This is a genomic window from Microvirga sp. jy35 (genome assembly GCF_056148915.1).
This window is the reverse complement of the sequence record NZ_JBWBEW010000001.1, coordinates 281931-390523: the sequence shown is the minus strand read 5'-3', so window position 1 is coordinate 390523 and position 108593 is coordinate 281931. Positions and strand designations below refer to the sequence as shown.

Sequence of the window (108593 nt, the reverse complement as noted above, 5' to 3'; positions counted from 1 at the left end):
CCTTACTTTGCCGGCGACCGCGAGGGGGCAGCAGCGGCCTACGAACGCTGGCTGCCGCTGATCAACTATGAGAACCGCCAGTGCGGTCTCTCGGCCGCCAAGGTGCTGATGAAGGAAGGCGGCGTCATTAGCTCGGAAGCGGTGCGCCAGCCGCTGCAGCCCCTGCACCCGGAGACGCGCAAAGGCCTGATCGAAATCGCTAAACGCCTCGATCCGGTCGTCCTGAAATGGGGACGGTAAAGACGCACGCGGCTTCTCCTCCGCCGGACTGCCCCTTCAGGAGCTGCCGGCTCTCACCTATCAGAATAGTACCGGCGCTAGGCAGGTCCGAACAGGCCCACCTGCAATCATGTCACGAAACAGCGTGGGTACAATCATGACCTCTCACGTAAAAACTATATCAGTGGGGATTGGCTTGCGGCGTCGGAGGCCTCGCCGAACATCAATCCGTCGAACACGCGGAACGTGGTCGGCGAGTTCGCCCGCGCCTCGGCGGCGAGATGCTGCCCTCCGTTCCGCCCTCGACCGATGTGGAGATCACCCGCGAACCGGTGGGCGTGGTCGGCCTGATCACGCCCTGGAACTTCCCCATCGCCATTCCGGCGCGGAAGATCGCGCCGGCGTAAGAATGTTTCAGGTCCTCGTGCTGGGTGCCCCTCGTCAGTGATGCACCGATAAGCACGGCCGGTCCATCCCGTTATCGGACCTTCCGGCTCTATGCGCTTTACACTTACCTCTTGGCGCTTGGCTGCTCCTTCAGATGGATACGCATGACGATATCTTGATCATAGTTGCCGAACCCGCGACCAAAGATATTGATTCCACCAGGGTGGCGTGCTGCCTCGTCAATACCGATCCTCAACCGAATTCCGTGATGCTTATCGAGTTCCAGCTTGTCGAGTGTTACATCCGATATCTGGACGTCGTTCACCGAAGTTCCACTCCGGGAGATCTGCCAAGTGACAAGCTTGCCATATTGCGACCCCTCCAGCTTCCACCACTGGGGAGTGTAAAGACCGCGCTTGTCGCCAAAGTCACTCGGCGAGATCCAGCTTCCAACTTTCACATTGTTGACCCAGAGGCTGATCTCAGACGGCCAGTCAAGGCTCGTGCCCGGCACCTCGGACGAAAGCTCCATGACAAACTCGAGCTTGTCGATCTTAGCTCCCAGAACCTTGCCGTTGTTAGGGAATTTGTACTCGACGAAGCCGCGCCTGAACCAAATCAGCGATGCGTTCATGCGATTTGGGTCCAGAAAGAAATCCGGCACGTCCAGAACACCCAAAACATTCTCGGTTGAGCATAGACCACACGGGGCACTCACATCGCAGCTCGTGTAGAGCCCGATCGGCATAGATACCTCGACATGGTCCTTGCTCTTGAGAGCATCCTGATCATCAAATCGAATGATGATTTCGTCATAGCGGATTGAGCAGACCTTCTGCTGTCCCTTGGAAGCTTTAAGCGTCTCTGTCTCAATCAGCCCCGAGCGCTCAAGTACCTGGATATGAGTCGCTATTGTCGACTGCGGCAAATCTAGCGCGTCGCTGATGTCGTTAACGTTCAGCGGTCCGCGCACGCGCAGGAGTTTGAGGATTCTGACACGGGCGGGCGAGGCAATCCCCCGAAGGGGCTCTGAGCTTTCCTCTGCCACAAGTGTTAGAAATTTTCTTTTGAGATTAAACATTTCGCTACTCAGCGCGGATGCTCCCGCCGTGGGAGGTCTACCGTCTCTCGCGAGGTGTATCGGAAGTTTGGATATATATCAATGATGCCGTTGACCGTTACGAAAAACTCATGGCTAATTAAGAAAAAAGATAATGATCAACCCTGGAGGAGCGCCAATGCGAATTCTACGCTTGCTTACCCTTGCGTCCGGTCTGGCTCTCGCTGCAACCACAGCGATGTCCCAAACAACCGTCCCGGGCGTGCCCCGCAACGAGACGATCATTCTCGAAAACCCGGAAGGTACGATCAAGAACCCCGGTTGGTTCAACATCTGGACGATTAACGCGGGAGGGCAGTGGACCGGGCTCCATCAACTCGCGCTCGACACGCTCTGGTACATTGATCCAGAGCGGGGTCTCGAAGGAGCATGGCAGAACTCGCTTGCGGCAGAAAAGCCGATCTACAACGAGGACTTCACCGAAATGACGGTGAAGTTGCGCCCGGGGATTTACTGGAGTGACGGCGTCGAGTTCACGCCCGATGACCTTATCTATACTGTCGAGGCCCAGATCAAAAATCCTGGCATGCGGTGGAGTGCCCTGCTGGCATTGAACGTTGAAAGCGTCTCTTCGCCGGAGCCCTGGACGGTTCGTTTCAAGCTGAAGAGGCAAAACTCCCGCTTCCACTCACTCTTCACAGTCCGCTTCAACGGCATCTGGATGATGCCGAAGCATGTCTTCGAGAAGGCAGCCGATCCTCAGAAGTTTGACTTCAACCCGCCGGTTTCTCTCGGTGCCTACAAGCTCCACAGCTATGATCCCGACGGCAAATGGTACGTCTGGCAGAAGCGTGATGACTGGCAACGCACGACTCTCGGGCGCTATGGCGAGCCCGGCCCGAAATATGCGGCCTATATCGACCCTGGTCCACCGGATAAGCGCGTGATTGCCCAGCTCAACCACAACTTGGACGTGGTGCATGACATTGCGCCCGAGGGCATGTTCACTCTGTCCAAGCAGTCACCGAGCCTGAAGACCTGGTTCAAGAACTTCCCGTTCGCGCATCCAGACCCGACACTGCCTTCAGTTATCTTCAACATGCAGAACCCAGCCTTCCAGAACCGCGACGTGCGTTGGGCGCTAGCTCTGCTGATCGATGCCAAAGCTGTTTCTATGGCGTCCTATCGCGGCGCTGCGACCTTGTCGCCAATCGGTATTCCTCCGACAGGAACTCATCCGGAGGACTACCACATTCCACTCCAAGATTGGCTTGCCTCCTATGAGATCGATACGGGCAAGAGTAAGATCAAGCCGTACGATGCGAACATCGGTAACCAGATTGCCGACATGCTGCGTCCTACGATGAAGGAGCAAATCCCGACTGACCCGGCGGAGATCAGGAAAGCGTTCGGCTATGGGTGGTGGAAGCCTAACCCGCAGGCAGCCGCGGAGCTGCTCGAAAAGGCTGGCTATACCAAACGCGGCAATGCCTGGCACACGCCAGACGGCAAGCCGTTCTCGATTAAGCTGATGGTCGAGGGTGACTCCCGCCCGATCCTGACACGCGCTGGCACTATGATCGTTCAGCAGTGGCGCCAGTTCGGCATCGATGCCAAGACGGAGGTGGCTCAAGGGACGATGCTCGACCGTCGGAATGCCGGCGACTTCGAGACGCTCATATCCTGGAGCGTCGAGACCTACGGTGGTCATCCGGACCTGTCGTACTTCCTCGACAGCTGGCATTCCCAGTTCGTCGCGGCCCCGGGCAAGACGCAATCGCCCCGCAACTGGCAGCGTTGGAGCAACCCCGAACTCGACAAGATCATCGAGGAGATTCGCCGGATTTCCTTCGATGACAAGCGGACTGTCGAACTTGGCCGCGAGTACGCCAAGCTCATCGTTCGCGAAATGCCGATCATCCCGCTCATGGCGTACAACGTCTTCACTGCCATGGATGAGACTTATTGGACGGGATACCCAACCGCGGAAGATCCTTACGCAAACCCAGTCCCGAATTGGGGCAACTCCCGCTCGATGATGGTGAGGTTGAGGCCAAAGCAGCAGTAGCGCTCAGACATCTCCTTACTTTCCTCAGACAAGGAGCGGCTATGAGAGCTTACCTGACCTATCTATCCAAACGGCTGGTGCAGTTCGCGGTTGTCGTCTTCGTCGGGATCAACATCACCTATCTGGTGACGCATCTCACTCCGATTGATCCTGTCGAACAGTCTATCTCGGCAGCCACCTCATTCGGCAGCACCAGCCCGGAAGCCATCGAGATGATGCGGCAGTCGCTGCGCCAGCTCTATGGTCTCGAGGGTTCACCGTGGGAGCAGTACGTTTCGTTCTGGAAACGGATTCTGGTCGGAGACTTCGGCCCCTCCTTGTCAGCATTTCCAACACCGGTCTCGCAGCTCATCCTGCGAGCCCTTCCCTGGACCGTCGGACTTCTGCTGGTTTCGACGCTCCTGACGTGGCTCCTTGGTAACTTGCTTGGCGGACTTGCCGGCTACTACAGGAACAGCCGGATCCTCAGGGCATTCGGCGTGATCAGCATGGGACTCAAACCCATTCCGTATTACGTTGTCGCTTTGGTGCTCCTCATCATCTTCGGTTTCCTTTGGCCCGTTCTGCCAATCAGCGGCGGCGCCACCATGGCATCAGATCGCTCCAATACACTTGCCTTTGCGCTCGACGTGGCGGTCCACTCGATACTTCCGGTTCTGTCCCTCATGGCCGTTGGCATCGGCGGGTGGTTCATGGGTATGCGCTCGCTCGTATCCAACGTTGTAACCGAAGACTACGTGATCTACGCGGAGCTTGCTGGCGTGAAGCGCAACAGGATCCTGCGGTCCTACGTGATGCGGAACGCTCTCGGCCCTCAGGTGACGGGCCTCGCATTACAGCTGGGGGCCATTTTCAATGGTGCGATCATCACTGAGTACGTCTTTGGCTACCCAGGCGTCGGATCGCTCCTGATCAGCGCGGTCCATGCGGGTGACTACAGCTTGGTTCTCGGTATTACGACCATCTCGATCGTGGCCGTCTCCGCCACCGTCCTGCTGATCGATCTCCTCTACCCATTGATCGATCCGCGCGTGGAGGCACGCTGATGAGTACGCTCAAGATCTTTCGTGATCTCTTCCGCCACAATGGCGAGTTCGCCATCGGCCTGGTGCTGGTGATCATCGTGCTGGCAGTCGCCGCTTGCTCCTTCATCTCGCCCTATCCACCCATGGATGTCTATGTTGTTCCGCCCGATGTGCCGCCCTCATGGGAGCACCCGCTGGGCACGACATCTCGTGGGCAGGACGTATTTTGGCAGCTCACCTTCGCGATCCGGAACACTCTCCTCTTCGGGATCGTGGTGGCGGTCCTCAGCCGTCTCATATCTCTCTTTATCGGACTGATCTCAGGCTACAAAGGTGGCTGGGTAGACCGGGTCCTGATGTCGATTAATGACACGTTCGTTGTCATCCCACTCTTTCCCATTTTGGTGCTGTTCTACTTCATCATGCGGGACCAGATGTCCTGGGCGTTACTCGCAGTCATCACCGCGCTGCTGGGTTGGGCCTACGACGCGCGATTGATCCGGTCCGTCGCCATGAGCCTGCGGACCCGGGAATTCACCCGCCAGGCCGTATTCTCAGGTATGAGCACCGGTAAGATCGTTCTTCAGGAGCATCTGCCGTTTGTATTGCCAATCGTGTTCTCGACAACCATGAACAACATCAACTGGTCGATTGGCATTGAGGTGACGCTGTCCGTCCTCGGTTTCACCGACATCAATACGCCCACCATTGGCGGCATGATCTACTGGGCAAACCAGCACACCGCCCTGGTGTCCGGCATCTGGTGGTGGGTCACCTTCCCGGTTGTTCTCGTCATCATGCTGTTCATCGGCCTGTTCCTGCTCGCTATTTCGATGAACGAATACATCGACCCGCGCAGCCGCCTCAGCCGCCTTGGAGGTCAGGCATGATCACTGAGCTACGCCCCATGGCTCCGCCCCCCCTCGAAATGGGGGCGCCGCAGGCCGCTCCGCTGCTCGAAGTGGACCGTCTCAAGGCCTATTATAAGACGCAGCTGTTCGGCGTTGACCGCGAGGTGAGGGCGGTTGACGACATCAGCCTTAAGGTCAATCGCAACGAAATCTATGGCCTTGCAGGCGAGTCAAGCTCGGGAAAGAGCTCACTTATCAAGACTATCGCGGGCGCTATCCGCCCCCCGCTCAGGGTCATCGAAGGATCAGTGCGTTTCAACTTCAAGGATGGGGAGCGGGACATCTATAAGCTTTCGCCGCAGGAGCTGTCGGCGATCCGCTGGAGTCATTTGTCCTACATCATGCAGGGTTCCATGAGTGTGCTGAACCCCGTCCGGCGAATAAAACATGCCTTCGTGGACTTTGCATTACCGCATGTGGATGCGAAGGGAGCCGACTTCACCAACCTTGTGGAACGGCACCTCAAGCGGGTCCACCTCGACCCTGCGGTCCTCCAAGCCTACCCGCACGAGTTATCAGGTGGCATGCGGCAGAGGGTGACAATCGCCTTAGCAACCGTCTGCGGACCCGAATTCATCATCGCAGACGAGCCGACGACGGCGCTGGACGTGATTGTCCAGAAGGGCGTGCTCTTGATGCTGCGGGAGATTCAGCAGGAACTCAAGTCGTCGGTCCTGTTCGTCACCCATGACATGGCGGTTCACGCCAATCTCACCGACCGTCTCGGCATCATGTATGCCGGCCGGCTGGTGGAGGAGGGCAGGACGGGTGACTTGTTCAAGAGGCCACTCCATCCCTACACGGCACATTTGATCTCAAGCTTGCCGCGCATTGGGGACGAGGCGCCGAAGAAAGGACTTGAGGGCTCACCTCCAAGCCTCGCTGATCCTCCGCCAGGGTGCCGCTTCCATCCCCGTTGTCCGCTAGCCATCGACATCTGCCGCCGCGAGGCTCCTCCCATGGTGGAGATCCTGCCTGGGCACCGGGCAGCCTGCCACGTTGCACAGGCCGATCCTAGCCGGGTCGAGACGGTCGCATAGGGAGGCGAGTGCATGATTCCGAACCTTCTTGACGTAGAAAATGTCAACAAGATCTTCACGAGTGGCGGTATCATCTCACGGAGGGTCAACCATGCTGTCAATGATGTCAGCTTTTCCCTAGCAGCGGACAAACCCGAAGTGTTCACCATCATCGGTGAGTCCGGGAGCGGAAAAACCACTCTCGCAGGCATGATCCTCAACAGTGCAGCTCCGACAAACGGGCGTATCCTGTTCCGGGGGAAGGACCTGCGCGAAGTCCGCAGCCGCCGTGATCGGCTGGAGTTCATGAGCCATGTGCAGGCAGTCTTTCAAAATCCGTTCGATGCTTTCAACCCCTTGAAACGCGTTGACCGTTATCTGTTCAGTGCAGCTCAGAATTTCACGGAATGCCGCACGACTGATAAGGTGGAGGAGCGGGTTGACGACTCGCTTCGGAAGGTTGGCCTCTCGCTTGCCGAAGTGCGGGGGCGCTATCCGCATGAAATGTCAGGCGGGCAGCTCCAGCGTGTGGCGATCGCCCGCGCACTTGTGCCAAATCCGTCTCTGATCGTCGCCGACGAACCGGTCTCGATGATTGACGCATCGCTGCGCATGACAGTGATCAATCTGTTCAAGAAGCTGCGCGATGAACTCGGTGTGTCGATCATCTACATTACGCACGATCTCGCGACCGCCTATTACATCAGCGACCGTCTGATCATCATGCAAAAGGGCAGGGTTGTAGAAGGCGGCGACGCGCGGACCGTGCTGGCCGCACCACAGCATCCCTACTCCATCAAGCTTCGCCAGGCGGTTCTATCGGTCGACGGAGCTTGGCATGACGATCCCCTCACGGAGGCTATGCCCGCAGTGGCAAGCTAATCCACCCTTTTATTCCCATCGACAGCTCAAGATGAGCTTGCCTGCCTAACCATCGGAGTCTTCCAATGAAAGAAGCCAAAGTCACCATTGACCGCGATTTCTCCATCGCGGAAACGGATCCGCGCCTGTTCGGCGCCTTCGTGGAGCACCTGGGGCGGTGTGTCTACGGTGGCATCTACGAGCCGGGCCATCCAACTGCCGACGAGCACGGATTCAGGCGGGACGTGCTTGAGCTCGTCCGCGAGCTGGCGCCCACCATTATCCGCTATCCGGGTGGGAACTTCGTTTCCGGATACAATTGGGAGGATGGTGTCGGCCCCGTGGAGAACCGCCCGCGGCGGCTTGATCTCGCCTGGATGTCGACCGAGCCGAACACGTTCGGCACCAACGAATTCATGGATTGGTGCCAAGCGGCCGGTGTGGAGCCTATGATGGCTGTTAATCTCGGCACGCGGGGACCCGATGAAGCCCGACGCCTTCTCGAATATTGCAACTTTCCGGGTGGGACGGAGCTGTCGGACCTGCGTCGCGCTCATGGATGGGAGCAGCCCCATAACGTGAGGTTCTGGTGCTTGGGTAACGAGATGGACGGCCCATGGCAGATGGAGACCAAGACCGCGTGGGAGTATGGGCGGGTCGCGGCTGAGGCAGCCAAGCTTATGAAGTGGATCGATCCGACCATCGAACTTGCCGCCTGCGGCTCTTCCTCGCGCAACATGCCGACTTTCGGCAGCTGGGAGGACACCGTGCTCGAGCACTCGTTCGATCACGTCGAATACATCTCCCTGCACACCTACCTAAACAACTATGCGGATGACACTCCGGCATTCCTCGCAAGTCCGGACCTGATGGACAGCTTTATCGAAGAGGTTGTCGCTATTGCGGATGCGGTCGCCGCTCGTCGTCGCTCACCCAAGCGCATCATGCTAAGTTTCGACGAATGGAACGTTTGGTATCGCACCCGCCGCAAGAACGAGGGCCGGGTCAAGCTCGGTTGGCCGGTCGCACCGCCAATCCTCGAGGAGATCTACAATATGCAGGACGCGCTTGCCTTCGGAGGCGCCTGCATCTCCCTTCTTAACCACGCCGACCGGATCAAGTCGGCCTGTCTTGCGCAGCTGGTGAACGCCATCGCGCCCATCATGACGGAGACCGGTGGGCCTGCCTGGCGTCAGACCATCTTCTATCCTTTCAAAGACATGAGTAATCTCGGTCGAGGCACGGTGCTGCAAACGAAGGTGGATTCGCCTACCTACGAGACGACGTACTACGATCCCCGTGGTACGTCCGAGCTGCAGTTCCCGCTTCCTGCTGTTCCATATCTTAAGCTGTCCGTGGTTCACAACCACGATGAGGATTGCGTCACCATCTTCGCACTCAACCGCAGCCTTGATGCGAGCCTGTCCATGGAAGCTCTCGTGCGCGGCTTTGAGGGGCTTACGGTCAAGGAGGCATACCAGTTGCGCAGCGACGATCTCCTGGCCGTCAACACGAAGGATGCTCCAGATACGATCAAGCCCGCTCCTCTGGAGGGGGTCGAGATTTGGGGAGAGCAGGTACGGGCCAAGCTCGCACCTGCCTCCTGGAACGTCATCCGCTTGGGTGTTCAGAAGCAATAAGTGCTCGAATGAGGCGGCCGCAGAAGGCCTGATCGAGATCACGCGCACTAGTGCTGCCAGGAGTGGTTTCAGCCCTCCTGGCGCTTTGCCGTGTTCGAAAGCTAAAATTGTAAGACGGGGGAAGGTCTGCACTTGGCAGATTTTGTTGAAAAACTCCCGGGTGCCGCTGCGTCGGTCTATTACTAGCGTCAGCGTACGAGACCAGGCCCAGCATCCTGTATGCTGACTGCGCAAAAATCGGCCGATGCGGACTTTTTCAACAGTATCGGCACGTTCCGGAAGTAGACCGAGTGTCTGCTCCGGTAAGGAACAGCAGACGTTCCAGGAGCGTCAGGGACCGGCAGAGAATGACCCCAAGCGGACTATCCGAACAAGTGCAGAGGCCTTCCCTTCAGCTTGGAGTTGTTCAAGTCAATCGGTCGGATCTGAGACGGACAGGAGCGCTAGCCACTGAGTCAGCCGGGGCTTCCGCTGCGGTTCAGGCAGTATGGCATTTGGACAAGGCGGATGCAGCGAGCATCCGCCTTGTTTCCTAAACTTGTCAGCGCTCGATCGTCTTGTTCCAGCGGCTGTTCCATTCCGGCCGCTTCTCATTGATCGTATCCCAGTCAAGCGTGACGGCAGTCTTCATGTATTCATGGAACTTCTTGAGCTTGGCTTCCGCTTCGGGCGTGGGGGCCTTGGCTTTCACATTCGATGGAACGATGTTGCCGTGTTGGAGCGCCTTGGTCTGAGCCTCCGGTGAGAGGAGATAGGCGGCAAGCTTCTGAGCGAGTTCAGGCTCGCTGTTATTAGCGATGACGCATTCGGTCACCATCAGGATAACGGAGCCTTCCTTAGGCTGTGCGTATTCCACCGGAATGCTCTTCTCCTGATGAGCCGACACGGCGGTAGGGGTCAAAGGGAAGATCGCAGCTTCGCCGGTTTGCACCATTTCAGAAATCTTGGCCGAACTCGGGATGTATTCGAGCACGTTCGGACCGATAGTATCCTTGAACTTGGAGAAGCCCGGCTCGACGTTTTTCTCATCGCCGCCCTGGATGCGGTTGAACATCAGGAAGGCATGCAGCCCGAAGGACGAGGCGGCCGCTGATTGGAATACGACTTTTCCCTTGTACTTCGGGTCGGCGAGATCCATCCACGAAGTTGGCGGAGCCCAGCCCTTCTCCTCGAACATCTTCTTGTTGTAGGCGAGGCCTGTCATGCCGAGGTCGATGCCGATTGCCATGTCATCCTTCAGCCGGGCGCCGGGAGCGAGATCGGCCAGAGCCGGTGTATCTTTGATCTTCTCGCACAGGCCAGCGCCGATGGCGCGGATCATAACGCCGTCGTCGAGAAACATCACATGCATCTGGGGATTGGACTTGGCCGCGGTGGCCTTGGCCAGAATGTCGGACGATGTGCCCGGTACAACCACAACCTTCACGTCGTTCGCCTTCTCGAAATCAGGGAAGACATGCTGCGTGAAGGTTTTCTCGAAGTTGCCGCCGTTCATGCCCACATAGAGCGTCTTCGTCTGCGCCTGGGCTGCGCCGGAGGCAGCGATGGTGAGCGCGGCAAAGGCCGTGGCTTGCATTAGCTTGGTCGTTTTCATCGTGCTGTTTCCCTCTTTTTTGGTTCAGGTCCGTTATCCGCCCGGGACCCTTGGATCGTGCGGGCAAATCGATCGATGGCGAAAGCTTGAATCGGCGTGCGGCTGTCACCGTCACGGACGAGCTCGGCCAGGACTTCGCCAACTCCCGGCGCGATCTGGAATCCGGCTCCCGAGAAGCCGAAGGCGTGAATCAGGTTTGGTGTAGTCCGGCTGAAGCCGATCACCGGGTTCCGGTCTGCCATCTCGCCTTCCGTACCGCTCCAGGAGCGGATGGCGTAGGCATGGCGCAGAGCCGGGAACAGGGCTGCGGCGCGGTTCATGATGGTCACGGCGCCCAAGCCAGTGGGGCGGGAGAAGTCGGGCTCCGCAAGCGGCTCGCCACGCATGCCGCCGACAATGCAGTTGCCGCGCTCAACCTGGCGCGCATAGATACCGCCGCCTTCGGCCCCAATATTCACGCTCATGAAGACGTCGAGGGGCTCGGTAACTATCATGCTCGGATAGATCGCGTGGAGAGGCACGGGCTCGCCGAACGCTTCCGCGAAGGGACCTGCCCAGGCTCCGGCGCTGTTGATCACGAAGCGCGCCTTGATCTCGGTTTTCGAGCTTGCCGACAGATAAAAGCCGTCGAGCGCCCTCTCGACATGGGACACGCGAGTGTGTTCCAGAACATCCACGCCGGCCCGCCGCGCAGCATGGGCAAAGGCTGCAGAGACAAGGCGCGGATTGGCATGCCCATCACCTGCGCACAGGGACGCGCCCATGACGTCTCCGGCGATCCAGGGAAAACGCTCCCGCAGCTGGTTTCCGCCGATCAGCTCCAGGTCGAGCCCCAGATCCGCGACGCGTGTCGCATAGGCTTCGAGCGATGCCATCTCGGCCTCGGTTCTCGCGAGCTTCAAGTGACCTGAGCGCACGAATTCACCATCGACGCCGATGAGGTCCTTCAGGCGGGGCCAAATGGCATGAGCCCGTTGCGACAGAGCGATCTGCTCCGGCGCACGGCCCTGACGGCGCACGCCGCCGTAGTTCACACCGCTGGCCTGAGCGCCGCAGAAGCCCTTGTCGAGAAGGACGACGGAGAAGCCCATGCGTCGCAGGGCAAGAGCCGCGGAGCTTCCGACGAGCCCGCCGCCGATGATGGCGACATCCCTATGAAGGGCGTGGCTCATGCGGTCTCCTCCTGGGCCATAACCCCCATCGGAATGGGCTTGATGGGCGGCTGCGCGCGCAGCCGTCCGGCCGCGTCCGGCGATTGACCGCAGGCGGCGGCTAGCACTTCCACCGCTGCGCTTCCACACATCCGCCCTTGGCACCGGCCCATCCCCACACGGGTCAAGGCCTTGAGACGGTTGAGTTCGAAAACACCCTGATCGCGCACGGCAGCGCGCACGTCGCCGATGGCAATCTCCTCGCATCGGCACAGGGTCACGTCGTCGGCAATGCTGTTGGCCCAGGTCTCCGGAAACGGGAACGCGGATTCGAGAACGTCACGAAACTTTTGGATACGGGCGAGCTTGCGCTCCAGCACCCCGATCCGTGCACGATCGACCGACAGGCCTGCATCCTCGATGAGCGCGAGGCCTGCCCGTTCTCCTGCAAGTTCGGCAGCATCCGCGCCGGCAATGCCGGCACCGTCACCGGCGATATAGACGCCGGGCATGCTGGTGCGTCCCACGCGGTCGCGTTCAGGCCGCCATGCTCGGTCCCGCGCATCGAAGACAAAGCGGCATCCCGCAAGATCGGCGAGCTGCGTTTCGGACCGTAGGGAGAAGCCATACCCTACTGCGTCACAGGTGAGGCGATGCTCCTCGCCGCGCTCGCGCCAGACAACTCCCTCGACCCTCGCTGTGCCGTCGATGCGAACCGGCTGAACCCCAAATCGAACGGCAACGCCGCGCGCCTTGAGTTCAGCGACATAGCGGAGGCCGCGCAGCACGACGGACGGCTGAGCAGACAATCCGCGGAGGAGATGAAGCTTGGCCGAGAACGGTGATGTGTCAAGAACGGCCGCAACCTTGGCGCCGGCTTTCACATATTGCCAAGCAACGAGATAGAGAAGCGGTCCGGAGCCGAGAAACACAACCTCCTCGCCGATGGCGCAGCCCTGCGACTTCAAGGCGATCTGGGAGCCGCCGAGGGTAAAGACGCCCGGAAGGGTCCAGCCAGGAAAGGGAAGGACGCGGTCGGTTGCGCCGGTAGCCAGGATCAGATGGCTGAATGGGATGCGGCGCGTGCGATGACCCGTTACCGCATCCGCAACCTTGTCGCGGAGGTTCCACACCAGGGTTTCGGGATTGTAGTCGATCCTGTCTCGGATCCCTGCGAAGGTCCTGTGCAGGGCCGTAGCCTTGGCGGCCTCCGATCCGTAAAGATCCTTCGCGGAGCGCTCGTCAGGCACGAGCCTCTGGCGATAGATCTGCCCACCGCCCGATGGCGCTTCGTCAATGACGACAGGTCTGATGCCCGAGTTCACGAGGGTCTGGGCGGCACGGATGCCCGCAGGGCCGGCGCCGACGATCAGCGGTCGCATGGCGTCGCTCACGATCTCGGCTCCGTCACGGTTCGAAGATTCATCCCCGGTTCAAGAGCCGTGCTGCAGGCGCGGATGCGCTCGCCGTCGGTTGTGAGGACCCAGCAGTCCTGGCATGCGCCCATTTGGCAGAAGCCGGCCCTGGGGGCACAGGAGAAGTCGCTGAGGCGCAGCCGATCGGACTGGGTGAGAATAGCGGTCAAAACCGTATCACCCGCACGGCCTAAGCAGGCCTCACCGTTCAGCGTGAAGGAAACGAGGGGAAGCTCTTGCCGAGCAAGGCGCCTGAGAAGAGCCATATCCATTTCCTCAGCGCTGCCCGACGAGAATGCGGTCGAGCCCGAACGCGCGATCCAGGACAAGCATAGCGGCGGCCGTGATGGCGATCATCAGGGCTGAAACTGCCGCCATCATCGGGTCGATGGACTCCGTCGCATACATGTACATGCGGACCGGCAGCGTGACGGTTGCTGGCGAGGTGACGAAGATCGACATCGTCAACTCGTCGAAGCTGTTGATGAAGGCCAGCAGCCAGCCGCCCGTGATGCCGGGGAGGATCATGGGAGCTGTGACGCGGCGAAACGCGGTCCACTCCCCGGCACCGAGCGTCCGCGCGGCCTGCTCGGCGCTGCGGTCGAGCCCGGACAAGGCGGCGAGCACGAGACGGAGCACATAGGGCGTTACGATGATTATGTGCGTTGCGACGAGCCAGGCAAAGCTGCCCGTGGCGCCAAGGAGCGCGAACAGCCGCAGAAAGGCCACCCCGAGAACCAGATGAGGAATGATCAGCGGCGACAGGAACAGGGCATTCAGGAAGTCCCGTCCTGGGAACGAGTAGCGGCTGATGGCAAGCCCGGCAGGCACGGCGAACGCGACCGCCAATGTCGCAGAGAGCGCTGCCAGCCAGATGCTGTTCCAGAAGGACGCCATGAAATCGGGATGCGCGAACACCGCCTTGAACCAACGCAGCGACAGGCCGGTCGTCGGTAGGCTCAGCGTGTTCTCGGGTGTGAACGCGACGAGGCATATGATGACCAGCGGTGCCAGGACGAACGCTAGGACAAGAACGTGAAAGGTGAGTGCGATGGTGCCATTCTTCTGCATGGTGTCATCCAAGAGTCCGGCGTGCGCGGGTCTCGACCATGCGGTTGTAGGCCAGCATGATGCAGAGGTTTGCGACAAGAACAATGATCGCGATGGTGGCTCCGAGAGGCCAGTTCAGCTCCTGGAGGTACTCGTCGTAGACCAAGGTCGCCGCCATCTTCAGGCGACGGCCGCCGAGGAGAGCCGGAACGGCGAAGGCACTGGCCGACAGCCCGAAGACGATGAGGCTGCCGGAGAGCATGCCGAGCGTCACCTGCGGCATGACCACCCGGCGAAGAGCCGTGAAGTGGGAGGCACCGAGGGTCCAGGCTGCCGCCTCGACCATGGGATCGAGCTTCTGCAGGGCCGTCCACACCGGGATGACCATGAACGGCAGCATGACGTGAACGAGAGCAATAACGATTGCGGTCTCTGTGTAGAGGATCCTGGCCGGTGCGAACCCGACAAGCTGGAGTGCTTGGTTCACGAGGCCTTGCGAGCCGAGCAGCATGCTCCAGCCAAAGGTGCGAACGACGACGGAGACGAGCAGGGGGCCGATGATGACGAGAAGGAAAACCGAGCGCCAAGGATCGCGCATGCGCGACAGTATGTAGGCTTCTGGAACTCCGATCGCGGCACAAATGAGCGTGGTCAGCGCCGCGATCCGCAACGTCCTCCAGAAGATCTCGAGGTAGTATCCATCGGTGACGACGGTGACGTAGTGAGACAGCGTGAAGGTGCTCTGGATGCCGGTGGAATGATCGTAAGCCTGGAACGACAGGATGACGGTGAGCGCCAGGGGGAGGAGCACGAGCCCGAAAAAGAACAGGGCTCCGGGTCCGGCAAGCAGCCATGGGGCTGAAGGGATAGGAGAGCGCGAGGTCATCATGGTTCCCTCCCTCAAGCCGCTGCGGCGGTACCTGCGATGATGCGCATGTTGTCCGGCGACCAGTCGAGCCCGACCTGGGAGCCTTCCGTGGCCGGCTCGACGCCCAAGTTGGGCGTCGAGACCGTCATGGTCCCGATCGGGGTCTCGACGGTGAAGAGCCACTGGCTGCCCAGGAAGAAACGGCTCGCGACGCGTCCCTCCAGGCGGCCTGCGCCAGCATCGCGCACAAGAATCTTCTCGGGGCGGATCGACAGCGTGACCGGCGTCCCTGCGGCAATCTCCGGCGCTGAGGCCTCCAGCAGGACGCCGCCGATGTCAGCGGCGCTGGACGTGCCGTTGCGGCGCCAGGTGCCGGCCAGAAGATTGGTCTTACCGACGAAGGACGAGATGAAGGCGTTCGAGGGCTGCTCGTAGAGCCGGTACGGCGCATCCACCTGAGTCATTCGCCCGCCTTCCATCACGACCACGCGATCGCTGATGGAGAGCGCTTCGGCCTGGTCGTGGGTGACCATGATGGTGGTCGTGCCGACCTTGCGTTGGATCCGCCGCAACTCGAACTGCATTTCCTCGCGCAGCTTGGCGTCCAGATTGGAGAGAGGCTCGTCCAGCAGGAGGACCGGCGGCGCAATGACGAGGGCGCGAGCGATGGCCACACGCTGCCTTTGACCACCGGAGAGCTGGCGAGGATAACGGTCGGCGAAGGCGGAAAGCTGCACCAGCATGAGCGCATCACGCACGCGCTCGTCCCGCTCGGCCTGTGGAACGCGTCGCATCTCGAGCCCGAAGGCGACGTTCTGCGCCACCGTCATGTGAGGGAAGAGGGCATAGCTCTGAAAGACGACGCCGAGGCCGCGGCGGTTGGGCTTCTCGCGCGTGATATCGCGCCCGTCGAGGGAGATCCGGCCCTCGGTGGGTTCGACGAGACCGGCGATCATCTGCAGGGTCGTTGTCTTCCCACAGCCCGACGGGCCGAGAAGCGAAACGAATTCGCCTTTCTCAATCGTCAGGCTGACATCGCGAACGGCCGTGAACGTGCCGAATTCCTTGGAAACTCCTTCGAGTGTCAGGAATGCCATTCTGGTCTCCGATCCTTGCAAAGCATCCGGCCATAAGCCCGAATGCGCACGATGCCCGGATCGGCATCACGAGCGAGGCCACAGCCCAAGTCAATGTCAATATTTCGTTATGTGAAAGTTTTTTGACATATGTTCCGCTATCTGAAATAGAAACAAAGATTATATGGAACTTATTCTACATGGCGGAAGACACCGTATCTGGAACGCGGCGAGCCTTGGCGCTTCTGAAGGTTCTCGGGGCTGGGGACTCCCACGGAATGCGCCTGACCGACATCGCATCAGCTGGCGGGATCACACAACCCAGCGCTCATCGGGCCCTGAAGGTTCTTATGACGGAGGGCTTCGTCGAGCAGGTGGATGCGAGCCGCAAATACCGGCTGTCCCTCGACTTCTTCGTCCTGGCCGCACGGGCCGCGCAGTCGGGTGGATTGCGCAGCACGGCCAGGCCGGCGCTTCTGCGCCTGTCCTCCACATTGAGCGACAGCATCTTCCTTCTGGTGCGGAACGGGTTCGACGCCGTGTGCCTGGATCGCGTGGAGGGCCCGTTCCCGATCAGGACATTCACCGGCGATATCGGCGGCAAGGTGCCTCTCGGCATCGGTCAAGGCAGCCTCGCCATCCTGTCGTTCCTGCCGGAGGAGGAGCGCGAGGCCGTGATCCGCTTCAACGTTCCCCGCCTGCTCGACCGGGGCGGCTTTGACGAGATCGGGTTGCGGATGCAGATCCGGAACGTCCGCAAGACGGGCTTCTGCAGCCTCAACACAGGCCTGATCCCCGGCATGGCCGGCGTGGGAGTGCCGATCCTTGACTCGGAGGGGCGGGCTGTTGCGGCCCTGAGCATAGGCACTCTGTCGGAGCGCCTGGAGGGGGATAGGCTGCCGCTGGTAGTCGATCTGATACGAAACGAAGCGGAAGGGATCGCCCGGCAGCTCAACCCCTTCGATCCAACCCTCCGTTATCCCATGCGAAGCCTCGGGATGGAAGCGACGTAGTCTGCCTGGCAAAGGGCTTCGGTTATGATGGCCAAAGGTCCGCTGCTGGCACGGGGCCGAAGTTAGCCGAAGGTCCGCTAGGTCGGAGAGCAGCAGATCTTCCCGGGGCGCCGACAATTTCCGTGGGTGACCCGTTCCGGACTTACTCTGATTGGCTCCCCATAGCCCCTACGTTCCATAAGAGGTTTGTCGGAAAATCGAGGCCCTTCTTCTGCGGTCGCATGCGTCGACATGCCTTCAGGTGTATACTCGGGCCTCATGCTCAACACTCGTTGGGCTCCAGAACACAGGAGGATGCAATGTGCCTCAACCTGGTTCTCTAGCACCGTCTAGGTGATCACAGGCGGCGTACCCTCGGTCTGAAGGTTCTCGCCTGCCTCATCGCGCTCGGCTCTCCCGAGTTGGCTGTCGCCCAATCCGCGGCAAAAACCCCTCGAGTGGGGCTGCTTACATGGGGTGCCTGCGAGATGCCTGGCCTAATCGCCGCTCTGAGGGATCTGGGCCGCATACCGGGTGAGAATATTGCGATTGAATGCCGTTCTGCGGGGAAACGGTATGAGGGCTATGCACCGGCAACGGCTGAGCTGGTGCGACTTCCGGTCGATGTGATCGTCTCGGAGTCCGAACCAGCCAGCCACTTGGCAAGATCAGTGACCATGACCGTTCCGATCGTTTCGATCCTGAGCGGTGACCCGGTCCGCGCCGGGCTCGCTCAGAGCCTCTCCAAGCCGGGCGGCAACCTGACGGGCCTGACCTACTACGCCACTGAGCTATCCACCAAGCGCCTCGAATTACTGAAGGAGCTGATTCCAGGGATCTCGTCCATCGGTGTGCTGGCGAACCCGATCGTGTCCTATCTCCCCTTCGAGGAGGACACAAAGGATGCCGTCCAGCACCTCGGCCTTGCTCTGATTATCAAGCAGGTCCGGGAGCCGAACGAGTTGGACGAGGCCATCCATCAGATGAAGGCGGAGGGAGCTCAGGCCGTCTTTGTACTGCCTGACCTGATGTTGGCGTCTGAGGCAAAACGCATTGCTGATCTGGCGCTGGCGGAGCAGTTGCCCTTGATGGCCTGGGGTAGCTGGTTCACAGACCTGAGGGGTCTCATGGCCTACTCGGCAGAGTATGGAATCCTCGTGCGCCGCCCTGCCATCTACGTAGACCAAATCCTGAAGGGGGTCCAACCAGGCGAGATGCCAATCGAACAGGCATTTCGTTTCGAGCTGTCTCTCAATCTGCGCACGGCCCGCACCCTCGGGATGGCAATCCCGCTTGAGTTACTCCTCCGTGCAGACAAGGTGATCGAATGACGGATCAGCCCTTATGAGGCTCTCAACAGCGGCGTGGAAGTTCCCCTTCCAGTTCCATAAACGGCCGTCCGCGACGTTGAACTGAGTGTCTTTTTATGGTGCGTCATAGATACTAAGCCCCGTCCTGAGGTAGGAGGCTGAGGCCATGATCCCGTGCAAAGCCTGTTACGGTTTTGGAGCTATCCGGTGTGTCTCCTGCACCGGGAAAGGCATGGTGGAGGGCCTCGATCACGCCCGCCACAGGTGCAATGTCTGTCGTGGTTCAGGGCTCGTGCAATGCGAGGTTTGCATCGGCCGTGGGCGCGTCTCGGAAGACCAACCTATCGGCTCTCGATGAAATTGACCGGTTCCATATAGGGGTTTACGCGAAACATGTGTTGACATGCGGGGCGCTTTTCGTGCGCAAGCGAGGCCCTACTCGATCACCTCATCGGCGCGGGCGATGAGGGAGGCAGGCATCATGAGGCCGAGGGCTCGTGCTGCCTTCAGGTTCACACCGAGACCGACTTCAATCGGCCGCTCAACGGGAAGGATGATCTGTAGCAGTCATTCCTCCTGCCCTGCTGGCCGGACCCGCCGGCGGGCAGTCTTCGCAGAGCCTCGTCGAGCTCACCCCCAGCTCCCGCCGGGTGAGCCGCTGACGATTGAGCTGAGAATCCTGCTCGATAGGAACGCCTCGCGGGTGTAACCTTGCCGGCAGGCTGCGGTCTCTCAGCAGGAGACGGGACGTGGATGTCGCGCAGTGGCTACGGAGCCTCGGACTGGCACAGTACGAGCAGGCGTTCCGCGACAACGCCGTGGATGCCGAAATCCTGGCGCGGCTTACCTCCGACGATCTCAAGGACATCGGCGTCACAGTAGTCGGCCACCGCCGGAAGCTCCTCGAGGCGATTGCCCTTCTCGGGGGCGCCCCTGCCGCTCCCGGTGGAGCCAGCCCACGTTCGCCGAGGAGGAGACCTGCAAGGCCTCTTGCACCGGCGCCAGGGTCCGGTCCGGATGCGGAGCGGCGGCAACTGACGGTGATGTTCTGCGACCTGGTCGGCTCGACTGCTCTCGCGAGCGCTCTCGATCCCGAGGACTACCGCGCGATCCTCCGCGCCTACCATGAAGCCTGTGCCGGAACCGTTGTCCGGTTCGGCGGCTTCGTGGCCAAGTACATGGGCGATGGGGTGCTCGTGTATTTCGGCTATCCGCAGGCCCACGAGGACGATGCTGCCAGGGCCGCCCGCGCCGGGCTGGCCCTGACCGGGGAGGTGGCGCGCATCGCTGTTCCGTCTGGCCTGGCTCCGCTGTGCGCTCGGGTCGGCATCGCCACGGGCCTGGTGGTGGTTGGCGATCTGATCGGCACGGGAGTAGCCCAGGAGCAGAGCGTCGTGGGCGAGACCCCGAACCTCGCAGCGCGGCTTCAGGCCCTCGCCCCGCCCGGAGGGGTGGTGATCGCGCCGGCGACCCGGCGCCTGCTCGGTAGCGACTTCACCATCATCGGCCTGGGGTTACAGGGTCTGAAGGGGTTTGCCGAACCTGTTCCGGTCTGGCAGGTGCTCGGCACCCGCGCGGTCGAGAGCCGCTTCGCGGCCCACAGAACGGGGACCGCACCTCTGGTCGGGAGAGACGGGGAGCTTGCGACGCTCGCACACCTTTGGGCGCAGACCTGCGACGGAAAAGGGCAGGTGGTGCTGCTGTCCGGCGAAGCGGGAATCGGCAAGTCGCGGGTGGCACAAGAGTTCCGCGACCGCTTGCGGTCCGAGACGCATGCCGACGTGCAGTGGCAGTGCTCACCCTTCTACAGCAATTCGCCCCTGCATCCCTTCGTCGAATGGATCGAGCAGGCTGCGGGGTTCCGGCCGGAGGACACGCCTGACGAGCGGCTGGTAAAGCTGAAGGTTCTCCTGGCGCCAGTGGCCGATGGGATCCCGGCCATCGCGCCCCTGTTCGCCACGATGCTCTCGCTTCCGATTGAGGATCGCTACGGGCCGTTCCCTTTCGATCCGCGGCGACAGCGGGAGCTGACCATGGAGGCCTTGGCCAGTTATCTGTTTGGTCTGGCCCGGCGGCAGCCAATTCTCCTGCTGGTCGAGGACGCCCACTGGGCCGACCCGACGACCCTTGAGGTGCTTGACCGGATGGTCGACCGTGTGGGCTCGGAGCATGTCCTGCTGCTGGTCACCGCCCGGCCGGAGTTTATGCCCGAGCGGTGGAGGCGCTCGCACGGCGTGACCCTGATCCCGCTCACCGGCCTGTCGCCGCGCCAGGCCGCCGAGCTCGCCGGGACAATCGCCGGCGGCGCGGAGTTGCCGGCCGAGGTGTTCGGCCAGATCCTCGACAGGACCGATGGCGTGCCGCTCTTCGTCGAGGAGATGACCAGGGCGGTGCTGGAGGGGGAATCCGCCGCCGTCCCGGCCACCCTCCACGACAGCCTCATGGCCCGTCTGGACCGTGTGCCGGCTGCCAAAGCCGTAGCCCAGCAGGCGTCAGTGATCGGTCGGACGTTCGCATTCGATTTGCTTGCGGCCATCGGCACGCTGGGCCAGGCCAACCTTCGCAGGGTGCTCCGGCAACTTGTGTCGTCCGGATTGGTCTTCGCGAGCGGTGCACCTCGGGCCGAGACCTACACGTTCAAGCATGCACTCGTGCGCGATGCCGCCTACCACAGCCTGCTCAAGAGCCGTGTACAGGAACTGCATGGGAGGATCGCAACGGTTCTTGAGCAAGCCTATCCTGATGTGGCAGCCCGGCAGCCCGAACTCATTGCACATCACCTGAGCGAGGCACGGCTCGCGGAAAAGGCGGTCATCTACTGGCAGCGTGCTGCGGATGACGCGGCTCGCCGTCAGGCTCATCAGGAGGCCGTTGCTCACTGCATGCGGGGCCTCGATTTGATAGGCTCGATACCTGATCGGACGCAGCGTGATCGGCACGAACTCCAATTGCAGGTGCGCCTGGGAAATTCCGCCACCAGCGCGAAGGGCTGGTCGGCGCCGGAGGTCGGCAAGGCCTTCTACCGGGCGCGCGAGCTGTGTGCGGCACTTGGCGACGATCGACTGATGCATCCCATCCTCGTTGGGCTGTTCGGCTTTCACGTGGTCGAGGCGGAACTGCGCACGGCCGAGAGGATCGGGCTTGATCTCCTGGCATTGGGCGACGCACGGGATGACCGGATTCTCAGGGTCGATGGCCACAAGTCCCTGCTGAACGCCCGCTACAAGCTCGGAAAGTTCGTGGAGGCGCAGCAGCATTTCGAGAGAGGGCTGAGCCTCTATGAGGAGGGCCCCTGGCCAGCGGCCCTGATCGAGCAGTTCGACGACCCGGGTCCGCACCTGCTGGTCCTCGGCGGATGCGTGCTGTGGGTGCGGGGCTATCCCGACCGTGCCCGGCGGGCGGTGACCGATGCGATCGCCGCTGGCCACCGTGGCGGGCATCACCTGAGTACGGGCCACGCCGTTCATATGTCCGGTCACTTGGCCGAGTTGATGGATGACTGGGAGGGCGTCGCCAGGGCCAACCAGGCCACCATGGCCCTTGCGACAGAATGGGGCCTTACCGGGCTGATGCAGCAGGTGGCCCGGCGCGAGCGCCTCGTGGCGGTAGCCATGCACAACGACCCGGAGCAGATGGAATACAAGCGCCAGCACCCGCAGCCGGGCTTTGCGCGGTCGCTGCACGACGCCGTGCTGGCGCGGGCCTATGGCCGCCGGGGACAACCTGAGGAGGGGTTGCGGATCATCGCGGAATCCCTGGATTGGACGGAGGAGACGGGCAGCCGCTTCTTCGATGCCGAGCTGCATCGTATTCGCGGCGGACTGTTCCTGCGCATGCGGCGCGCTGTCGAGGCCGAGCATAGCTACCGCACCGCCCTGGAGGTCGCACGCGAACAGGGCGCTCGGATGTGGGAGCTCAGGGCCGCCTGCGATCTGGCGCAGATGCTGCGCGATCACAGGCGGCAGGCAGAGGCCCGTGATCTCCTGGCGCCGATCCATGGCTGGTTCTGCGAGGGCTTCGACACCAACGATCTGCAAAGGGCGAAGGCGTTGCTGGAGGGCCTGTCTGCCTTCGCACCATCCGCGTGATCGGCATCGTCGCCGGCATACTGGGTCGCCGAGAAGCGGGATGGCGAACCCGCCACTGCGTAGAGTCTCGGGCGAGTTGTGCGCCCCATAATATGGTATAGTGCGGGAGCATGCTCTCGTTGTGCGGAGACCAGGCCGAAGCCCCGTAGCGGTTCCCTCGTTAGCTGCGGATGGATCTCAAATTGGCAGGCTTTGCGGAGGGGAGCACTCGCGACTGGGAACTAACCCGGGGGATAGCATCATGATGAAGGCTATCGCATCCCTTGCATGTGGCGTACTGGCGGCGGGCCTCATGGCCACCGGCGCCTCAGCCCAAGCGACGCTCAACAGCGTCAAACAGAAGGGCTTCTTGAACTGTGGCGCGAGCAGCGGCTCTATCGGCTTCGGCATGCCGGATGCCCAGGGCACCTGGACGGGCTTCGACGTGGACTTCTGCCGCGCCATTGCGGCTGCGATCTTCGACGATCCGACCAAGGTCCGCTTCATCCCGCTCAATGCCAAGGACCGCTTCACGGCCCTTCAGGCGGGCGAGGTGGATGTCCTGTCCCGCAACTCGACCCACACCATGTCACGCGACACGCAGCTCGGCCTCGACTTCCCGGCCATCACCTACTTCGACGGCCAGGGCTTCATGGTCCGCAGGAAGCTTGGTGTCTCCTCTGCCAAAGAGCTGAACGGCAAATCGGTCTGCACCCAGCAGGGCACCACGACCGAGCTGAACCTCGCCGACTACTTCCGTGCCAACAACATGAAGTACCGGGCCATCCTCTTCGCTACGGCGGACGAGGTGAAGAAAGCCTATGATGCCGGCCGCTGCGATGCCTTCACGACCGACGTTTCCGGTCTCTATGTTGCCCGCTCGTGGGTCTCGAACCCTGATGAAGACGTCATCCTGCCGGAGGTGGTCTCCAAGGAGCCGCTTGGCCCGGCCGTTCGCCACGGCGACAACCAGTGGGGCGACATTGTCCGCTGGACCCACATGGCCATGTTGAACGCCGAGGAGCTTGGCGTGACCAAGGCCAATGTCGACCAGATGAAGACCTCCGACAACCCGGAGATCAAGCGTCTGCTCGGCACCGAAGGCAAGTTCGGCGAGGCCATCGGCCTGACCAATGACTGGGCCATGCGCATCATCAGGCACGTGGGCAACTACGGCGAGTCGTTCGAGAAGAACGTCGGCGAAGGCTCGCGCCTGAAGATCAAGCGCGGCCAGAACGCGCTCTGGACCAAGGGCGGCCTGCAATACGGCATCCCGATCCGGTAGTCCGGCAGAAACATCAGGTAGGCACCCAGATTGCGCTCATGGGGCGTCCAGGCCTTCGCACGCGGTCGGATGCGCCCCTCAGGCTGTGGTCGATATCCTTTCATGGTAGTCTTCGGGCAGCTCGCTTGAAGAGGTGGTCGCATGAGGCGGCGCGATCTCGTCCAGCTCGTCTGCGCATCGGCGCTGCTCAGTCCCACACGGCTAGCGGCCCAGGTGACCAGTCGGATCCGGCAGGTCGGATGGGTGGAAGCTTGGACCCTGCTCGCGCGGAATGACTGGGGGGATGTTGCCGAACACCTCCGGCCGCTGGGTTGGACGAGAGGCGTCAACGTGCGGGTCGAGATGCACGTGGCAACAGCCCCGGCCCAACTGCCAGGGCTGGCAAAGGAGGCCGTCGTGGCGCGTCCTGAGCTCATCGTGACGAATGGCACGCTGGCAACGCTCGCGGTGCTCTCCGAAACCCGCAGCATTCCAGTTCTCTTCTTCGAGGTCGCCGACCCGGTCGGCAACGGCATCGTCACCAATCCCGCCCGGCCGGGCGGTAACCTGACGGGGTTCACGACCTTCGAGCCGTCGCTCGGCGGCAAGTGGTTGCAGCTTCTCAAGGAGATCGATCCGCAGGTGCGGCGAGCCGCAATCCTGTTCAACCCCGAGACGGCCCGCAACCGGGCTTCACCCTTCGTGCGCGAATTCGAGGCGGTCGCCGCGTCTCTCATGATCGAACCCATCCTCGCCTTCACTCAGGATGCTTCCGGGATTGAGCCAGTGCTGGCAGACCTTGCAGCCGCGCCCGGCGGCGCGCTCCTCGTGCTGCCGGATGTCTTTACCTTCGCGCAGCGGCGTTTGATCGTCGATCTCGCCGAGCAGTATCGCGTGCCGGCGATCTACGGCAGCCGCTACATGGCGGCGACAGGGGGCCTGCTCGCCTATGGTCCCACCACCGAGGGACTGCACCAGGGCGTCGCCTCCTACATGGACCGGATCCTCAGGGGAGCCAACCCTGGCGAGCTGCCGGTTCAGGCCCCAACCCGGTACGAGCTTGTCGTCAACCTCGGGACCGCCAAGGCACTGGGCCTTGCAATACCGCCAAGTGTCATCGCCGCCGCCGACGAGGTGATCGAATGACGTTGGCCTTTGGGTTGGTCCGCAGCCTGCCGGAACAGCCCCTGCCGGCAACATCGCCAGTGGATAGGCAGATCCGCAGCTACCCACGAGAACTCCGATGAGACGACGTGACCTCCTGCGCTCCATGCTCGCCATCCCGCTTCTCTCCGCGCTCGGTCAGAGGCCGCTGGCCGCCGATCCCCAGCCGGCCCGAGTAACCTTCCGCATCGGGGTTCTCGCCAACCTCGACACGCCAGATATGGAGGGCTTGCGGCAGGGACTGCGCGAGCACGGCTACATTGACGGCAGCAACGTCACCGTGGAGTGGCGATGGTCGCAGGGAAGGAGCGAGCGTTTGCCTGCTCTCGCGACCGAGTTGGTCGCTGCTCAACCGGACATCATCGTGGCGGTGTCAACCCTGGCTGTCACGGCAGCCAAGGATGCGACGAGCACCATTCCGATCGTAATGGCGGCTGTCTCGTTCCCCGAGAGAAGGGGGCTTGTGAAGAGCCTTGCCAGCCCGGGGGGCAACGTCACGGGGCTGAGCAACATCGCCCCGGAGCTGAACGCGAAACGCCTGGAGCTCGTCAAGGAGATCGCCCCTGGAACGTCCCGCGTTCTCTTTCTCTGGGACCCGACCAACCCGTTCGAGCATGACCCCATGCGGGAACAGGTTGACCTTGCCCCGGCGGTTGGCCTTGAGCTTCAGCCAGTCGAAGTCTCAACCCGCGAACAGTTTCCAGCAGCCCTTGCATCTGTCACGTTGACCCGCACCGATGCTTTGATTGCAAACGGCAACCCCGTCAACTTCGGGAACAAGCAAGCGATCGCGGACTTCGCCCTCAAGAACCGCCTTCCGAGCATCTTCTCCGAGGGGCAATTCGTCGAAGCTGGCGGGCTCGTCTCCTACGGGCCCAGCTACACTGACATGCTCCGGCGATCTGCGACCTTCGTCAACAGGATCCTCAAAGGCGCCAGGCCCGCCGATCTGCCGGTCGAGCAACCGACAAAGTTCGATCTGGTCATCAATCTCAGAACCGCCAGGACCCTCGGGATCACGGTTCCAACTTCACTGCTGGCTCAGGCTGACGAGGTGATCGAATGATCCGTGCCATGATCGTCTGCCTTATCATCGTGTTGTCCATGGGCGGTGCGCAGAGCCAGGTGTCTGGCCGGGTCTATCGTCTTGGGGTGCTCGCACTCAACCCGCAATCAGTCGAGCGCGTCCAGGCCCTGACAGTTCCCGAACTCGCGAAGCGAGGCTTCATCGAAGGGCAAAACCTCATTATCGAGGCTCGCGTCGGCGATGTGGGACAGCTTCCCGGCCTCGTTCAGGATCTCCTGGCTTTCAGTCCTGACGCCATCCTCGCCATCAACAGCACCGCGGTTGCCGCGGTGCAAGCAAGGACACGCACGCTCCCGATCATCATGTTCGGGGGTGACCCGGTTGCCCAGGGCTTCGCTGCCAGTCTTGCCCGTCCCGAGGGCAACGTCACCGGCATCACCATCGCCTCGAAGGAACTGGACATCAAGCGCCTGGACCTCCTTCACGAGACCGTACCAGAGGTCCGGCGCATTGCGGTTCTCGTTCACCCGACAAGCCCGGGGTTGGAGGCCCGCAAACAAGAGATGCGGGCGGCTGCGGCAAGTGTCGGGGTCGCGTTGTCCTTCGTGGAAGGACCCGAGCCACAGGACTATAGGTCGGTGGTGGCGGCCGCCCACGCGAACGGCGCACAGGCCCTCGCGATCAATGCAGACTCACGCTTCAATCGCGACGCCGCATTGCTCACGCGGATCGCTCTCGAGAATGGACTGCCGACGGTGTGCGAATGGGGCGAGATGGCCAACGAGGGCTGCCTGATCGGGTATGGACCCATCCTCGCGGACCTGTACCGCCGCACGGCGTACTACGTTGAGCGGATACTCCAGGGTGCCGTGCCCGGTCAGACGCCGATCGAGGGGCCGTCCCATCTGCGGCTCGTTGTGAACGCCAAGACTGCGCGCGCTCTGGGCATCAAAGTCCCCGAGATGCTGCTTCTTCAGGCCGATGAGGTCATCGAATAGGACCAGCTACCTGGTGAGCACGGAATCTAGGCGGCGTGAGGCCGCTCGTCGAAGGATATGCCGAACACGGGCAGCTCCTCATCGTAGCCTTTGAGCGGACGCATTCCCAGCCGGATAAGGGCACGCTTGCCGATCACAGCTTCGGCGACTTTCGTATCCACCAGGATCTCCCGATCCGCTGCCGATGCGCACAGCCGGGCGGCAAGGTTCACGACGCTGCCGATGGCCGTGTAGTCGAACCGGGTCTCGTACCCGATCCGCCCGACCGTGGCAGGCCCCATGGCAAGCCCCACCCCGAACCCGATCCGGTGGCCGCGCGCCCGCCAGCCGATGATCAGCTCCTGCACACGCCGCTGCATCTCCACGGCCATGTCCGCCCCCCGGAGGGCCGGCTCCTCAACGGGGACAGGTGCATTAACGAGCACCATCAGGCCGTCACCTGAGAAGCTCGTGAGCGTTGCGGCATAACTGGTGATGATGGTGCCGAGTGCCTCGTAGTACTCCGACAGCACGCTCATCACTTCCTCGGGTGCGGCTCTGGCCGAGAAGGCGGTGAAGCCGCGCAGATCGCAGAACACCGCCACCACCTCGGTGCGGCGGCCCTCGAGCACACCTTCATCACCTTTCCGGTCGACGAGCTCGGCCACCTGCGGGGCCAGGAACCGCTTGAGCTTGGCGATGCGCTCCTGGCGCTCCTGCGAGACGGCCAACTCGGCGGCCATGGCGTTGAAACTGTCGGCCAGCCGCTGGAACTCGTCCCCGGTCCTGATGTCGATACGGTGCTCGAACTCTCCGGCGCCGATGCGCTCGGTGCCCTCCTCGAGCAGCCGGATCGGCTGCGTCATCCGACGGGCCAAGGCATAGGCAAGCAGGCTAGCGAAGAGGGCACCACCGAGAAGAAGGACCCCGGTCCGCCACAGGGCCGCATAGATCGGCCCGAAGGCTTCGGAGAGCGGCTGTTCGACCACGATCGTCCAATCCGGCCCCGCGACCGGCGCGGCGGCTGCCGCGATGGCATTGCCCTCGGCGTCACGGCTCGTTGCAAAACCCGCACTCGCAGATCCAACCGCTTCACGGATAGCCCGGAAAGGCGCCAGCGTGGCATCATCCGCTCCGCGCAGGACGAGGCTGATGTCGGGATGGGCGATGAGCCGGCCGGGCCGATCCAGCACGAAGGCGGAACCCGTCTGCCCGACCTTGATGGCCGAGATCACGTCCCAGATCAGCTTCAGGTTGACCTCGGCAACAACGATGCCGACCGAGGGCCGGTTACCGGAGATCGCCACCGTCAGGTAGGGCTCGGAACCGCGATAGTAGCTAACCTCACCGTACCAGATCCGCGCCGATCGGGCCCCGATGATGGCGGGCTCTCCAGAGCGATCCGTGTGGCTCTCGGTTCGGTTGAGGCCGATGCGGGACACGTACAACCGTTCCCGTCCAGAGCCATCGACGAGGGTGAGACTGACGATGGCGGGCACCTGCCGTAGAAGGCGTAGGGCATCGATGCGCCGGCGCTCGTCCGGCTCCTCGGTCCAGGGAAGCTGCACCAGCCAGCCGAGCTGGCCGGTGATGCCGTCAAGGAAGCCCTGGATCCTGGCTGCGGCCGATCTTGCCTCGACGCCGAGCAGTTGGTCGAGCCTCGCCCGCTGATCGCGATAGCCGAACCAGGCCTCGCCGACGCCGTTGGCGGCGAGCGGAATGACGACCGCCAGAAACAGCACGAGAAAGTACTTGCGGAAGAGTCCACGGAGGCGAGGTTTCCGCCCAGTCATGGCCGCAGGCCTCGGCCAACCCCGCACTGAAGTGAGCGGGAGCCGCACCGTGTCATTCGATCACCTCATCGGCTTGTGACAGGATCGAAGGCGGCACGGTAAGCCCGAGTGCCTTGGCCGTCTTGAGGTTGACAATGAGGATGTATCCTGTCGGCTGCTCAACAGGCATTTCGGCAGGAGAGGCACCTCGCAGGATGTGGTCCACGTAGTGCGCGTGGCGGCGGGCTATTGCGACAAGATCCGACGTGTAGGAGATCAACCCTCCAGCCCGTACCGACTCGGTATTCGAGTAGAGCGCCGGGAGTGCCGCTTGGGCGAGGAGATCAGGCATGCGGTTTGGGGGAGTGTTCAGAATTGCGTCGCCCAGAACCAACATCCCATCTGCACCAAGGGTCTTTGCTTTGTCGACGGCAGACGGGACTTCGTCGCGGGTGCGGACCTCAATCACCTCAAGCTGCAACCCAAGTCGAGCGGCCATGGGCACTTCGCGCCCTAGGGCCAGACGATAGTCATCGTTGGCAGGGGTCGCCAGCACGGCCACCCTTTGAGCTTGGGGCAGCAGCTCTCTCAAGACCTCGAGCTGCTTTACGAGGAACGCGCCAGGTGTGATCGCGGCCACTCCGGTGACGTTGTGCCCTGGACGGGCAAGGCTTTGCACCAGACCGATCTCGACAGGATGAGCGACAAAGGAGAAGGCAATGGGGATGTCTGATGTGGCTTCCTTGAGGGCACGGGCGATCGGTGCGCCTGGGCCAACGATCAGGTCAGGCCGTAACCGAACGATCTCGGCTGCAAGCTCGGCTGCACGCTCATAGCGGCCCTCCAGGACTCTCCGCTCGACCGTGAGGTTGCTGCCCTCGATCCAGCCGAGCCTGCGTAGTTCGTCTTCAAAGGCAGTGTAGCCTGCCCCAGCGCAGCGGACGGGGCACAGCATTGCGATGCGGGCGGTCTTCGTCGAGGTTTGAGCCGCAGCGGCGCAGGTGAGCAAGAGGCAAATAGCTATCGCGTAACTGGAGGAGCGGTTCATGGCACGCCTCCTTTGACGGGCGAATTTTATCCTTAATTTGCTCGGGTGACGAGGCCGGTTACATAAAGGATTTTTTGGGTTGCGCCGCAGTTTCCCGGTTCTACTCGATGACCTCATCGGCCTGCGCGAGGAGTGTGGTTGGTACGTCGATGCCCAGAGTCTTGGCAGTCCTCAGGTTGACGGCAAGTTCGAAGGTGGTGGGGTCCTCAATGGGCATCTCACCTGCTGGCGCGCCACGCAGGAGACGGGCGACAAAGTTGGCAACACGCCTCTGGAGAGCGGCTCGATCCACCCCATAGCCAATCAGGCAGCCACTCCTCGCCATGTCACGCCACTCGCAGATCGTCGGCACTCCGGCTTTCAGAGCCAATTCCGCCAGACGGGCGGCGTCGTTGGCGAAGATCGGCCCTCCTGCGATCTGCAAAGCGTCCGCACCGGATGAGCGGATCGCATTGAAGGTCGCCTCGTATTCCTCCGGCCCTGACGTGTAGAAGCTCTGAATAGCGATGCCGGCGTTCTGCGCGACAGTTTGGACCGACCGATCCGTGGGGGTGTTCCGGGAGCGGTTATGGAATAGGACTGCAATCCGGCGCCTCGTGGGGAAGGTGTTGTGCAGGAGGTGCAGACGCTTGCCTTCCAGCTCCGGGTTGAGCAGGACGACACCTGTGATGTTGCCCCCGGGACGGGTGTAACTTTGCGCCCATCCTGCTGCGACGGGGTCCTCGCCTGCATAGGCCATTACGATGGGAATGGTGCTGGTCGCCGCCCGAGCGGCTCTGATGGCATTCGGAGCAACGGCAATGATGACATCCGGCTTCGTCGCGACGAGTTCGACAGCCAGAGCAGGAAGACGCTCATAGGCATCATCCGCGGAGAAGACTTGGACGCTGAGATTGCGCCCTTCCACGAACCCGAGCCTCGCCAGTTCCGGGAGGTTCAACCGACGGAAGACGCGTGCGCCGAACTGGTTGGGGGTCAGCAGGCCGATCCGCCAGACCTTCTCCGGTGTCTGCGCAAGGAGCGAAGTAGAAAGCAGCGGCACGGCAAGTGCACTGAGCAGGAGGTCTCGTCTCCTCATCGGATCACCCTCACACCGGATTACCCAAAGCCGATCCTACTCGCCGCCACGGAATGTGACGAGGCCGGTTCCATACAGGCACTTACGCGCAATTCACCCTCACGAGGCGACCTCAGTCCCGCCAGGTTGCCGCTCCATGATGAAGTGGATGTCGGTCTCGTCGATCACGGTGAACCCGTGGCGCCGGTACAGCGATCCCACCGGGTTCCACTTGAGATACCGAAGCCGAAGCGGCATCCTACAGGCGTCCGCGATGGCAAGACAGTGGTTCAGGATCCTCGTTCCCAAACCCTGCCCCTGATAGGATGGGAGCAGGTAGAACTCATCGAGACGCAGATGATCGGCAAGAGCAGTGAGGGCGATGGTGCCAACGGCCTGCCCATTGTGAATGATCCGGGAGAGTGGCGTGTCCCTGACCCGTTGCTCATGGAAGTTTCGCTGGAAGCCCTCATCCCATCCCCATCGGGCGATGATGTGAGGGCCCATAGCCGCCCGTTTGACCTCAAACGCGAAGTCGCGCGCCTCGGGCGTCTGAGGAAGTCGGTCAAAGCTGATGTCAGGCGGTAGGTCAGGAATATCCATCGGTCAATCTTCTGGTGAACGTGGGTGTCCTCATCGAAGCCTGAACTCGATCCGATTGGGCCGGGGACCTGGGCGCCCTGTGGCATAGAAGCCCATCTTCGTCAGTAGCCGGACGGAGGCAGCATTGTCGGGGCGCGTCTCAGCAAAGATCGGACGAGTAGCCAGCGCAGGGTCAGCAGCAATCTGATCCAGTGTTCCCCGGAGCGCCTCCGACGCACAACCCTTGCCCTGGTAGTCGACCCCGAACCAGTAGCCGACCTCAATGGACCCATCCGGGTGATCAATGACCCCCATGGCCCCGATACGTGTTCCACTGGGAAGACGCACCGCGAAGAAGTATTCCTTTGTGTCGTCCTGGCTGGCGATCAGGACCTGCGCCTTCTCCAGCGGGAAGCCGGCCTCCATGAAGGCCATCCACTGGCTTACGGCCGGGACGTCGCTGATCCTGGCCAGTTCGGGGGCATCCTGGAACTCCAGTTGGCGGATTGCGAGGCGTTCCGTCGTGAACGGCTTCAACATGCGTCCACCCTCCGACCAATCCACTTCGTAGCGTCAAATCTGGACGTGGTCAGGGCCGGAAAGAGCGTTCCGCGAACGCCTGTCGGAATGACGCAGACGTTGTTCTCACATACGAGGATGCATTCGGTCACCCGGGTCGGTCGAGCGGCTGCTCGGCAATAACGACCACGGGTGCGAAGGAAACACAGTCCGTGACATCGAAGACGACCTCGAATGCTGCGATGGGACGGGCGGTAAACGCTACGGCTTGCGCTCGGTACTTGAGCAGGATCTGCGTTCCCAGCGTGCAGTGGGGAACCTAGGCATCAGGCCGATAGTGTGGATGACAGAGCTGAGGATCGATGCAGGCATGCACCCTCGCATGGGCGTGGGTCAGATCGGCAGACGGGGAAGGCTCCGCCCAAAGCACCAGCGGGTCATCAAAGAAGCGCAGCCTCGTGAAGGTGAGGCGGACCGCCGGCCTTCCTGCGAACGCCTCGCGGAGGACGTCGCTTGCCCGGACCCGAGGAACGTCGTCGTAGACAGCCAAGGTGAGATGGGGTGGGTAGCCCAGGCCCACCATGGAAGGACGGCTCTCGAAGCGCGCAATCTCCTGCCACAGCGCCCTGATCGGGTCTGCTGTGTCGTTCGATGCCTTGAGGCTGATCGCAAAAGCCATGACGGTTACATATAGCGGAGAGCGGGCGACGGTGACGATTCCGCGTGCGCGACACCGCCTTCGCCTGCGAGTATCATCGGGCAGCGACAGCCCATTGTCAGCAGGGTGATCTGATGCGAAGCCGACACATGGCACTCACCCCGGAGCACGTGGCGCAGGTCCATCGCGTCCTGGAGGACCCGGGCCCCGATCCGACCTGGACCTATCATACGGATGAAGACTATCACGCCCTCGTGCAAGGCCTGCTCGCCTCGCATCCCGGCGGGCCGGACACATGGCTCTTTGCCTATGGCTCCCTGATTTGGAAGCCCGAGCTGGAGCATGTGGAGACGCGGCGGGGTACGGCCCAGGGCTGGCACCGCTCGTTCTGCTTCCGGATCGAGCGGTTCCGCGGCACCCGGGAGCAGCCCGGGTTGATGATGTCCCTCGACCGCGGCGGCCAATGCCAAGGTGTCGCATTCAGGCTGCCGGGGGACAATCTGGAAGGGCAGCTTGAAAAGCTGGTCAGGCGCGAGATCACGGTGAAGCCGCCTAACAACAATCCGCGCTGGGTTACCGTCCAAACGGAGCAAGGTCCGCTTCGTGCTATTGCCTTCGTGATGAACCGCCAGTCGCGCTTCTACACGGGCAGGCTGCCGCCGGAGCAGGTTGCCGATGTACTGGCGAAGGCCTGCGGCCATTGGGGTTCCTGCGCCGAGTATCTCCACAACACGGTGGCGCATCTGGAGGAGCACGGCATCCGTGATCGCAACCTCTGGCGCCAGCAAGCCCTGGTCGCGGAGCGGATTAAGCCTCGTACACCTGATCCGGAAGGCTGCACAGGATCCCAAGTTCCATGAGGCAGAGAGGGTGTCCAGCGGAGGCACAGGCTGCGGGAAGGGCCGCTAATGGCACGAAGCGGACGAAGCTCTTTGTTCTGCTTATGAGGCGGTGAGCGGACGTTCATCCTGCTCGCTGCTTGCTATCGAATGATCCAAAGCGAACTCTGGCTTTCCCGGGCAGCATAGTTTGCATCTGCCACGGCCTTATGGCGTTTGTTACGCGTCAGAGTAGTTGGTTCTGTAGGTCATCTATCTTCAGTCACATCAACTGAAGGAAAGCCCACGAAATGTCTGTTTCGCGGACATACCTCTCATCCCATGAGAAGCCGTCGACACGTGCTGTCTATCTGTCGTTCATGACAGGGATAGAGTTCATTGAACCAGGAGGTGAAACCCGCCCAACCTTGTGGGGCGAGGGCAAATGAGAGGTTGACACTTTCACTGTGAACACGCGGTGAACTCACCCTGGACCCATGACAGGTCCGAGATTCGTTGTACGCCAAGGGCACTGATGCTCAGATCAAGCTCAAGGCGCTTGCTGGACCACAGCAGCCGTGATGGCTGCCGTGGCGCTTGTTGGTCTGGCGATCCGTAATCGCATCAGTGCCGGGTCATGAACCTTTCGCGAGTGTTGACCACCTGCTCCACGAGACGGCGCAGGCTGCGGATCGAGCCGGCGCTCCAGTAGCGGCGCAGCAGATCGATCTCGCCTCCCGTGAGCGGGTCGGCCCAGCACTCATCGCCCGTGCGCTCCCGGTAGACGGTGCGCAGCAGCGATGAGGCCAGAGGCTCCAGGTGCTCCGGTCCGGGCCTGGGCACCTCAACGACCTGCAGCCGGTCGAGCAGCGGGCGCGACAAGCCTCTGGTGGAGTTCGCCGTCAGGATCACGCTCACCCCAGAGAGGTCGACCGGCACCTCCAGGTAAGGGTCGAGCAGGGCTGCGGCCCGTGCCGGCTCAAGCAGGCCCAGCAGGGAGCGCCTGATGTCACCGTTCCGGGTCGAACCGCCCGCCTTCTCGATCTCATCCAGCACCAGACCGGGACCGGCGGTGCGATGGGCCAGGATCACGTCCCAGACCAGCCCGGGTGCGCCGTTCGACCATTTTCTGGACGAGCCCATGACCATGGCATCCGACAGCGAGCCGCAGTCGATCGTCCGGTGCGGGATGCCGAGCGCCTCAAGGATCAGGCCTGCGCCATAGGTCTTGGCCACGCCGGGCGGGCCGACGAGCAGCAGCCGCAGCTGAGCATGCGGTCGCGTGCCCACCTGCCGCAACAGGGCATCAATGATGCTCTCCCAGTGCGGCAGCTGCCGCAGCAGGCGTGCTCTGACCACGGCCAGATCCGGCACCGGCACGAGCGGCAGGGGCAGAGCCTCGATCGCCTCGAAGGCATCGATCGCCTGCCTCGCCTCGCGCGAGCCGGCGAGCGGCAGCGCCGGCAGCACGAGGCGCGTCATCCTCGGATCGGCTGGGGTAGCGGCAGGCGCCTCGCTCACCTCCGGCATGGGCGCGGGCGCCTCGTCCGGGCTCTCGCTCGGCTCGTGCAGTTCCGGGCCGAACCCTGCCGCGAGATCGCGCACGATGCGGTGCGCATCGACGAACGCCGCATGCAGCCCGCCCGCGCCCCCGGCCCATGCCTGCCAGCACAGCACGAGCCGGCGCAGCCGCTCGCGCACGAGCGGATCGACCAGGATCGGATCAAGCCGCTCATAGGCCTCGCTGATCCGATTCACCAATGTACGGGAGAAAGAGGAGGCGCCGCGCTCACGAACCGTGGCGAGCGTCAGGAACGCCACCTCTTCCGACAGGCGCGCCAGTCCGGGTGCGTCGCGCTCCACCGCCCGCTCGGCCAAGAGCTGGGACAGGCTCTCGCCGTCACCGCCTCCGCCAGCCCACTCCTGAGCCGCCTCGGCGAGCGCCGGCACGCCCAGCGCGATCGCCCGTGCGATCGCGGGCTTCATGGCATACGGCTCGAGATCGGGGGCGAGCACGAGCTCGAGCAGGCGCGGCAGGGATGCTGGGACCTGGCCGCGCGGGGTCACCGCCCCGGCGAGATCCTCGAGCGCGATCTCCGCGTCGTGCGTGGGTGGCCGGCGCAAGGCTGCCAGGCGGCTCGACTGGCGCGCGGCGCCTGTCGCTTTGGCATAGGGATGTTTGGCCATGGTCGACCTCTTAAAGGGATGCAGGACGGAGCAGCAGGGTGAGGCAGGCGGGGAGCCGAAGCCCGGCTCCCCCTCCCAGGCATCAGGCGACCCGCAGGCGCGGCAGGGCCGAGGGCAGCGCCTCTAGGCCGCGGCAGCCGGCCTGTTCCAGCAGCTGCAGGCCGAAGTGCAGAACGAGGTCGAGCTCGGCCGCTTTCGCCGCGCTGATCGGCTGCGAGGTGGGCCCGCAGCCCTGGACGAGGCGGGCGGTGCCGGCTTCCTGGATCAGCGTGGTGAGGCGCTCCTGCAGGTAGATCACGTCGGCTTTGTCGAAGCTGTCGCTGGTCAAGATGTAGATGGTCTCGACAAAGGCGAGGTCGCTGTTGCGGCGGTGGTCGGGCAGGCGGGAGGGCAGGCGCCCGCCCTCGCCGTTGTAGAGGCACAGCTCGCCCGTGTCCGGGTCGTTGCCGGCGAGCAGGTAGGTTCCGGCCCTTTTGAGCAGGTCGTGGCGCAGGAGCAGGGAGAGGTCGCACCACTCCGCGCGGATGACCCCGACGCGGCAGACCTGGCTGGTGAAGAGGGCGATGGCGGTGTCAGCGACCGGGAAGGAGATGGTGATGAGGGGCAGGCGCATGGATGTGCTCCGTCAGTCGCCGGCGTGAGGCACGCGCGGCGGGATAGAGTGGGCAAAGAGAGAGGACGGCCGACGGAAGGGACCCGCCGGCACATCAGGTACGAAGAGGGGAGGCGTCAGGCGGCCGCGTGCCAGACCTGCGTTGTGCCCGAGAGGGGCTGCGTGAGGTCGAGCCGCAGCTGGCCGGTCCTGACCAGCGCCAGGATGGCGGCGGCGGGCTGCGGGTGCCAGGGCAGGCAGGCGCACAGCTCGTCGAGCGAGGCGTGCTCGACTTCGGCGAGGATGGCGAGCACGAAAGCGGCGAGGGCAGGGGAGACCTGCGAGTCCGTGGTGAGCGTGATGCCGGGCTGCGGCGCGACGTCGGCCGAGGCGCGCTCGGGCAGGGCAGCGTCGACGGCGTCGCTGAGGATGGCGGGGGCGGGGATGTGGGAGTTGCGTGAGGACGCAACTCGGATAGAGATGGAGTCAACCATCTGATTCTCCTGTGAACGCAGGACGACCGGTTGGCCAGGCTGCTGGCGAGGGGTAGGATCCTCGCCGGTGGCCGCCTTGATGGCCTTCGGTCACTGGGACGGGTGCCCCAGCCCTCCTAATTTGAGGGCGACAGATAACCGTTGGCAAGTGTCAGCCGAGCGCCATGTGCTGGTATGGTTAACGACTGGTTTTTCTGCGAGGGTGCATTGACTCTATATAGGGTCGCAGAAGGCGGTTAGCCTAGCGTAGCCAATGGATCTGCCTCGCCGTCGATGCTCCGCTCCGGCGGCATGGGAAGCGGTTGCTTCGGGCTTATGCGGTAGCGTGGAATCTTGGCGATCTCTCGTTTCATGACGATCGGCCACAGGTCGCCGTAGTCCCGCCCGACCGAGGCGGGCGCATGCCCTTGAATGGCGTCGAATACCTCCTCGCGCATGTCGACTGCCCGCGCCAGCGACTTGAAACGGTGGCGCCAGCCGTGGTTGGGGTCCACGTTGGGATCGCTGACGCCGAGTGACCTGACCCATTTGGCCAGCTTCCCGCCTATGTGAACATGACCCGGCTCCTTACCGCCGCGGTTGCGCGTTTCACTATAGAACAGGGGGCCTGGCGAAGCGGAGTTAACAAACTCAAGAAAGCCCTGCTCAATCAGGTGCGGGTGAATGGGGACGTCGCGATAGGCATTGGCCTTTGTGTCGGCGATCCTGATCATCCAGGCCTCTCCCTGATCCTGAACGCGCTTGAGGTAGACACTGTCCTCCCGGATCTGAGTCATCTCGTTCACGCGGGCGCCGGTATAGGCGCAGAGCCATGGGATCCAGCGCCGTGCCGCTTGAAGCTCCTTCGAAGCCCGATCGCTTGCTGGTTGGAGGGTAGCCGACAGGATTGTTTCAGCCTCCTCCAAGGTGAAACCCTGTTCACGGACCTTGATCTTCTTCGGCTTTGCGACCTTCACGCCGGCTGAGGGATCCAACCCGATGCGGGCGTTGATCAACGCCCAGGCGCAGATCCGCTTGAGAGCTGTAAGATGAACCTTGGCGATCGTGCTCCCGCTCAGGCCTGACGCGACCAGTGAATCCTTCCAGGCAATGACCTGCTCTCGGCCGACCGCTGCAAGATCGGTTGTCTTGGCATGGTCAAAGAAGCGGTCGAGCACGGGTTTCCATCGCTTGATGGTTCCCGGCTTCGGCTTGGCCTCCCTGACGAAGCTTGCCCATACCTCCTCGAACTCGGCCTTGGACAAGTCCTTCGGGGTCACATCAGCCCAGGATGGAAAGCGGGCCGCATTCGGATCGGGGCTGTAGTCTCCGTTCGCGTTCTGGTGGAGCCGCGCGAACGCCAGGGTGAGCGCCCGACCGACCTCTTGCGCGATCCGGGAAAAATCGGCCGGATCGACGACGATCTTGCGCTGGGTAAGAAATCGACGGACCTCATAGGCGATCCGACCAAGGGCCTCGTTACGAGACGAAATTGGCGAGCCGGCAGAGGTCGATTCGGGAGATGCAGCATGGGGCGAGCGCCAGTCGATGCTGGCAAGCTGCGCCCACCAGTCCGCTTCACCGGGTTCGTCCTCGTGCGCGGTCACCGTCTGGCGGTAGAACTCGCCCGAAAGGGCGACGATCTGCTTGTGGGTAAGCCTAACCGGCATCGGAGTACCAAGCGTGCTCCCGCCGGACGCCATGAGGTTCCATTGCGCTTCTATCTCGGCGGCGACGGCGGCGTGCCGCTCACGGGCGAGGGCAGGGTCCTTGGTCTTGAGGGAGCGCTTCACCTCGCGCTTGCCGACGAGAGGACGCAGCCGGTCGGGGACGCGCTTGCGGAACTCGTAGACGCCGGTTCTGGGGTGTTTGCGGGGACGTGTCATCGCGAGGACCATGTGGACCACCCTTGTGTACCAAACGGGCGTCCGAATCCTGAAGTCCTGCTTGCAGTTAGCGTAAATCCAGCATGAAGGGCTGGTGCTGCCAGAGAGGATCGAACTCTCGACCTCTCCCTTACCAAGGGAGTGCTCTACCACTGAGCTACGGCAGCGCGCCAACGGGGAGGGCCGCTTACTGCCACAGGGCAGCCCTCCATGCAAGCTTGAAAATGATCTTTACTCGGCGGCCTGCACTTTCGGCTCCAAGGGGAGCCTGAGAGCCGTCCAGACCTCGACCAAAGCAGCGGCCAGGGCGTCGATATGAGCATTCGAATGGAACGGCCCTGGGGTGATGCGCAGCCGCTCGCTGCCGCGGGGCACGGTGGGGTAGTTGATAGGCTGGATATAGATGCCGTGCTTCTCGAGCAGGCGGTCCGAGGCCGCCTTGCAGGCCTCCGCATCGCCTACCATCACCGGAACGATGTGCGTCGGGGTGTCGAGGACCGGCAGGCCCGCGCTGCTGAGCACGGCCTTGGTGCGGGCGGCCTGACGCTGCTGCTGCTGGCGCTCGGTGGAGGAGGACTTGAGATGCCGGATCGAGGCCATGGCGGCGGCGGCAACCGCCGGGGGCAGGGCCGTGCTGAAGATGAAGCCCGGGGCGAAGCTGCGGACGGCGTCCATCACGGCCTTGGTGCCGGTGAGATACCCGCCCATGACGCCGAATGCCTTGGCCATCGTGCCCTCGATCACGTCGATCCGGTGCATGGCACCCTCGCGCTCGGCGATGCCGCCGCCGCGGGAGCCGTACATGCCCACCGCGTGAACCTCATCGATATAGGTCATGGCGCCGTAGCGCTCGGCCAAATCGCAGATGGCGTGGATCGGAGAGATGTCGCCGTCCATGGAGTAGACGCTCTCGAACACGATCAGCTTGGGCCTCTCGCCGGCCGCCTGAAGCAGCTCCTCCAGGTGTGCAAGATCGTTGTGCCGGAAGACCGCCTTGTCGCAGCCGGACTGGCGCACGCCCTCGATCATGGAGTTGTGGTTGAGCGCATCCGACAGGATCAGGCAGTTCGGGATCAGCCGGGCGAGCGTGGAGATGCCGGTCTGGTTCGACACATAGCCGGAGGTGAAGACCAGGGCCGCCTCCTTGCCGTGCAGATCGGCCAGTTCCGCCTCCAGCTCGACGATCGGGTGGCTGTTGCCCGAGATGTTGCGCGTGCCGCCGGCCCCGGTGCCCAGGCGCCAGGCCGTCTCCACCATGGTGCGGGTCACGTCCCGGTTCTGGCCCATACCGAGATAGTCGTTGGAGCACCAGACGGTGATGGGGCGCGGACCGTCCGGGGAGTGCCAGATCGCCTGGGGATAACGTCCGGCCAAGCGCTCGATATCGGCGAAGACGCGGTAGCGGCGCTCCGCCTGGAGGCGGTCGAGGGCTGACGTGAAGAAGTTTTGATAATCCATCATCTCACCGGGTGGGCAACGCAATGCCCGGGGATACTGGACCTGTTATGCCAGATCACATTGATCCGGGTCAAAGTCCTCAAGCGTGATATTGCGGTTGAGGGCGGCGTGCGAAGCCTCTATTTGGTAAAGGCGACGATGGGTCGCGTGAACCATGACTGACGTGAAATCGCAGGGAAAAGCTGACCGGCTCAAGGCGGCTCTGAAGGAAAATCTCAAGCGGCGCAAGGCGCAGGCGCGGGGGCGGCAGGCCGTCAAGGCGTCTGGAAACGAAACCGGCAGCTTGAGCGTTTCGGCAGAGCGCGACAAGCCGTCCGACTAGCCTCGAAGGCTCAAGGCGCGCATAGCGCATGGCTTACTGAACATTTTGCAAGGGGATATTGATGGATCGCATTCGCATCCGGGGCGGCGCGCCCCTCAACGGCCTGATTCCGATCTCAGGCGCCAAGAATGCGGCCTTGCCCCTCATGATCGCGAGCCTGCTCACGGCGGATACGCTCGAGCTCGGCAACGTGCCGCGGCTGGCCGACATCTCCTCCCTGCTGCGGATCATGAGCAATTTCGGCGTCGATCACTCGATTGCCGGCCGCCGGCCAGGGCAGTCCTCCGAGACGGGTCAGACCATCCGCATGACGGCCAAGAACGTCATCGACACCACCGCCCCCTACGAGCTGGTCTCGACCATGCGGGCGAGCTTCTGGGTCATCGCTCCCCTGGTGGCCCGCTTCGGCCATGCCAAAGTCTCCATGCCCGGCGGCTGCGCCATCGGCACCCGTCCGGTGGACCTGCTCATCATGGCCCTGGCCAAGCTGGGCGCTGCTATCGAGATCGAGAGCGGCTACGTGGTGGCGACGGCACCGAAGGGGCTTCGGGGGGCCGAGATCGACTTCCCGAAGGTGACTGTGGGCGGCACCCATGTGGCCCTGATGGCGGCAACCCTTGCTGAAGGAACCACCGTGATCCGCAACGCCGCCCGCGAGCCGGAGGTGGTGGATCTCGCCGAATGCCTCATCAAGATGGGAGCCAAGATCCAGGGCGCCGGCAGCTCCGAGATCGTGATCGAGGGTGTTGCCAGCCTGCATGGCGCCTCCCATGACGTGATGCCGGACCGGATCGAGACCGGCACCTATGCCATGGCGGTGGCCATGACGGGCGGCGACCTCGTGCTCGACAACACCCGGCCAGACTATCTCCAGGCCGCCCTCGACGTGCTGGGCCAGGCCGGGGCCGAGGTGACCTCGACCCATGGGGGCATCCGCATCCGCCGCAACGGCAACGGCCTTCAGCCGGTCGACGTGACCACCGATCCGTTCCCGGGCTTCCCCACGGACCTCCAGGCCCAGTTCATGGCCCTCATGACCCGGGCGAACGGCACCTCGCGCATCCGCGAGACGATCTTCGAGAACCGGTTCATGCACGTGCAGGAGCTCGCCCGCCTCGGTGCCCAGATCCGCCTCGACGGCGACAGCGCCTATGTGGACGGCGTTCCGGGCCTCAAGGGGGCTCCGGTCATGGCGACGGACCTGCGCGCCTCCGTGTCCCTGGTGATCGCCGGCCTGGTGGCGGACGGCGAGACCACGATCAACCGGGTCTATCACCTGGATCGCGGCTTCGAGTCGCTGGAAGCCAAGCTCGCCCGATGCGGCGCTCTCATCGAGCGAGTCAGGGGCTGAAGACCAGAAGGCCGGCGCCATCGCCGGCCTTTTTCTTCTCAGAAGCCGGAAGGCAAGCCTGGGCGAAAGGTTGCGCCGGGGCAGGGGGCTCTCTACCTAAAGAACAAAGTTCAACAACAGGTTGGTGGGCCATGGATCTCCTGAGACTTGTCGCGTTCGACCCTGAAGACCTTTCCGTCATCTCCGCTCACCTGCAGGACTCGCTGCTGCGGGTCGGGGACATCGCCTATCTGCCCAAGGAGCGGCGTTTCGCCATCCAGGTCCGCCGCTACGATTGGGAGGCGGCAACGCCCCAGCGGCGGCTGACCTGCATGCATTTCGAGAATGTCACGGGCGTGCGCGTCCGCGGCATCGAACAGGGCAGCAAGGACGCGGTTCTCAACCTTCTCGCGATTGCGTTCGAGGAGAAGGATGCCCCCTCAGGGACCGCCACCTTGATCTTTGCCGATGGTGGCGCCATCCAGGTGGACCTGGAGTGCATCGAAATGCAGATGAAAGACACCGGCCCCGTCTGGGCTGCCGAAAGCCGGCCGTCCCACGAGGACCAGCTTCAAACGGCGGAGCGCCCGTAAATGGCGCAGAGGCTCGATGCGCGGGACGCTTCCTTCCCGCAGGCGTTCGCCGCCCTGCTCTCCGCCAAGCGCGAGGTCTCGGAGGATGTTGACCAGGCGGTGCGCGCCATCATCGAGGATGTGGTGGTGCGCGGCGACGAGGCGCTGATCGATTTCACCTACCGTTTCGACGGGCTGGCGCTCCAGCCCGAGACCCTGCGTGTGTCCGATGCCGAGATCGACGCGGCGGAGGCCCAATGTCCGAAGGACGCCCTGGAGGCCCTGTCGCTCGCCAAGGAGCGCATCGAGACCTATCACCGGGAGCAGCGCCCGAAGGACTTCAAGACCACGGATCCCATTGGGGTGACCCTGGGCTGGCGCTGGACCGCGATCGAATCCGTCGGCCTCTACGTTCCGGGCGGTCTTGCGAGCTATCCCTCCTCCGTTCTGATGAACGCCGTGCCGGCGAAGGTGGCGGGGGTTCCGCGCATCGCCATGGTGGTGCCGACCCCGCGCGGCGAGACCAACCCGCTCGTGCTGGCGGCGGCGCGGCTTGCCGGCGTCGACGAGGTCTTCCGCATCGGCGGCGCCCAGGCCGTGGCGGCTCTGGCCTATGGCACCGAAAGCATCAGGCCTGTCGCCAAGATCGTGGGACCCGGCAACGCCTATGTGGCCGCCGCCAAGCGCCGCGTCTTCGGTCAGGTCGGCATCGACATGATCGCGGGCCCGTCCGAAGTGCTCATCCTCGCCGACGCCCATGGCAACCCGGACTGGATCGCCGCCGATCTGCTGGCGCAGGCCGAGCACGACACGGCCGCGCAGTCGATCCTCATCACGGACAGCCCTGAGCTGGCTGATGCGGTGGAAAAGGCCGTCGAGCGCCAGCTGCAGACGCTTCCGAAAGCGAAGATCGCCGGCGCGAGCTGGCGCGATTATGGCGCGATCATCCTGATCGACCGGTTGGAGAACGCCATTCCCCTCGTGGACCGGCTGGCCCCCGAACATCTCGAAATCGAGACGGAGAACGCAGAAGACCTCGCGGCCAAAGTCCGCAATGCGGGCTCGATCTTCCTCGGCAGCCATACGCCCGAGGCCATCGGCGATTATGTGGGCGGCCCCAACCATGTTCTGCCCACGGCCCGGTCCGCCCGGTTCTCATCGGGTCTCGGCGTGCTTGACTTCATGAAGCGAACCTCGATCCTGAAATGCGACGCGGGCGCTCTGCGGGCGCTCGGCCCGGCGGCAATCGCGCTCGGGCGGTCGGAGGGTCTGGAGGGGCATGCGCGGTCGGTAGCGATCCGCCTGAACCTCTAGCGCATCGTGCGGAAAAGTGGTTCCGGTTTTTTGCACTCAACGATGCGCTCATCAGGAAGAGGAGCGTCGGATAGGCCCCAAAGGTGCAAGTCCACTTTTGGGTCCGATGCTCTAGAGGCAAGCGGAGGCGGGATGGTGAGCGAAGCGAAGGAGTGGGCCCGGCTGGTCGCCGTCACCCTCGACGAGGCCTCCATCGGCCGCGGCAACCCCGATCAGGAACACGAGCGGGCCATCGCCATCTACGACATCCTCGAAGAGAACACCTTCGCGCTGCCGAACTACGATGGGGGGCCCTATGGCTTACACATCTCGCTGATCGACAAGAAGCTCTGCTTCGAGGTGACCACCCAGGACGGCACGCACCTCATCTCGCATCACCTGTCGCTGACGCCGTTCCGCAAGGCCATCCGCGACTACGAGATGATCTGCGACAGCTATTATCAGGCGATCCGTTCCGCCTCGCCGGCGCAGATAGAAGCCATCGACATGGGGCGGCGCGGCCTGCACAACGAGGCGGCCGAACTGCTCATGAAACGGCTCGAAGGCAAGCTCATCCTCGATTTCGGCACGGCGCGGCGCATCTTCACGCTCATCTTCGCGCTCCACTGGAGGGGCTGACGCTTGGAGGAGCGCCTGGACGAGCCCCGCGCGAAACGGATCCACTCGGTTCTGTTCGTCTGCGCGATGAATGCGGTGCGCTCTCCCATGGCGGAGGCCATCGCGCGCCACTACTTCGGCAAGTCGATCTACGTGCAGTCCGCCGGTGTGCGCAAAGGCGAGCCGGATGGCTTCGTGGCCTCGATCCTGTCGGAGATCGGCATCGACGCCTCCAAGCACAAGCCGCGCACCCTTGACGAGCTGGAAGAGTGGGAGGGGCTGAACTTCGACCTGATCATCTCCCTCTCGCCGGAGGCGCATCACGCGGCGCTCGAGCTCACCCGCACCATCGCGGCGGACGTGGAATACTGGCCGACGCCGGATCCGACGATCACGCAGGGCTCGCGGGACCAGGTGCTCGATGCCTACCGCAACATCCGCGACGGGTTGATGTACCGCATTCGCCTGCGGCTCAAGCAGACCTCACCCAAGAGCCCGAATGACGGCGAGGGTGCCTAGGCCGGCCACAAGGCCGATGATGTCGATCCGCGTCACTGCCATGGCGGCGATGGCGGCAGCGAGCGCGACCATGGCAGGCCAGCCGTTGTCGATCACCACCGGCAGGATCGTCGCCAGGATGATGGAGCCGGGCAATGCGCGCAGGCCGCGCTCGATCCGCGGCGTGATCCGCACCCGGCTCATGACCACCACGCCTGCGATCCGGCACAGGAATGTCACCAGGGTCATGGCCGCAATGGCGAGAACCGACCCCCACGGAGTCGCGACGAAGCTGCCGAACCCGTTCATTCGATCAGCATCCCGGCGATGACGCCCGCCAGCGCACCGGCGATGATGAAGAGATAGCCCGGCACAAGAGCGTGGACGATGAGCGAGACAAGACCTGCCACGAGCCAGGGCAGGGCGGGCTTGGCGCCTTTCCACAGGGGCACGAGCATGACGCCGAAGAAGATCGGCATCACGAGATCGAGGCCGAAGCGCTTCGGCTCCGGCACGAGTGCGCCCGCAAAGAAGCCCGCGAAAGTGGCTGCCAGCCAGACCAGCCAGAGGATGAGCCCGCAGCCCAGGAGCACGCCCACGTCCCGGCCGCCTTCGCTGTGGTAGCGGGTGCCGATGAGCCAGCCTGCTTCGGTGATGAGAAAGAGGTTGAGTCCCATGCGGGCGACCGGCTCTTCCCGGAGCCAGGGCTGGAGCGTTGCGCCCAAAAGGATCATGCGGGCGTTCACCACGGCGGTCACGGTCATGATCGTGAGGATCGTCGTAGGCGTCCAGACCTGCTGCCAGATCTCGAGCCCGACCATCTGCGAGGCTCCGGCATAGACGAAGGCGGAGAGGCCCAGGGTCTCGCCGAACGAAAGGCCCTTCTGGGCCGCTGCCGTACCGAAGGCCAGGGCGAACATGATGAAGCCCGGGAAGGCCGGGAGTGCGGCGCGGGCGCCGTGGCGCAGGCCTGAATAGGAAAAGTGAGGGCGGAGAGCGGGGGACATGAGCGTCACGCTCTGTGCCTTCCCGCATCCCCGCCGTCAATCGTGAACATGAATCGGCCGACCGATTGGTCGGCCGCAGATGTTACCCGGCAACGCCGTTGACGTATGGAGCCACCTCGACATAGCCCTCGTAGATCATCTTGAGCGCCACGTACAGGATGATCGCCAAGCCCACATAGGCGATCCAGCGGTAGCGCTGGAGCAGGCGGGCGATGTACGAGGCTGCAAGGCCCATGAGAGCGATGGACAGCAGGAGGCCGAATGCCAGGATATAGGGGTGCTCGCGCGCTGCACCGGCCACGGCAAGCACGTTGTCGAGGGACATGGACACGTCGGCGATGACGATCTGCCAGGCTGCCTGAGAGAAGGTCTTACGCGGGACGCCGCCGGCAATGGTGCCGTCCTCGTTGATGTCGCGGCCCTCCAGGGCCTCCTCGGCCGCATGCTGCTCTGCCTCATGGCCCGTGCGAAGCTCGCGCCACATCTTCCAGCACACCCAGAGAAGAAGGACGCCGCCAGCGAGTAGGAGACCGACGATCTGGAGGAGTTGTGTTGTGAGAAGAGCGAAAATGATGCGCAGGACGGTTGCAGCGAGGACGCCGAGCAGGATCGCCTTGTTGCGCTGCTCCTTGGGAAGACCGGCGGCGGCCAGGCCGATGACGATGGCGTTGTCGCCGGCGAGAGCCAGATCGATGCCGATCACCATCAGGAAGGCGACGACCTCGGGTCCAAAATACTGCGATAGATCAAACATGCAGTGCCTCATATGTCGGGTTGCGGGCAGCGCATGCGAAACGTTCAAAGAGACGCATCTGGCATTGCCCTGCCGCGGAAATTTTCCTGGCAGGAGCCGAAATGCAGGCAAAACCGTCTGTTTGAACGAACCCAGGCCGCCCTGGTTTTCATCCAGTCCGACATCGCCGCTCCCGTTGGGAGCGACCAGAGGGGCCCGGCCTGGCTACGGGGTCCATCTAGACAACCCAGGTCCAGGGATCAAGTCACCTGTCATGGGAGGCAGCGTCTATCCTAAGGATGATAGGCCGTTTCCCTTCTGTCCCCTAGTTCCCAAGACGTATTGTTGAGAAGGCCCGCTTCAGGGAAACAGAAGCTTGATCCGGGTTGGCGCCTCAGGCCATATCGGACTCAAAGAACATTGGGCGCTCGAGGCGTCCGTCGGGAGGTCGTTCATGTCCACTCTTCACGAAGGCCCGGGGCCTGCCAGGCCCGACGGGCCGGTCCGTGCCCCCCAAAACGTAGCGGGCGGATTGGTCCTGCTGGCGCTGGCAGCCTTGGCCCTGTGGCTCACGCGGGATCTCGACCAGGGCACCCTGAACGCCATGGGACCGGCCATGCTGCCCCGGTGGCTCGCCATCGCGGTCGGTCTGTCGGGCCTGGCCCTTCTCGCCTTCGCCTTCATCAAGCATGGCGACGCCCTGGAGCGCTGGAACCTGCGCGGGCCGGTCTTCGTGATCGGCGGCATCCTGGCCTTCGCGCTCACCATCCGCCCCTTCTCGTTCGGAGCTTTGACGACCCCCGGTTTGGGCATGCTGTTTGCCGGCCCGCTGGCGATCATCATTGGCGGCTATGCCACACCCGAGGTGCGCCTGCGCGATCTCGTCATCCTGGCGCTCCTTCTTACGCCTTTCTGCATGATCCTCTTCGGGGATCTCCTGAACCTGCCGATCCCGGTCTTCCCGCAGGCGCTCACGGGCCTCTTCCCGGCCGATTGGTCGCAAAAGGCCGTGCTCCGGGCTACAGCCGGCATCATGGCCATCGCGGGGATCCTTGTCTTTCTCGTATCTCGCAGCCGGCGCCGGGGTCCAGTAGACGTGGCCGACCACAGCGGGAGGATCTGATGGGTGACTTTTTCTCCAATCTGAGCCTCGGCTTCGGCGTCGCCCTGACCCTGCAGAATCTTGGCCTGGCCTTCCTCGGCTGCCTGGTGGGCACCCTCATCGGCGTGCTGCCGGGCGTCGGACCGATCGCCACCATCGCGATGCTGCTGCCCATCACCTTCGGGCTCGACCCCACCGGGGCGCTCATCATGCTGGCCGGCATCTATTACGGCGCCCAGTACGGCGGCTCGACCACCGCGATCCTCGTCAATATTCCGGGCGAGGCCACCTCCGTGGTGACCGCACTCGACGGTCACCAGATGGCCCGTCAGGGCCGCGCCGGCGTAGCCCTGGGTATTGCCGCCATCGGCTCTTTCTTTGCCGGCACCGTGGCAACCCTGGTTATCGCCGCGCTGGGGGCCCCGCTCACCAAGCTGGCGCTGATCTTCGGGCCCACCGAGTACTTCTCCCTCATGGTCATGGGCCTGGTCTTCGCGGTCGTGCTGGCCCGCGGCTCGATTCTCAAGGCCATCGCCATGATCCTGGTTGGCGTTCTGCTCTCCACGGTGGGCACGGATCTCGAGACCGGCGAGGAGCGCATGACCTTCGGCCTGCCGTTCCTGGCCGACGGCATCGACTTCGCCGTGCTGGCCATGGGCATCTTCGGCATCGCCGAGATCATGCGCAATCTCGATCACACCGAGACCCGCGACGTGGTGCGCCAGGCCATCGGTCGTCTGCTGCCGAACAAGGAGGACTTCAAGCAATCCTACAAGCCGGTCCTGCGCGGCACCCTGATCGGAGCGACCCTCGGCATTCTCCCCGGCAACGGGGCGGTGCTGGGACCGTTCGCGGCCTATACGCTCGAGAAGAAGCTCGCCAAGGACCCCAGTCGCTTCGGCCGCGGCGCCATCGAGGGCGTGGCGGGGCCGGAGAGCGCCAACAATGCGGGTGCGCAGACCTCGTTCATCCCGCTCCTGACGCTGGGCATCCCGCCGAATGCCGTCATGGCCCTGATGGTCGGCGCCATGACGATCCACGGCATCATCCCGGGCCCGCAGGTGATGACCAAGAACCCGACCCTGTTCTGGGGCATGATCGCCTCCATGTGGGTGGGCAACCTGATGCTGCTCATCATCAACCTGCCGCTGGTCGGCATGTGGGTGCGGCTGCTCAAGGTGCCGTACCGGCTGCTGTTCCCGGCGATCCTGATGTTCTGCTGCATCGGCATCTACTCGATCAACTCGCTGCCCACCGATGTCATGTTCATCGCCTTCTTCGGGCTGGTGGGCTACATGCTGATCAAGTTCGGCTTCGAGCCGGCGCCGATGCTGCTGGGGTTCGTGCTCGGCAGGCTGATGGAGGAGAACCTGAGGCGTGCGCTCATCATCTCGCGCGGCTCAATGGAGACCTTCATCGAGCGTCCGGTGAGCGCCGGCCTGCTCGCCGTGGCCGCTATCCTACTTGTGATCGCCCTCCTGCCCTCCATCCGAAAGGGGAGGGATGAGGTCTTCACCGAGTAGCTTGCCTTCAACTCCGTCTTGCCCACATGGTAGGCCATAACTTTTCCAAGGGAGGAAAATTGATGAAGAAGGTTGTACTGGCTCTGGCCGCAGTCGCTGGCCTTGCCGCAACGGGTGCCCAGGCCCAAGGCTATCCCACCCGTCCGATCACCATGATCGTGCCTTTCGCGGCCGGCGGCCCCACGGACGTGATTGCCCGGATCGTGTCCGATAACATGAGCCGTACGCTGGGCCAGCAGATCGTGATCGAGAACGTGGCCGGCGCCGGCGGCACCACGGGCATCACCCGTGCCGCCCAATCGCAGCCGGACGGCTACACCATCATGATGGGCCATATGGGCACGCACGGCGCCGCCCCGGCCCTGTACCCGAACCTCAAGTACGATCCGACCAAGGACTTCGCCCCCATCGGCTTGGCGGCCGGCACGCCGATCGTGATCGTGGCCAAGAAGGACTTCCCGGCCAACGACCTGAAGGGCTTCCTCGACTATCTGTCGAAGAACGCCGACAAGGTGAACATGGCCCATGCGGGCGTGGGCTCCGTCTCCCACTCCACGGGCATCTTCTTCAATTCCGTCGTCAAGGCGAAGCCCACCATGGTGGCTTATCGCGGAACCGGCCCGGCTCTCAACGACCTGATGGCCAACACGGTCGACTTCATGACCGACCAGATCGTCAACGTGGCGCCGCAGATCCAGGGCGGCAACATCAAGGCCTTCGCCATCGCGACGGCGCAGCGCTCCCCCGTGCTGCCGAACGTGCCGACCACCAAGGAAGCCGGCCTCGAAGGCTATGAGGTCAGCGCCTGGAACGCCGTCTTCGCGCCCAAGGGCACCCCGCCGGACGTGGTCAAGAAGCTCAGCGACGCCCTCATGAAGTCCCTGGACGACGAGAACACCAAAAAGCGCCTTCTGGAACTGGGCGGCGTGATCCCGAGCAACACGGAGCGCACCCCGGAAGCCCTGCAGAAGCTCGTCGAGAGCGAGGTCGCCCGCTGGACTCCGGTCCTCAAGGCTGCCGGCGCGACGGCGGAATAACCCTTCCCAAGCTTGAGCATGCGACGCGGCGGGCCTTAAGCCCGCCGCAGTCATTTCAAAGGCATCCGGCCTCAATCAGGTCTTGAAATTGATCGCCCGGGCGATTACACCCTGCCTCACGTGCAGCCGTAGCTCAGTTGGTTAGAGCACCAGATTGTGGATCTGGGGGTCCCCCGTTCGAGCCGGGGCGGCTGTACCATTCAAAATCAAGGACTTAGCCTCGTGGGTTCGAGGGCTTGCTTACCAGAAAACGCAGCTAGTAAGCACATGGTAAGCATAATGCACCCGCCTTGCCACTGATGCACGTCAAAGGCTTAAGCAAAGCTGATGGAGTTGTTGGTCGCGGCGGTTTGCGCCCATGTCTTCGCCGGCACGCGCTTGCATGGCGATGACACCCCAGTCCCCATTCCGGAGCCTGGACGAGGCCAGACCAAGCAGCGACCCCTATGAACCTATGGCCGGGATGAGCGCCACTCGCACCCGCTTTGTCGCGATCGAGGGACCCATCCTGGTCATTCAGGACACGGCCGAACTGTCCTACCAGCGCGCAACCCCGGCGGATTGGGTCCACTTGCCGGGTCAACAGCGGACACGACAAGGAAGGCCGCTACAGGATGCACACGGTGTGCGCACTGCTGATGCACTCCTGCTTGGCTGTCACCGCAGAGGGGCTGCGGCAAGATCCTGAAATCCGGCTGCCGGGCTGAGGCGACCAAGTTCAGAACGACCGAGCAGTTGGTGAACCTGCTCAGCATCTACTGCCTTGTGAGTTGGCGCATCTTCTGGCTGAAGATGCTCAACCGTGTCCTTCCGAACGTGACGCTGCACCTGGCCCTAACGGCTCTTGAAATCGACCTGCTCGATAAGTTGGTGAGAGACAAGGGCCAGACCTCACTTCGGCGAAAGAATCTCTCACATTACCTGACCAAGATTGCCCGTATGGGTGGCTATCTCGCGCGCGGGCATGACCCTCCACTCGGCAATACCGTCATGTGGAGAGGCTCTCGCGCCTGATGGATATTGAACTCGGCGCCAGGATGGGAACTAAAATCTATGAATAATTGAAAGGCTCACCGGACGCTTACAGTCAATCCCGGCCCGTTATGGAAGAGAATGGCTCCCCTGCAAGAGCCTTAGATGCTGACCCGAAACTCGAAGCCGCTTTGGCTCGGCTTAACGATGTTTTTCGGTAGTGCCGGGGTGGGTGAGGGGGCAATGCCAGATCCTGGGTACGCAGAAGGAGAAGGAATGAGCGAAGCCATGCTGCGTCAGAACAGCATCTCGAGTTGCCCGTTGGGATCTGCAGGCCGAAGCTCAGAGAGCACCGTACCGGAATTCAACTTTGACACTCTTGCTAGAATGGCATCGGACTGGATACGTGGATAGAGCCATCTTCGACGCCACGCATCAGCAATCGCCTCAACACTTGCTAGGTTACCTCTGTAGGTGCTGCTCAAGCCTATCAATTCATCCCTTGCGCTTGGGGTAAGGGTACAGGCATAAAAGAGGCGCGGCGTCGCATGATTAAGGACATCATCACTTGTAATACCCAAAGCATCTAAGCCTTCTCTAATTTGCCGAAGCCTCGGGCTCGTGCCTTCACCAAAGCGGTGATTCACTCTGCGTGCACCGTAGCTGCTTTCGGAGAACTCCCTGAGGCTTTTGACCGTTCCTGATGATAAGTGAACGGTGCCATACCCAGCCGTAGCCTCTTCAAGTTGTCGCCATTGAAGACCATGTGGCAGGCCATCATAGGTTCCTGGATGCAGGTTGAGCCGATTGTATTGGCTGCTTGCGGTGCCATAGAGCGAGGTCGTTGTCAGAACCTTCAAATCCGAGGGGCGACAGATCGCGCGGCCTGCCATCTGTGAACTGATGACGCTCGTTTGACCCTCATACCTCAGGCGCCATGTATCATAAGCCCCTTTTGAGGCGGCAAGCAGCGCAACTAGCTTGCCTCCGAGCAGAACATTGTAGGGTGCTACGGCACCACAAACGCTCAGGTCGGCAATCTGGCTTGCAAGACCGGCCTTTCGAACCTCTCGAAGAGCCGCCGAGAGGGCCAATTGACCACGTCGGTGAGAGAGGAACCGCTCTAGCAGATCCTCACCTCGTATCGCCCGGCCAACTTTCTGAAACACGATCTTTGCATCAAGTAGCTGTGCGAGAGTTTCAGCCCGCTTGCGAACGTATAGAACGTCTTCTGACGCAGCACGCCACTGTTCGTCGGTCCAGTCGTGATCTGCATCGTCCCTCTGTGAGCGCACCTCACCATCCGCATCCCGGTAAGCCTCCCGTAGTTGGTTCTCCCGTTCAACTGCTGCTCCAGCGGCGCGCTGTTCGAGACGGAACACCACATTCTCAGTTGGGTTGGCTATTTCACTTTCCGTGGCCAGATCATCCCACCTCACCTCAGAGACACTTTGCTGAACCCTTCCATGTAGGGCCTCAAGGGCACCATCGATGGGCCAGACACCTTCCTGGAGGGCTTCTACAAATGGCTTCGGCGTCCAATAGAGCCAATTATCTCGTGGCTTCGTCCGCAGCACGGGGCTGGCGAGTTGAGCAATTCCAATCACAGGCCGGTTCGGCCTCGCGTCATTGCGAATGAGCAAGGGCAATGATCGACCTGGGATAGAGCGGTACTCAAGGGACCAGGTGTGGCGAAAGAACCGCCAGATATCGAGAAGGCGAAGACCCGTCGTTTCGCAGCGGGCATCGTCAGTGATAACCTCTAGAGAGGGTCTAACGACATCCTTGAGCGCCTCAAAGCTTGCCTCAGTTGGTTGGTTCCTCGTTGCTGTAAGCACACGGGCTAAATCTTCACCATTATCAACAAGATCGAGAACAGAAGCTTTCACGCCGCTCCGCCAGCGTGAGGATGTTACGCGTGTAATGAACCGCTGAACGCTGGGGTCGAGCAACTGTCTCTGTTGCCCAATCTGCAGGGCATGCCGCAGGCGTGATTTCGCATCCTCAGCGGTTTCCGATGCGCCACGCAAGCCCGGCGGAGCCAATTCAATAGCGTGCTCACGAGCATTGATCTTCCAGCCCTGATCTAGCAGGTCTGCCAGTACCAAAGCCGTAGTGCGAAGTTGTAAGCTCCATGCTTCATTGCGCCATAGTTCCTCAAGGGACCTGAGCGACTGCGTGAGACTAACACCCTCATCTTGCTTCGTGCGGATGAAAGCAGTTAACTTACCCAGAACTGCGGGCGGCAGATATGGCGTAATCGTGCGCGCCTCTTCAGACATGGGTTTCATCACCTCCTCTCAATTAGAAGCTTTCATTGAGACAGCTTCTGGAAACGAATCCGGGCTCCTTAGGAGCCCGGACGACATTACATATTAGTGTTGAAACTCTTAAGCTGCATCAGATACCCCGGGATCATCCACATCATCGTCAGCAGATGCCTCATCATCATCCTCATCGTCCGATGTCGCACCCATCTGCTGATCAAGGAAGCCCAGGGCAAACTCTAACTTCCGCGACCATTCCCCGATCTCATACTGATAAAGGTCATGGACGGAGTCCTTGGTATCTAACATGCGATCTCCGATCGCGAAGAGCAGGATTTCGAGGGCCGCCCGGACCTCCGGTGAACTCTTGGGACCGGAGTGGACGTTCTGGAAGAAACGCGTCGCCTTATTGATAAACAGGACCTTCGCCCCTCCGACCTGCTCCACTCGGAAGAAGGGCGCACCAGCAGCGTTATCGAACGCAACCTTGTAGGCACGGCCCTGGATTTCGAGTTCTAGGTCACGTTTCGCCTGCTTCTTGTCCTGCCCCATTTCGCGGGCTCGGCGAGCTGCCTCACGATCCAAGCCCTCCTTTCCGCGCTTTTCTTGCTTCTCCTTGTCTCCCCTCGACGGCTTAGAACCGGTCATATCACTCGTGCGCGCCATAGCCTCCTCAGAGGCACGCTGCTTGGTCTTGTCCTGTTCACGCTCCTCACGGAAGCTTGCACGCTCTTGCTTAGCCTTCCTGCGCAGATGCTCGATAGCCTTGCCCAGGCCAGCCTCTCTCAGTCGATCCCAGATTTCGTCCGAAACGTCGACACGCTGCTTTGAGGTGGAGATGTTAAAGTACTCGTCGAGTTCGGCCGGAAAGTCGATCTCGATCTTGATATATCGGTCGTTGTTCTGGAGAACCGTGATCGGGTTGCGCGCGATAACGTCGATGATGCGCCCGCTGCGAGAGAAGATGAAACCGTTATAATCCTTCAGAATATCGAAGCGACCGTTCGCATTTTTCTTGTCCGCCGGACGTGTCTTGTCGACCGAGGCGAAGTTGGGAGGCATGTAGGACATCCGAACAGTGAGCTTACCCTTCACTTCCTTCGTCTGTGGGTCCTTCACGTCGATGACGATCGGCTCCAGCGCCTTAGCGCGCTGCTCGTCGGCATCATAGAACCGATAGCCCGGTGTAATGAACAGCGGGTCGATCGGTTCAACGTTAGCGCCATTGACGTAGATGTCGAAATCACCACGAAGCTTATGATAAGTGACACCGAAGTGTTCCATCAAGAAGTCGTGGAGAGAGGTCGCCGTCTTTTTGGACAGCTTATCAAGCTTCTCCATCACGACAATTGTGCCGTGGTCCCAGACACCTTCCAAGTGCTCCTCGATATAATCCTGAACGAACGACGGAAGGTTCACTTTCTTAGCTGGCGGTACGATGATCTGGCCGCGCTCATCGGTATATTCACCATTACTGATTTCATCGATGTCGATGGTCACCGCCCAGATTGGTCCTCCCTCGAGCTTGGAATAGACCGTGTAGCGATGGCCTTGGCTCACGGCCGAACTGGGTAAGCCATAACCGTAACGGCCAAAGCCGCTTCGATCATTCTCTCGGTGCGTTCCGCCCCACGTGACGGAGGCGCGGATCATATCCGGCTCCATCCCATGTCCGAGGTCGATCACGGCAAGTTCAGAGGGCTTCTTGGCCGATTTTGTGCCGTCGTACCCGAACACGATATGCACTTCCTCTGCCCCAGCTTGGTAGGAGTTATCGATTTGCTCGTCGATGGCCGTGCCGGTGTGCTTATAGCCGATGTCGCGAATGCCACGCACGAATGCGTCGCCGACGGTCAGGCCGAAGTTGAAGTTCTTCTGCTTCAGCTTCTGAACGTAACTGTGCTGCTGCTTGAGGCCAGTGGCAGTCATAGGTTTTCTCCTGGGGTTAAGGGATCCGCGCGGACGCAGTAAACTATATGAAGAGTTCGCCACGACGCGGTTCGAGATTTACGAGCAGGCGCTTGAGAGCCTTGTCCCGAAGCTTGGTCACGGCGGCGCCGCTGATACCCAGGCGACGCGCGGTGGCGGCTGGGGACAGGCCGTTGTAGAAGATGGAGTGGATCACGAGGTGCTGGCGTTCAGGCAGGCGCTTGACCTGCTCGAGCAGGATGTCCGCTGCGGCTTCCGCATCGAGGCGCTCATCCTGGAGCGCCGGCGGGGCCGGGATGTCGAAGGGCACCATCGCTTTCGTTGCCTCCTCGAAGAGGCGATCGAGCGAGAGAGCTCCGAGAAAGGGGGAGCAGTAGATATAGTCGTCCAGGGCCACGTGCATGGCGAGTCTCCATCGAGTTGCGTTTCGAGGAGGCTCTGCAAGAAGCCATAGGCGTCACCCGGGGAGAGTGACCTGTGTCCGCTTGTTTTTCCCAGGAGCATTTTTGCCCCCAGAGCGAACCTCCTATTTTTAGAATAGCACAGGTTGGGCCTACCCTTAACCCCCCGCCTCGGATATTCCCTTGCGAGACGATGGGGGTAAGAGCATGGGTGAGGTTTACTGCTTATATTCAACTAGGGATGGGGTGCCCCGTTATATTGGCCAGACTGAATATAACGCTAATAAACGCCTTAGACTGCATATAACTAAAGCCCTCGATAAAGAGCCAGGCGCTTTATACGATTGGATGCGCGATGAATGGCGCAATGGTTCTGAGGTAAATTGCTGGTTATTACAAGATGAAGTAATTCCAGCTGATCTCGAACTGTATGAGAAATATTGGATGTGTCAGTTTGAAAATCTACTAAACATCAGGGGCATACCTGCCAACTCATCAACGACAGAGGTGGGGCGGCGCATTGTTGAGAACATTGCCGCGCACCTGAGAGGGAGTGGTAATTAGGGGGCGGGGGGCGCTGGCCGGCGACTGAGTAGAGAACTGGTCTAGCCAGACCTCGCGACGTCGTCGGTGACGGGGCTGGGTCTCATCCGCTCTGTTCATTTCGCATTCCTGCCCCGCCTCCTTGACCTCCAACACCAAGGCGGCTCGGCCTTAAAACGAAATGTGATTTTTTGAATTCTGGCGCTAAGTATAGCGTCGGAAGTTCTGTGGTATGTTGGGGTGTGGGAGAGCCGGGAGGCCGCCATGCACCCCATTTGCCTGATGCGCTCAGCCCAGAGCAGTTGAGCGAACTTGACCAGCTTTATCACACCAGTCCAGACCCGCGGGTGCGTATTCGCGCCCTGATGATCCTGCTCTCGGCCGAGCGTCGTCTGGTTGCGGCCGAGATTGCTGCCATCGTGCGTCAGCATGAGGAGACAGTCAGGCGCTGGTTGGCCTGCTATGCGGCGGAAGGCACGGCCGGTCTGGCCGATGCTCCCCGCTCGGGCACCCCGCCGAAGGTCACGCCTGCTTACCGAACCCGTATGCTGGAGCTCGTGCGCCGGCGCCCCCGTGCCCTGGGCCTGCCGTTCTCCCTCTGGACGGCCGCCCAGCTGGCCGATCATCTGGCCGGGGAGACGGGCTTGCGCATGAGTGTGCCCAGTGTGCAGCGGCTGCTGCGGGCCGGTGGCATGGCGCTGAGCCGGCCGCAGCACACGATCACCAGCCCCGATCCTGATTATGCGCTCAAAAAAAGACGGTCGAAGACACCCGCGATGAGCTGAAGCCTGACACGGTGTTCTACTATGCGGATGAGTTCAACATCAGCTGGCATCCGACCCTGCGGGCGATGTGGAGCCCCAAAGGCCAGCATGTGATGATCCCCACACCCATGCAGCCCACACGTCGCTATGGCCTGGGGCAGTGAACTGGCACAGAGCTGGTTCGGGAAATTTGGACAGCGGGATAAGTGGAGTTTCTGCCTGAGAGCAGCCAGAATGGCCGCCGAACAGGAGAAACGATGAGCAAGCGACCCCGCCGGAACCACTCACCGGCTTTCAAGGCCAAAGTGGCCTTGGCTGCCGTGAAGGGGGAGAAAACCCTGGCCGAGTTGGCGCAACAGTTCGTTGTCCATCCCAACCAGATCACCCAGTGGAAAGCCCAACTCCACGACGGGGCGGCCGACGTGTTCGGGGCCGAAAAGGCTGGAGCGGCGAACCCGCCGGTGGATGTGAAGACGCTGCATGCCAAAATCGGCGAGTTGACCCTGGCCAACGATTTTTTAGAGTACGCGCTCGGCAAAGCCGGAGTGTGGCCAAGCGCAAAGCGATTATCGACCGCTCCCATACCATCTCACTGGCCCGGCAGGCCGAGGAACTTGGGCTATGGCCAACGTGAAATCCGACCAATTGATAATACTGTGCTCGCGGCCGAACGATACACTGAATAGGCTAGCCTCTGCTGGACGCCCAAAGCGGGATGAAACTTCAGCATGTGGTGGCTCGGTGCGGTCAGAATTCTCGAGGACAAGCATCCAAAATATGTAAAGATGATGTCGATGAGATTCGAATCCTTCACTGTTATCGATCAACGCACTGAACTAGGAATTCTTGATGACTTCTGTGAGTTTGATTTTAAGTGGCACTTCCAAAGTGACCATCAGCTTGATCCGATTGGAAGTCTTTTGAGAACTGGACAGGGTGCTGGAATCTGCACGGAGCATGCATCCTGGAGACACCTTCCTCTAGCACATCGTTGAACGAAGTGCCTTACGCTATGGACTTTACATTCGTGTTCAAGAACGAACTGCCCAAATGGGCCGTACGTGCGCAAGGTCTTACCTTCCTGTCGTTTGATGTCGAAGCTAGGTGAGCATACAACAGTGTCTCCCGAGCCTTCATTCCGAACTAAATCAGACCGGCTCATCAGCAGGACCAGCATTGAGAGGCTGAATATTGGCCAATGCTATGCGTCACTCCTAAGTGGGCGCGCGATCAAATGTCATCACGATGCTGGTTAACTCCTGGAGCGAGGGAGCCAGCACCTACCCAGACGAACTGAGAAGGCTAGAAGATGTACCGAGAGCTTCAGCACTACAGCAACGCGTTGCGGACGTACATCACGTCCACCTATCACGTCTCCAATCCTACTCTTGTTGATCTACGGGATGAACTTCTGCATCGAACCGGCGCAATCGCACAGGATCCTTATCTGGAGAGCACGGCCCGCTACGTTGGATCTCGCCGATACGATCAACTAGAACTGCCGACGCAAGTGGGAAAGCTACTGACTGATCTTGGGGAGCGGGGCCTTATCTTCAATCCACCATACGAACACCAAGCGCAGGCGCTAGAAATCGCTTTGAATGCTCCCTTTAACGATCTGGTGGTGACGACTGGTACCGGCTCCGGAAAGACGGAAACCTTCCTTCTCCCTATACTTGGTCGCCTCGCTGCCGAAGCTAGCGCTAGTCAAAGCTTTCAGACACGTGCTGTACGCGCGCTGCTCCTTTATCCGATGAACGCGCTGGTAAACGACCAACTTGGCCGTCTGCGCGTTCTGTTTGGCGACAATGCGGTGTCGCGATGGTTCGAGGACCATGGTGGTCGACCGATGAAGTTCGCGCGCTACACCGGTCGTACCCTTTACCCAGGGCGCCGGAGAGAAAACACTAGTCAGCATCATGATCGTCTGAAGAGCTTGCGGTTCTACCTTGACCTCGAGGCTCGTGCCGCTACCGACGCAGAGGCAAGGGATCTCATTCGAGAACTCCGTCGGAGAGGGAAGTGGCCAGCGAAGCCACCGACTTCGCCTGATCGGGAAGACGGAGTAACCTCTTGGTTTGGAAGTGGACGATGGAAGGACCGGAACGACAACTGGATACGGACTATCGAGCGTTCCGAAGATCCCGAACTATTTCTCCGCCATGAGGCGCAGGACGGCGTGCCTGATCTCCTTGTCACGAACTACTCGATGCTCGAGTACATGTTACTACGCCCAATTGAGCGGAGTATCTTCCAGAGTACCGCGGAGTTCTACCAGGCCAATCCCTCTGAACGATTATTGCTCATATTGGATGAGGCGCATCTCTACCGCGGCGCCCAGGGCACTGAAGTGGCGATGTTGATACGTCGCCTTCGGAGTCGCTTGGCACTGCCGCTCGAGCAGTTGCAGGTTATCTGTACGAGTGCTTCTTTCTCGAATTCTGAGGCGGCTCGCCGCTTTGCCGCGGATCTTGCTGGAAAACCTTTAGTTGGGTTTCAGGTGCTAACGGGAACAAAGCGGTCGGCGTGCCCCTCAGGTCCTGGAGAGCCTGCTGTCGCGAACGCTCTCGCCGCTGTCGATTTTGCTGGACTGCGCTCGGATGAACTGCAGCGCCGGGTGACGGCGGTCATTCCGGTTCTTTCACTCGCAACGTCGAGTGAGGATCAAGCGCTGGTCGTCACCGGGCCGAGCGGGACAAATGTGGCGCTGCGCTGCTTAACCTCTGGTTTGGAAATATTAGATCTCGACTTCTCGATCGCCTCGGATCCCATTGAATTGCCGGATGAGATCACTGCGGTAATTGGCGGAACGGTTGACGGCGAAATTGAGGTGCGCATCGGTGAGGCAACTGAGTTAATCATAACCGGAACTGACGTCCAATTTGCGCCGAATAGCGATCCCATTTCTCGCTTGCTGCATAACTCCTTAAGAAAGCTTCCCGTTGTTGGGCGTCTCCTAAACCTTTCCAGCGGTGCCCACGCACCGGATGATGACGAGCGCGATCCTCCTGAAGTAGGGCCCGCTCAGCGCCTTGAAGCCCTCGGTGCTCGACTTTTTCCGTCGGTGGATCCCACAGTCGCGCGCACTGCCACGGACGCTCTCGTTGAACTGACATCGATGGCGCGGCGTGGAGGGGGGGCACCACTATTAGCTGCGCGTGCACATGCGTTTTTCCGCGGACTGCCTGGATTGTGGGCCTGTGCAGACCCTGATTGTTCAAGCATTGAGGAGACTTTGCGACGGCAGTGGGGAACTAAACGTCCACCCACAGGCGCACTCTACGCGCAGCCGCGACACGCGTGTACATGCGGGAAGCGTGTGTTTGAACTGTACACCTGTCGCTCATGTGGCTCAGCCTTTTTCAAGGCATTTGCCTTTAACCCAAGTGATCCTGACTACCTCTGGTCTGAGGACGTCGGGGAGGTCGACGATGTGGACCAAGTCGTCCAGCCAATCTACCTGGCGCTCGAGGAGCCGCCGCAAGGGGCCGGCGCCCGGTTCCAGTGTTTAGATCCGGTCTCAGGACGCCTTACCGCTAGCAGCGAGGATGCGCGTGAGGTGTGGCTGCCTCCCTTAGGTCAGCAGGATACGCCTGCGGGAGAGTTCAGAAATTGCCCATGCTGTGGTGCCCAGGACACCATCATGGACCACGTAACAAAGGGCGATGAGCCATTCCAAGAGATTGTTTCGTCGCAATTGCTTGAGCAGCCACCCCGGCCAGATATTCGAACACCACTCAAGGGCCGCAAGACCTTGATTTTCTCAGATGGGAGGCAGGCAGCGTCCCGGCTAGCCGGCAAACTCCAGCAGTACTCGATGAGAGACGCTGTACGGCCACTCATTCTAGATGGTTTCTCCGACCTTGAGGATAGGTACGGGGTGCCTGTGACGCTTGATCACTCCTATGCAGCACTCCTCACGGGCTGCGTTCGTCGTGGTGTAACACTGCGGCCGGCTCAGGCTCCGCACTTCGACGCAGATCTTGAGGTTTTCCGCGGGCTGTTGGCTAACGATCCCCCAGCGACTGAGAGAGAGTTCTTCAATCGCTCAGCAGAGATGAACACCCACCGCACGAACAAGGCGCTTATGCTTGCGCTCTACCCCGTATTGACGGATCCACACACGGGGATTAGCGCACTTGGATTGGCGGCGATTAAGCCGCACCTCGACGCAATCGACTTGCGGGCCTTTGAACTGCTCCCAGCGCCCCCCGAGCCTGTCGACTTAACTGAAAATGAGCGGCGCTGGGCGCTGCTCGAACTCTGGATTTCAGATGCAGTCGCGAGTCACGCTTTATACTTGCCGACGACACCGAGCGAGTGGCTGGATTCAGAGACCGGTGCCAAGATTCGAAGGACCAAAGCCACGTTCCCCGGTGTTTTGAGGGACATAGTCGGCACTCGATGGTTCAACACACATCTCCGCAGCAGTGCTGGAACTCAAACCCCGTGGACGCAATTCATCAAGGCGACTTTCGCGGTTAATGAGACCGCAAATGGCTTTATTCTACGTGCTAACAAGCTCCGTGTTATGAGCAATGGAGTTTCTTGGAGACGCTGCAACACCTGTACAACCGTTCAACCTGGGAGCCTACTAGCAGGTGATAGGTGTTGCGTTCGCATCGGAAATCGTCAGTGCGGCGGCGTGACTAGACAACTGGATCCTACACACGATCTCGTCTTTCGTTCGCGCAAGGGACACTTTAGGCGCCACGTCGAGCGGCTTTTCGACGAGCCAGGGTACGCCCCGCACCCGTATGTTGCAGCGGAGCACTCTGCGGCGCTCAACGACAGTAGCAACAGTGCCGCGGTGGCTAGGGCTGAGTGGCACGAACTCAGGTTCCAGGATCTGGACGTTGAAGGACCCGAGGGGCGACGTGGTGGTCCTATTGATGTCCTTTCGTGCACCACCACAATGGAGGTAGGGATCGACATCGGGAGCCTCACCGCTGTTGCACTAAGAAATGTACCACCAGGCCGTGCAAACTACCAGCAGCGGGCTGGGCGTGCCGGACGCCGAGGATCTGCACTATCCACGGTCATCACCTACTGCGGCGCCGATAGCCACGATCAGGAGTTCTATTCAGATCCCGCCGGCATGGTCAGCGGCCCTGTTCCAGATCCGATCTTAAATCTTGATAACTTTGAGATTGTTCGCCGCCACTGCTTTGCTTTGGTGATGAGCTTGTACCAGCAGTACGCAATTCCCGGTCTTGACGAAGAAGAGTCGGTCAGCGCCAACGTCTTCGAAAGTTTGGGAATGCTTAGAGACTTTCGAAACGGTGGCGTGAACGAATTTTCGTACGCAGGACTTGAGACCTGGTTGGCCAACAATCAAGCCGCAGTTGCCGATGCTTTGGCTGAAGTCGTCCCGGGGGTGGTCCTTAACCATCAGTCGGACTTCATCAATAAGATCCCTGAGGAGCTACTCGGCTCTTTGCGAGAGGTCGGTGCAGGTCCGGTCGAGTCTGATGAGGTCGACGCCCAAATATCTCAAGCGACCGAAGAACTACTTGTCGAAGCGGGAGATGCAGGCAGGTCAGGGCGCGGCATCTTGATGGACTGGGGTGACGCGATAGACTTTGATGCGGGTGAGGCAACACCTGAGGACGTGGACAGTGAGCCAGACACCGATCGAGTAGAGGGGGCGCAAGAAGGAGGCCTCGATCCTGAGAAGCTTCTAGACAGGCTTTTTGATCGAGCTGTTCTTCCGAGATATGCGTTCCCTACTGATGTGGCTACCTTCCATGTCTTCGATCCCGCAGCAAGCACGGAACGGCGAGCGGTCATCAAGTACTCGCCGCAACTAGGCCTCAATCAGGCTCTTTCGGGCTACGCCCCTGGGCGTGAGGTTTGGGTCAACGGGGAGCGGCACTACTCGTTCGCAGTTTGGACTCCGTTCAGGCGTCGCGACTGCTGGCAGGCGTGGTTAGCGATGAAGATCTACTTCGAGTGTGACCGCTGCGGTTATGCACAGGTCGAACCAAGGAGTAACGATCATTATGTAAACCAGGTCATGGATTGCCCGGCTTGTGGGACTGGGGGCTCGCTCGGTGTAGGAACACGCTGGATTCGTCCCCCCGGATTCGCTCACCCTATAGACCTGCCACCAGAACTGCCGCTCGAGGATAGCCCAACTCCAACACGCCCAACTAGGGCCAAGCTCAGCGCCCCGTTCACCGATGTGGGGCCGGCTGTAGATAGCAAAACGACTGAGAATGGTGCCGGCTACGAGATCTGGACATCAAAACAGCGGCTTGTGCTGACTAACACGGGCTCAAAAGATCAGATGCGTCCTGGTTTCCTCTACTGCCACGGATGCGGTCGAGCAGAGCCCAACGGATGGATTGCTGGACGTTTCCAGAGCGGTGGTCACCCACGCCCGAATCCCGATCGCTATCCCCATGGTGCCAATTGTAGTGGGCGGCCAGTTGTAGTGGTGTTCGGCAATGAGTTTACTACGGACATAGCGCTTCTGCGTTTTCAACTCAGTGGCTCTGTTAATCTGCCGCCTGGATCAATTGTCGCGAAGGTTGTCCTCACGACAGTTGCGGAGGCTCTCGCGGCTGCAGCCGCGAAGCTGCAGGACATCGAGGTGTCTGATATCGGGGCGGAGTACCGAGTCGCGATGACGAGCGGTGGACGAACAGGGCGACAGGTAGAGGTATACCTTTATGATTTGACCCCGGGTGGCGCCGGGTATGTACGGGCAGCGGCTTCGGACGTTGGTGCATTGTTGACCGAGGCGCTCAAACGGTTGGAGTCGTGCAATTGCACTCACTCCTGTTATGAATGTCTCAGAAGCTACAAGAATAAATGGGACCATAAATACCTCAATCGAGGCTTAGCAGCCGCATTTTTGCGCCATATTATGCATGGCCAGTCGCCAACGATTGCGGTCGAAGAGGAGCGACGCCTACTCCGCGCCTTAGCAGTAGACCTACTAGCATCCGGATACGAGGTAGAAGAGATTGCTGGTGGATTGCGCCTCCCCAACCTAGACGATCGGATCGTCGTGCTGGGTCACCCGCTCACTCCCGGAGAATCAGGGTCGGCTGGCGGACGTACGCTCGCCGATGCAGGAGAAGTGGTCGTAGTTGACCAATTGATCGTCGACCGGGCTCTGCCCGCAGCCGTGAGAGAGGCAACCGGCGCTTCGCGAGGAACTCGCAGCGGCAATGGTCTGCCCCCTTTTCTGCAGGAGCAAGAGGGCGGGCACCCAGTATACCAAGCGTCGAGCCTAAGGGTTACAGAATCGTTGAGCCCTGTGACTACCGTGATGTTGTCAGGTGTTCCCAATGGGGCATTTGTGGTGCAACTCACGAAGCCTACCCTAGAGCGAATGCCAGGAGGTATGTTCTCTGCTGGATCATGGGTCGTGTTCAAGCCAACTGCAGCAGATGACTTTCCCGCTGATAGGAGAGATCGCATCCCGAGGCTCCTAGTGGGTGAAAATGCGTTCAACGCAACTAGTGAGCATTGGACGTTCGGCTTGCCGAGCGTACGGAACGGAAAGGCGCATGTTCTTTACTACTCCCATATAGCTCCCAGTTCTGAAGCACCACGGCTCCCAGGAGTGCGCGTCTTAGGCCGCGCCTATGGTGTGTTCATCGACGGGGTCCTTCAGCCTCTGGAGGCAAACTGATGGCACGCATGATCCCCGACATCGATCCCGCCCAACTCGAGCACACCTCTGAAGAACCGGTGTATAGAGCGCTCCGGGATCAGCTGAATGACAAGTTTGTAGTTCTGCACTCGTACCCCTGGCTTCGTCCATGGAGAGGCGAAGGGGCTCTGGCTGAGGGTGAGGCTGACTTCGTAATCGTTCACCCGGACTATGGCCTACTCGTGCTCGAGGTTAAGGGAGGGCACACGATCCGACATGACGGACACGGTTGGTATCGCGACAATTCAGATGGCCCCGTCAAGTTTCAGGATCCCTTCCAACAAGCGCGCCGTAGCATGCATGCGCTTCTCGACATTTTGAAGGAGCGCTCAGGGGGACGCGTGCGAAAAAGCGATTTCACCCATGGTTACGCCGTGGTCTTCCCGCACATGGATTATGAAGGAAAGCCACCGCCCCATGCCGATAAGGCTATCGTTATCGGGCGACGTCACTTAGCGTTTGCGGAACAAGCTGTCATGACGGCCTATAACGCGTGGACTGAGGATGCACGAAAGCTGAGCCCTCCTCAGTACACGATGTTGCTCAATGACTGTCTAATGCCGAAGTTCCGAGTGTTCAGGCCAGTCGGGCCGGACATCACATTAGCTGCAGGACAACTGCTCGAACTTACGGAGCACCAAGCTCAAGTATTTGAAGGCCTCTATTCTCAAGATCGCGTGCTCGTGGAGGGAGTGGCCGGATCTGGTAAGACTTTCCTTGCTCTCCATAGAGCCATAGCATTCGCCCGTAGCGGCAAGCGCACTCTATTCACCTGCTATAACAAGGAACTCGCAGGCTGGATCCGGAGGCAGATCGATGAGGATCCCACTCTCGCTGACTTCCGTGAAATGGTCACTGTGAAGAATTTTCACAGGCTTGCGGCTGAACTAGCCGAAGCAGCAGGAATTGGGTTTAAGCCAGCGAGCGGCGGCTCTCCGAATGAGTCCTTCTGGGATCACGAAGTACCTGACCTTCTTGAGCAGGCAGTGCTTGCGCTCGAACTGTCCGGCCAAAGCGTAAGGTATGATGCACTCGTTGTGGACGAGGCGCAAGATTTCGCTCTGGGTTGGTGGTACGCGCTTACGCAGTCCTTACTGGAAACAGCAGACGGTCCCGTCTACGCGTTCATGGATCCAAACCAGTCCCTGCGTGGTGAGGTCCAGTCGCCTCCACTCGAATTTGATGCACGCTTCCGTTTGACAATTAACTGTCGAAATACACGGAGGATCGCCGCCGCGAGCGCATCAGTCATAGACCTTCAGCCGCACATTTACGCGCGAGTTCCATCTGGCGCTCAGATCCGCCTGCTCAGTGCAACCAGCCAACGGCAGCAGAAGGGGCTCGTATTAGGAGAGTTGCGGAGGTTGTTGGAGCGCGATGATGTGTCGGCCAATCAAATTGCAGTGATCGGACCATTTGCAAAGGCGAATGGCAGTCTCGCTGACGTCGGGGAAGTATGCGGGGTGCCACTTGTCACGAGCGCCGACACATGGCGGGATGGCGGCGGCGTGTTGGTTACAACGGCGAGGTCCTTCAAGGGGTTGGAAGCAGACGTGGTCGTGCTCTATGACCTTGGTGAGCTTGGACGAGTGTTCCGCCGAGATGACCTCTACGTTGCGTGCACTCGCGCTAAGGCCCTGCTAATAGCTATCGCGCACGGGGCCGAGTGTCGCGCGATTATTGAAGCTGCGATCGTTGCCTCAGAGGCTCAATCATGAGCTTAGAGGTGATCGGTCGAACTACCCTCGCAAAAGAACTGGGAGTCGTGCAGGAGGATGGCACGCTCGCTGAGCGTGGGCTTGTTGAGTTGATGCGCTCTGCGCTCGCACGCTGGGGTCTGAGTCCTAGGCGTGCTGTGGTCCGTTTCGCCCGCGAGCAACTCTATGCAGTCGGATTGCACGAGGATGTGCCCACCGCCTTGGTTGGTACTGTGCTCGACCGTATGATGGCATTAGGCGAATGCCAGGAGGTTTTCATTGGCAATGAGCGCTACGTGGCACCATCTCGTCCTTGCTGGCTGAGGGTAGGGCACAACGTAGGTGTGTTGCTAAGCGTCGCTGGCATACCTGATGGAGTAAAGACTCTCGACGTCAAAAATCCACGAGACATCGCAAGACGGATTCGCGCCGCCTCGGATGACGATCTCGCCGCTCTGCAACTCGGAGGCGTGTATCAAACATCATTGCAAGAATGGCTCCAGCCTTTCCACTACTTTCGGCACGCTGCACGCAGGCTCTCTCAGCCGGTCCGACATGACATGCTGTCGCTAGCTGGATTCTGGGATCTTCTCGTCGGATCCTTTTCGAGCGAGGCTCGTCTACTCAGTCCTGATGCGAATATCCGGGTGCTATCTGGTCCGACAGGGACCTTTTTCGGGAGGTATGATGCCTCTGTCTGCGAGGGGCGTTGGTCAGAGCAGGCGCGTGACGGGATTTGGTGTGCTTATCGTCGTGGCTATAGCGACGCACACTGGCACCCAATTGTCCTGGCTGTCGACGGCGATAGCCGACGCGCTATAGACCTCTATGATGCTGACGAGTGGCGGTGGGCGCTATTAGCCCGGGGACGGTCAACTGGAGTTGAAGAGCGCATAACAAGTAACGAAGGCCAGGTATCAATAACCTTCCCCGCCCCAGCGCAGATGATGGCCGCAATGGATCTGCTAGGAGATAGGAGTGCTGCTTGGTCCTGGAAGGTGAGCGATGGTGCTCCCGATCCATGGTCTCTGCTTAAGTGAATCACGTTGCGCACCGCACGCGGATTATTGCTGTTAAATGCTCCTGAGGTAATAGCCCCTGGATTGATGTGCCTAACTCCTGGAGCCAGGAGTCTCGTTGCTGCCAGAATACCCTGGTTAAAGCGAGTAAGTCGATTGCGTCGTTTCGCGCTCTCTCGGCACGCGTGATCTGTGCTCGATTCCCTCGCGTCTCGGCTATCTTGAGTTTGTCCTCCGCATCTTCCAGTTCATATCCTCTCACCGCCTCCTGATCGCGTCTCTCTTCAGCAAGGATTCGCCTCCTAACTGTAAGGACGCGGTCAAACTCGGGCAACCGGTGGCTCCATGATAACTTTGCCGCGCCGGAGTCTGCCTGTCGTAGGCGTTCCAGAACTGCCGTGGCAGTTCGAACATCCGGTATATCTTTATTAGTTGGTTCCCACACGGAAGACCTAGATATCCCGGTACCGTCATGAGCCATCGGGTTTAGAAGAGTTGTTAAATCCTCTGCTCCCAGAGCCGTCCAGTGTCCACTTGATAGCTTCATGCCCTCTAAGCGGAGTTCGGCAGACAGCTGAACTGCCAGCCACCGAGAATCAGCTTCAAGTGCGCACTGAACTACACGAGCAAATGGGCGGACTAATTCCGCTAACCGCTCCGCTGATGTATGCTTTGCTGCCCAAGCAATGGCCTCTAGGGCACGATCTCTGATGCCACTGCGTGTTAGTGCTGTTGTTGCGTCAAGTGTTGATACACGAATCAGGTACAGGCCTGGCGAGTTGTTCCTGAATAGGAAGCTGTTCTCGAAAAGGGTAACGTCGAGCAACTGGTGTTTGCGAGGACTAGGCTGCCAGCCTCTGATGAGTTCGTCATGAAGACGGTCACCAAAGTTGAAGAAACGCAGCGGACGTCTTGCATCCTCACGATCATCTAACTTCAATGTCACACTTCTGCGTGGCGGTGTTTCGATACTTCCGCGGCGAGTGATGAAAGCGTGTGCATACCTCGGGCTCCGATCCTGTGACGGATCAGCGCCGAATGAAAAGATGACTTTGGACTTCACCTCACGGTGTCCGTAGATGCCGAGCTCTCCAAATTGGTACCAGAGAGTTCCAAATTTCATTCCGGTTGGGTCAGTGTTCGATCGTATATGGTAGTCCCCACTGCGCCCGAGCAGCTTGATCATTCCTTCCGTCGCACGATCCCATGCACGAGGCCCAACTCGAGAGTGTTCCGGCAATTCGAGCAACACTGGAGCAACTGGTGGCATGCCCTCTACATGCTCGCGGAGAGCGGTTGCCCAGGATACAGTCCACGGGAGCGAAGGGCGAAGCGGGGAGTCCAGTTCTTGGACCTCATCCTCTGCCGCCATTGCCTCTGTTGCATCTTCGAGATCGTGCCAGTTTGCCTTTTCGCGTCGTAGTGCAGCAACCTCGATGCGCTGAGCAACCTCTTCAAGGTGATTGCCGTCGAGGTTTACACTCCGTTCGAATACATGGAAGCGTTGCAGAACTGTAACGACTTTCTCGTCAATAAGGCCCCTCTGCGCAATGGTGTAGACATCTACTGACTTGGCAGTTCCACCTGACGAAACCGCCGCTGCATTCCCGATCCTATCGAGCCGGCCGATCCATTGCTCGACCTCCTCGGGGCGCCACGGGACGCTATAGAGCACCAGGATGCGAGCGCACTGCAGATTCAATCCTACTTGCGCTGCCTCCGGTGCAAACAGCACCTGAGCGTTACCTCGCTGAAACGCTTCTAGGTTCTCATTCGTCTCATTGCCGTAGCCAGCAATGTCTTCAACCGCGTCGGTCATCATGCCTTGGCGAACCCTCGCCGCGACCAATGGCTTGCGTTGAGTCATAGGTCCAATAAGGGGGAGCCGCCCTTGCACAAAGTCAAACAGGTAGTCGACCGTTAGGTTGTCCTGAGCTGCTACAAGCACACGCTCATCTGGCTCTTTGATCCAAATTTGGGCTAATAGGTCCACAAGCGCGTCCGCCCGTGAGTCACCATTGCTACGGTGGACCAGCGGTTTTACCTGCTCCAGAAGCTTCTCACGCTCGTGCCCCTCGCGTCTAAGGAAGTCCACGCGCTGTTCGAGTGATGGAGGGCTTAATATTACCCGCTTCGCAAGTAGGACGGGGTCAAAGCGCCGATTGAGATCGCCGAGAAACTCGAAGTAGCGCCACATCAGCGATTGCCGTTCGACCTCAGCACCAAGCGGCTCCGTTACTATTGAAAAATGCCGGCGGCGGGGTAGCACTCCGTCATAATCTATACGACGGGTTCGAATTACTCTCCGATAGGCGCAGTGTGATAGAGCAGTGGTTTCTACATCATCTGACTGCGATGCGGCTGCGGTTCGGTCACGATCAAGCAGCGAATTGACTACATCAGCGCCTGCCCACGCGGGCCACTTTGAAATGTCGTCACTTACGGTCAACACGGCTTGCTTGCCCTCGTGACTGGTCGCGGCACGCCATCGCGCGATCGTTGTGCGCTCTGGCTCCAGAATAGAGAATAGCTGGGCATGTCGCTCGACGCGCTGGAATGCTGGAGTTGCAGTTAGGATCAGCACATGTTCGAAATCCGGTGCCGAGCGTACTATTCGATCCTGCAAATCACTGCGAAGCCGGTGCAACTCGTCAACAACTAACACATCGAAGTGCTCTGGATCGATGTCACTAAGCAACCAGCGGGCCTTCCCGTCCTTATCCACCATCCGGAGTTGCGCTTCCCATGCGAGGCGGATGTACTGGCTTCCTTCGGTGGAGTTGCCCTCACCGGTTGGTGCGGTGTGGGCTCTGGTCAATATTTCGTCGCGCCACTGAGGGACAAGTCGGTCAGGAGCGATTACGAGGACCCTCAGATTTGAACGTTGACTCCGCAGTGCATTGATGATCATCAATGCCTGCACAGTCTTTCCGAGGCCGACCTCGTCTGCTAGTAAGTGACGAACTCGAAGATCGGTAAGGACGCGGTGCGTGTTAGCGATCTGGTGCGTATAAATAGACGCTGCAATCCCCATCGCAGGTGCGAGTGGAGTTCGTATACGTTCAAGATCCCGCCTTACGGCTTGTACTGTTAGACATAGATCCACATAAGGGTTCCGGCGGGTCACACAGTTCCTCCCTTCCTAACATAGCGGCTGCGTAGCGATATGTATCGGGCTGCTCGCGCTACACATCGGTCCGCTATGAGAGTGTCCATAGCACCCCGCCAGTCGAGGTTAACGGCAATCTCAGGGGCGAGCCAGAGTGCTAGTATAGCTTGGAGAATCCCGTCGTCGGGCACTGGGCCACTCAACGCACGCTTCGACTTCCGGGCCCATCGAATTAACTCGTCGGTCATGTCAGCGAACGACATTAACGTAAAGTCAAGGCTTACGAGAGCGTGCGCGCTGTCCGTTGGTAGGAGCAATTCGCCTAGCTCGCGCAACTCAGACCGTGCTTTTGCCGCTTCTAGAGCGGCGTCCCAATCCTCAGCTGCTGCCCCAGGATCACCCTCAGCGATCTCAGCCGCTAGGTCATGTTGCCCACTTTTGATGTACTTGGCTGCCAGATCGCTGTACGCACGGCCGCAGGTGAGATCCAGAGCCTCGTAATCGTCTCCGTCTAAGTCACCTACTCTGGCCCACAATTCCGGATGAGCTCGGCGGATTCCCTCAAAGGCAAGCTTTCGGACAGCCTCATCATCGGTAGGTGTTAGCTCTACATACGGGTCGGTTCCTAAGCCCATCTCGCGGCACACCTCGGCCAGCAACTCCCATGGGTCTCCACTGGATGCTTCAACTTCAACTTCCCGCTCCGCCCAGACGCTTCCGCAGCATACCTCCGAGATCCAACGGTCAATGTAGTTTAGGACTTGCCGCCGTCTGACCTCGGCAATTAATGTATCGCTCTCGGCCAGTGCCCACCGAAGATAAGCCTCTGTTAAGTCCTCGAGACCCACTGATCCGGCGTCTGCCCTTCGGCGGCGGCTCAACTGCGGCTTGTGAACTACTGGTGGCTCGAGGCGCATGCGGTTCGGCGATACACATAATGTAGTGAATTCAGCTGAAGTCCCAAAGACCGAGGTGTCCAAATCTAGTGGAGCTAAAAGCCTCGCCTCATCTGCATCGATATCTGAGGGATCCGGCCGTCCCACGGGGTCAGTCATCGAAATTGCACCATGTGCAAGTCGCCCCAGGTCGCTTTGCAGTGAGATCCCATAACTACCGCGCTCCCACCAGCAGGGACGTACACGCTGCTCAAGAATCCAAGAGCCTGTTGCCAACGAGCCAACGCGTACATGAAGAGTCGGGCTTTGGTCTTGTAAAGCAAGGGTGCGTGTTGTCTCATCCAAGAGACTTGGCCATGGCTCATCATCTGCCATGATGATCTGGGGCAGGGGTCCTAGGGGGACCGTCACACTGGAACGGCGCCCGGTTACCTCAAGCTCAACCGTTAACTCTAGACCCTCAAGAGGCACAAGAGAATCTACCTTGAGAGTCGCAGCACCACTCAAAAGTGCCTGAACTGTCATCTCAGGTGCATTCAACTCTACCCAACACGTCTTCAGTGGCACGACTGTACTAGATTCAGTGCCTCGGAAACGGTAATTCCTCACCTGTCCATCGTTCGCGATCTCCAGGATATGCTCACCTTGTGGGATGCATACTTTTACAGGATCCTCATCAAGAGATACGAGGTTGCTGCCAAGCTTGACCGAAGCGTCACCTGAATATGCTCGGCGCGGCACAACGATCCGCGTGTCACCAGTAACGAACTCAGGAATCGAAGCTTCTGGGTTAAGTGCAGGAGCTCCGGCAAACGAAATGTCGATTCCAAAACGCACTTGAAAGCCTAAACTTTCAAGTGCGCGCACTGCCGCCGGGTCCGACGGAGTTATCTCGATGCAAATGTATGGTCCAACTACTCCCAATCTTGGGAACGGACCTAATGCGAGCGCTGTATCTTCAGAGACAAGTAGCCAATAGCGCCTATAACCTGATAACTCTGTTCCCCTGAGAGCGCGCGAAACTTCTTCATCGGTGTTGACGGTGAACGCTAGCGGTAAACTGAAGTCCAGCTTATAGGCGCTGAGGAGTTGCCGTGACACATCGTCTATATCAAGATCCGACAAGTTGGGTAGAAGTGGTGTACCGATATCTGGAGGCGACTCGAGCTTCACATTAAAGGGCAGCCCCGATAGCAGTTGCTCACTAGGAACTCGTGCTGATACTCCCCAAAGCCGCGGCGCGTATCGCAATCGCCGAAGAGCGTGACGAAGGCCATCGAAGTGAGTTCCTCCCACGGGCGGGAAGACCGCCTCAAGAGTGAGTTGTTGACCACGCCTGCGCAGTTGAAGGCGTCCTCGCACTGCTGGTACCGCGCTAGGCTCGACTTTCGGATTTGTATGTCCGCGAACCGATCGTTGGACACGCTGTGCCACTGCGATGTCACGACGAGAGATATCGTCCTTAGCAAGGTCTATTCTTATCCTCGCGATAATTTCAGGAACGAGGTCTACCTCTGTGGACCCTAACAGCATTCGGGTGATCGCAACGACTAGCGGGGGATCCTCTAAGAAAGTTTCGAAACGTGCTGATGATTGCCCTGCGGCAACACGGACTGCCCGATAGAGGTTCGCATCGTCAAGCCCAGCGGCGCTCACCCGAAGCTTCGCAAGAGTTGCAGCGAGAGATCTATGGAATTCCAAAGGTAACAGCGCGTGAGTAATGGGCCATGCGATTATTCGAAATGAGCTAGCCCATGGTGTGTCGGGAGGCTGGGCGCCTCGGTACTTCGTCGCTGATGAGACAAAGAGGTCTCGGAGGCGCTGCCGAGAATCAACTCCGAAGCTACAGCCAGTTTCAGCCTCGAGCATTGGCCAAAAGTCGGTCCCGTTGCCCTGATATCGGTAACCCACTTCAGCGGCTAAAACCAATAGAGGCAGTGGCTGCATATCCCACTGGGCACTCTCGAAAGGGTAAGTCGCGATCGCGCGGCGCACAGTGTTCCGTAGTTCCTGGAGATCAGCCTCGTTCAAACGGTGCTCGATGAAGAAGACCGGCCCAGCGCGCCGGTCTCGGAGACCATCGAACACGGCAGCGAGATGTCTATGTAATTCAAGCACTATTGCCTCGTATGCCGTCAGAATCACCGCGCCGGCGCGAACAGATCTCCTTGAGTGTCGCGCCGCACGCAGCACAACAAGCCGGACCGACGTGACTACAATCTATCTCATTTGACCGTCGGTTACTCTCGCTCATAAACATATAGAGAGCCTGCTGGACGACCCGAGGATTATACCGTTCAAGTCCTGGGTAATACTCATCGAGAGCGATATGCTTAGCGAGCGCCTGCACAAACCCTCTTCTCGCACGGTAAGTCATCGGACCGGAGTACCCAATCGCTTTTAGAAATAGATCAACGTTACTATCGATCACTACGAAGTACGCTGTGTCAACCCCAACTGCCCAGGGTGCTAGTTCTTGCGATAGGGCCTGATTGGTGACCGCCGAGAGGAACATGGCCGCGATCTTTTCGCTGACCCTCCACGACCTAGTGATGCTCTCCTCCAGCGCTACTGCACGCTGCAGAGGGCAATCGATGCGGTCCCATATCTGGCGTCTTAGTTCTGCGAGCGATTTAGTCCCAAACGAGCGCAATGTGAGCGCCGCAGATGTCGGGACCTTACCAAAATGCCCATAGCGCTTGAGGAGTTCGGTGTGTCGCTTGAGATGGCAAAGAGTGCCGGAGCGCTGAGTGCAACAACCCTCCTTTGTCACAGGGTGCTTACTTAGATCGCATTGGACCTTGAGGCTAGACAGATCGCCAATATGCGGGCAGTCCACCCCATCCGCTAAACTCAGGAGTACATCAGCATCTGTCATTTCTCTCGAGTCTTGATCGGAGATGCCCTTTAATACTCGCATGATCTGCTGATCTGATCGGCGTTGGAACATCGTCATTGTGACGAGCAAACGAAAGAGCGATCCGCCGTCACCTGCAGCCAACAATGAGGCATCAACAGCGAAATGCCCCACGCGATCGCTGTTGCAGAACATTGCGGCCACACCTACATCGGACGGAGTCCGAAAATAAGTAGCCAAATACCACGCCGTTACGGCGCGTGCCGCCTCATATTGACCTCGGCTCGGCTTCAGGACTTTGTCCGCCACAGGGGTTCCAATCAGTAGACAAGGTCGTCAAAGAGGCATCTCTGACCGTCATCAACTGGCGGGAGATTGACCCGAGCACCATGCCGAACCGGCCGGATTAGCGTATGTTGCTCAACCTGGAGCAGTACGTCGTCCCTCGTGATGCGCTGCAAAAGCCAGCGTTGGGCCCACCATTCGGCTATCCTAGCAGTGGCCTCCTCTGACTTATCGAGATTGAAGATGTAGTCGGGCTCATCGTCCATCCCGAGGAGAAATTCCCGGAGGTTGCGCACCAATGGTACGCCATACACGATCCGCTGCCGTCCATGCTGAAGGAGCGCGTCCGCTGGAAGGTTCAGCGTGACGAGACCGTCACGAATCTTTCGGAGCTTTGGACTTACTCCTTCTCCGAAGATGCTATTCACACGCTGGCCGTTACTCGATTGTTGGACAAGCGCCACCAACGCGTCAACTGTATCGGCGCTGAAGTGGGACGTTCCATAAGCATCCGATTTCCCGAGTTCTAGATACTCAAAGCGTTCACCTGCGCGACCTCCTAGGACCTCGGCCGGCATGCGGAGGCGGCTGTACTGGCTTGAGCCAACCCCATATAAAGATGTGGTTCCAAGGAAGACTAATTGGGAGGGGCGCACGATCGGGCGCCCTGCCATAGAGGACGCTATCTCACTCTCTTGCTCAACGTATTTCCTACGATAGGCGGTAATTACCTCGGGACTGGCAGCAAGCATTGACACAAGCTTGCCACCGAGGACTGCATTATAGGGGGCCACCGCCCCACATACCGTTATATCTGCCATAGCGATACCGACACGGTCTGCTCTTGCCTTACGCAGTACGTTCTTGATGATCTGCCGCCCCTTAGCGCTCCGAACTAGGAGGCGGACGCCAGCCTCGGTTGGTGTATCTCCGAGAAATTGCCGAAGCACCACTCGCGAGCGCAACATATCTGCAAGAGATAGAGCCCGTTTACTCCGGTAAAGATGAGTAAGGGCACGTTCCCGCCAATGTTCCTCAGTGTTTAGATTCAATTCTTGCTTTGGGGAGCGCTTTAGGTCCTGGGATCTTACCAGTCGGTAATGAAGCTCACGCTGCTCTGCGCTGAAGGAGACAAGTTGCTCAATAACCCTTTCAGAGGGATCTCGTAGATCTTTTGGACCAATTAATTGGTCCTCAACGAAATCTTCTAGAAAGATCTCATTGATAGCTGTATCGACTGTCTTAGTAAGCCACACGCCGAGTCCCGCGGATGGTTCCTCTATGGCTATTTCCAAAAAGGCGTCCGATTGCCAGCCAATCCATGCATCGCGCTCCCGGATCTGCATGATTGGGCTTCCCAAGGCACCAATTCCAACGATCGGGTGAAATTCCCGTGCACGGTCGCGGACCAGAAAGGCCATAGAGCGTCCTGGCGTACTCGTATATTGGTTTGTCCAAGTATGTCGAAAATATCGCCAAATGTCTTGGAGGCGTAGACCGGTGTGCCCGCAAACTGTCGAGCTATCAATAAACTGCAGATAAGGATCAATAACTGAGCGTAGCCGGTGTACTCTCTCGGAAGCACATAACTGTCTAACTTGCCGCAATGACTCAGCTAGTTCTCGACCGTCTCGCATAAGAGAGAAGATTGAAACACGGCGGCCACGATAGAATACATTGGTTTCCATCGAGCTGATGAACTTCCTAGTCGCTGGTTCGCGAAGTTGCTCATCACGCTTGACGATTTCCTGTGACCGAATTCTCGCTTTCTCTCGGTGTGGGTTCAGAAGTTCTTCATCTGGGCGCTTCACCTCCACGGACCCATCGTTTGTGACGCGTATTGACCACCGCTGACGAGCAAGGTCAGCGAGTAGATGCAGGGCGGCACGCAGTGCTGTCGCCCGCTCGACTGTTCTCGTCATTTCAAGCGATTGGTCTGTTGCGCGCTGAACGGCATCGCTGACCTCATGCTCCCGCAGAGCCGCGGCCAATCGCTCTGCATGATCCCGAAATACAAGGTTTGCATCGCCTCGTTCAGGGAACGGAGGCGCAAGTACGAACCAATCGTTGTGATGATGGCGGCTCATACCTCACCCATTCAAGAAGGTGGCTAGCGTATCACTCCAGCCATTCCGAATCTGCTCCGCCACCTTCAGAGTTTGTCGATCGTCCAAGAGCGCCTCGTTCCGCGCGGCTGCCAAGAGCAGGAGATCAATGTGCGCGCGGAGGGTTGCTTCAAGAGGTGTATCCGTATCAAGCAGTGGTTTGTAAACGATCTTGTAGAACGGGTGCTCGGGGTTAAGGATGAGCACCAGGCGTCCTTTTTCACGAGCATAGTTAAAGAAAGCAGTCTCTCGAAGCGCAGCGGGTACGATTTTGTACCGTGTTCCGCCGGTTGCCTCATTTCCATTCTTCTGGTTCTGAGCCAGTTTCTTGCCGAGAGCGTTAATCACTTGCTTGTCGCGTGGCCGGCTTGCTGAGGGTAGCGGCGTTAGCATTTCATCCATTTTGCTCGCGTGATCTTCTGAGGTGCTGAACCGCTCCGCGATTTTCACGGATGAATGCGCTTTACGAGCGCGGCTGTTCAACGCTCTTGCGACTGCTTCGATGTCAGGCGTCAGTGCTTCAATCAAATGCGGTCTTGGGCGAATTTGCTGCTTTGTGTGGGTGATCCCGAAGGCCTCGTCTAAAACTGGATCAAACTGTATTTCGCAGCGCCACCAGTCATCGTAGTTCTCCCGCCGCTTTCCGCCAAGGAAGAACCACCCGTAGTCGACCTCGCGTCCGCCCCGGACTATCGACACGCCTGCGCCCTTCGCGATGCCTCGAGCGCGCTTATCGCTGTTACTTAGTCCAGACCACTCTTCGACTGGCAACTCGGAAAAGCGGACGCGCACAACCCCAGTGATACCTGGCGTCTCTGTGCTCGCCGATACCTCATATACCATTTCATCGCCAAACTGTGATGCTCCGTTGAAGACCGCAGACTGATGAAGGAACAGCGGATCTACTGGCTCAACTGGGTCGCCGTTAACTGAAATAGACACTCCCTCCCAAAGGAAGTGCCGAAATCGCCGTCCGAGTGAAAGAAGGAGCTTCCCTGCTAGGGTCGAGATCCGTCTGTTATCGAGCCGGTCGCAGCGGGTCCACCTGACCGCAGTACCGGACGTATGCCTACCAACGAAGTCCGGTCGGGGAATCCGTAGCGGCTTTGGAACTTCTGTAAGATCACCAGAAGCGATCTCATCAATGTCGAGATAGGAGGACAGGACCAGTTTCGACTCGGATCGCCACGTATAAACTGTCACGCGCTGTGCTTGGCTTAACGAACTGTTGGGGAGACCCATACCGTACCGGCCAAGGCCGTCACGATTGTTGAAGCGAGTACTGCCCCCGAAGCGTAAGGCGGTACGGAGCGTGTGAGCGTCCATTCCGGAGCCGTTATCAATCACCGTCAAGACAATTGGATGGTCGGTTTGATCATCCTCCGTCGCGATCAAGATTGCGATCTCTGTCGCGCCTGCCTGGAGGGAGTTGTCGATCAACTCCGCGATGGCGCTGGAGGTGCCCTTGTAACCAGAATCGCGCGTGGCATTGATAAATTTATCTAGTGCGACGATTGAGAAGGCCTGCTCGGTGCTCATTTTCATCCGTCTGACTCCATCGGTGCTTCGCGCCGGGCTTCCATGTCCTGAACCAGGACTCTTTGGGAGTTGATGTATCTCTCTAGATCATCCTCCTTAATCCGGAGTTGGCCTCGGTCTCCCACCTTGTAGGCGGCGATAAGTCCCCGCTTAATTAGACGTCGAATAGTCGACTCGGAGACCTTCATCTCGTCCGCGACTTCCTGAATTGTGAGAAGTTTCATGTGGTGGTCCCGTCGTGTTGCGACGAGCGTGGCAACCCGGTAATATTGCTTCGCACTGACCAGAAATGTCAACCTATGACAAGCACTGAAACAGGTTGCGCCACAGATTTTGCTGAGGCTATAGAGCAGTATTCCTGTTGCCCTGAGAAGGTGGTCGGCGGCCTTGGTTAGGCCAGTAATAGCTGCGAAGCCTTGTCATATCGACTGCCGCCGAGGGACAGCATTCTAAAGTTCAGTCAATAGTACGAAGGTCTGTAACCTTGGGTCACATCAGCCCATTGACCACCTGCCGGTGGTCGCGCCACCGCCCGTCGCCATGGCGACCAGCCTTGGGCATGAGATCGGCAATCAGCTCCCATTGAGCATCGCTCAGTTCATGCCGCCGCATCGCCCGTCTTCACCTTGGTGAGTCCCACCAAGGCAACAGCCATATCCTCATGCAGGTTCACAGGCCGTCAGACAGGATCTCGATATCCACTGGCTCTAACATCCTGAGTGTACCGAGCCCTGCCGCCGCAGCAGGTCGGAATCAGGCAGGTTGAGCCCTGGCCGATGTGAATCTTGGGGCTGCGACGGAGCTTCTTGCTTCCGTGCTTCTTTCCCGTCGTGGCCGTCGATCGCCATTCTGAACAGGAAAGCTCTCACGGTTTCTGTAGCTTGGCATTTCCGTGCAGGACGATAATGAGCCGCTTTTCACCCTCGGGAGAAGCAAAGCCTCCTAAAGCACAATATTTCGACGCTGAAATAAATGTATGTTCCATGGTTAGCATCGGGCGAGAGCGGCTTGGAGCAATAATACGTGGATGGCGTCGAGGGGCAGGGGATGGAGTGGGGGCTTCTAGGGCCAGAGGTGCTGGCCAACGAACGGCGTTCGCGAACATTAGGCCTGGGTGCGGCGGTACGACGGTTCAATGATCTAGCCGTTCCGGGCCTCGGTGGCGTGTGGTTCGGCAAGCAGCTGTTCTTGGCCAACCTCGGCATTGCGCTTGCCGAGCACGCGAGAATGGCAGGGCACAGCGATCTCAACATCAAGGTCACGAATGCCGTCGAAGCGGTTGCCTGCTGGCTCGCCTTGGATCGGAACAAGTGGCAACCTGATTCGCGTGTCCGCGGCCGGCTCAAGCTGCAGAACAAATCGGACCTATCCTACGAGGTTGTAAGCAAACGCGGGTTCTACGTGACCCAGCCCATGCGGATGAGGGCCGGGCAGCCGCTGCAGGCGCTGGGACTGGCTGAGGGGACAAGTGAACGGTTCAATGCGCTGACCTGCACAAATCGCGGAAAAAGTTTTGTCGATGCTGCGTGCCAAGATTTTAGGCCGAGAAATAGGAGCATCCTTGCTAACCTCCTTCAGTGGATGGAAGGCGATAGCACCTGTATTAAGCCCGAGGGCATGCGCCGCGCCTTGTCACCCCTAGATCCCCTCAAGGACGATGCCAAAGATCTCCTAAAGGACAGCCTTGTCTCTGGAAACTCACGGGAGGCTGATCGGCGGCGGCGAGCACTGGAGTGGGTGGACACCCTTCGCTCGCAGCCCAAGGGGAGAATTACGTGGGACCTGCGGCCGGACGCTATCGACGAGGAGCATTGGCGCGACTTGGCTGTTGGGTCTCTGTTCTTCTTGGTGCGTAATGCGGCCTTAACGGTTCTGGATACCCTTGAGGAGGAAGTCAGCCAACGGCATCGGGCAAGCCTTTCGCTTGCGGAGGTCATCCCGGATAACATCGCTAATGCCGTCGAGGCACTGCGCGAACGGGCGCAGCGTTTCTTGAGCGAAAGTTATGATCCTTCACCCGAGGGCTTGGCGAGAACCTTCTGCCTCGAATGCGTCGCATCGGAGCCAAGGCAGGTTCTTGCAAGTCTCGTGAACCGGGATGCCCGCGTGCTGCAACTGCGGGGCGACACAATCGTCCTCATGATGCCCTTTCGTGGAAGACAGGTGCCCATACGAGGGGACGCTAACGGCGTCGAGGGAGATGAGCCGGAGTTATCGGCAGATCTACCATGGCCCGAGGGCATGTCGGGGCGCATGCAGAACCTCTACACACTGAATCTTGATCTTCATGGCGAACTCGATGGCTGGCTCAACGAGACCGCCGACGATGAGGAGGGCTAGCATGTCCGATAGCAAGCCTAAGCCTCCGTCCCTTGCGCAACTGTTCGATGCGCCAGACCAATTTGTTGGCGGGTTTGGCTGGCTCTGTGGCTACTCCGCCGATGCGGCTTTCTTGAACGACGCGACCGAGCGCTTCACGCGCGAAACCGCTAGGCAGCGGTCCCATACCGGCCGTATCAGCATTGGCCTAATGCTCGATCCCGGCAACCCTCAGATTTCCTGCATACAGGCACCAGGTATCCTCCATCTGCCGCTCAAAGCTGGCGCAAGACCGTTCAGCCTCCTCCACGCGAAGGTTGCCTTGTTGGGATTTCAGCATCGTTCGGAACTGGAGCAGTGGCAGTTCCGCCTGATCGTCTCGACCGGCAACTGGACGCGTGAAACGCTAGAGGAGAGCCTCGACTTGGCCTGGCGGATTGATATCGGGAGCCAGGACTTCACGGGAGGCCTCAACCCAGACTTGAAGCAGCGATGCGCAGATTTCAAAGCCGCATGGGCCTTGCTCGATTGGCTGCGTGGGCACTTCGACCAGCGTGCTCTCGATGCCACTCCGCCAGCCTATTCGAAACCATTACGAGATTTCGAAGACCGGATGGTGAGCATCACTGGTCGAAGGGGACTCCCAGAGCCAAGGTTCTTTGACAACCGACAGGAAGCGCTGTTGGCCCAGCTGCCAAGCATGATTGCGCCGGAAGGCGGTACGCTTCCTCGTAACTATCTTGCGATGGGTTCCGGTTTCTACGAGGAAGCTGCTGGGCACGGCAGTCCCCCTCGCGTTCTTACTGAGATCGTCGACAAGTTGCAGAAAGCCGGGTTGCTTACGAAACAAGCTGACATCAATGTTTTCGTGAATCCGAATGCCTGTCAGGCTGTCGCCCATTCCCTTCCTGCCATCCTGGAACGTGGTTGGACGGTTCGTAAAGGTGCGCAGCCTGGCTATTTTGGACCAGGAGAAAGGTCACTGCACGCCAAATTCATCTTTGGCGCCAATCATCGCAGCAATTCCAATGCCTGCAATAACGCGTGGATTTATTTGGGATCTGGCAATCTCACCTCACCCGGGTTCTTGCAAAGAATGTCGGGTAGCGGCGGCAACCTCGAGGCAGGCGTTGCCTTTGAAACTGATCGACTGCTCTGGAAGAAAGGAAACGATCCGGCTCACAGAACAGTAACCGATGTCCTTCCCGTGCATCGGGAGGGGGAGGTCGACAGTTCTGTCTCACCTTTACAGGCCGGAGACGCTATGCCAGACCGGGAGGATGTCTTCCTTGCGCCTCCTATCGGGTATGTCGTTTGGCATCCTGACGGCGAAATCTCAGGGGCGGGTTGGCTCGCAGTCCCCAACCAAGGCATCAGCCCGTTCGAACTGGTGACGTCCTCAGGGTTACCATTGGCACAGGATGAGAGAGGCTTTCGGTGGCCGGGTGAGCAGCCACGGCAGGTTACCATTCGCTGGCAAGCAGATGGGCACACGCGCACCGCTCTCGTTCCTGTCCTCGATACCTTTGGCCGCCTTGGCGCCACGCTTCTTCCCGCGCTTGGGCTTGAGGATGCCTGGCTGGAGCTTGCGAACTTTCCTATGCCACCGGAGGATGACGAACTCCCCGACGAAGAAGAAAACGGTGAGCAACCCGCGAGCAAAGCACTTCGAAAAAGCCAGGCCGAGAACCCCGCTTATCCCGTACGCCAGATGATGCAACTGATCGAGAACATCGCTGCGAAGCAAACGGCGATCAATCAAGCAGATTGGCCAGCCTGGTGTATCCGTCTTGAACAGTCGCTCATACAAGCTGCTGGAAGCAGCGTGCTTGAGCGCTTTCGCGCCTATGGGTTCAATCCTCTTTATCCTCTTTGGCAAGCGCCATTCCGTCCCGATTTCGCCGAGTCGAGCACAACGCCTGCGGGGACGCGGTACGAGGAAGTTATCAGGCGCATTGAGGCAGCCTGGAACGTGCGTAATCTACCAGGGCTGGGGAGCGGACATGAAACAGCGGTTTGAGGGCTGGAGCGGCGTCGCGGCCAAGTTACAACAACGGGCGGAGGAAGCTGGCAGCTGGCTCAACGAGGGGCAGCGTGCAAGCCTTAGGGCCGTCGCTGAGCGAATTCCAAAGAATGGGCTCATCATTGCGGATGAAGTCGGCATGGGCAAGACGCGCATCGCCGTCGCTCTTGCGCGGGCCGTGGTCGAGTCTGGAGGCCGGGTGGCGATTCTCGTGCCCCCGGGCTTAGGCTACCAATGGTCTGACGAACTTCGCGATGGCGGCATCAGTAATCCACCTCAGATCCTTCGTAGCCTCTGGGCCTATCTGGCGGCCTGGCGCACCGATGGGGGACGGACGGAAGAACCTTGGTTCGACAAGCCCGTCGTGCTGATATCCCATGCCTTTGCGAACTGGCGCTTGGGAGAGCGGAGCGATCCATGGCGGTGGGCCCTGCTCCCGAGGCTTTACGCGGCTTGGCGCAAGAGGGACACTGGTCGATATCCGCGGGGCTTTTATGATGACAAACGACTTGGCGACCCATGGGTCCAAAACGCCGCCGAGAGCATCTGCAACAGCATCCCATTAAGCAAGGGCCATTGCGCCCTTCAGCGTATGGAAGAGATTAGCGAGCGGACGCCTTGGCCAGGAGCTCTAGCGGCGACTGAATACGCCCGCAATGAGTCTCTGCGTCCATCGCTGGAGCAAGCCGTCGGGTTGGGTCTTGGAGCTTTCGACCTTATCATCATCGACGAGGCTCACAAGAACCGCGGTGCAGAGGCCGGTCTTAGTCGCTTGGTAGAGTCTATTATTTTGCCCGCGCGCGGCGCGCGCCGCCTCGCCATGACAGCAACGCCGGTCGAACTCGACATCGGTCAGTGGACCCAGATGTTGCAGCGCATCGGCGTAGGGATGCAAGAGAGGGCAGAGATCACGGAGGCGATCAACGTCTATGCAAAGGCAGTTGCGCGCGTCCGGCAGCTTTGGCGGAGTAGTGAAGAAGTTCGGGCAGCTTACAGACGTGCCTCCGACAGCTTCCAAAGTGCCCTATCACCCTACCTTTTGCGTCGTGGGAAGCGAGAGGACGATGCTGTCAGAAAGTTCATCGCTCTCACGAATGAGCAGCCCGATGCATACCGAAAGGAAACGGAAATCGCCATCGCAACCGAGAACCTTTCGCCTCAATGGCGTCAGGCAGTCTGTGCGGCAGAGGCACTCTCATTTGTCGCGCATCAAGCCGATGATCGAACGGCGAAGCGACTGCGCCTGACTCTCGGAAACGGGCATGGAATCACTAGCCTGATCGACCAGGTTCGACGCGACGAAGCGGCTGACCGGCTTCAGGAGGAGGAGGATAAGCGTCAGTCTGGAGAATTGCCAGAGCCGCCCCAGTTGGAAAATGCTAACCTCTCGCCAGGGAACCAGAAGCGACAGGAGCGTGCACATTGGTGGCGACGTACAATAGAGCACACATTTCTTGGCTCAACGGGCGGTCTGTTTGATCACCCCTCGATTTTGGCGGCCGTCAACGCGGTAGAAGCATACACAGCAAGAGGTGAGAAGGTGCTCGTTTTCGGGCGCTTTACACGGCCCATGCGAGACTTCGTGAATCTGCTCAATGCCCGCGAAATGTTGCGATCCTTATCGGAGGGGAGGAACTGGCCACAATCTAGAGTCCATCGGATGAGGGAAGCGGATGAGTGGCCGGCTGTGGCCGCCGCGCATGGTCAGTTGGGATGTACCTTCTCTCTGAATGATATCGACGCCATGTTGGAGCGGCAGTATGCGAGCTTGGAACGCAGGAGAGAGCGGCTGCGAGACCATCTCTTTGATCTGATTTCCAAGGGCCTCAGCGAGCGGAGCGCTGATCTTCGAGTCCTGCTCCAATCTGTTGAGCGTTCAATCAATCCCGAAGGGCAGCGGCTGCTCGCCAGAGCAATCGATGACCTATTAGGGGATCTACGCGAGCCTGATCCATCACAATTTGCGCAGGCGTTTACAGATCTCATAGCGGCCCTGCGGGATCGTGACGAAGGCGATCTGGACGGGAGCGGCAAATTGGATGACGACGAGGCCGCTGCTCTTTGGTCGGAGCTCGAGGCACGCCTGCACAGTGAGTATGCCTCTCCGCAAGGGGCCTTCGGGCGCCTGATGATTGGCGACACAAAGCTGACAACGCGGCGGATGCTCCAGCTTGCATTTAACCGGCCGAACAGCTTCCCTCGGGTGCTAGTCGCGCAGTCAATGGTCGGGCGGGAGGGCCTCAACTTGCACCAAGCCTGCAGGGCCGTGATCCTCCTCCATCCTGAGTGGAACCCAGGAGTCGTGGAGCAACAAATTGGGCGAGTAGATCGGGTCGGAAGCCACTGGTCGAAGATGCTCGACGAGTTCGCGAACTCAGGTTCGAGAGGGAGCGATGCGCCTCGGATCGAGATCCGCCCAGTGATCTTCGAAGGAACCTACGATGAGCATCACTGGGAAATCCTGCGTCAACGGTGGGATGACTTACGAGCTCAGCTACACGGGATCGTCGTTCCTCAGCGGCTCCGCTCGCCCGATCAGGTGGAGGAGTACGGGCTCATCAGGGACTTGGACTGCGCCGGGCCTGACTTTTCACCTCTTCGGTACAAACCGTAGCAAATCCTTCATTGAACCCTCAGAGGCTATGTAACAGTACAAGGAAACTGAGTGACTGTACTCCGGGGCTTTATAGAAAGTGCAATTGGAAATCGGCAGCGATAAAGGTTGCTTAGAGCCTCATCAGCCCGAGAGTACACTGAGCTGTAGGTAGCCCTGATCTCACAATGACTGCATAAGTCGGAATGGAGTATAAATACTGGCCCCCTGCTCGCATGATACGAGGAGGTCAGCCTGTGGCGAAGAGTAGGCCTCGTAAGAGTCTGAAACAGCGACATGATGAGCATGTCTACTACATGATCGAAGTTTTAAGCTGGAATTGGAGCTTTTGGTTTGGCGTGACACAGAACTCTCGGCATGCCGCGGATCCATATGATGACTATCGGCATCTCACCATCCAGGGGCGGTTCCTCCGACCAGCGAAGCTGAAAGATAAGACGATCGAGTTGATCTTCATCCCGAAGCAGGAGCTTAATCAGGAGCGGCGCCAGAACGATCGGCCTCCTCACATTGGCTTCATGAATTTAAATAAGCAGGCACAAGCAATCTTTTCGCTGCCTGCTGATGCTCTATCGTCTCTCCTCCCGATGTTAATCGGAGAAAAATTCAGACACATCGTGCTGCATGGGACCAGCTTACGCTACCAGCAGGCGAGCGTACATTCCTTTCGGTTCGAGATGCAGATCAACGAGGACGACTGGCCTCCGGATGGTTGATCTGATACCGGCCGAGCTGAGCGATACTGAGCCAATATTGGTCACGGGGCATCGATGCTTCTGCACTTCTGAGCCTTACCAAACCGGAACCTTGTTCCGGCTTTGAGGCTGTATGGGATTCATCCGCTCGGCTGCTCACAAAACGACCACGGCCGACAAGGGGATCTTTGTTTACTCTACTTTTGTGGCTCAACTGGATGAACTCCTGTCCTGACCTTCAGACAGGCTTATCGGAGAACAAACAGGTTTTTGACTCTCAACGGCATAGTCTCCCGAAGTCGCCACGTTACCGTAACAGGCTGGTCGCCGACCCAAGATTGGAAATCTACTTCGCCACAATACGTGAACGGCGTTGGCTTCGCTCCCGTTTTCTTTGTCCTTCGCACCAGCAGATGTACATGGAGTCCCATCTCTTTGTGGTTCCGGATCATCTGACCGTGCTTGGACATCTGAGTTGTGCGGTTCTGACTTTGCCAGGAGAACTCGACATCGGTGAGAAAGTGGTCAGTGTATCGGTGCTCGTTCATCATTCCATCCTTCTCCAACGTTACAAGGAGAAAGAGGTGCGGCGGCTTCGGGACGAACCCTGCGTTCCACGTGGCCTGATCAAAGGTAAGGTCGAAGGCTGCAGGGATAGCCTCGCGCGAGTATCGTTCCCAAAGCTTGAGCCCTGGTCCTGTCAGGCCAGCGGTTCCCATTGGCTCCATGACCCAGCCGCCTTCTCGCGAGCTCAGGCGGACGCGATCGCCCCTCCCGGATAGTCCGGCATCCTCGCCAAACCACCTATGGAGGATTTCTGGAAGCCGGTTAGTGGTATCTTCGGTCGGACGCACGACATTTATCGCAATCTTGGCGATCGCCGCCACCATCGGCTGGTCATCGATGGAGATATCTAAATCCCCCTCCGCTAGAGGGCGTGGTCCAGGTGTAGAGGGGAGGAACAGGATGGGTTTTCCTCCTGAGTTCCGGGCAACTCGACATACAATGTCTTGGCGTAGGTCGTTACTACGGGAGAGATACTGCGCCAGGCGCCAATCGAGAACCTCTCGGAGCAGACGTCCGAGAGCAGCGGCGTCCACAATGTCGAATGCAAAACCAAACTGGTCGTCATCAAGGCGGAAGAAGGAGATGCCACCCGTGCCCCGAGCGTTCAAGTAGGCGTTGATCGGGTTCTTGAGAAGGAGATCCTTGAGCGCCTTCGGGTTCGACAGATCGACCGAGAAATCCTCCCGGAGCTTGTGCATGCGGGATGCAATGGCCGAAACGCGCGTGGTCAGATCGTCGAGCGAAGAGCGGATTAGAAGGTCGTCTCCGTCCAGAAGAGCCAACAAGAGCACGATCTTGTAGCTTCGCGTGGCTTCCGTCTTTTCAATGTTCGCGAGAAAATCCCGGTGTTTTGACCACACTGCGAGCTCAACGCCATCAAGGCCCCGCATGCGATCGACGAATCCGAGCCAGGATCTCTCGCTACTGCTCCTTGGGTTCAGACCTGCGTGGAAGACCTCTACGGCGGTCGGCCGGATCCCATGCCGCTCCTCGAAGTCCCGGTAGAAGGACTCGAGAGCGTTCTCGGTGCCGGTCGGCTTGAGGAGCTGACGGAGGATCTCCACCGCGGTCAGGTCGTAGGTCACCTCACAACCCAGGGGCAAACTGATGCTTTCCGAGACAAGTTCTTCGAGTGCCTCCCTAAGGCGTCCGCTCGTCTGAGCATCTCGGCCTGCGAGCGCCGCGATCGCCCTAAGCTTCATCAGGAAGGCGCGGTGATTGCCAATGTAGTCGATGACCGTCAGCCGATCCTTGCCGTCGGACTTGCGCAGCCCACGCCCGAGCTGCTGCATCCAGATGATGGTCGACTCGGTCGGCCGAAGCATCAGCACGGTGTCGATACTCGGAACATCGACGCCCTCGTTGAACATATCGACGGCAAAGATGACCTCGAGTTCACCCGCGTTAAGCTTACTGAGTGAGGTCGCGCGGGGAGCGGAACTGGGACCAGAGTGAACCGCAACGGCCCGGATCCCTTCTCGGATGAAGAAGTCTTTCATGAAGTCGGCATGGGTTTGCGAACAGCAGAAAGCGATACATCTCTGACCACCAAGCCTCCGGAACTGTTCGACGACGTTCTTAGCGCGAGCTTCCGTTGCGACCGCAGCCGTTAGTTCAGTCAGGTCGAACTGAGCATTTCGCCACGGGATATTACGGTAGTCCACCTCGTCCGGAACGCCGAAGTAATGAAACGGACAGAGGTGCCCACCCTCGATCCCATCGTGAACTCCGGCATGGAAGACCAGGTTCTCCTGACACAGGCCTAGAAGATCAGCACCGTCTGTCCGCTCGGGCGTGGCCGTGAGCCCAAGGAGGAATTTTGGCTGGAAGTGATCGAGAACGCGCCGGTAGGTGCCCGCCGCGGCATGGTGAAACTCGTCGATGACGATGTAGTCGAAGTCTTGCGGCTTGAACCGGGAGAGATGGTTCACGCGACCTAGCGTCTGAATAGATGCGAACAGGAGTTCGGCATCAATGTCTTGGTGATCTCCAGAAAGACGGCCGATCCGAGCATTCGGGCGCACGCGCCGGAACGTTTCGACAGCTTGGTTCAGGATCTCCTCGCGATGCGCCACGAAAAGGATCCGCTGGAATTCGTTCCGATTGCTGTCGAAGGCAGCAAGCCAGGTCTTTCCCAAGCCCGTGGCCAGAACGACCAAACCAGCCGTAAAGCCATCCTCACGGGTCTGTTCCAAAGCGGTAAGCGCTACGTGTTGGATCGTATGGGGCTCAGGCGGGGGGAGCGGCGCCTCATAGGGCACTCCTGCCTCTTGGAAATCGGGGACGCCACGTCGCTGTTCGTACAGATCGATCCAGTCCGGTGTCACAGGCACTGAAGCGCTATCATGAAATAGCTCGTCGAAACCGCTCTGGATTTCCGAGAACCCGAGCGTTTCGTAGCTCGAAACGATCTTGTAATTCCATTCGATCGATGTGGTCAGGGCGGCTTCCGAGAGATTGGAGCTGCCGACGAAGGCGACGCCCTCGCCGTCCGTTAGGAAAATGTAAGTTTTGATGTGAAAGCCTCTGGAGCGTGTCTCGTAGACGCGAAGCGTGAGATCGCCCTCCAGATCGGCTAAGCGACGAAGCGCGACTGGCTCCGTCACACCGAGGTAGTCGCCGAGGAGGATCCGGGCTCGGCCGCCCCGCGCCAAGAAATCCTTCAGATGCTCGACAATGAGCCGGGCGCCGCTGTCGAGCAGGAAGGCTACGGCAATGTCGCACACGGTGGACTGATCCATGTGGACGAGTAGATGTGGGAGGAAATGGTCCTCTCCACCAGTTATAAGTCGCTGCTTTTCGGCTTGCGTGGGCGAGGTGGGGGAAAGATAGTTTGCCTTGCTCGGGATCACGTGACGCACACCACCGCGTGGATCCGGAACGTCACCTGCGTATCGGGGGATTACGTGGAGGTGGAAATGGAAGACGGTTTGCCCAGCGGCCTCCCCGAAATTGAAGCCGACATTGAAACCATCTGGCGAGTGGCGACGCCTGACCACTTCAATACCTTTATCGATAGACTGCCAAACGGCACTCTTTTCGGCGTCGTCGAGGTCGTCCCAGGTTGCAGCATGCCGCCGTGGAACAATGAGGAGGTGCCCGGGTGACACCGGGAAGGTGTCCCAGATCGCAACAATATGTTCATCGGAGAAGGCAATTCGGCTGAGCTCAACCGTGCAGAAGGGGCATGTAGTGTTCATAGGCGGCGATAAGGAATCCATCAGTCGTCTTGAGTAGGGGAGGGAGTATGGCTGGATCGTGGAGCGCAACCTAGAGACCTGGACCGTTTTCCACATGCTGACGGTAGCCTGTTACACCAAACGGCACCTGGCATCACTGGCTCGTGCCGCTGCTGGCGCGGCAGACCAAAAGTAACCTCCGTGGTCTCGGCCAAGAAGATATTCTGGATGGTGTGGCCGATTGGGGGACGCCTCACTCGTGCCAGAACATCTTGGAATGGAGGAGTTGGCCGGACCCCCTCTGCGAAGAGCTTTGTGGCCACAGTCATAGATACCGCAGCAACAGGTCGAACACCTGGCGAATGACTTCATCCATCACAGTCGCATTCTTCCCTTACAGATTGGATAGGTGACGCAACCCAAGAACGGACCATAGCGACTGGACCGTTCGACCAGCCATCCGTCCTGACACTCCGGACAGGCACAGAACGTGCCCCCACACGAACATCTGACCTCGCCAGAAGTGTGCTGTCGCTTGGGTAGCCCCGTTCCGCATTCAGAGCATGCCGGCAGTGAGTGCCCACAGAGCTCCACATGCTCGCATCGATACCGTGTTTGTCCGTGCTTCGTTGGAAATGCTAGAAGATGGCCGCCACATTCGGTGCAGACCTCATCAAGCTCCTGACCTTCGTCTTTTTTGATAATTCCGTACTCTGGATCAGCTATCAGCTCGCCGACGAAGGCTGACCGCTTGGATGCTGACCCCATGAGCGTCAATGTGCGACGGGCACGTGTCATGGCGACATACATAACGCGGCGCTCTTCGGCATTTTCAAATGGTTCGGCATCAGGCGAGACCAAGCTGAGAAGCGGATCGTCGACTATTTCTGAAGGGAATCCGGTACGACCCCTAAAAAGGTTCAAAACGACGACATGATCCGCCTCCAGGCCTTTAGACGAGTGGATAGTTCGGAATGACAGGTCGAGGTTCGAGAATTCCTTCTTCAACTTAGGCAGGTCTGCAGGAGCTACATGCTTATACCGGCCAAGTAAAAGGACGCTTGATCTTTGATTCACCGGAGCGGCGAGGTTCGAAAGGGCCCGAAGCACCTGCCGGAGTTTCTCTTCCGAGTCGTGTCGGAATGTTGAAACCACCTGGATCGCAGGATGGGTAGCCTTTCCAGCCGGAATGATCGTTTTAGGTAACTGCGCAGGGTTCTTTAGAATAAATTTGCGGGCCGCGCATGCGATCTTGTCGACAGACCGAAAGGTTCTTCCCAGATCAACCGTGCGATGGACGCCAGAGCGGCCATCAAAAGTGCCGCCGAACTCGCTACCAAAGTCGCGCATGAGATTAATATCAGACCCAGCAAATCGATAAATTGACTGCCAGTCATCTCCAACAGCAAAAACGCGGGCGTCTTGATGCTGGGATTTCAGCGCCCGAACGAGACGACCTCGGCTGCGTGAAATATCCTGAAACTCGTCCACCAAAATGTGTCGATAGGGGCTGCGATACCGTCCGTTCTCGGCGAACTCTGATGCACGCAGGATCATGTCCTCGAAGTCGATGCGGCTTCCAAGCTGTCTCTGATACTCGGCATAGACCGGCCCGAAGATCGAGAGAAAAGCTTGCGCTCGATGACCGAGCTTCAGTTTGCGCCCCTTGGCCTCGCATTCAGCAAGGTTGTAGCCGCCACCTTTGTAGTGGCGTAAAAACGTCCCGAGCAACTGCACAAAACTGCCGACCTGATTCAGCTCGACCACACGATCGAACAGCATCTCCCGAGGCCGAGGCTGGCATGTTTCGAAAGGTGCAATTTTTTCTGCGAGTGCCTCGAGGAGCCGGCCCTCCTCACGTTCATAGCTGAACGTTTCGATCAATGTCGTGTTATGAGCCGAGTGGACGTCGCGCTTCCATGCCATACCCGCTAGATACTCTTCGCGGCCAACAAAAGGCGCTGTCAGCAACTCATCACTTCCGTCGTGCATCTTTCTGCGCCGCACGCCGAAATGCTCGATGTAGACGCCGCTTTTCTTGAGCCGGAAATCCGGGCAGTAGCGTCGTCGACCTGTGTGAGGGAGATCGTGTTCGTAATCCGGCTCGTACTCATACTCGATACCGCTTTCGAAGAGCCAGTTTGCTATCATCAACTCTTCAAAACTCTTCACTCTCTCACCCTGCAGGGTTCGCAGGTCCGCCTTTTCGATAAAGGTGTAGTATTCGTGCTTCTGTTCGAAGTCCCACTCGCTTTTGTCTTCGAGGTGTGTGTAAGAAAACCAACGAATGATCGCCCGCGAGGCATCAGAGTCTGTTGCAACGAGTGCTCTCAAGATATCCTTGACCAGTGCCAGAAACGCCTTGTCATCTGTCGCGTGAGCGGCCAGCGCGGGCTTGGTGCCTTCAACAGCTCCGATGATGTCATACGCCAGAGCATGGAAGGTTCGAGCCTCCAGTGGCTCACCGCAACGCTCCTCAATGCGCTCGGACATCTCGCGCGCGGCATCCCTAGCGAAAGCCAGCAATAGGATCTGATCGGGCAGTTGGATGCCGGCCTTCACCAGATATCCCGCCTTCGCCGTTATGACACTTGTCTTTCCAGAGCCAGCACCGGCCAGCACGAGTGTTGCGTCTTCGTCCGCAACGATCGATAATCGCTGTTCTGGCGTGAGGGGATTCTTCTCGAAGGAGTCGAAGAAGTTTTCCCACCGCGCAAGCTCCTCTGTTTCGAACTTAGCAATCGCCTGATCTCGCCAACGGCTGGCGTTTTGAATGAAGCTCCGGATCCTCCGGATTTGCCCGAGGTTGCTCTCTCCAATTGCTTCCGTCGGAAGTTTCGTGAACAGAGTGGTCTCAAGCGAGCGAGCCTCGTCAAGGATCGGCGAAAGAACACAAGCGGCCGGATACCGAGTTGGCTCGTCAAGTTTATCTATAGCATCCAATATGTCGTCAATCGTACCGCGGTTTTCCTCAAGGCGACCTAGATTAAAGGTCGTCCATGCCTTGCGGACTTCTCTCGCGAAGGCATCCGCACGCCGGTAGTTGGCCCCCTTGAGAGAAATTCCGATGCCATCGTCTGTTCGGATACGGACCGTTGTTCCCAGCAAGCCTTTTTTCAAAGAGGGGGGATCTGCAAGGTCCTGTAGGTGGACGATTCGACCGCGCCGCGCGTCGATGATCAGCGCACTGTCGCGATACTCAATACCTCGGGCATGGATGCCGAACGGATTTAGAAGAAAAGATAGAAACGGCTTGGGTTGAACGCGCATCAGAACAGGCAACTCGCTTGCGGGACCTTTTCCATACAATTCCTGCATAGCTTGTCCGACCTACCACCAAGCTAGGCAATTGAGAACCATTTGTCATCAGCCGGTTAACCAGTGCCAAAACGAAATAACAACATAGGCGGACATGGATGCGCCAACGTCCTCTCGATCCAGTCAGCGCCATCTCTCCATCTAGTCGAACAGGGAAGCCTCAATGTCCCGTGGTTCCCTTATTGCAGGCGCCCGTATCCATGTCGGGTAACGTGATCCATGCCCTCAGCCTCACGAGCCTGGTACGCGACAAGGTCGTGATCTTCGTCGAGGCGGTCGAGATGGAGAGGGGCGTGCGATCGAGGTGGTAGATTCGGCCAACGTCACGCTCGTGGCTGACGGTTCCTCCGACTACACCGACACGCTCCTCCACCTGGAGACGGCCTTGCGCGAGTCCGCTCCCGCGGGCGAGGCCATCCAAGTGGCCGCAAGGCTGCCGTCGACGACCTCGGCTTTGAGTTCGAACCCGTCTGCTGGGCGCTGAAGGCACTGCGCTAGTAGGCCGCTTTCCGTGCACAGCTCCTCGCGCCATCAGAAATACCAGTAAGGGCTGCTTCAAGCACACCTGGGACATTGCGGGATGGCCGGCTCGCGGTCGCTAAGCGGAAGTTCGGAAGGTCATGGCCCCAGTCGATTGGAGACGGTGATACTTCTGACAACAGCGGGAGAGGGGAGACGTCACATTAACGGGGAATACTGCCCTGTGCACCTGAAGGCGAAATCGTGCGTCGAAGAAAATCAACGACTTGGACTGTGCAAAACCTGACCTTGTGGGGCTTCGCAACGGCTAAATTGATTTAATGTGACATCTGCAAAGGAATGCCTGTCACGCCCTCCCCAAGGCGGGCTTCCTGCCACAGCGGATATGGTACGAGCGGTGACTACCGCCTTTCCTATCGCTGATGGCATCCCTCGATCATCTTAAGCATCAAGGAAACCGCCGCGCGTGTCCTGTACGCGCGGCGGTTACATTACCGCTTCAGCCTCTCGCCTGACGGATCGCAGATCGTCTTAATCCGGAGCACGAAGAAGTCGGCACGATCGCTGGTGAAGCGAAGTACCCCGCTGGAACTGGCGAGCTCAAGACTGCGCTCTCCATTCGAGGCCGGCAAAGCCTGTACCATGGTGAGATCGGTACATTTGAGAGAGATCTGCTGGCCTGAGGGTTCGTACCAGAACTGGCTGAACCCGGACTCGACGAAATTGATCCGGTCGCGGAACAGCACGAGCTCACCACCGATGGAGGAAAGCCCTCCACCCTGACCGGCGCTTTCCACGACGCTGCTGGCGAGGTCGCCACCGAAGCCGACAGTCGCATCCACGGCAGCGCCGACAACGACCTTGCCGACGTCCTTCACCGTCTGGTTTACTCGCCGCCCAGCAAGGAGCGCGCTGCCTTCGAGCTTATCAATCGGTTGGCTCGCGTGGATCGATTGCATGCCGGCCAGGATCTCTGCCGCCCGGTTCATGTTCTGCGCAACCTGCCGGACGGCCCGCTCTGCATCGGCATCGGGAGCGTCGCGCACAGCCTTGTACTCAGCCGCCGTGATCACGTCTGCTTCGGTGAACGATACCTTGTATTCCGGATCCGTCATTGAACCATGATCGGTCACGCTCTCTTCGGGGAAGAAGTCTTTTTCGCCCGTCGAGTCGATGTCTGCCGAGAAGAGCACGAAATCACCCGGCTTGGCGGAAGCCTCAATGAGGGATTGATGCAGCTTCGTGCCGACCTGGACTGGTAAGGCATTCTCGACACGCCCGACGGCAACGCTGAATTCGAGGCGTTCGATATTGCCGTATTGATCGACGGTGGCGGCATGGATCTTGCCGATCCAGTTCTTCAGTTTCGAAGCCCGCGAGTCGCTGAACATCTGGCTCAGTGCCCTTTTGCGCTCACCGCGCAGAGGCTTCCACTGCTCCTCCGACTTCGCTTGGTCGTATCTTTCCGCATAGGTTCGGAGTAGGCGCTCGACTGCACGCTGCGAATTGCCCTTGTCGGCGGCTTGGGACGAGGTGGCCTGCGCCTCAGCCCTTGCCCTGGCTTCGGCAACGCGCTGGGCCTCGGCTTCCGCCTTGGCCTTCGCCTCCACAATTGCCCGCTCTGCCGCAACTCTCATGGCTTGGCGAGCTTGCGCAAGCTTTTCATCGTCAACCCAGACCGGGAGGTAGCGGAACGCCACTTGGTCGCGCTGGAGGGCGGCGGTCAGGCTCTTGAGATCGCCGGCTTCCGCATAGAGCGCAGCACATAGGCCGCGCTTGGCCGCGATGAAGGCGTCCTCAATCGACATCACCTTGAACGAGGGCGAACCTTTCAGCTCCTCGATGATGCGTTCCATGGAGGGCTGAAGGGCACCCTTGTGGAGTTCTGCATCCACCTCGGCTGTCTGGCAGACATCTCCTCGAGCATTAGACATGGCGACCAAGCCGAACCCACGGGCCGTGCCTGCCTGGACATTTGCCTCCACCTCGCGGAGACGATTGGCCTCTGCCTGTGCGATGGCATTCACGTCATTCGCTGTGACCGAGAACATCGTCTTGAACTCGCCCGCATCGATAGCTTTCAGCACGACGACGGTATCCTGGGCAGCACCAGCCTCGAGCAGCTGCTTGCGGTTCAGCATGACTAGATCGTAAGCGCCGAGTTTGCGCGTGTTGCAGCGGGCAAGAGGAAAGTCGAACCGCTGCCGATGAACCTCGAACCGCGCATTAACCAGAACGGCGAAGGCTTTCTCAACACTGCCGCCGTGGAGCTGGCAGACGCTGCTCGCGCTTCCCTGGAACACGAGATCGCCCTTGAGATTGCGGATGAGCGAGGGAGCCTTGCCGCTATCGTTGTAGAGCACTAGAACATCTTCCGCTTCACCCTCCACCACAAAGCGGTTTTTATCCGTCGTCGAGTTGAGCACGCGAACGGCATCCTCAGTGATAACTTTCACTGCCAGGTATGCTACATCGACTCGCTCAAGGCTCTCTATGCTCCGGTTCGCTTGGGCCTGGTCGATATCTGTCAGAAGGCTCGCGAGCGATGCCATCACGGGCTTAGGCAACGGCAACGCGGACTTTTCCTTCGCAAAAGCCTGGGCCTGGGGCAGCATTTCCACAAGCTGCCGCTCGCGGTCACGGCGCGCCTCATAGCGGTCGATGCGCTGGACGAGATCCGTGTAACGGCTCGTGAGTTCCGCAAGGCGGGCCACACCTCCCGAGACGCCGCTGCTGCCGGCAAAGTCCTGGGAGGCGCGCTGGATCAGGCGCTCAGCTGTGGCGTCCGACAGAATGCCATCCGCAGTCAGGTTTTCGGATGACTGGAGGCTGCTGATCGCTGAGCGGGTGCCAACGCCATAGACTCCGTCCACCTTTTCGGTGGCCGGGATGAGGCCCACTTCCTGGAGCAGTTTTTGCAGTCGCACATGGTCCTCGAGAGGGCGGCCCGTCTCCTCGCGTGCAGAGAATGGAGCGAGCTGCATCATCTGTGCCTGCCACAGATCGCGCTGGCGGCGATACTCGGCGGTGATGCAGGGCACGGCCTTCTTCATCACGGCACCGGAGATATTGCCTTTCTCAGGTACGCCGCAGGTCTGCAGGACCGATTGCGTGAAGGCGACAGCCTCCTGCTTGAACTGATCACGCCTGTTGGTTGCGCTGAACCGCAGGACGTAATAGGGACGTAGGAGATCCACATCCAGGTGGCGCAGCCCCCGGTCGGAACAGATGATCCGTCCAAGCGGATCCTTGACCTTGGAGCAATCAAAGGTCGGGCCAATGGAAGCGTCCTCCTTCGCGGCAGCAGGAAGGCGAGCCGGCTGCTGGAGAGCCTCCACGTACTGGGCCTGAAGCGTTTCGAAATCATTGCGGATTTCCGGTGCAATGTCTGGAGCTGCCTTCTGCTCGGCCCTGGCCTTCACCTCGTTGAGCGTGTCGAGAGCAGCCAGTCTGGCGCTCTCCTCCTCCTCGAAACGCACGAGCGCCTTGTACTCCCGGCGAACTGCGTCGACGTCCGACTCCGACACGGAAGATTTCGGATTGTGAGATGCTTGGATGCGCTTGACGAGCTTCTGCCCTTCGGCCCGCACATTCTCCGAGCGGGATGTAAGCAGGCCCTCGATTTCGGTGCGCAGGGTGGACATATCGGCAAGTACGCGCTGCCGCTGCGCCTGGGTATAGCGCGCCTGCCGTCCGGCATCGGTTTCAAGGTCGCCAAGAAGATACGAGCCATTGTCGAAATAAAGGTCGATAGCGGTACGCACATCGACAGCCTGAAGCTGTCCGGAGGAGTCCTGCCGCGCAAAAACCTGGTTGCACGTGGATTGAACCGCCCAGCCGTTCTCGTCCTTGACGGTGCAACGGTATTTGCTCTTCAGCGCGGAGGCCTCGAGACGCGCGCACTCGCTCACGACCGGAGTCAGCCGTGGATCTTCGGGCATGACGCCGCCCTGGATAATCCCGGCCAAGCTGGCATTGTGCTTCGCCAAGGACCTGTTGAAGCAGTACAGCCGCATTTCAGGCTGCTTAGCCCATGCCTCCTGTGCAGCCTGGGCCTGCGCTGCGGCGATCATCCCACCGATCAGGCCGATAAAGCCTGCGGCATTATTCTGCGCCTGACCGGGCGAGGCTACGAATTGAGACAGGACAATGCAGAGAGCGCTTGTGGCGACAAGCTTCGAACGTCGAATAAACACCTGAAAACCCCCAGCCCGCTTCCTCGGTTTTACGACCGTGTTTGGGGCCAAGCTTCTAGTGTTACGATACCTTTCACCAATGTCTACTTGAGTGATGCAATAAAACAGGCGCGAACCTACCATAAGGTAAATTTTCGGTTTTACCAACAAGCTTCCGGTATTTATTCTCAAACAATGCTTGTAAGCGTTACCCCTTACAACAGCGCTGAAGGATTTGTAGCAGGCGGACTGAGAAACTCCCGCAAGAAGCTTGCGCTGTTATTGCGGCTTGCATTTCTTAAGGGCGTCAATCGTTTTCATACGATCTTCCAACATACACTCCCAAGTCGCGTGCTGGTGTTCAGAGCTGGTTCGGAGAATTTGAACAGAGGGATAAGTGGAGTTTCTGCCTGACCGTAGCCAGAATGGCTGCCATACAGGAGAGACCGTGAGCAAGCGACCCCGCCGGAACCATTCTCCGGCTTTCAAAGCGAAGGTGGCCCTTGCCGCCGTGAAGGGTGAGAAGACCCTGACCGAGCTGGCCCAACAGTTCGATGTGCATCCCAACCAGATCACCCAGTGGAAGGCGCAGTTGCTCGACGGAGCCGCCGGCGTGTTCGGGTCCGAGCCCAGAGCCGGAACGGGCACGCCGCCGCTGGATGTGAAGACCCTGCACGCCAAGATCGGCGAGCTGACGCTGGTCAACGATTTTTTGGAAAGCGCGCTTGGCAAAGCCGGAGTGTGGCCGAGCGCAAAGCGATGATCGACCGCTCCCACGCCCTGCCACTCGCCCGGCAGGCTGAGGCGCTCGGGATCAGCCGGGGTAGCGTCTATTATGCGCCCCGGCCGGTCTCAGCATCTGATCTGGCCCTGATGCGGCGGATGGATGAACTGCATCTTGATTATCCCTTTGCGGGCAGCCGGATGCTGCGCGATCTTCTCAGGGCCGAGGGCTTCACGGCCGGACGCTTGCATGTTTCCACGCTGATGAAGCGGATGGGCATTGAGGCGCTCTATCGTAAACCCAACACCTCCAAGCCGGCGCCAGGGCATCAGATCTATCCTTATCTCCTGCGCAAGCTGCCGGTGACGCGCTCTAATCAGGTGTGGGCCATGGACATCACCTACATCCCTATGGCTCGCGGGTTTGTCTATCTCGCGGCAGTGGTGGACTGGTTCAGCCGGCGGGTTCTGGCCTGGCGGCCGTCCATCACCCTGGAGGCGGCGTTTTGCATCGAGGCTGTGGAGGAGGCACTGGCCCGGTATGGGCGGCCCGAGATCTTCAACACTGATCAGGGCAGCCAGTTTACGTCGACGGCCTTCACGGATGTCCTGCTCAAGAACGAGATCGCGATCAGCATGGACGGCAAGGGCGCCTGGCGCGACAACGTCTTTGTCGAGCGGCTCTGGCGCAGCATCAAATACGAGGAGGTGTATCTGAGAGCCTATGACAGCGTGTCCGAAGCCCGCACTTCGATCGGTCGATATCTGGCCTTCTACAATGGCCGGAGGCCTCATTCATCCCTTGACCGCAAGACACCCGATCAGGCCTATTTCGACCCGCTGCCGCAACTCGCGGCGGCCTAACCCCGGCAGACACTCCACTTAGCCAGCCGAAAACGCTGTTCAACCAAACCGAGCCATCTCATTCAGCGAACGGGTGACATTCTAAACCAGGGGATTGGATTAGAAGGGGGCAGGGACCACAGCGTATGCATGGCTCGTGTCGGATAGGACGCCACCACCAGGCGCGCCTCAGATCAAGTTGCTAAAGCCCGGGCACAAGCCGCGGCGCGGCTCAATTCTTCTGCCATAACTGAGCGGTATGCCTTTCTGGGAGGTGCAGGCTGTTCCATGCGGCTGTCCCTGCGTCAACGAGTTGACGCTGTCATACCTCGACGTTAACTCGTTGACGTAGCGCCCCACGTGATCATTCGCTACGGCTCGGCGATCCTGAAAAGCCGACTAATGAGCTTTTCTGGGCTACTCAAGCTGCTTCCGCAAGCGCCAAGACAGGCGAGTCAGTCAAGTCCTCCCTCAAGACAGGGGGAAGACAGCCCCATGACAGCCAAAAACCGCCTCAAACGTGCCTATGGCTGACGCAGCTTATAGGTTACGTTAACAATCCGCCTCAAAAGCATCCCTCAAGACAGGAAGACAGGCCCCTGTCTTGGAACGAGTCAGGGGTCGTTTTTCGAGTCACCCAAGACACCCCGGTGCTCATTTCAGGAGCGGAATACCGTGTGGGCGGATCTTGCAGGACGGCTCACAACCTGATGGAAGTGCCGCGTTAGCAATCCGCTGAGTTGACGCTCAGTGAACTCCACGTCAACCCGCGCTCACCGGCCGCAGCAACGCAGTGGCCTTTAAAGAGGTGAACAGATGGATTGTTGAGGCCTCGCCAACACAAATGTGGTGTGAAACAGCGCGGTAGGGCGCACGCTCTAGAAGTTGGGCGGGTTCAATAGGGCCGCCGCATAAAGTGGCCGCGTGCCCGCCTTATCCTTTAACCTTCGGACATATTCCCTTGAGCGAAGCCCCCTATGCCGTTCGTTCTTCATGTGCTTCCCAGCGAGCGTTCAGGCCCCGAGTAGTGCTGCTTGAGCAAAGGGAAACCCGCAAAATAGGAACGTACCAGCCAAACCTGTCCGCCTAGCCTCTGATACGAAAGCGGCGGCTCCAATCTCCTTTTGTATTTTGGCATGGGCCGTCATGGCAGGCGCGCTCGGCTCCTAGGCTTGATCCACATCAGCCTAGTTCCGCTCGGTGCCGCCTTGTCCCACACATACCAAGCGTAAGCCGTTGTTCCGGTGCCCTTCTGAACAGCCCCGTGGGCGTAAAATGTGATGCGCTTACTGAATACCCACACCCGGCTCGGAGGCGTCAAGGCGAAGATCGTCTGGTGCCTGTTTGAGCCCTCGAGAAAAGCCAGGCGGAGTAAAAGAGCGAGCTTCCTTCGCGAGTCCTGGATCCCTTTCTTTACGAAGCTTTCCGCGCTGTGAAACGGCGGGTTGGTCACAATGTTATCGCACAAGTGATTGGTCGTGAGGAAGTCTTGTCCTGTCTCCCCAAACCCTCGGTCGTAAAGATCTGAGCTGATGACCCGATTTCCAGTCCGTTCGAGGACCCGGGCCATAGCACCATCTCCACAAGCACATTCCCAAATGTCGCCACTGAACGCCTCGTGATCTATGAGAGCCTGAGTGGCCCAAGCAGGAGTAGGGAAGAAGTCTGGTCCGTCCAAATCCGCATTCCGCCTGAGCGTCGGTTTGAAGCCTCCGTTCAGATTGTACGTTGCATCCATGTTCAGTCCCTTTGCTTCCTGAATGTGAACTCAGAAATGGACCCGCAATTGCAATCGAAAAATGCAGATTGCGCTCGGCCCTTTCCGTAATTGTGCTGATGTTCCGGCCTTCGCCGTATCGACCTGTTATTCCAGGGACTGGGTTGGTGGCTGGGTCAGAATTCTGTAATACACTCCGGATCTCGTTCCACATTCCACTCTCTAAGGGTGAGATTGGAACGGAACGGCAGGAAGTGGGTGCAAAGATTCCTCCCGTTCCATGTGGGTCATTTCTTTGGAACGCAGGAAATCGAAAGGACTTAAGCCCGTTTCTTGCGCCACCGTTCCAGATCGTTCCATAAAGGCGGAACGGTTGGGTGTCGCATTAACCCGTTTCAGGCAGTGGAACGCGTCATAAGCCATCGTTTATCCCTCTGAGGTCGTACATATCCCTGACTTTTTTCATCGCGGTCTTTCCCTTGTCCGTGAGCACGTAGTGGTCGCGCTCCTTGATGACGAGCTTGGATGCTTCCAGCCGCTTCAGCACGCGGTACACCCTTGATTTGTAGGGCTCGCCGTTCGTGCTCAGCCATCCCAGCGCGCTGGCGACACCAGAAACTGAGATTTCCTCGTGCGCGCCCAGCATGATGAGTACGAGGTCTTCATCGGATCTGGCACAATCACCGCGCTGCTGCTCTTCCTCTTTGGTCAGCAGTTTGGCAATGACAGTTGGGATCAATCGGTCCTTGCTATCCCGCAATTCACTGGCCGTTACGGGCTTGTTCTCGAAGGATATTGGCTCGAAGTCCGGCCCGCGGAACTTGATCTGCCAGTACAGAGAGACAGACTCCTCATGCTTGAGGAGGACAAGATTTCCATCCATCTCATTTACGAAAGCGCCACCGCCTCGAGGCGCGAGGTTTTCAGTCGTCGCGTTTTTCACCGGGTGGCAAGCGACTAGGACACAAGGGCCGCCGGGTAGGGTGGTGAGCTCACGCATCTCGCGGGCATGGGTTCCTGCTTCGGTGTTGCTATTCTCGTCGCTTCCGTAAAAGTAAGCTGCCGATGTGTCGATGATCACGAGGACGAAGCCACCTAGCCGCAAACTCTCGCGTTCAATTCGTTTTTTGATATCCGCGATCCTGAACCGCCCCTCAATGAAGTGAATATCGATCGTCTTCGGATCGAACCCCATGTGCTCCCCAAGAGCGATTAGGCGCATCTTGACGTCGTCTGGGTTCTCGCCGGCCAAGTAGAGCACTTTCCCCTTCTTGACCTCACGTCCTGCAAAGGAGCGACCAAGCGCTGTCGTGGCTGCCAGGAGCAGAGCGAGGTTAGTCTTCCCGGTACCTGTAGGGGCGGTCAGGCTATAAATGAACCGACATTGCATGATGCCCTGCAGAAAGTAATCCGGCGGTGTGAATGTCGCGAATTCGGCGCTGGACTTGATCAGTGGCTCCTCGTCGATTGTGGCCACCTCTGCCAAATCTGCCAAGCGGCATTCGATTTCATTGATCTGGGTACGAGGAGAGTATTCAACCGGTGCATCGCAAGCGTTTTCAATGATATCGTACCCAAGTGCGAACAATCGTCGCCGCATTGCAAGGTCATAAATGGCGCGCCCATAGTCCTTGGCATTGATGACTGTCGTGGCTTCCATTGCCAGATGAGCAAGATACTTCGAAACAGTGACCCCGCCGAGATCCTGGTCCCCCAGAAATGTCTTCAACGTGATCGGAGATGCAAGCTTGCCAGCAGAAACAAGACCAGCAGTCACCTCATAGATGCGGCGATGTAGATCTTCAGAGAAGTGCTCAGGCTTGAGGAAGTCGGCGGTTTGATAATAGGCGTCATTGTTGACCAGGATCGCGCCTAGCAGCGCCTGCTCGCACTCAAGGTTAGCCGGAGGCACGCGGGACAGCGGATCGGTTGCCTGCATTAAGGGGGAGGCTCTCACGGGTTATCCCTCTGCGGTGGCCAGATGTCATCGAGCAGACTGCAAGCGTGCAGCCGACTGCCCAAGGAACCGGGGAGCTGCTCGGATGATAGAGCGGCTTGACCGAAGTCGGCGCTAGTACACGTTCTCGTTCGAGTGGCTCATCAAGAACTGGCTGTTACAGGAGGCCCAGCAAAGCTATGCACTAGAAATCCATCGGGTGTCGCCGGGGTGAACCGCAGCGTTGCCGAGCGATCCTCAGCGGAGTGACCAGGTGCTGGAAAAAGCACTCTATTGCGGGAGACCGAGCCAACAAGGATGTAAGCTATTTCGCGTAAGGTTCTAGCCATGTCCCGGGCCTCTGTGACGACCAACCTCAATCCAATCAATGAGATCGCCTATTCGCCAACCGTACTTGCGTGTGCTTAGGCGGATCGGTGCGGGAACTTTGCCTGTACGATAAAGCCTCCGCCAGTGCGCCACGGAGAATTTGCAGAACTCTGCCGCTTCCGCAGTGTCAAGAACTCGATGCTTGGAAATTTCAGCAGGTAGGTGATTGAGAAGCGTGGCCATCCTAGATCTCCAGAGCACAAAGGTGCTTTGCGAGAGCAATCGTTGGCAGAAGTGCGCATAGGATGAAACCTTCGGAGGGTCCGATGCTAGAAGGTCCGGACCCTCCTACCCTGTAAGCAGATTACGTACATTCACATCCGCAGGGGACTTACACTAGCTGATGAAGCCACCTTTCTCGTGTGCGGGGAGGCGGAGAAACGTCGCCATATACGATATTTTATCCCTTGAATGTGGGCCTAATTGCTCTACTGGCCAGTTATCCTTCAACCAGTCCTCAATGACGTTCTTAGCAACTCGCTTCTCATCACGGAGGCCAAGTTGCGAAATCGCGAGTAGCATAAAGGCAACGTATGGAGGCAAGGGTTCCGTAACCGCTGAAGGAAACAGCGGCGCTTTGTCGTCAATGTCTGTCCGTTTGGCGCGGCGTGCATACAGTGAGTTCACGCCTCCGCGCTTGAAGTAATCCAACATCGCAGTGACGGGAATGAGAATTCGGCTAGGATCTCTGCAGAAGGGGTGTGTCGCCTTCCACCCCTTCCATAATGCCGCCTCGGCCTTATCGGTGTTCCAAAACGCTTCAGAAATTTCTTCTAAGCTACCGTCTTCCAGAACGTCGTAAGATTGGACAATTAGACCAGAAAGATCGCGTCGAAATTCGTGAATCGATTGCCTAGGCTCTACAGGCCAATTTATGTCGAGCGGAATTTGACACATAGGCGGCCCTAGGCTTATCCGCTTAGTCCGAGTCTCATTCGTTAGTGAAATAGAGACCCAGGGCTGCTCCACCAACTCAGTAACTTGGGTCTTGAGGCAAACGATCTCATCGTCCGGCAGGTGGTTTAACGCGATAGCTGTACTTGTGTAGTTCCCGTGGGAGGCATTATCGCAGTCAACAACAAACCTCAGTACAGCGGCCATTTCAATGGGGATGTAGTTACAAGGCACAAACGGCTTCGAAGGTAGATAGTAGACCGACAAATTGCACCTCCGCATGGTGCTGTTCCGCATAAATAGGAGGCGCGGCGGGCCCGGTTGCGGTCCGGGCTTTCGGCGGCCAAACCTAGCCGCGCCCACTTCCCGATGTAGTGCTGGACGAGTAGTTTTTCACGCTAGCCGAAATGGGCATCGCCACTGCAAGTCCGTGCTAATGAGAGGCTTACTACCGATTGGACATGCGCAACCCACCTATCGAGCGCTTGCTTCTTCTCAGTTGAGTAGGTCGCGCGGTTATATATTCCGGCGACACCGGCTTTGTGGCCAGAAACGTGGTTGAGGATTGCCTCAATGACATGCGGGAGGATGCCCATCTCCGCTATGCGGGTGGCTGTGGTCCGCCGCAGGTCATGAAGCCGCCAGGGACGCATCACTGCCCCGGCTTTTAAGATCCGGTCATCTAGACGTGTCTTAGACTTCGACCATCCGCTAAATCCACCTTGACCCTCTCCAAACACGAACTCACGTCCTGCGCGGCGTGGAATGCTCCGCAGAATTTCTAAGGCTACGTGACGGAGCGGCACCTCGTGAGTTAGGCGATTTTTCGTGCGCTCGCGGGGAATGGTCCAGAGACCCCGATCGAGGTCCACCTCTGACCACCGCATGTCGCCAACTTCGTCGCGCCGCTGGGCCGTTAGGATCAGGAGCCGAACAATACGCCCATAATCGTCATCACGGCAGGCCCTCCAGATGGCGGCCAGCTCTTCATCTGTGACGACGTGCTCGCGGGAGACTTCGACCGCCACCCTCATGGTGCCCACAATTGGATTGGACTCAGCGAGTCCAACTGCCACCGCCCAGGCGAAAAGCGCAGACAGGGCAGCACGGGCACGGTTGGACGCAATCGGCCCGCTCTGCTCGGCGATCTCCTCGAGGCGGTTCGCGACCAGAGCTCGTCTGATTTCACTGATAGGCAGTCCCTGAAAGGGTTGCCAATGCTTCTTCAGATGACGTTCCACCTCCTCGAAGCTGCGCGGCTTCAGGCGGTCCTGCGCATGCTTCAGGTACCGCTCAGCGACAGCCTCAAAGGTGATCCTCGCGCGCGCCTTGGCTTGTGCCTTCTCGGCGTGGGGGTCCGACCCCAGCTGCACCTTCGCAAGTGTCTTCTTCGCCTTCTCGCGAGCCGCATCGAGGGGAACAGTATCCACACGACCGATGGTTTCGCGGCGGGATTTCCCACTAACGCGGTACTGCACCACCCAGACTTTGCCCGTCGGGTTGATGCGGACTCCAAAGCCCGGGAGCACCTCATCCCATTCGATGTGGTAGGGCTTTCCGGCGGGGATCTGGAGACTGGCAAGGGACTGCTTTGAGAGGCGCATGGGATCCTGCTGGTAAGCGTATGGTAAGCAGTGTGGTGCTTACCAATGATCATTTCGGATCACATAATCTGGTGGTCCGCATTGATTTACCAATGAAATTTGGTGGTATGATGCTTACTGATCCCTTGTGATCAAGCTGAATGCCAGATTGTGGATCTGGGGGTCCCCCGTTCGAGCCGGGGCGGCTGTACCACTTCGAAGTTGTTTTTAGGCCTCGCAGGTTCGAGGCGTCTTTCCCTCACAAATTCGGTCTCATGTGCCTTTCGAAGGAAGGCAGCCTATGGTTGTTCCGAACTTGGACGGAGGCAGCCGACCGATGGATATACCAATCGTATAATTTGGATTAGGACCCTGACAGGATGATCGGTCCTGCTCTCACGTTATCTAACAAGGCCGGCGTTGATGGGACCTGAGTCTGAGGTTGCCGAGGGGCGTCGCACACGGGTTGGCGTACTCTATGCGCTCGCGGCGTTCTTCATGTGGGGCTTGGCGGTGCCGCTGCACTTCAAGCTTCTGTCATCCATACCGCCTCTTCAGATCCTCGCGCACCGCATCGTGTGGGCGAGCTTGTTCGCCCTTGGGCTGATCTTCGCCTTCCGGCAATGGGGAAAGCTCGCTGAAGCCGTCCTGACCGGCCGGCATCTGCTTCTGCTCGGCATCTCGGCCGGTCTGATTGCGATCAACTGGCTGATCTACATCTGGGCCGTGAATTCCGGGCACCTCGTCCAGACAAGCCTCGGCTACTTCATCAACCCGCTCCTGAACGTGGTGCTGGGGGTGCTCTTCCTGCGGGAGCGGCTTCGTCCAGCCCAGGTGGCAGCCTGCCTGCTCGCCGGAATGGGCGTTCTCGTTCTGGGCGTCTCTTCGGGTGAGATGCCGTGGGTTGCGCTGGCCCTCGCATGCAGTTTCGGCTTCTACAGCCTAGTCCGGAAGATCGTACCAGTACCTCCACTCGTCGGCTTCTGCATCGAGTCCCTTCTGCTCACGCCTCTGGCGCTGAGCTATCTGGCCGTGACCTTCGCCGACGGCAGCGCTGCGGCGTTCAGAGGACAGGTGGGCCTTGATCTGCTTCTCGTTCTCACAGGATTCAGCACGGCGGCGCCGCTCATCTGGTTTGCCGCCGCAGCACATCGATTGAAGCTCTCCACCATCGGCCTCTTGCAATACCTGGCGCCGTCCGGCCAGCTGGCACTCGGCGTACTCGTCTATGGGGAAGCCTTTGGGTGGGTGGATGCCATCGCCTTCGGCCTGATCTGGACGGCCTTGGCAATCTACACGGCGAGCGCTTTGAGATCCGCACCGGGCCGATGATGGAGCGCATGCCGCTCCCCTGATCCTGAGGCGTCAGATCCACGCGAGGCAGGATGTGCACGGCACGCAGAGAAAAGCGGCCCCGGTTGCCCGGAGCCGCTTCACGTTTGATTTGAGCGGGCTGTCGTCAGATGACGAGGAAATCGGCCGCCGTGAGCTTGGCGCGGTTCTCGACCTCAGCGAACTTGATGGCTGCCATCGAGCCGGATCCATCCGCGTCGTAGGACAGGTCGCCTGTCTTGCTGTCGTAGATGATGCGGTCGTTGGAATCCTGCGCCTTCGTGCCAACCACGAAGCTGCTGGCTGACAGCTTGCCGTACTTGAGCTTGGTGAACGCGCTGTCGTTGAGGCGGATCGTGTCGTCGGCCACGTTGAAGTCGAGGATCACATCCACGTTCTGGCTGCCTGGCTTGGTGTCGAAGGTGAAGGAATCCTTGCCTGCACCGCCGCTCAGCACGTCCGAGCCGTTCTTGGCCCAGATCATGTCGTCGCCGCTCTTGCCATTGATCTGGTCATTGCCAGACGTGCCCGTCAGGCGGTCGGCACCGCTTGTGCCCGACAGGGTCTTGGTGACTGTCGGAGCAGTCGGGACCGTCGGGGTAGGAGCCGGCTCGGTCGGCTTCGCGGGCTCGGCAGGCTGCGTCGGTGTGGGCGCCGGCTCCGACGGCTTCACGGGCTCCGTAGGCTTTGTGGGCTCGCTCGGCTGCGTCGGCGTCGTCACCGTGCCGTTGTGGTTGACGCTCAGGGCGTAGAAGGAGGTCTGACCGTAGCCAGTGCCATTGGTCTCGTTCGCGCCGAGATATGCGCCGGCCTTGAAGTAGAACGTATCCGACTGCCACACGCTGTTGATCGCGCTGACCGACTTGTAGACCTGCCCGTCCGCGAAGACCGTCACCTCGAGCGTGTCGCCCTTGGCATTGATCGTGTAGGAGAAGCGCTCGTCCAGCGATACGCTCGGCTGCTGGCCGGATGCATTCACGAAGTAGAACTTCGTCTCGCTGTTGTTGGAGCCGGCCTGATCGTTGGCGAAGTAGAGCTTGCCGTTCTCCCAGTAGAGGCGCACCAGCTCGTCATCCTGGCCATGGATCTGACCGACGATGATGCGGCCGCCCATGCCGTCGCGATTGGGAGCGGCATCGACTTCCAGAGTGGCGCTCATGAAGCCGCCGGTCTTCAGGTCCCATGCGGCGTTGGCCGTGCCGTTCATCTCGCGCAGCTCGGAACGAGAATAGGAGGAGCCGCTGGTGGTAGCGCCCTCGACTGGAGCCACGAAGGTCATGGCCCCGTCGGCAGCGGTGTAGAAGTACTTGGAGCTCTGGTAGGTAGAGAGGTTTTTCACTTCCATGGCGTTGCCGCTAAAGCCGCCATTGGCATCGACAGGAAGGGTGATCTTCCAATTGGACAAGTCAAAGTTGCCGCCAGGTGCGACAGAAGAATTCAAAGCCATGTTGTCTGCCCCAAAATTGAGCGAGCCTCTTTTTCGAGGCTTCTGAATAATGATTGCGCAGTTCTATGAAGAATCTGCT

General features: G+C 59.7%; 74 protein-coding genes, 2 tRNA genes and 3 pseudogenes. 40 read left to right on the top strand and 39 right to left on the bottom strand.

Features of this window, described 5'->3' with window-relative positions; all coding sequences use genetic code 11:
• Together AC0QTX_RS01705 and AC0QTX_RS01700 are read left to right on the top strand one after the other, a co-directional pair.
• Nucleotides 1-240 (top strand): annotated as a pseudogene (locus tag AC0QTX_RS01705) (dihydrodipicolinate synthase family protein); the annotation flags it as partial.
• A 245-nt stretch (nucleotides 241-485) separates the two neighbouring features.
• A pseudogene (locus tag AC0QTX_RS01700) lies at nucleotides 486-623 on the top strand (aldehyde dehydrogenase family protein); the annotation flags it as partial.
• 107 nt (nucleotides 624-730) lie between these two features.
• Here AC0QTX_RS01700 and AC0QTX_RS01695 read toward each other — a convergent pair.
• Nucleotides 731-1687 carry an ArsR/SmtB family transcription factor gene (locus tag AC0QTX_RS01695; protein WP_474602070.1) on the bottom strand — a complete coding sequence of 319 codons (957 nt, stop codon included), beginning with the start codon at nucleotides 1685-1687 and terminating at the stop codon, nucleotides 731-733.
• 157 nt (nucleotides 1688-1844) lie between these two features.
• Here AC0QTX_RS01695 and AC0QTX_RS01690 point away from each other — a divergent pair, with 157 nt between their 5' ends.
• The 6 genes from AC0QTX_RS01690 to arfA all read left to right on the top strand — a co-directional run bounded on the left by AC0QTX_RS01690 (nucleotide 1845) and on the right by arfA (nucleotide 9190).
• Nucleotides 1845-3734, top strand: coding sequence for an ABC transporter substrate-binding protein (locus tag AC0QTX_RS01690; RefSeq protein ID WP_474602069.1), 1890 nt, complete (start codon nucleotides 1845-1847; stop codon nucleotides 3732-3734).
• 41 nt (nucleotides 3735-3775) lie between these two features.
• On the top strand, nucleotides 3776-4780 hold the full coding sequence (locus AC0QTX_RS01685; RefSeq protein ID WP_474602068.1) for an ABC transporter permease: 1005 nt from the start codon (nucleotides 3776-3778) through the stop codon (nucleotides 4778-4780).
• Entirely contained in the window at nucleotides 4780-5649 is an 870-nt protein-coding gene (locus AC0QTX_RS01680; RefSeq protein WP_474602067.1) for an ABC transporter permease, read from the top strand. Before AC0QTX_RS01685 ends, AC0QTX_RS01680 begins: the two co-directional genes overlap by 1 nt.
• Before the next feature lie 38 nt (nucleotides 5650-5687).
• Nucleotides 5688-6710, top strand: a complete 1023-nt coding sequence (locus tag AC0QTX_RS01675) for an ABC transporter ATP-binding protein (RefSeq protein WP_474602089.1) — start codon at nucleotides 5688-5690, stop codon at nucleotides 6708-6710.
• 12 nt (nucleotides 6711-6722) lie between these two features.
• A complete protein-coding gene (locus tag AC0QTX_RS01670; RefSeq protein ID WP_474602066.1) occupies nucleotides 6723-7571 on the top strand; it encodes an ABC transporter ATP-binding protein in 849 nt (282 codons plus the stop codon).
• A 65-nt stretch (nucleotides 7572-7636) separates the two neighbouring features.
• On the top strand, nucleotides 7637-9190 hold the full coding sequence (arfA, locus tag AC0QTX_RS01665) for an arabinosylfuranosidase ArfA (RefSeq protein WP_474602065.1): 1554 nt from the start codon (nucleotides 7637-7639) through the stop codon (nucleotides 9188-9190).
• A 541-nt stretch (nucleotides 9191-9731) separates the two neighbouring features.
• On the opposite strand, the gene AC0QTX_RS01660 is transcribed toward arfA, so the two are convergent.
• From AC0QTX_RS01660 to AC0QTX_RS01630, 7 genes are read right to left on the bottom strand one after another with little or no spacing between them, the layout of a single operon-like run.
• Nucleotides 9732-10766: an ABC transporter substrate-binding protein gene (locus AC0QTX_RS01660; RefSeq protein ID WP_474602088.1), complete on the bottom strand. Its 1035-nt coding sequence runs from the start codon at nucleotides 10764-10766 to the stop codon at nucleotides 9732-9734.
• Nucleotides 10767-10780: 14 nt separating this feature from the next.
• Nucleotides 10781-11956: an NAD(P)/FAD-dependent oxidoreductase gene (locus tag AC0QTX_RS01655; protein ID WP_474602064.1), complete on the bottom strand. Its 1176-nt coding sequence runs from the start codon at nucleotides 11954-11956 to the stop codon at nucleotides 10781-10783.
• Complete coding sequence (locus AC0QTX_RS01650) at nucleotides 11953-13329, bottom strand: FAD/NAD(P)-dependent oxidoreductase (protein ID WP_474602063.1); 1377 nt, start codon at nucleotides 13327-13329, stop codon at nucleotides 11953-11955. The genes AC0QTX_RS01655 and AC0QTX_RS01650 overlap by 4 nt, the downstream gene beginning before the upstream one ends.
• Entirely contained in the window at nucleotides 13326-13616 is a 291-nt protein-coding gene (locus tag AC0QTX_RS01645) for a (2Fe-2S)-binding protein (protein WP_474602062.1), read from the bottom strand. Before AC0QTX_RS01645 ends, AC0QTX_RS01650 begins: the two co-directional genes overlap by 4 nt.
• Nucleotides 13617-13626: 10 nt before the next feature.
• Nucleotides 13627-14421, bottom strand: a complete 795-nt coding sequence (locus AC0QTX_RS01640; RefSeq protein ID WP_202055342.1) for an ABC transporter permease — start codon at nucleotides 14419-14421, stop codon at nucleotides 13627-13629.
• 4 nt (nucleotides 14422-14425) lie between these two features.
• Nucleotides 14426-15289 (bottom strand): ABC transporter permease, encoded by an 864-nt coding sequence (locus tag AC0QTX_RS01635; RefSeq protein ID WP_376773099.1) that lies wholly within the window; start codon nucleotides 15287-15289, stop codon nucleotides 14426-14428.
• An 11-nt stretch (nucleotides 15290-15300) separates the two neighbouring features.
• On the bottom strand, nucleotides 15301-16365 hold the full coding sequence (locus tag AC0QTX_RS01630) for an ABC transporter ATP-binding protein (protein ID WP_474602061.1): 1065 nt from the start codon (nucleotides 16363-16365) through the stop codon (nucleotides 15301-15303).
• Between the two features lie 179 nt (nucleotides 16366-16544).
• On the opposite strand from AC0QTX_RS01630, the gene AC0QTX_RS01625 reads away from it, so the two are divergent.
• The 7 genes from AC0QTX_RS01625 to AC0QTX_RS01595 all read left to right on the top strand — a co-directional run bounded on the left by AC0QTX_RS01625 (nucleotide 16545) and on the right by AC0QTX_RS01595 (nucleotide 27166).
• Nucleotides 16545-17357 carry an IclR family transcriptional regulator gene (locus AC0QTX_RS01625; protein ID WP_474602060.1) on the top strand — a complete coding sequence of 271 codons (813 nt, stop codon included), beginning with the start codon at nucleotides 16545-16547 and terminating at the stop codon, nucleotides 17355-17357.
• A 467-nt stretch (nucleotides 17358-17824) separates the two neighbouring features.
• Nucleotides 17825-18667, top strand: coding sequence for an ABC transporter substrate-binding protein (locus AC0QTX_RS01620; protein WP_474602059.1), 843 nt, complete (start codon nucleotides 17825-17827; stop codon nucleotides 18665-18667).
• A 728-nt stretch (nucleotides 18668-19395) separates the two neighbouring features.
• Entirely contained in the window at nucleotides 19396-22734 is a 3339-nt protein-coding gene (locus AC0QTX_RS01615) for an AAA family ATPase (RefSeq protein WP_474602058.1), read from the top strand.
• A gap of 241 nt (nucleotides 22735-22975) precedes the next feature.
• A complete protein-coding gene (locus AC0QTX_RS01610) occupies nucleotides 22976-23998 on the top strand; it encodes an amino acid ABC transporter substrate-binding protein (RefSeq protein WP_474602057.1) in 1023 nt (340 codons plus the stop codon).
• Nucleotides 23999-24139: 141 nt separating this feature from the next.
• Entirely contained in the window at nucleotides 24140-25123 is a 984-nt protein-coding gene (locus AC0QTX_RS01605; RefSeq protein WP_474602056.1) for an ABC transporter substrate-binding protein, read from the top strand.
• Between the two features lie 97 nt (nucleotides 25124-25220).
• Nucleotides 25221-26207: an ABC transporter substrate-binding protein gene (locus AC0QTX_RS01600; protein ID WP_474602055.1), complete on the top strand. Its 987-nt coding sequence runs from the start codon at nucleotides 25221-25223 to the stop codon at nucleotides 26205-26207.
• Nucleotides 26204-27166 (top strand): ABC transporter substrate-binding protein, encoded by a 963-nt coding sequence (locus AC0QTX_RS01595; RefSeq protein ID WP_474602054.1) that lies wholly within the window; start codon nucleotides 26204-26206, stop codon nucleotides 27164-27166. Before AC0QTX_RS01600 ends, AC0QTX_RS01595 begins: the two co-directional genes overlap by 4 nt.
• Nucleotides 27167-27192: 26 nt before the next feature.
• On the opposite strand, the gene AC0QTX_RS01590 is transcribed toward AC0QTX_RS01595, so the two are convergent.
• From AC0QTX_RS01590 to AC0QTX_RS01565, 6 genes are all read right to left on the bottom strand, one after another.
• Nucleotides 27193-28938 carry an adenylate/guanylate cyclase domain-containing protein gene (locus AC0QTX_RS01590; RefSeq protein WP_474602053.1) on the bottom strand — a complete coding sequence of 582 codons (1746 nt, stop codon included), beginning with the start codon at nucleotides 28936-28938 and terminating at the stop codon, nucleotides 27193-27195.
• A gap of 52 nt (nucleotides 28939-28990) precedes the next feature.
• A complete protein-coding gene (locus AC0QTX_RS01585) occupies nucleotides 28991-29965 on the bottom strand; it encodes an ABC transporter substrate-binding protein (protein ID WP_474602052.1) in 975 nt (324 codons plus the stop codon).
• A 100-nt stretch (nucleotides 29966-30065) separates the two neighbouring features.
• Nucleotides 30066-31043, bottom strand: a complete 978-nt coding sequence (locus AC0QTX_RS01580) for an ABC transporter substrate-binding protein (RefSeq protein WP_474602051.1) — start codon at nucleotides 31041-31043, stop codon at nucleotides 30066-30068.
• A 99-nt stretch (nucleotides 31044-31142) separates the two neighbouring features.
• On the bottom strand, nucleotides 31143-31625 hold the full coding sequence (locus AC0QTX_RS01575) for a GNAT family N-acetyltransferase (RefSeq protein ID WP_474602050.1): 483 nt from the start codon (nucleotides 31623-31625) through the stop codon (nucleotides 31143-31145).
• A 30-nt stretch (nucleotides 31626-31655) separates the two neighbouring features.
• Nucleotides 31656-32144, bottom strand: coding sequence for a GNAT family N-acetyltransferase (locus AC0QTX_RS01570; protein WP_474602049.1), 489 nt, complete (start codon nucleotides 32142-32144; stop codon nucleotides 31656-31658).
• Between the two features lie 298 nt (nucleotides 32145-32442).
• Nucleotides 32443-32802, bottom strand: coding sequence for a 2'-5' RNA ligase family protein (locus tag AC0QTX_RS01565; protein ID WP_474602048.1), 360 nt, complete (start codon nucleotides 32800-32802; stop codon nucleotides 32443-32445).
• A 128-nt stretch (nucleotides 32803-32930) separates the two neighbouring features.
• Here AC0QTX_RS01565 and AC0QTX_RS01560 point away from each other — a divergent pair, with 128 nt between their 5' ends.
• Nucleotides 32931-33641: a gamma-glutamylcyclotransferase gene (locus AC0QTX_RS01560; RefSeq protein ID WP_474602047.1), complete on the top strand. Its 711-nt coding sequence runs from the start codon at nucleotides 32931-32933 to the stop codon at nucleotides 33639-33641.
• A 582-nt stretch (nucleotides 33642-34223) separates the two neighbouring features.
• Here the strand turns inward: AC0QTX_RS01560 and AC0QTX_RS01555 are convergent.
• The 6 genes from AC0QTX_RS01555 to hemA all read right to left on the bottom strand — a co-directional run bounded on the left by AC0QTX_RS01555 (nucleotide 34224) and on the right by hemA (nucleotide 40195).
• Nucleotides 34224-35786, bottom strand: coding sequence for an AAA family ATPase (locus tag AC0QTX_RS01555; protein ID WP_474602046.1), 1563 nt, complete (start codon nucleotides 35784-35786; stop codon nucleotides 34224-34226).
• 82 nt (nucleotides 35787-35868) lie between these two features.
• Nucleotides 35869-36399 carry a GIY-YIG nuclease family protein gene (locus AC0QTX_RS01550; RefSeq protein ID WP_474602045.1) on the bottom strand — a complete coding sequence of 177 codons (531 nt, stop codon included), beginning with the start codon at nucleotides 36397-36399 and terminating at the stop codon, nucleotides 35869-35871.
• Between the two features lie 116 nt (nucleotides 36400-36515).
• A complete protein-coding gene (locus tag AC0QTX_RS01545) occupies nucleotides 36516-36872 on the bottom strand; it encodes a hypothetical protein (RefSeq protein WP_474602044.1) in 357 nt (118 codons plus the stop codon).
• Between the two features lie 236 nt (nucleotides 36873-37108).
• A complete protein-coding gene (locus AC0QTX_RS01540; RefSeq protein ID WP_474602043.1) occupies nucleotides 37109-38737 on the bottom strand; it encodes a DUF6538 domain-containing protein in 1629 nt (542 codons plus the stop codon).
• A 92-nt stretch (nucleotides 38738-38829) separates the two neighbouring features.
• Nucleotides 38830-38904 (bottom strand) — tRNA-Thr (locus AC0QTX_RS01535).
• A 64-nt stretch (nucleotides 38905-38968) separates the two neighbouring features.
• Entirely contained in the window at nucleotides 38969-40195 is a 1227-nt protein-coding gene (gene hemA / locus AC0QTX_RS01530) for a 5-aminolevulinate synthase (protein ID WP_474602087.1), read from the bottom strand.
• Between the two features lie 154 nt (nucleotides 40196-40349).
• On the opposite strand from hemA, the gene AC0QTX_RS01525 reads away from it, so the two are divergent.
• From AC0QTX_RS01525 to AC0QTX_RS01500, 6 genes are all read left to right on the top strand, one after another.
• Nucleotides 40350-40517: a hypothetical protein gene (locus tag AC0QTX_RS01525; protein ID WP_474602042.1), complete on the top strand. Its 168-nt coding sequence runs from the start codon at nucleotides 40350-40352 to the stop codon at nucleotides 40515-40517.
• Between the two features lie 61 nt (nucleotides 40518-40578).
• On the top strand, nucleotides 40579-41868 hold the full coding sequence (gene murA / locus AC0QTX_RS01520) for a UDP-N-acetylglucosamine 1-carboxyvinyltransferase (RefSeq protein ID WP_474602041.1): 1290 nt from the start codon (nucleotides 40579-40581) through the stop codon (nucleotides 41866-41868).
• Nucleotides 41869-41999: 131 nt separating this feature from the next.
• Entirely contained in the window at nucleotides 42000-42440 is a 441-nt protein-coding gene (locus AC0QTX_RS01515) for a DUF2948 family protein (protein ID WP_474602040.1), read from the top strand.
• Nucleotides 42441-43733, top strand: coding sequence for a histidinol dehydrogenase (gene hisD, locus AC0QTX_RS01510; protein WP_474602039.1), 1293 nt, complete (start codon nucleotides 42441-42443; stop codon nucleotides 43731-43733).
• 132 nt (nucleotides 43734-43865) lie between these two features.
• Nucleotides 43866-44351 carry a UPF0262 family protein gene (locus AC0QTX_RS01505; protein WP_474602038.1) on the top strand — a complete coding sequence of 162 codons (486 nt, stop codon included), beginning with the start codon at nucleotides 43866-43868 and terminating at the stop codon, nucleotides 44349-44351.
• A 66-nt stretch (nucleotides 44352-44417) separates the two neighbouring features.
• On the top strand, nucleotides 44418-44849 hold the full coding sequence (locus tag AC0QTX_RS01500; RefSeq protein ID WP_474602086.1) for an arsenate-mycothiol transferase ArsC: 432 nt from the start codon (nucleotides 44418-44420) through the stop codon (nucleotides 44847-44849).
• Here the strand turns inward: AC0QTX_RS01500 and AC0QTX_RS01495 are convergent.
• The 3 genes from AC0QTX_RS01495 to AC0QTX_RS01485 all read right to left on the bottom strand — a co-directional run bounded on the left by AC0QTX_RS01495 (nucleotide 44814) and on the right by AC0QTX_RS01485 (nucleotide 46589).
• On the bottom strand, nucleotides 44814-45137 hold the full coding sequence (locus tag AC0QTX_RS01495) for an AzlD family protein (RefSeq protein ID WP_474602037.1): 324 nt from the start codon (nucleotides 45135-45137) through the stop codon (nucleotides 44814-44816). The two genes, AC0QTX_RS01500 and AC0QTX_RS01495, sit on opposite strands and share 36 nt — an antisense overlap.
• The gene (locus AC0QTX_RS01490; protein WP_474602036.1) at nucleotides 45134-45835 is read right to left on the bottom strand and encodes an AzlC family ABC transporter permease; all 702 of its coding nucleotides are present in this window, start codon (nucleotides 45833-45835) and stop codon (nucleotides 45134-45136) included. The genes AC0QTX_RS01495 and AC0QTX_RS01490 overlap by 4 nt, the downstream gene beginning before the upstream one ends.
• 82 nt (nucleotides 45836-45917) lie before the next feature.
• Nucleotides 45918-46589 carry a TerC family protein gene (locus AC0QTX_RS01485; protein WP_474602035.1) on the bottom strand — a complete coding sequence of 224 codons (672 nt, stop codon included), beginning with the start codon at nucleotides 46587-46589 and terminating at the stop codon, nucleotides 45918-45920.
• A gap of 433 nt (nucleotides 46590-47022) precedes the next feature.
• Between AC0QTX_RS01485 and AC0QTX_RS01480 the strand changes: the two genes are divergently transcribed.
• The 5 genes from AC0QTX_RS01480 to AC0QTX_RS01460 all read left to right on the top strand — a co-directional run bounded on the left by AC0QTX_RS01480 (nucleotide 47023) and on the right by AC0QTX_RS01460 (nucleotide 51244).
• A complete protein-coding gene (locus tag AC0QTX_RS01480) occupies nucleotides 47023-47691 on the top strand; it encodes a tripartite tricarboxylate transporter TctB family protein (protein WP_474602034.1) in 669 nt (222 codons plus the stop codon).
• Nucleotides 47691-49193 carry a tripartite tricarboxylate transporter permease gene (locus AC0QTX_RS01475; protein WP_474602033.1) on the top strand — a complete coding sequence of 501 codons (1503 nt, stop codon included), beginning with the start codon at nucleotides 47691-47693 and terminating at the stop codon, nucleotides 49191-49193. The genes AC0QTX_RS01480 and AC0QTX_RS01475 overlap by 1 nt, the downstream gene beginning before the upstream one ends.
• 62 nt (nucleotides 49194-49255) lie before the next feature.
• Nucleotides 49256-50230: a tripartite tricarboxylate transporter substrate-binding protein gene (locus AC0QTX_RS01470; protein WP_474602032.1), complete on the top strand. Its 975-nt coding sequence runs from the start codon at nucleotides 49256-49258 to the stop codon at nucleotides 50228-50230.
• A 122-nt stretch (nucleotides 50231-50352) separates the two neighbouring features.
• Nucleotides 50353-50429: transfer RNA gene (locus tag AC0QTX_RS01465), tRNA-His, on the top strand.
• Between the two features lie 539 nt (nucleotides 50430-50968).
• Entirely contained in the window at nucleotides 50969-51244 is a 276-nt protein-coding gene (locus tag AC0QTX_RS01460; protein WP_474602031.1) for a hypothetical protein, read from the top strand.
• A gap of 254 nt (nucleotides 51245-51498) precedes the next feature.
• Here AC0QTX_RS01460 and AC0QTX_RS01455 read toward each other — a convergent pair whose 3' ends face one another.
• The 3 genes from AC0QTX_RS01455 to AC0QTX_RS01445 all read right to left on the bottom strand — a co-directional run bounded on the left by AC0QTX_RS01455 (nucleotide 51499) and on the right by AC0QTX_RS01445 (nucleotide 55801).
• The gene (locus AC0QTX_RS01455) at nucleotides 51499-53484 is read right to left on the bottom strand and encodes a Druantia anti-phage system protein DruA (protein ID WP_474602030.1); all 1986 of its coding nucleotides are present in this window, start codon (nucleotides 53482-53484) and stop codon (nucleotides 51499-51501) included.
• Nucleotides 53485-53592: 108 nt separating this feature from the next.
• Nucleotides 53593-55398: an ATP-binding protein gene (locus tag AC0QTX_RS01450; RefSeq protein ID WP_474602029.1), complete on the bottom strand. Its 1806-nt coding sequence runs from the start codon at nucleotides 55396-55398 to the stop codon at nucleotides 53593-53595.
• A gap of 43 nt (nucleotides 55399-55441) precedes the next feature.
• Complete coding sequence (locus AC0QTX_RS01445) at nucleotides 55442-55801, bottom strand: sigma factor-like helix-turn-helix DNA-binding protein (protein ID WP_474602028.1); 360 nt, start codon at nucleotides 55799-55801, stop codon at nucleotides 55442-55444.
• Nucleotides 55802-56006: 205 nt separating this feature from the next.
• On the opposite strand from AC0QTX_RS01445, the gene AC0QTX_RS01440 reads away from it, so the two are divergent.
• The 5 genes and pseudogenes from AC0QTX_RS01440 to AC0QTX_RS01420 all read left to right on the top strand — a co-directional run bounded on the left by AC0QTX_RS01440 (nucleotide 56007) and on the right by AC0QTX_RS01420 (nucleotide 66490).
• Complete coding sequence (locus AC0QTX_RS01440) at nucleotides 56007-56363, top strand: GIY-YIG nuclease family protein (RefSeq protein ID WP_474602027.1); 357 nt, start codon at nucleotides 56007-56009, stop codon at nucleotides 56361-56363.
• Between the two features lie 281 nt (nucleotides 56364-56644).
• The gene (locus AC0QTX_RS01435; RefSeq protein WP_474602026.1) at nucleotides 56645-57127 is read left to right on the top strand and encodes a helix-turn-helix domain-containing protein; all 483 of its coding nucleotides are present in this window, start codon (nucleotides 56645-56647) and stop codon (nucleotides 57125-57127) included.
• A gap of 236 nt (nucleotides 57128-57363) precedes the next feature.
• Nucleotides 57364-57728, top strand: a pseudogene (locus AC0QTX_RS01430) (transposase); the annotation flags it as partial.
• A gap of 687 nt (nucleotides 57729-58415) precedes the next feature.
• Nucleotides 58416-64751 (top strand): DEAD/DEAH box helicase, encoded by a 6336-nt coding sequence (locus tag AC0QTX_RS01425; RefSeq protein ID WP_474602025.1) that lies wholly within the window; start codon nucleotides 58416-58418, stop codon nucleotides 64749-64751.
• Nucleotides 64751-66490, top strand: coding sequence for a nuclease-related domain-containing DEAD/DEAH box helicase (locus tag AC0QTX_RS01420; RefSeq protein WP_474602024.1), 1740 nt, complete (start codon nucleotides 64751-64753; stop codon nucleotides 66488-66490). The genes AC0QTX_RS01425 and AC0QTX_RS01420 overlap by 1 nt, the downstream gene beginning before the upstream one ends.
• A 1020-nt stretch (nucleotides 66491-67510) precedes the next feature.
• On the opposite strand, the gene AC0QTX_RS01415 is transcribed toward AC0QTX_RS01420, so the two are convergent.
• The 6 genes from AC0QTX_RS01415 to AC0QTX_RS01390 all read right to left on the bottom strand — a co-directional run bounded on the left by AC0QTX_RS01415 (nucleotide 67511) and on the right by AC0QTX_RS01390 (nucleotide 78891).
• Nucleotides 67511-70522, bottom strand: a complete 3012-nt coding sequence (locus tag AC0QTX_RS01415) for an SNF2-related protein (protein WP_474602085.1) — start codon at nucleotides 70520-70522, stop codon at nucleotides 67511-67513.
• Nucleotides 70523-70611: 89 nt separating this feature from the next.
• Entirely contained in the window at nucleotides 70612-72666 is a 2055-nt protein-coding gene (locus AC0QTX_RS01410) for a hypothetical protein (protein WP_474602023.1), read from the bottom strand.
• 2004 nt (nucleotides 72667-74670) lie between these two features.
• Nucleotides 74671-76272, bottom strand: a complete 1602-nt coding sequence (locus AC0QTX_RS01405) for a Druantia anti-phage system protein DruA (RefSeq protein WP_474602084.1) — start codon at nucleotides 76270-76272, stop codon at nucleotides 74671-74673.
• 453 nt (nucleotides 76273-76725) lie between these two features.
• Entirely contained in the window at nucleotides 76726-78285 is a 1560-nt protein-coding gene (locus AC0QTX_RS01400; RefSeq protein ID WP_474602022.1) for an ATP-binding protein, read from the bottom strand.
• Nucleotides 78282-78503: a helix-turn-helix domain-containing protein gene (locus tag AC0QTX_RS01395; protein ID WP_474602021.1), complete on the bottom strand. Its 222-nt coding sequence runs from the start codon at nucleotides 78501-78503 to the stop codon at nucleotides 78282-78284. Before AC0QTX_RS01395 ends, AC0QTX_RS01400 begins: the two co-directional genes overlap by 4 nt.
• A gap of 265 nt (nucleotides 78504-78768) precedes the next feature.
• Entirely contained in the window at nucleotides 78769-78891 is a 123-nt protein-coding gene (locus AC0QTX_RS01390) for a hypothetical protein (RefSeq protein ID WP_474602020.1), read from the bottom strand.
• Between the two features lie 411 nt (nucleotides 78892-79302).
• On the opposite strand from AC0QTX_RS01390, the gene AC0QTX_RS01385 reads away from it, so the two are divergent.
• The 4 genes from AC0QTX_RS01385 to AC0QTX_RS01370 all read left to right on the top strand — a co-directional run bounded on the left by AC0QTX_RS01385 (nucleotide 79303) and on the right by AC0QTX_RS01370 (nucleotide 85951).
• Nucleotides 79303-80619 carry a hypothetical protein gene (locus tag AC0QTX_RS01385; protein ID WP_474602019.1) on the top strand — a complete coding sequence of 439 codons (1317 nt, stop codon included), beginning with the start codon at nucleotides 79303-79305 and terminating at the stop codon, nucleotides 80617-80619.
• A 1-nt stretch (nucleotide 80620) separates the two neighbouring features.
• Nucleotides 80621-82618: a hypothetical protein gene (locus AC0QTX_RS01380; RefSeq protein WP_474602018.1), complete on the top strand. Its 1998-nt coding sequence runs from the start codon at nucleotides 80621-80623 to the stop codon at nucleotides 82616-82618.
• On the top strand, nucleotides 82602-85235 hold the full coding sequence (locus AC0QTX_RS01375; protein WP_474602017.1) for a helicase-related protein: 2634 nt from the start codon (nucleotides 82602-82604) through the stop codon (nucleotides 85233-85235). The genes AC0QTX_RS01380 and AC0QTX_RS01375 overlap by 17 nt, the downstream gene beginning before the upstream one ends.
• A 296-nt stretch (nucleotides 85236-85531) precedes the next feature.
• Nucleotides 85532-85951: a hypothetical protein gene (locus AC0QTX_RS01370; protein ID WP_474602016.1), complete on the top strand. Its 420-nt coding sequence runs from the start codon at nucleotides 85532-85534 to the stop codon at nucleotides 85949-85951.
• A gap of 227 nt (nucleotides 85952-86178) precedes the next feature.
• Here AC0QTX_RS01370 and AC0QTX_RS01365 read toward each other — a convergent pair whose 3' ends face one another.
• Together AC0QTX_RS01365 and AC0QTX_RS01360 are read right to left on the bottom strand one after the other, a co-directional pair.
• Nucleotides 86179-89718 carry a DUF3427 domain-containing protein gene (locus AC0QTX_RS01365; RefSeq protein ID WP_474602015.1) on the bottom strand — a complete coding sequence of 1180 codons (3540 nt, stop codon included), beginning with the start codon at nucleotides 89716-89718 and terminating at the stop codon, nucleotides 86179-86181.
• 333 nt (nucleotides 89719-90051) lie between these two features.
• Nucleotides 90052-92994, bottom strand: coding sequence for a UvrD-helicase domain-containing protein (locus AC0QTX_RS01360; RefSeq protein ID WP_474602014.1), 2943 nt, complete (start codon nucleotides 92992-92994; stop codon nucleotides 90052-90054).
• A 304-nt stretch (nucleotides 92995-93298) separates the two neighbouring features.
• On the opposite strand from AC0QTX_RS01360, the gene AC0QTX_RS01355 reads away from it, so the two are divergent.
• Complete coding sequence (locus AC0QTX_RS01355) at nucleotides 93299-93478, top strand: hypothetical protein (RefSeq protein WP_474602013.1); 180 nt, start codon at nucleotides 93299-93301, stop codon at nucleotides 93476-93478.
• Nucleotides 93479-93965: 487 nt separating this feature from the next.
• Here AC0QTX_RS01355 and AC0QTX_RS01350 read toward each other — a convergent pair whose 3' ends face one another.
• A complete protein-coding gene (locus AC0QTX_RS01350; protein WP_474602012.1) occupies nucleotides 93966-97001 on the bottom strand; it encodes a peptidoglycan-binding protein in 3036 nt (1011 codons plus the stop codon).
• A 24-nt stretch (nucleotides 97002-97025) separates the two neighbouring features.
• Here AC0QTX_RS01350 and AC0QTX_RS01345 point away from each other — a divergent pair, with 24 nt between their 5' ends.
• Nucleotides 97026-98063 carry a hypothetical protein gene (locus AC0QTX_RS01345; protein WP_474602011.1) on the top strand — a complete coding sequence of 346 codons (1038 nt, stop codon included), beginning with the start codon at nucleotides 97026-97028 and terminating at the stop codon, nucleotides 98061-98063.
• Between the two features lie 34 nt (nucleotides 98064-98097).
• Nucleotides 98098-99236 (top strand): IS3 family transposase gene (locus tag AC0QTX_RS01340; protein WP_474602010.1). Its coding sequence is split into 2 segments (ribosomal slippage): nucleotides 98098-98365 and nucleotides 98365-99236, totalling 1140 coding nucleotides; the frame shifts between segments, so codons are not numbered across the junction.
• 2108 nt (nucleotides 99237-101344) lie between these two features.
• On the opposite strand, the gene AC0QTX_RS01335 is transcribed toward AC0QTX_RS01340, so the two are convergent.
• The 3 genes from AC0QTX_RS01335 to AC0QTX_RS01325 all read right to left on the bottom strand — a co-directional run bounded on the left by AC0QTX_RS01335 (nucleotide 101345) and on the right by AC0QTX_RS01325 (nucleotide 105756).
• On the bottom strand, nucleotides 101345-102871 hold the full coding sequence (locus AC0QTX_RS01335) for an AAA family ATPase (RefSeq protein WP_474602009.1): 1527 nt from the start codon (nucleotides 102869-102871) through the stop codon (nucleotides 101345-101347).
• Nucleotides 102872-103594: 723 nt separating this feature from the next.
• Nucleotides 103595-104419, bottom strand: coding sequence for a hypothetical protein (locus tag AC0QTX_RS01330; RefSeq protein WP_474602008.1), 825 nt, complete (start codon nucleotides 104417-104419; stop codon nucleotides 103595-103597).
• 131 nt (nucleotides 104420-104550) lie between these two features.
• Nucleotides 104551-105756, bottom strand: a complete 1206-nt coding sequence (locus tag AC0QTX_RS01325) for a tyrosine-type recombinase/integrase (protein WP_474602007.1) — start codon at nucleotides 105754-105756, stop codon at nucleotides 104551-104553.
• Nucleotides 105757-106158: 402 nt separating this feature from the next.
• Here AC0QTX_RS01325 and rarD point away from each other — a divergent pair, with 402 nt between their 5' ends.
• Nucleotides 106159-107067: an EamA family transporter RarD gene (gene rarD / locus AC0QTX_RS01320; RefSeq protein WP_474602006.1), complete on the top strand. Its 909-nt coding sequence runs from the start codon at nucleotides 106159-106161 to the stop codon at nucleotides 107065-107067.
• A gap of 127 nt (nucleotides 107068-107194) precedes the next feature.
• On the opposite strand, the gene AC0QTX_RS01315 is transcribed toward rarD, so the two are convergent.
• Nucleotides 107195-108514 (bottom strand): polysaccharide lyase family 7 protein, encoded by a 1320-nt coding sequence (locus AC0QTX_RS01315; RefSeq protein WP_474602005.1) that lies wholly within the window; start codon nucleotides 108512-108514, stop codon nucleotides 107195-107197.
• Between the last annotated feature and the right edge of the window lie 79 nt (nucleotides 108515-108593).

Excerpts from the sequence above, each read along its gene's own strand:
- AC0QTX_RS01695 (WP_474602070.1), bottom strand. The coding sequence starts at position 1,687 with ATGTTTAATCTCAAAAGAAAATTTCTAACACTTGTGGCAGAGGAAAGC.
- AC0QTX_RS01690 (WP_474602069.1), top strand. The coding sequence starts at position 1,845 with ATGCGAATTCTACGCTTGCTTACCCTTGCGTCCGGTCTGGCTCTCGCT.
- AC0QTX_RS01685 (WP_474602068.1), top strand. The coding sequence starts at position 3,776 with ATGAGAGCTTACCTGACCTATCTATCCAAACGGCTGGTGCAGTTCGCG.
- AC0QTX_RS01680 (WP_474602067.1), top strand. The coding sequence starts at position 4,780 with ATGAGTACGCTCAAGATCTTTCGTGATCTCTTCCGCCACAATGGCGAG.
- AC0QTX_RS01675 (WP_474602089.1), top strand. The coding sequence starts at position 5,688 with ATGGGGGCGCCGCAGGCCGCTCCGCTGCTCGAAGTGGACCGTCTCAAG.
- AC0QTX_RS01670 (WP_474602066.1), top strand. The coding sequence starts at position 6,723 with ATGATTCCGAACCTTCTTGACGTAGAAAATGTCAACAAGATCTTCACG.
- arfA (WP_474602065.1), top strand. The coding sequence starts at position 7,637 with ATGAAAGAAGCCAAAGTCACCATTGACCGCGATTTCTCCATCGCGGAA.
- AC0QTX_RS01660 (WP_474602088.1), bottom strand. The coding sequence starts at position 10,766 with ATGCAAGCCACGGCCTTTGCCGCGCTCACCATCGCTGCCTCCGGCGCA.
- AC0QTX_RS01655 (WP_474602064.1), bottom strand. The coding sequence starts at position 11,956 with ATGAGCCACGCCCTTCATAGGGATGTCGCCATCATCGGCGGCGGGCTC.
- AC0QTX_RS01645 (WP_474602062.1), bottom strand. The coding sequence starts at position 13,616 with ATGGCTCTTCTCAGGCGCCTTGCTCGGCAAGAGCTTCCCCTCGTTTCC.
- AC0QTX_RS01640 (WP_202055342.1), bottom strand. The coding sequence starts at position 14,421 with ATGCAGAAGAATGGCACCATCGCACTCACCTTTCACGTTCTTGTCCTA.
- AC0QTX_RS01635 (WP_376773099.1), bottom strand. The coding sequence starts at position 15,289 with ATGATGACCTCGCGCTCTCCTATCCCTTCAGCCCCATGGCTGCTTGCC.
- AC0QTX_RS01630 (WP_474602061.1), bottom strand. The coding sequence starts at position 16,365 with ATGGCATTCCTGACACTCGAAGGAGTTTCCAAGGAATTCGGCACGTTC.
- AC0QTX_RS01625 (WP_474602060.1), top strand. The coding sequence starts at position 16,545 with ATGGCGGAAGACACCGTATCTGGAACGCGGCGAGCCTTGGCGCTTCTG.
- AC0QTX_RS01620 (WP_474602059.1), top strand. The coding sequence starts at position 17,825 with ATGCCTGGCCTAATCGCCGCTCTGAGGGATCTGGGCCGCATACCGGGT.
- AC0QTX_RS01610 (WP_474602057.1), top strand. The coding sequence starts at position 22,976 with ATGATGAAGGCTATCGCATCCCTTGCATGTGGCGTACTGGCGGCGGGC.
- AC0QTX_RS01605 (WP_474602056.1), top strand. The coding sequence starts at position 24,140 with ATGAGGCGGCGCGATCTCGTCCAGCTCGTCTGCGCATCGGCGCTGCTC.
- AC0QTX_RS01600 (WP_474602055.1), top strand. The coding sequence starts at position 25,221 with ATGAGACGACGTGACCTCCTGCGCTCCATGCTCGCCATCCCGCTTCTC.
- AC0QTX_RS01595 (WP_474602054.1), top strand. The coding sequence starts at position 26,204 with ATGATCCGTGCCATGATCGTCTGCCTTATCATCGTGTTGTCCATGGGC.
- AC0QTX_RS01590 (WP_474602053.1), bottom strand. The coding sequence starts at position 28,938 with ATGACTGGGCGGAAACCTCGCCTCCGTGGACTCTTCCGCAAGTACTTT.
- AC0QTX_RS01585 (WP_474602052.1), bottom strand. The coding sequence starts at position 29,965 with ATGAACCGCTCCTCCAGTTACGCGATAGCTATTTGCCTCTTGCTCACC.
- AC0QTX_RS01580 (WP_474602051.1), bottom strand. The coding sequence starts at position 31,043 with ATGAGGAGACGAGACCTCCTGCTCAGTGCACTTGCCGTGCCGCTGCTT.
- AC0QTX_RS01575 (WP_474602050.1), bottom strand. The coding sequence starts at position 31,625 with ATGGATATTCCTGACCTACCGCCTGACATCAGCTTTGACCGACTTCCT.
- AC0QTX_RS01570 (WP_474602049.1), bottom strand. The coding sequence starts at position 32,144 with ATGTTGAAGCCGTTCACGACGGAACGCCTCGCAATCCGCCAACTGGAG.
- AC0QTX_RS01565 (WP_474602048.1), bottom strand. The coding sequence starts at position 32,802 with ATGGCTTTTGCGATCAGCCTCAAGGCATCGAACGACACAGCAGACCCG.
- AC0QTX_RS01560 (WP_474602047.1), top strand. The coding sequence starts at position 32,931 with ATGGCACTCACCCCGGAGCACGTGGCGCAGGTCCATCGCGTCCTGGAG.
- AC0QTX_RS01555 (WP_474602046.1), bottom strand. The coding sequence starts at position 35,786 with ATGGCCAAACATCCCTATGCCAAAGCGACAGGCGCCGCGCGCCAGTCG.
- AC0QTX_RS01550 (WP_474602045.1), bottom strand. The coding sequence starts at position 36,399 with ATGCGCCTGCCCCTCATCACCATCTCCTTCCCGGTCGCTGACACCGCC.
- AC0QTX_RS01545 (WP_474602044.1), bottom strand. The coding sequence starts at position 36,872 with ATGGTTGACTCCATCTCTATCCGAGTTGCGTCCTCACGCAACTCCCAC.
- AC0QTX_RS01540 (WP_474602043.1), bottom strand. The coding sequence starts at position 38,737 with ATGACACGTCCCCGCAAACACCCCAGAACCGGCGTCTACGAGTTCCGC.
- hemA (WP_474602087.1), bottom strand. The coding sequence starts at position 40,195 with ATGGATTATCAAAACTTCTTCACGTCAGCCCTCGACCGCCTCCAGGCG.
- AC0QTX_RS01525 (WP_474602042.1), top strand. The coding sequence starts at position 40,350 with ATGACTGACGTGAAATCGCAGGGAAAAGCTGACCGGCTCAAGGCGGCT.
- murA (WP_474602041.1), top strand. The coding sequence starts at position 40,579 with ATGGATCGCATTCGCATCCGGGGCGGCGCGCCCCTCAACGGCCTGATT.
- AC0QTX_RS01515 (WP_474602040.1), top strand. The coding sequence starts at position 42,000 with ATGGATCTCCTGAGACTTGTCGCGTTCGACCCTGAAGACCTTTCCGTC.
- hisD (WP_474602039.1), top strand. The coding sequence starts at position 42,441 with ATGGCGCAGAGGCTCGATGCGCGGGACGCTTCCTTCCCGCAGGCGTTC.
- AC0QTX_RS01505 (WP_474602038.1), top strand. The coding sequence starts at position 43,866 with ATGGTGAGCGAAGCGAAGGAGTGGGCCCGGCTGGTCGCCGTCACCCTC.
- AC0QTX_RS01500 (WP_474602086.1), top strand. The coding sequence starts at position 44,418 with ATGAATGCGGTGCGCTCTCCCATGGCGGAGGCCATCGCGCGCCACTAC.
- AC0QTX_RS01495 (WP_474602037.1), bottom strand. The coding sequence starts at position 45,137 with ATGAACGGGTTCGGCAGCTTCGTCGCGACTCCGTGGGGGTCGGTTCTC.
- AC0QTX_RS01490 (WP_474602036.1), bottom strand. The coding sequence starts at position 45,835 with ATGTCCCCCGCTCTCCGCCCTCACTTTTCCTATTCAGGCCTGCGCCAC.
- AC0QTX_RS01485 (WP_474602035.1), bottom strand. The coding sequence starts at position 46,589 with ATGTTTGATCTATCGCAGTATTTTGGACCCGAGGTCGTCGCCTTCCTG.
- AC0QTX_RS01480 (WP_474602034.1), top strand. The coding sequence starts at position 47,023 with ATGTCCACTCTTCACGAAGGCCCGGGGCCTGCCAGGCCCGACGGGCCG.
- AC0QTX_RS01475 (WP_474602033.1), top strand. The coding sequence starts at position 47,691 with ATGGGTGACTTTTTCTCCAATCTGAGCCTCGGCTTCGGCGTCGCCCTG.
- AC0QTX_RS01470 (WP_474602032.1), top strand. The coding sequence starts at position 49,256 with ATGAAGAAGGTTGTACTGGCTCTGGCCGCAGTCGCTGGCCTTGCCGCA.
- AC0QTX_RS01455 (WP_474602030.1), bottom strand. The coding sequence starts at position 53,484 with ATGTCTGAAGAGGCGCGCACGATTACGCCATATCTGCCGCCCGCAGTT.
- AC0QTX_RS01450 (WP_474602029.1), bottom strand. The coding sequence starts at position 55,398 with ATGACTGCCACTGGCCTCAAGCAGCAGCACAGTTACGTTCAGAAGCTG.
- AC0QTX_RS01445 (WP_474602028.1), bottom strand. The coding sequence starts at position 55,801 with ATGCACGTGGCCCTGGACGACTATATCTACTGCTCCCCCTTTCTCGGA.
- AC0QTX_RS01440 (WP_474602027.1), top strand. The coding sequence starts at position 56,007 with ATGGGTGAGGTTTACTGCTTATATTCAACTAGGGATGGGGTGCCCCGT.
- AC0QTX_RS01425 (WP_474602025.1), top strand. The coding sequence starts at position 58,416 with ATGTACCGAGAGCTTCAGCACTACAGCAACGCGTTGCGGACGTACATC.
- AC0QTX_RS01420 (WP_474602024.1), top strand. The coding sequence starts at position 64,751 with ATGGCACGCATGATCCCCGACATCGATCCCGCCCAACTCGAGCACACC.
- AC0QTX_RS01415 (WP_474602085.1), bottom strand. The coding sequence starts at position 70,522 with ATGGGGATTGCAGCGTCTATTTATACGCACCAGATCGCTAACACGCAC.
- AC0QTX_RS01405 (WP_474602084.1), bottom strand. The coding sequence starts at position 76,272 with ATGCGAGACGGTCGAGAACTAGCTGAGTCATTGCGGCAAGTTAGACAG.
- AC0QTX_RS01400 (WP_474602022.1), bottom strand. The coding sequence starts at position 78,285 with ATGAAAATGAGCACCGAGCAGGCCTTCTCAATCGTCGCACTAGATAAA.
- AC0QTX_RS01395 (WP_474602021.1), bottom strand. The coding sequence starts at position 78,503 with ATGAAACTTCTCACAATTCAGGAAGTCGCGGACGAGATGAAGGTCTCC.
- AC0QTX_RS01390 (WP_474602020.1), bottom strand. The coding sequence starts at position 78,891 with ATGCGGCGGCATGAACTGAGCGATGCTCAATGGGAGCTGATTGCCGAT.
- AC0QTX_RS01380 (WP_474602018.1), top strand. The coding sequence starts at position 80,621 with ATGTCCGATAGCAAGCCTAAGCCTCCGTCCCTTGCGCAACTGTTCGAT.
- AC0QTX_RS01375 (WP_474602017.1), top strand. The coding sequence starts at position 82,602 with ATGAAACAGCGGTTTGAGGGCTGGAGCGGCGTCGCGGCCAAGTTACAA.
- AC0QTX_RS01370 (WP_474602016.1), top strand. The coding sequence starts at position 85,532 with ATGATCGAAGTTTTAAGCTGGAATTGGAGCTTTTGGTTTGGCGTGACA.
- AC0QTX_RS01365 (WP_474602015.1), bottom strand. The coding sequence starts at position 89,718 with ATGGATTCCTTATCGCCGCCTATGAACACTACATGCCCCTTCTGCACG.
- AC0QTX_RS01360 (WP_474602014.1), bottom strand. The coding sequence starts at position 92,994 with ATGCAGGAATTGTATGGAAAAGGTCCCGCAAGCGAGTTGCCTGTTCTG.
- AC0QTX_RS01335 (WP_474602009.1), bottom strand. The coding sequence starts at position 102,871 with ATGCAGGCAACCGATCCGCTGTCCCGCGTGCCTCCGGCTAACCTTGAG.
- AC0QTX_RS01325 (WP_474602007.1), bottom strand. The coding sequence starts at position 105,756 with ATGCGCCTCTCAAAGCAGTCCCTTGCCAGTCTCCAGATCCCCGCCGGA.
- rarD (WP_474602006.1), top strand. The coding sequence starts at position 106,159 with ATGGGACCTGAGTCTGAGGTTGCCGAGGGGCGTCGCACACGGGTTGGC.
- AC0QTX_RS01315 (WP_474602005.1), bottom strand. The coding sequence starts at position 108,514 with ATGGCTTTGAATTCTTCTGTCGCACCTGGCGGCAACTTTGACTTGTCC.